The organism is Synechococcus sp. KORDI-49 (genome assembly GCF_000737575.1).
Classification (GTDB): Bacteria; Cyanobacteriota; Cyanobacteriia; order PCC-6307; family Cyanobiaceae; genus Parasynechococcus.
The window spans coordinates 2,287,605-2,402,947 of record NZ_CP006270.1 but is presented as its reverse complement, the minus strand read 5'-3'; the positions used below and the strand labels follow the sequence as shown (position 1 = coordinate 2,402,947).

107 protein-coding genes (1 of these 107 only partly in view) are annotated in these 115,343 nt (G+C 61.4%); 49 read left to right on the top strand and 58 right to left on the bottom strand.

Annotated features, from left to right (window positions below):
- Positions 1-1,403, top strand: partial view of a hypothetical protein gene (locus KR49_RS13990; protein WP_156957197.1) — the 3' portion only. Its footprint begins 490 nt before the window's first position; the window shows 1,403 of its 1,893 coding nt (coding positions 491-1,893); the start codon falls outside the window, past its left edge; it ends in the stop codon at positions 1,401-1,403.
- A 25-nt stretch (positions 1,404-1,428) separates the two neighbouring features.
- On the opposite strand, the gene lepA is transcribed toward KR49_RS13990, so the two are convergent.
- Positions 1,429-3,246 carry a translation elongation factor 4 gene (lepA, locus tag KR49_RS12085; protein ID WP_043695885.1) on the bottom strand — a complete coding sequence of 606 codons (1,818 nt, stop codon included), beginning with the start codon at positions 3,244-3,246 and terminating at the stop codon, positions 1,429-1,431.
- An 89-nt stretch (positions 3,247-3,335) separates the two neighbouring features.
- On the opposite strand from lepA, the gene KR49_RS12080 reads away from it, so the two are divergent.
- Complete coding sequence (locus tag KR49_RS12080) at positions 3,336-3,656, top strand: multidrug efflux SMR transporter (RefSeq protein WP_043695883.1); 321 nt, start codon at positions 3,336-3,338, stop codon at positions 3,654-3,656.
- 15 nt (positions 3,657-3,671) lie between these two features.
- Here KR49_RS12080 and KR49_RS12075 read toward each other — a convergent pair whose 3' ends face one another.
- Positions 3,672-5,180, bottom strand: coding sequence for a malate:quinone oxidoreductase (locus KR49_RS12075; RefSeq protein ID WP_043695879.1), 1,509 nt, complete (start codon positions 5,178-5,180; stop codon positions 3,672-3,674).
- Between the two features lie 80 nt (positions 5,181-5,260).
- On the opposite strand from KR49_RS12075, the gene KR49_RS12070 reads away from it, so the two are divergent.
- Both KR49_RS12070 and KR49_RS14580 read left to right on the top strand, forming a co-directional pair.
- A complete protein-coding gene (locus KR49_RS12070; RefSeq protein WP_043695876.1) occupies positions 5,261-5,506 on the top strand; it encodes a NifU family protein in 246 nt (81 codons plus the stop codon).
- Positions 5,404-5,814: a gamma-glutamylcyclotransferase family protein gene (locus KR49_RS14580; protein WP_156957196.1), complete on the top strand. Its 411-nt coding sequence runs from the start codon at positions 5,404-5,406 to the stop codon at positions 5,812-5,814. Before KR49_RS12070 ends, KR49_RS14580 begins: the two co-directional genes overlap by 103 nt.
- Here KR49_RS14580 and KR49_RS12060 read toward each other — a convergent pair.
- Positions 5,799-6,488, bottom strand: coding sequence for a DUF4079 domain-containing protein (locus tag KR49_RS12060; protein ID WP_043695873.1), 690 nt, complete (start codon positions 6,486-6,488; stop codon positions 5,799-5,801). The two genes, KR49_RS14580 and KR49_RS12060, sit on opposite strands and share 16 nt — an antisense overlap.
- A 39-nt stretch (positions 6,489-6,527) precedes the next feature.
- Entirely contained in the window at positions 6,528-6,677 is a 150-nt protein-coding gene (locus tag KR49_RS13985; RefSeq protein ID WP_156957195.1) for a hypothetical protein, read from the bottom strand.
- A gap of 711 nt (positions 6,678-7,388) precedes the next feature.
- Here KR49_RS13985 and KR49_RS12050 point away from each other — a divergent pair.
- Entirely contained in the window at positions 7,389-8,603 is a 1,215-nt protein-coding gene (locus KR49_RS12050) for an aminotransferase class V-fold PLP-dependent enzyme (RefSeq protein WP_052378255.1), read from the top strand.
- 38 nt (positions 8,604-8,641) lie between these two features.
- Here the strand turns inward: KR49_RS12050 and KR49_RS12045 are convergent, their stop codons facing one another.
- From KR49_RS12045 to yidD, 4 genes are read right to left on the bottom strand one after another with little or no spacing between them, the layout of a single operon-like run.
- Positions 8,642-9,748, bottom strand: coding sequence for a mechanosensitive ion channel family protein (locus KR49_RS12045; RefSeq protein WP_052378254.1), 1,107 nt, complete (start codon positions 9,746-9,748; stop codon positions 8,642-8,644).
- A gap of 6 nt (positions 9,749-9,754) precedes the next feature.
- Positions 9,755-11,290 carry a UDP-N-acetylmuramoyl-L-alanyl-D-glutamate--2,6-diaminopimelate ligase gene (locus tag KR49_RS12040; protein ID WP_043695867.1) on the bottom strand — a complete coding sequence of 512 codons (1,536 nt, stop codon included), beginning with the start codon at positions 11,288-11,290 and terminating at the stop codon, positions 9,755-9,757.
- 36 nt (positions 11,291-11,326) lie between these two features.
- Positions 11,327-11,608, bottom strand: a complete 282-nt coding sequence (locus KR49_RS12035; protein WP_043695864.1) for a glutaredoxin family protein — start codon at positions 11,606-11,608, stop codon at positions 11,327-11,329.
- Complete coding sequence (yidD, locus tag KR49_RS12030) at positions 11,608-11,886, bottom strand: membrane protein insertion efficiency factor YidD (RefSeq protein WP_043697492.1); 279 nt, start codon at positions 11,884-11,886, stop codon at positions 11,608-11,610. Before yidD ends, KR49_RS12035 begins: the two co-directional genes overlap by 1 nt.
- Before the next feature lie 83 nt (positions 11,887-11,969).
- On the opposite strand from yidD, the gene rpsD reads away from it, so the two are divergent.
- From rpsD to KR49_RS11990, 10 genes are all read left to right on the top strand, one after another.
- Positions 11,970-12,578, top strand: a complete 609-nt coding sequence (rpsD, locus tag KR49_RS12025) for a 30S ribosomal protein S4 (protein ID WP_043695862.1) — start codon at positions 11,970-11,972, stop codon at positions 12,576-12,578.
- A gap of 303 nt (positions 12,579-12,881) precedes the next feature.
- The gene (locus KR49_RS12020) at positions 12,882-14,021 is read left to right on the top strand and encodes a fatty acid desaturase (protein WP_084188045.1); all 1,140 of its coding nucleotides are present in this window, start codon (positions 12,882-12,884) and stop codon (positions 14,019-14,021) included.
- Between the two features lie 45 nt (positions 14,022-14,066).
- Positions 14,067-14,222, top strand: coding sequence for a hypothetical protein (locus tag KR49_RS13980; protein WP_156957194.1), 156 nt, complete (start codon positions 14,067-14,069; stop codon positions 14,220-14,222).
- A complete protein-coding gene (locus tag KR49_RS12015) occupies positions 14,212-15,642 on the top strand; it encodes a sodium:solute symporter family protein (RefSeq protein ID WP_043695856.1) in 1,431 nt (476 codons plus the stop codon). The genes KR49_RS13980 and KR49_RS12015 overlap by 11 nt, the downstream gene beginning before the upstream one ends.
- Complete coding sequence (locus tag KR49_RS13975) at positions 15,639-15,788, top strand: hypothetical protein (protein ID WP_156957193.1); 150 nt, start codon at positions 15,639-15,641, stop codon at positions 15,786-15,788. Before KR49_RS12015 ends, KR49_RS13975 begins: the two co-directional genes overlap by 4 nt.
- Before the next feature lie 175 nt (positions 15,789-15,963).
- Entirely contained in the window at positions 15,964-17,079 is a 1,116-nt protein-coding gene (locus tag KR49_RS12010; protein ID WP_043695853.1) for an aspartate carbamoyltransferase, read from the top strand.
- 9 nt (positions 17,080-17,088) lie between these two features.
- A complete protein-coding gene (asnB, locus tag KR49_RS12005) occupies positions 17,089-19,113 on the top strand; it encodes an asparagine synthase (glutamine-hydrolyzing) (protein ID WP_043695849.1) in 2,025 nt (674 codons plus the stop codon).
- A 182-nt stretch (positions 19,114-19,295) separates the two neighbouring features.
- Positions 19,296-20,495 (top strand): Zn-dependent hydrolase, encoded by a 1,200-nt coding sequence (locus tag KR49_RS12000; protein ID WP_156957192.1) that lies wholly within the window; start codon positions 19,296-19,298, stop codon positions 20,493-20,495.
- Positions 20,492-21,196, top strand: coding sequence for a DUF1028 domain-containing protein (locus tag KR49_RS11995; RefSeq protein WP_043695846.1), 705 nt, complete (start codon positions 20,492-20,494; stop codon positions 21,194-21,196). Before KR49_RS12000 ends, KR49_RS11995 begins: the two co-directional genes overlap by 4 nt.
- A gap of 216 nt (positions 21,197-21,412) precedes the next feature.
- On the top strand, positions 21,413-25,000 hold the full coding sequence (locus tag KR49_RS11990) for a hypothetical protein (protein ID WP_043695843.1): 3,588 nt from the start codon (positions 21,413-21,415) through the stop codon (positions 24,998-25,000).
- A gap of 17 nt (positions 25,001-25,017) precedes the next feature.
- Here KR49_RS11990 and KR49_RS11985 read toward each other — a convergent pair whose 3' ends face one another.
- From KR49_RS11985 to KR49_RS11975, 3 genes are read right to left on the bottom strand one after another with little or no spacing between them, the layout of a single operon-like run.
- Positions 25,018-25,296, bottom strand: a complete 279-nt coding sequence (locus KR49_RS11985; RefSeq protein ID WP_043695840.1) for a hypothetical protein — start codon at positions 25,294-25,296, stop codon at positions 25,018-25,020.
- Entirely contained in the window at positions 25,286-27,061 is a 1,776-nt protein-coding gene (locus tag KR49_RS11980; RefSeq protein WP_052378252.1) for a mechanosensitive ion channel family protein, read from the bottom strand. The genes KR49_RS11985 and KR49_RS11980 overlap by 11 nt, the downstream gene beginning before the upstream one ends.
- A gap of 4 nt (positions 27,062-27,065) precedes the next feature.
- Entirely contained in the window at positions 27,066-27,668 is a 603-nt protein-coding gene (locus KR49_RS11975) for a nucleoside triphosphate pyrophosphatase (RefSeq protein WP_043695837.1), read from the bottom strand.
- A gap of 15 nt (positions 27,669-27,683) precedes the next feature.
- On the opposite strand from KR49_RS11975, the gene KR49_RS11970 reads away from it, so the two are divergent.
- The 4 genes from KR49_RS11970 to KR49_RS11955 are packed head-to-tail and all read left to right on the top strand — an operon-like array spanning position 27,684 to position 31,129.
- Complete coding sequence (locus KR49_RS11970; protein WP_084188043.1) at positions 27,684-28,106, top strand: Npun_F0494 family protein; 423 nt, start codon at positions 27,684-27,686, stop codon at positions 28,104-28,106.
- A complete protein-coding gene (locus tag KR49_RS11965) occupies positions 28,103-29,605 on the top strand; it encodes a cobyric acid synthase (RefSeq protein ID WP_043695834.1) in 1,503 nt (500 codons plus the stop codon). The genes KR49_RS11970 and KR49_RS11965 overlap by 4 nt, the downstream gene beginning before the upstream one ends.
- 4 nt (positions 29,606-29,609) lie before the next feature.
- A complete protein-coding gene (locus tag KR49_RS11960; RefSeq protein WP_043695831.1) occupies positions 29,610-29,855 on the top strand; it encodes a 2Fe-2S iron-sulfur cluster-binding protein in 246 nt (81 codons plus the stop codon).
- Positions 29,852-31,129 carry a chloride channel protein gene (locus KR49_RS11955; RefSeq protein WP_052378251.1) on the top strand — a complete coding sequence of 426 codons (1,278 nt, stop codon included), beginning with the start codon at positions 29,852-29,854 and terminating at the stop codon, positions 31,127-31,129. The genes KR49_RS11960 and KR49_RS11955 overlap by 4 nt, the downstream gene beginning before the upstream one ends.
- On the opposite strand, the gene cbbX is transcribed toward KR49_RS11955, so the two are convergent.
- The 13 genes from cbbX to KR49_RS11890 form a co-directional block, all read right to left on the bottom strand.
- Positions 31,044-31,949: a CbbX protein gene (gene cbbX, locus KR49_RS11950; RefSeq protein WP_043695828.1), complete on the bottom strand. Its 906-nt coding sequence runs from the start codon at positions 31,947-31,949 to the stop codon at positions 31,044-31,046. The two genes, KR49_RS11955 and cbbX, sit on opposite strands and share 86 nt — an antisense overlap.
- Positions 31,933-32,184, bottom strand: coding sequence for a 4a-hydroxytetrahydrobiopterin dehydratase (locus KR49_RS11945; RefSeq protein WP_043695825.1), 252 nt, complete (start codon positions 32,182-32,184; stop codon positions 31,933-31,935). The genes cbbX and KR49_RS11945 overlap by 17 nt, the downstream gene beginning before the upstream one ends.
- Before the next feature lie 25 nt (positions 32,185-32,209).
- Entirely contained in the window at positions 32,210-33,349 is a 1,140-nt protein-coding gene (locus KR49_RS11940; RefSeq protein WP_043695822.1) for a CO2 hydration protein, read from the bottom strand.
- Positions 33,346-34,836, bottom strand: a complete 1,491-nt coding sequence (locus KR49_RS11935) for an NADH-quinone oxidoreductase subunit M (RefSeq protein WP_043695818.1) — start codon at positions 34,834-34,836, stop codon at positions 33,346-33,348. Before KR49_RS11935 ends, KR49_RS11940 begins: the two co-directional genes overlap by 4 nt.
- A gap of 10 nt (positions 34,837-34,846) precedes the next feature.
- Positions 34,847-36,691 (bottom strand): NAD(P)H-quinone oxidoreductase subunit F, encoded by a 1,845-nt coding sequence (locus tag KR49_RS11930; RefSeq protein WP_043695815.1) that lies wholly within the window; start codon positions 36,689-36,691, stop codon positions 34,847-34,849.
- 109 nt (positions 36,692-36,800) lie between these two features.
- On the bottom strand, positions 36,801-37,364 hold the full coding sequence (locus tag KR49_RS14535; protein ID WP_043695812.1) for a BMC domain-containing protein: 564 nt from the start codon (positions 37,362-37,364) through the stop codon (positions 36,801-36,803).
- Positions 37,365-37,413: 49 nt separating this feature from the next.
- A complete protein-coding gene (locus KR49_RS11920) occupies positions 37,414-37,665 on the bottom strand; it encodes a carboxysome peptide B (RefSeq protein ID WP_043695809.1) in 252 nt (83 codons plus the stop codon).
- Positions 37,665-37,973 carry a carboxysome peptide A gene (locus KR49_RS11915; protein ID WP_043695805.1) on the bottom strand — a complete coding sequence of 103 codons (309 nt, stop codon included), beginning with the start codon at positions 37,971-37,973 and terminating at the stop codon, positions 37,665-37,667. Before KR49_RS11915 ends, KR49_RS11920 begins: the two co-directional genes overlap by 1 nt.
- Before the next feature lie 2 nt (positions 37,974-37,975).
- Positions 37,976-39,748, bottom strand: coding sequence for a carboxysome shell carbonic anhydrase (locus tag KR49_RS11910; protein ID WP_043695802.1), 1,773 nt, complete (start codon positions 39,746-39,748; stop codon positions 37,976-37,978).
- A 7-nt stretch (positions 39,749-39,755) separates the two neighbouring features.
- The gene (locus KR49_RS11905) at positions 39,756-42,095 is read right to left on the bottom strand and encodes a CsoS2 family carboxysome shell protein (RefSeq protein ID WP_043695799.1); all 2,340 of its coding nucleotides are present in this window, start codon (positions 42,093-42,095) and stop codon (positions 39,756-39,758) included.
- Positions 42,096-42,193: 98 nt separating this feature from the next.
- The gene (locus KR49_RS11900; RefSeq protein WP_043695797.1) at positions 42,194-42,535 is read right to left on the bottom strand and encodes a ribulose bisphosphate carboxylase small subunit; all 342 of its coding nucleotides are present in this window, start codon (positions 42,533-42,535) and stop codon (positions 42,194-42,196) included.
- A 72-nt stretch (positions 42,536-42,607) separates the two neighbouring features.
- The gene (locus KR49_RS11895) at positions 42,608-44,023 is read right to left on the bottom strand and encodes a form I ribulose bisphosphate carboxylase large subunit (protein ID WP_043695793.1); all 1,416 of its coding nucleotides are present in this window, start codon (positions 44,021-44,023) and stop codon (positions 42,608-42,610) included.
- Positions 44,024-44,094: 71 nt separating this feature from the next.
- Positions 44,095-44,406, bottom strand: a complete 312-nt coding sequence (locus KR49_RS11890) for a BMC domain-containing protein (protein WP_006169870.1) — start codon at positions 44,404-44,406, stop codon at positions 44,095-44,097.
- Positions 44,407-44,770: 364 nt separating this feature from the next.
- Here KR49_RS11890 and KR49_RS11885 point away from each other — a divergent pair, with 364 nt between their 5' ends.
- Positions 44,771-45,352 carry a non-canonical purine NTP pyrophosphatase gene (locus KR49_RS11885; RefSeq protein ID WP_156957191.1) on the top strand — a complete coding sequence of 194 codons (582 nt, stop codon included), beginning with the start codon at positions 44,771-44,773 and terminating at the stop codon, positions 45,350-45,352.
- 3 nt (positions 45,353-45,355) lie between these two features.
- Here KR49_RS11885 and KR49_RS11880 read toward each other — a convergent pair whose 3' ends face one another.
- Positions 45,356-46,135 (bottom strand): microcompartment protein, encoded by a 780-nt coding sequence (locus tag KR49_RS11880; protein ID WP_043695777.1) that lies wholly within the window; start codon positions 46,133-46,135, stop codon positions 45,356-45,358.
- 152 nt (positions 46,136-46,287) lie between these two features.
- On the opposite strand from KR49_RS11880, the gene KR49_RS11875 reads away from it, so the two are divergent.
- The 4 genes from KR49_RS11875 to bchL all read left to right on the top strand — a co-directional run bounded on the left by KR49_RS11875 (position 46,288) and on the right by bchL (position 50,684).
- On the top strand, positions 46,288-46,638 hold the full coding sequence (locus tag KR49_RS11875; RefSeq protein WP_173402173.1) for a hypothetical protein: 351 nt from the start codon (positions 46,288-46,290) through the stop codon (positions 46,636-46,638).
- A gap of 139 nt (positions 46,639-46,777) precedes the next feature.
- Positions 46,778-48,055 carry a ferredoxin:protochlorophyllide reductase (ATP-dependent) subunit N gene (locus KR49_RS11870; RefSeq protein WP_043695773.1) on the top strand — a complete coding sequence of 426 codons (1,278 nt, stop codon included), beginning with the start codon at positions 46,778-46,780 and terminating at the stop codon, positions 48,053-48,055.
- 4 nt (positions 48,056-48,059) lie between these two features.
- A complete protein-coding gene (locus KR49_RS11865; RefSeq protein WP_043695771.1) occupies positions 48,060-49,643 on the top strand; it encodes a ferredoxin:protochlorophyllide reductase (ATP-dependent) subunit B in 1,584 nt (527 codons plus the stop codon).
- A gap of 150 nt (positions 49,644-49,793) precedes the next feature.
- Positions 49,794-50,684 (top strand): ferredoxin:protochlorophyllide reductase (ATP-dependent) iron-sulfur ATP-binding protein, encoded by an 891-nt coding sequence (gene bchL, locus KR49_RS11860; protein ID WP_043695769.1) that lies wholly within the window; start codon positions 49,794-49,796, stop codon positions 50,682-50,684.
- Between the two features lie 13 nt (positions 50,685-50,697).
- Here bchL and KR49_RS11855 read toward each other — a convergent pair whose 3' ends face one another.
- The 3 genes from KR49_RS11855 to psaM all read right to left on the bottom strand — a co-directional run bounded on the left by KR49_RS11855 (position 50,698) and on the right by psaM (position 52,250).
- Positions 50,698-51,648 carry a protochlorophyllide reductase gene (locus KR49_RS11855; RefSeq protein WP_043695768.1) on the bottom strand — a complete coding sequence of 317 codons (951 nt, stop codon included), beginning with the start codon at positions 51,646-51,648 and terminating at the stop codon, positions 50,698-50,700.
- Positions 51,649-51,717: 69 nt separating this feature from the next.
- Positions 51,718-52,074, bottom strand: a complete 357-nt coding sequence (locus KR49_RS11850; RefSeq protein ID WP_043695766.1) for a hypothetical protein — start codon at positions 52,072-52,074, stop codon at positions 51,718-51,720.
- A 71-nt stretch (positions 52,075-52,145) separates the two neighbouring features.
- Entirely contained in the window at positions 52,146-52,250 is a 105-nt protein-coding gene (gene psaM, locus KR49_RS11845; protein ID WP_071839743.1) for a photosystem I reaction center subunit XII, read from the bottom strand.
- Positions 52,251-52,334: 84 nt separating this feature from the next.
- Here psaM and KR49_RS11840 point away from each other — a divergent pair, with 84 nt between their 5' ends.
- Positions 52,335-52,817, top strand: a complete 483-nt coding sequence (locus KR49_RS11840; RefSeq protein ID WP_043695761.1) for a CRR6 family NdhI maturation factor — start codon at positions 52,335-52,337, stop codon at positions 52,815-52,817.
- On the opposite strand, the gene KR49_RS11835 is transcribed toward KR49_RS11840, so the two are convergent.
- Positions 52,810-53,577 (bottom strand): sulfite exporter TauE/SafE family protein, encoded by a 768-nt coding sequence (locus tag KR49_RS11835; protein ID WP_043695760.1) that lies wholly within the window; start codon positions 53,575-53,577, stop codon positions 52,810-52,812. The two genes, KR49_RS11840 and KR49_RS11835, sit on opposite strands and share 8 nt — an antisense overlap.
- 15 nt (positions 53,578-53,592) lie before the next feature.
- Between KR49_RS11835 and KR49_RS11830 the strand changes: the two genes are divergently transcribed.
- A complete protein-coding gene (locus KR49_RS11830; RefSeq protein ID WP_156957190.1) occupies positions 53,593-54,348 on the top strand; it encodes a lipoate--protein ligase family protein in 756 nt (251 codons plus the stop codon).
- On the opposite strand, the gene KR49_RS11825 is transcribed toward KR49_RS11830, so the two are convergent.
- Entirely contained in the window at positions 54,291-55,544 is a 1,254-nt protein-coding gene (locus tag KR49_RS11825) for a site-2 protease family protein (protein WP_043695758.1), read from the bottom strand. The genes KR49_RS11830 and KR49_RS11825 overlap by 58 nt on opposite strands.
- A 70-nt stretch (positions 55,545-55,614) precedes the next feature.
- On the opposite strand from KR49_RS11825, the gene KR49_RS11820 reads away from it, so the two are divergent.
- Positions 55,615-56,286 carry a phosphoribosylanthranilate isomerase gene (locus KR49_RS11820; protein WP_043695754.1) on the top strand — a complete coding sequence of 224 codons (672 nt, stop codon included), beginning with the start codon at positions 55,615-55,617 and terminating at the stop codon, positions 56,284-56,286.
- A gap of 48 nt (positions 56,287-56,334) precedes the next feature.
- On the top strand, positions 56,335-56,556 hold the full coding sequence (locus KR49_RS11815; RefSeq protein WP_156957189.1) for a hypothetical protein: 222 nt from the start codon (positions 56,335-56,337) through the stop codon (positions 56,554-56,556).
- Positions 56,557-56,684: 128 nt separating this feature from the next.
- Here KR49_RS11815 and folE read toward each other — a convergent pair whose 3' ends face one another.
- The 6 genes from folE to KR49_RS11785 form a co-directional block, all read right to left on the bottom strand.
- Positions 56,685-57,476 carry a GTP cyclohydrolase I gene (gene folE, locus KR49_RS11810; RefSeq protein ID WP_043695751.1) on the bottom strand — a complete coding sequence of 264 codons (792 nt, stop codon included), beginning with the start codon at positions 57,474-57,476 and terminating at the stop codon, positions 56,685-56,687.
- A gap of 7 nt (positions 57,477-57,483) precedes the next feature.
- Complete coding sequence (locus tag KR49_RS11805; protein WP_043695745.1) at positions 57,484-58,191, bottom strand: SDR family oxidoreductase; 708 nt, start codon at positions 58,189-58,191, stop codon at positions 57,484-57,486.
- 24 nt (positions 58,192-58,215) lie between these two features.
- A complete protein-coding gene (locus KR49_RS11800) occupies positions 58,216-59,205 on the bottom strand; it encodes an acetyl-CoA carboxylase carboxyltransferase subunit alpha (protein WP_043695741.1) in 990 nt (329 codons plus the stop codon).
- Between the two features lie 27 nt (positions 59,206-59,232).
- Entirely contained in the window at positions 59,233-60,273 is a 1,041-nt protein-coding gene (locus KR49_RS11795; protein ID WP_043695736.1) for a long-chain acyl-[acyl-carrier-protein] reductase, read from the bottom strand.
- Positions 60,274-60,387: 114 nt separating this feature from the next.
- On the bottom strand, positions 60,388-61,107 hold the full coding sequence (locus KR49_RS11790) for an aldehyde oxygenase (deformylating) (protein WP_043695718.1): 720 nt from the start codon (positions 61,105-61,107) through the stop codon (positions 60,388-60,390).
- Between the two features lie 76 nt (positions 61,108-61,183).
- Complete coding sequence (locus tag KR49_RS11785) at positions 61,184-61,999, bottom strand: creatininase family protein (protein WP_043697474.1); 816 nt, start codon at positions 61,997-61,999, stop codon at positions 61,184-61,186.
- A 69-nt stretch (positions 62,000-62,068) separates the two neighbouring features.
- On the opposite strand from KR49_RS11785, the gene KR49_RS11780 reads away from it, so the two are divergent.
- From KR49_RS11780 to pgeF, 3 genes are read left to right on the top strand one after another with little or no spacing between them, the layout of a single operon-like run.
- Complete coding sequence (locus tag KR49_RS11780) at positions 62,069-63,340, top strand: S1 RNA-binding domain-containing protein (protein WP_043695703.1); 1,272 nt, start codon at positions 62,069-62,071, stop codon at positions 63,338-63,340.
- On the top strand, positions 63,337-64,203 hold the full coding sequence (locus tag KR49_RS11775) for a Tab2 family RNA-binding protein (RefSeq protein ID WP_043695700.1): 867 nt from the start codon (positions 63,337-63,339) through the stop codon (positions 64,201-64,203). The genes KR49_RS11780 and KR49_RS11775 overlap by 4 nt, the downstream gene beginning before the upstream one ends.
- Before the next feature lie 11 nt (positions 64,204-64,214).
- Positions 64,215-65,051 carry a peptidoglycan editing factor PgeF gene (gene pgeF, locus KR49_RS11770; protein ID WP_043695694.1) on the top strand — a complete coding sequence of 279 codons (837 nt, stop codon included), beginning with the start codon at positions 64,215-64,217 and terminating at the stop codon, positions 65,049-65,051.
- Here the strand turns inward: pgeF and KR49_RS11765 are convergent.
- From KR49_RS11765 to hemH, 5 genes are read right to left on the bottom strand one after another with little or no spacing between them, the layout of a single operon-like run.
- On the bottom strand, positions 65,015-66,685 hold the full coding sequence (locus tag KR49_RS11765) for an NAD(P)/FAD-dependent oxidoreductase (protein WP_043697471.1): 1,671 nt from the start codon (positions 66,683-66,685) through the stop codon (positions 65,015-65,017). The two genes, pgeF and KR49_RS11765, sit on opposite strands and share 37 nt — an antisense overlap.
- A gap of 7 nt (positions 66,686-66,692) precedes the next feature.
- Entirely contained in the window at positions 66,693-66,914 is a 222-nt protein-coding gene (locus KR49_RS11760; RefSeq protein ID WP_043695691.1) for a GIVxVP protein, read from the bottom strand.
- A gap of 1 nt (position 66,915) precedes the next feature.
- Entirely contained in the window at positions 66,916-67,236 is a 321-nt protein-coding gene (locus KR49_RS11755) for a nuclease (RefSeq protein WP_253912763.1), read from the bottom strand.
- Between the two features lie 29 nt (positions 67,237-67,265).
- Positions 67,266-69,122, bottom strand: a complete 1,857-nt coding sequence (gene ilvB, locus KR49_RS11750; protein ID WP_043695688.1) for a biosynthetic-type acetolactate synthase large subunit — start codon at positions 69,120-69,122, stop codon at positions 67,266-67,268.
- Positions 69,123-69,178: 56 nt separating this feature from the next.
- Positions 69,179-70,354: a ferrochelatase gene (gene hemH / locus KR49_RS11745; RefSeq protein WP_043695682.1), complete on the bottom strand. Its 1,176-nt coding sequence runs from the start codon at positions 70,352-70,354 to the stop codon at positions 69,179-69,181.
- A gap of 74 nt (positions 70,355-70,428) precedes the next feature.
- Between hemH and KR49_RS11740 the strand changes: the two genes are divergently transcribed.
- The 3 genes from KR49_RS11740 to cobO are packed head-to-tail and all read left to right on the top strand — an operon-like array spanning position 70,429 to position 72,889.
- Positions 70,429-71,574 carry a site-specific integrase gene (locus KR49_RS11740; protein WP_043695679.1) on the top strand — a complete coding sequence of 382 codons (1,146 nt, stop codon included), beginning with the start codon at positions 70,429-70,431 and terminating at the stop codon, positions 71,572-71,574.
- A 7-nt stretch (positions 71,575-71,581) separates the two neighbouring features.
- A complete protein-coding gene (locus tag KR49_RS11735) occupies positions 71,582-72,217 on the top strand; it encodes a class I SAM-dependent methyltransferase (protein ID WP_043697465.1) in 636 nt (211 codons plus the stop codon).
- Positions 72,218-72,223: 6 nt separating this feature from the next.
- Positions 72,224-72,889 (top strand): cob(I)yrinic acid a,c-diamide adenosyltransferase, encoded by a 666-nt coding sequence (gene cobO, locus KR49_RS11730; RefSeq protein WP_043695676.1) that lies wholly within the window; start codon positions 72,224-72,226, stop codon positions 72,887-72,889.
- A 5-nt stretch (positions 72,890-72,894) separates the two neighbouring features.
- On the opposite strand, the gene KR49_RS11725 is transcribed toward cobO, so the two are convergent.
- Positions 72,895-73,083, bottom strand: a complete 189-nt coding sequence (locus KR49_RS11725) for a hypothetical protein (protein WP_043695673.1) — start codon at positions 73,081-73,083, stop codon at positions 72,895-72,897.
- Between the two features lie 83 nt (positions 73,084-73,166).
- Here KR49_RS11725 and pyrH point away from each other — a divergent pair, with 83 nt between their 5' ends.
- The 4 genes from pyrH to KR49_RS11705 all read left to right on the top strand — a co-directional run bounded on the left by pyrH (position 73,167) and on the right by KR49_RS11705 (position 88,492).
- Positions 73,167-73,880: a UMP kinase gene (gene pyrH, locus KR49_RS11720; protein WP_043695670.1), complete on the top strand. Its 714-nt coding sequence runs from the start codon at positions 73,167-73,169 to the stop codon at positions 73,878-73,880.
- Positions 73,881-73,906: 26 nt separating this feature from the next.
- Positions 73,907-74,455 carry a ribosome recycling factor gene (gene frr, locus KR49_RS11715; RefSeq protein WP_043695668.1) on the top strand — a complete coding sequence of 183 codons (549 nt, stop codon included), beginning with the start codon at positions 73,907-73,909 and terminating at the stop codon, positions 74,453-74,455.
- Positions 74,452-75,597: an NAD(P)/FAD-dependent oxidoreductase gene (locus KR49_RS11710; RefSeq protein WP_084188041.1), complete on the top strand. Its 1,146-nt coding sequence runs from the start codon at positions 74,452-74,454 to the stop codon at positions 75,595-75,597. The genes frr and KR49_RS11710 overlap by 4 nt, the downstream gene beginning before the upstream one ends.
- 172 nt (positions 75,598-75,769) lie before the next feature.
- On the top strand, positions 75,770-88,492 hold the full coding sequence (locus KR49_RS11705; protein ID WP_043695665.1) for a hypothetical protein: 12,723 nt from the start codon (positions 75,770-75,772) through the stop codon (positions 88,490-88,492).
- Here the strand turns inward: KR49_RS11705 and KR49_RS11700 are convergent.
- The 7 genes from KR49_RS11700 to KR49_RS11670 form a co-directional block, all read right to left on the bottom strand.
- Positions 88,489-89,979 carry a deoxyribodipyrimidine photo-lyase gene (locus tag KR49_RS11700; RefSeq protein WP_043695663.1) on the bottom strand — a complete coding sequence of 497 codons (1,491 nt, stop codon included), beginning with the start codon at positions 89,977-89,979 and terminating at the stop codon, positions 88,489-88,491. The genes KR49_RS11705 and KR49_RS11700 overlap by 4 nt on opposite strands.
- 53 nt (positions 89,980-90,032) lie before the next feature.
- Positions 90,033-91,415: an MFS transporter gene (locus tag KR49_RS11695; RefSeq protein ID WP_043695660.1), complete on the bottom strand. Its 1,383-nt coding sequence runs from the start codon at positions 91,413-91,415 to the stop codon at positions 90,033-90,035.
- 61 nt (positions 91,416-91,476) lie between these two features.
- The gene (locus KR49_RS11690) at positions 91,477-91,860 is read right to left on the bottom strand and encodes a Crp/Fnr family transcriptional regulator (protein WP_043695657.1); all 384 of its coding nucleotides are present in this window, start codon (positions 91,858-91,860) and stop codon (positions 91,477-91,479) included.
- An 81-nt stretch (positions 91,861-91,941) separates the two neighbouring features.
- Positions 91,942-93,114: a transaldolase gene (locus KR49_RS11685; protein ID WP_043695655.1), complete on the bottom strand. Its 1,173-nt coding sequence runs from the start codon at positions 93,112-93,114 to the stop codon at positions 91,942-91,944.
- Positions 93,115-93,163: 49 nt separating this feature from the next.
- Positions 93,164-94,978 (bottom strand): penicillin-binding protein 2, encoded by a 1,815-nt coding sequence (locus KR49_RS11680; protein WP_043695651.1) that lies wholly within the window; start codon positions 94,976-94,978, stop codon positions 93,164-93,166.
- Entirely contained in the window at positions 94,978-95,466 is a 489-nt protein-coding gene (locus tag KR49_RS11675; protein WP_371257631.1) for a hypothetical protein, read from the bottom strand. The genes KR49_RS11680 and KR49_RS11675 overlap by 1 nt, the downstream gene beginning before the upstream one ends.
- Positions 95,467-95,469: 3 nt before the next feature.
- Complete coding sequence (locus KR49_RS11670; protein WP_043697455.1) at positions 95,470-96,738, bottom strand: CPBP family intramembrane glutamic endopeptidase; 1,269 nt, start codon at positions 96,736-96,738, stop codon at positions 95,470-95,472.
- 76 nt (positions 96,739-96,814) lie between these two features.
- Between KR49_RS11670 and KR49_RS11665 the strand changes: the two genes are divergently transcribed.
- A complete protein-coding gene (locus tag KR49_RS11665) occupies positions 96,815-98,143 on the top strand; it encodes a histidine phosphatase family protein (protein ID WP_043697452.1) in 1,329 nt (442 codons plus the stop codon).
- Between the two features lie 4 nt (positions 98,144-98,147).
- Positions 98,148-99,407 (top strand): dihydroorotase, encoded by a 1,260-nt coding sequence (locus KR49_RS11660; RefSeq protein WP_043695648.1) that lies wholly within the window; start codon positions 98,148-98,150, stop codon positions 99,405-99,407.
- On the opposite strand, the gene lepB is transcribed toward KR49_RS11660, so the two are convergent.
- On the bottom strand, positions 99,397-100,113 hold the full coding sequence (lepB, locus tag KR49_RS11655; protein WP_253912762.1) for a signal peptidase I: 717 nt from the start codon (positions 100,111-100,113) through the stop codon (positions 99,397-99,399). The two genes, KR49_RS11660 and lepB, sit on opposite strands and share 11 nt — an antisense overlap.
- A gap of 79 nt (positions 100,114-100,192) precedes the next feature.
- Between lepB and KR49_RS11650 the strand changes: the two genes are divergently transcribed.
- Positions 100,193-101,698, top strand: coding sequence for a hypothetical protein (locus KR49_RS11650; protein ID WP_043695642.1), 1,506 nt, complete (start codon positions 100,193-100,195; stop codon positions 101,696-101,698).
- Here KR49_RS11650 and KR49_RS11645 read toward each other — a convergent pair.
- The 4 genes from KR49_RS11645 to KR49_RS11625 form a co-directional block, all read right to left on the bottom strand.
- Complete coding sequence (locus KR49_RS11645) at positions 101,661-102,020, bottom strand: arsenate reductase family protein (RefSeq protein WP_043695639.1); 360 nt, start codon at positions 102,018-102,020, stop codon at positions 101,661-101,663. The genes KR49_RS11650 and KR49_RS11645 overlap by 38 nt on opposite strands.
- A gap of 2 nt (positions 102,021-102,022) precedes the next feature.
- Complete coding sequence (locus KR49_RS11640; RefSeq protein ID WP_043695636.1) at positions 102,023-102,382, bottom strand: 2Fe-2S iron-sulfur cluster-binding protein; 360 nt, start codon at positions 102,380-102,382, stop codon at positions 102,023-102,025.
- A gap of 31 nt (positions 102,383-102,413) precedes the next feature.
- Positions 102,414-102,929: an inorganic diphosphatase gene (locus KR49_RS11635; RefSeq protein WP_043695633.1), complete on the bottom strand. Its 516-nt coding sequence runs from the start codon at positions 102,927-102,929 to the stop codon at positions 102,414-102,416.
- Between the two features lie 277 nt (positions 102,930-103,206).
- A complete protein-coding gene (locus tag KR49_RS11625; protein ID WP_043695630.1) occupies positions 103,207-103,671 on the bottom strand; it encodes a hypothetical protein in 465 nt (154 codons plus the stop codon).
- Between the two features lie 145 nt (positions 103,672-103,816).
- Between KR49_RS11625 and KR49_RS11620 the strand changes: the two genes are divergently transcribed.
- The 4 genes from KR49_RS11620 (at position 103,817) to KR49_RS11605 (ending at position 108,509) form a co-directional block, all read left to right on the top strand.
- Positions 103,817-105,598, top strand: a complete 1,782-nt coding sequence (locus KR49_RS11620; RefSeq protein ID WP_043695627.1) for a proline--tRNA ligase — start codon at positions 103,817-103,819, stop codon at positions 105,596-105,598.
- A gap of 25 nt (positions 105,599-105,623) precedes the next feature.
- Positions 105,624-106,049 (top strand): photosystem II protein Psb27, encoded by a 426-nt coding sequence (gene psb27, locus KR49_RS11615; protein ID WP_043695624.1) that lies wholly within the window; start codon positions 105,624-105,626, stop codon positions 106,047-106,049.
- 84 nt (positions 106,050-106,133) lie between these two features.
- Positions 106,134-107,453, top strand: a complete 1,320-nt coding sequence (locus KR49_RS11610) for an adenylosuccinate synthase (RefSeq protein WP_173402153.1) — start codon at positions 106,134-106,136, stop codon at positions 107,451-107,453.
- 42 nt (positions 107,454-107,495) lie between these two features.
- Positions 107,496-108,509: an adenosine kinase gene (locus tag KR49_RS11605; RefSeq protein ID WP_043695618.1), complete on the top strand. Its 1,014-nt coding sequence runs from the start codon at positions 107,496-107,498 to the stop codon at positions 108,507-108,509.
- On the opposite strand, the gene cutA is transcribed toward KR49_RS11605, so the two are convergent.
- Both cutA and KR49_RS11595 read right to left on the bottom strand, forming a co-directional pair.
- Positions 108,445-108,822, bottom strand: a complete 378-nt coding sequence (gene cutA, locus KR49_RS11600; protein ID WP_043695614.1) for a divalent-cation tolerance protein CutA — start codon at positions 108,820-108,822, stop codon at positions 108,445-108,447. The two genes, KR49_RS11605 and cutA, sit on opposite strands and share 65 nt — an antisense overlap.
- Positions 108,815-109,621, bottom strand: a complete 807-nt coding sequence (locus tag KR49_RS11595) for a precorrin-6A/cobalt-precorrin-6A reductase (protein WP_253912761.1) — start codon at positions 109,619-109,621, stop codon at positions 108,815-108,817. Before KR49_RS11595 ends, cutA begins: the two co-directional genes overlap by 8 nt.
- Before the next feature lie 14 nt (positions 109,622-109,635).
- Between KR49_RS11595 and KR49_RS11590 the strand changes: the two genes are divergently transcribed.
- Positions 109,636-110,082: a single-stranded DNA-binding protein gene (locus tag KR49_RS11590; protein WP_043695611.1), complete on the top strand. Its 447-nt coding sequence runs from the start codon at positions 109,636-109,638 to the stop codon at positions 110,080-110,082.
- Between the two features lie 2 nt (positions 110,083-110,084).
- Here the strand turns inward: KR49_RS11590 and KR49_RS11585 are convergent, their stop codons facing one another.
- The gene (locus KR49_RS11585; protein ID WP_043697443.1) at positions 110,085-110,279 is read right to left on the bottom strand and encodes a hypothetical protein; all 195 of its coding nucleotides are present in this window, start codon (positions 110,277-110,279) and stop codon (positions 110,085-110,087) included.
- A 68-nt stretch (positions 110,280-110,347) separates the two neighbouring features.
- On the opposite strand from KR49_RS11585, the gene KR49_RS11580 reads away from it, so the two are divergent.
- Genes KR49_RS11580 through KR49_RS11570 form a run of 3 tightly spaced genes read left to right on the top strand, consistent with a single transcriptional unit; the run spans position 110,348 to position 112,823 of the window.
- The gene (locus tag KR49_RS11580; protein ID WP_043695608.1) at positions 110,348-110,890 is read left to right on the top strand and encodes a DUF2854 domain-containing protein; all 543 of its coding nucleotides are present in this window, start codon (positions 110,348-110,350) and stop codon (positions 110,888-110,890) included.
- Positions 110,883-111,764, top strand: coding sequence for an acetylglutamate kinase (gene argB, locus KR49_RS11575; protein ID WP_043695603.1), 882 nt, complete (start codon positions 110,883-110,885; stop codon positions 111,762-111,764). Before KR49_RS11580 ends, argB begins: the two co-directional genes overlap by 8 nt.
- A gap of 3 nt (positions 111,765-111,767) precedes the next feature.
- Positions 111,768-112,823, top strand: coding sequence for a DUF3153 domain-containing protein (locus KR49_RS11570; protein ID WP_043695600.1), 1,056 nt, complete (start codon positions 111,768-111,770; stop codon positions 112,821-112,823).
- On the opposite strand, the gene priA is transcribed toward KR49_RS11570, so the two are convergent.
- Entirely contained in the window at positions 112,824-115,076 is a 2,253-nt protein-coding gene (gene priA / locus KR49_RS11565) for a primosomal protein N' (protein WP_043695598.1), read from the bottom strand.
- Positions 115,077-115,343: the final 267 nt, after the last annotated feature.

Below are 115,343 nucleotides of genomic sequence, written 5' to 3'. Positions count from 1 at the left end.
GCGGAAGTCAGCTGGACTTGGACGGTAATTACAGAACGACAGCTGTTCCTTATGTCGCCACAGTCTTGAACGGGATCGCAGCCATGCCATGCCTTTCGTTCAATACAGATGGCGAATGCACCAGCACATTACCCACAGACTTTGGAGAAAAAGTTGGCAAGACTGGAATCAAGCCGGAAGATGTGACCCGTGACGACGTACTGCTTTATCTGAGCACACTAGGGAATGGTAATTATGGCTTTGAAGTTCTTTCCGATAACAAGACTCCTGGACAGGGCTACCTGATGCCAGCTCTCCGCTTTCAAACGGACAACCGACGCAAGCTGATACGGTTCGTTGGCCCCATGGACTGCCCAACTGGGTCAACTGGTCGGCAATGCATCCAAACCAGTCAGCTGTCTGTCTCCAGTTCTGCTGATCAAGCAGGCCGGCAACCGCTGCAGCTCACTGCTTATGCCCGTGCGGATAAACGTTTGATCAATCCTGATGATCAGAGCTCAGGCCTGACATCCAACTGGGTGACTGGTGGGCAACCCATTACCAGCGATCGGGTGCGATTTCTGGTTGATGGCTCAGGTTCCATGGGAGCCTGCATGGACTGGAGCAGAGATGATCGAGGAGAACTCATTCCGGGCAGTTCAACACGAGAGTTTCAAACCCCGCAAGATGATCCAGCACGTGTCACGGATCCTTCCTATCGTTATAGTCCTACTTACAATATTAATTCCTACGTCTGCAATCAGACACGGATGGAACGGCTTAAAGAAGAGATGACGAAAATCATCGAGAACCTACCCTCCGACACTAAAATCGGCATTGAAATCTTCAGCTCCACATCCAATAACGGCGTTTCATACTACAACAATCGTCAATGGAGCAGGTCAGAAGATGGGCTGGTCACAATTGGAGAGAATAGAGAATCAGCTCTCGAATTTATCAGCAGCTTTGACATGGACGAGAATGGAGATTACATCAAGCCAAGCACTTGGGGTGGAACCAATCCATGGAATGCACTCTTACGCGCGTTCAGCGATCATTCAGCTGATACTCTCTATTTCCTCTCGGATGGGCTACCGACCTCCGATTTCATCGTCAAGGGCTCACGCATTGCAGAAGTAGATGACGACTTCAACTCCGCGGCGGATTATTTCGATGACGTCAATGATGAACGAATTGCGAATGGTCATCAGTCTCTAACCGTGAATACAGCTTCTATCATGCTTCACTCAGCTTGGATGGAGAAGCTCGCTGAGCTCACAAACGGCCATTACTCACAAGCACGCAAAAAAGAATCATCCGGAAAGAGTAATAACGGTCATGGCAACAATAGTGATAGCTGCGATTCATCGAACCCAAGTGCAACCTTCAGTCATTGCACTCAGGATGACGAAAACAAGCCTTAACTGCCTGTAAGGGGCGACGAAGACGTCACCCACCCCCTTCATTCAGCTTCAGCACCGCCATAAAGGCCTCCTGCGGCACATCCACCTTGCCCATGGCCTTCATCCGCTTCTTGCCCTTGGCTTGTTTCTTCAGCAGTTTCTTCTTCCGCGAAATATCGCCGCCGTAGCACTTGGCCAGCACGTCCTTGCGGATGGCACTGATGCTGGTGGAGGCAATGATGCGGCTGCCGATCGAGGCCTGGATCGGAATCTTGAACTGCTGGCGGGGGATCAGTTCCTTGAGCTTCTCCACCAGCGCCTTGCCCACGTTGTAGGCCTTGTCCTGGTGAACAATCGTGGTGAGGGCATCAGCCCGATCACCGTTGATCAGCACATCGAGGCGCACCAGCTGATTCCGGCGGTAGCCGATCAGGTGGTATTCCATCGAGGCGTAGCCCTGGGTGCGCGTCTTCATCTGATCGAAGAAATCGGTCACCACCTCCGCCAGCGGTAACTCGTAGATCAACGTCACCCGATCGGTGGTGATGTACTTCATGTCGATGTACTCCCCGCGCCGTTCCTGGCAGAGGCCCATCAGCGCACCGTTGTACTCGTTCGGCGCATAGATCTCCATCTTCACGTAGGGCTCTTCGATCGACTCCCGCTTCTGCGGATCCGGCAGCGTCGCCGGGTTGTCGATCATCACCTCGCTGCCATCGATCAGGTTCACCTTGTAGATCACCGACGGTGCGGTGACGATCAGATCGAGGTCGTACTCACGCTCGAGCCGTTCCTGCACGATCTCCATGTGCAGGAGGCCGAGGAAACCGCAGCGGAAGCCGAAACCCATGGCACTGCTGGTTTCCGGCTCGTACTTCAACGCCGCATCGGAGAGCTGCAGCTTGTCGAGGGCATCGCGCAGATCCGGGTACTGATCGGCCTCGGTGGGAAACAGGCCGCAGAACACCATCGGCTTGGCCTCGGTGTAGCCGGGCAACGGCTCCTCGGCTGGAGCGTTCAGCAGCGTGATCGTGTCGCCGACACGGGCATCGGCCACCGCCTTGATCGACGCCGCCAGGTAGCCCACCTCGCCGGCATGCAGCTCGTTCATCTTCCTCTGATCCGGCGCCATGATCCCGATCTCGTCGAGTTCATAGGTCTTCTGGCTGGCCATCAGCAGCACCTTGTCTTTGCAGCTGATGCGGCCGCTCATCACCCGGAAGTAGACGATCACCCCCCGGTAGGGGTCGTAGTAGGAGTCGAAGATCAACGCCTTGGTGGGCTCCTCCACCGCATCCTTCGGCGGCGGCACCCGATCCACCACCGCCTGCAGGATCTCGGGCACCCCGAGGCCGGTCTTGGCGGAACAGGAAATGGCATTGCTGCAATCCAGGCCGATGATCGCCTCGATCTCTTCCTTGATCCGATCGGGATCGGCTCCGGGCAGGTCGATCTTGTTGAGCACCGGGATGATCTCAAGATCGTTGTCCAGCGCCAGGTAGACGTTGGCCAGGGTCTGCGCTTCCACCCCCTGGCTGGCATCCACCACCAGCAGGGCGCCTTCGCAGGCCTGCAGGCTGCGGCTCACCTCATAGGAAAAGTCGACGTGCCCGGGGGTATCGATCAGGTTGAGGACGTACTCCTCCCCATCCGCCGCCGTGTAGTTCATCCGGGCGGCCTGGAGCTTGATCGTGATGCCCCGCTCCCGCTCCAATTCCATGTTGTCGAGGAACTGGTCCTGCATGTCGCGGTTGGCCACCGTGCCCGTGTCCTGCAGCAGCCGGTCGGCCAGGGTCGACTTGCCGTGATCGATATGGGCAATGATGCAGAAGTTGCGGATCCGTGAGACGGGGGCGTCGGTCATGCAGCAGCGGAGTCCCGTCTCGGGTCCTGGGTTCGTCGTTGACTCAATCCTAGGGAGGGGGCAACAGCGGCCATGAGCAAGCAACAGCCATGAACAATCCCTGGACGCTGCTGTTGCTGGCGATCAGCGCCGAGGTGATCGGCACCTCCTGCCTGCGCCTTTCCCAGGGCATGACGCGGCCTCTGCCCACGCTGCTGGTGTTCTCCGCCTACGCCATCGCCATGGCCCTGCTCTCGAAGGTGGTGCTCAGGATTCCCCTGGGCATGACCTATGCCCTGTGGAGCGGCATCGGCACCGTGGCGATCGTGCTGGTGGGCCGCTTCGCCTACAGCCAGCTGCTCAGTCCGGCCCAGCTGATCGGCATCGGCCTGATCACCGCCGGCGTGGTGCTGGTGAATCTGGGCCAGTGAGGCCGCTGCGGGCCCCTAGGCCTTCAGGTCCAGCAGGCTGTTGCTGCGCTGCCGCATGCTCTGCAGCACGGCCGGGTCGGCAATCGGATCCTCGCCGTAGCTGGGCAGCAGGGCCTGCAGCCGTTGCTGCCAGTGCTCCGAGGCCAGCCGCTGCGGGAAGCAGCGCTCCAGCACCTCCAGCATGATCGTTACCGCCGTGCTGGCGCCGGGGGAGGCCCCCAGCAAAGCCGCCAGCGACCCATCACTGGAGGCCACCACCTCGGTGCCCAGCTGCAGCCGCCCGCCCTGCTTGCTGCGCTTGATGATCTGCACCCGCTGGCCGGCCACGGAAAGGGTCCAGTCCTGCGCCCGGGCCGTGGGCATGAACTGCTGCAGCGCCTCATGGCGCTGCTCCGGGCTCTGGCGCAGCTGATTGATCAGGTACCGCACCAGATCGATATTGGTGGCGCCCACCTGCAGCATCGGCAGCAGGTTGGTGGCCCGCACGGATCCCGGCAGATCCAGCAGCGAGCCCTGCTTCAGGAACTTGCTGCTGAAACCGGCGAACGGCCCGAACAGCAGCGAACGGCGGCCGTCGATCCAGCGGGTGTCGAGATGGGGCACCGACATCGGTGGCGCCCCCACCGCCGCCTTGCCGTACACCTTCGCCAGCTGCTTGTCCGCCAGCTGACCGTCGCCGCACACCAGCCACAGCCCACTTACGGGAAAACCGGCGAAATCCGCCGCCTCCGGGATGCCGGAGCGCTGCAGCAGCGGCAGGGCGCCGCCACCGGCACCGAGGAACACGAAGGGGGCCCGCACTTCGCGGCGACCGGAGGGGCCCTTGAGGATCAGCTGCCAGTCGGCCTCGGTCATGTCGCTTTTGCGCAGGCGCTTCAGATCCCGCACCTCGCAGCCGTACTGAACGGTGAGAGCGCCACTGGCCTGCAACGGCAGCAGGTAGGCCCGGGTGAGGGCGCCGAAGTCCACATCGGTGCCCCGTTCGATCCGCGTGGCCGCCACCGGTTGCTTCAGGTCCCGGCCCGCCATCACCAGCGGCATCCACTCCATCAGTTCGGCGGGCTCCTCGCTCCAGCGCATCGCCGCGAACGCCGGCAGCTCCCGCAGCTGGCTGAAGCGCTGCCGCAGGAAGGCGATGTTCTCCTCGGTCCACACCGCACTGATGTGAGCCGCCTGATGCAGGAACGTCTGCGCGTTCAGCTGGCCGCGCTCACTCAGCGACCCCCAGAACTCCAGGCTGCGCTCGAAGGCGGCATTGATCGCCACCGCCTTGGCCGTGGCCACCGTGCCGTCCGCCTGCCGCGGCGTGTAGTTCAGCTCACAGTTGGCGGCATGGCCGGTGCCGGCGTTGTTCCCGGCCCCACTGCTCTCCAGGGCCGGGGCCTCCAGCCGCTCCACCAGCAGCAGCCGCAGCCCCGGATCCAGCTCATGCAGCAGCGCTGCCAGGGTGGCGCTCATGATGCCGGCCCCGACGAGCACCGCGTCGTAGCGGTCGGCCGTGAGAAGGGAACCGTCGTGCTGCACCGGCGCCGGGGGTGAAAACCGCTCTCGTCACCCTATGGGGCCGCTCCGTAGGCTGACTGAGCTGATCTCTGCTGCGACCGATGAGCACCGAAACCATGGCCCTCACCCACGAGAACGTGGAGAAGGTGCTCGATGAGCTGCGGCCCTTCCTGATGGCCGACGGCGGCAACGTTGAAGTGGTGGAGCTGGATGGCCCGATCGTGAAGGTGCGGCTGCAGGGAGCCTGCGGCAGCTGCCCCAGCAGCACCATGACCCTCAAGATGGGCATCGAGCGCAAGATGCGCGAGGCGATTCCCGAAGTGAGCGAAGTGGTGCAGGTGCTCTGAGCCCCCACACGTCTGATTCCGACATCCTGTTCGTCTACGGCAGCCTCAGGGCCGGCGGCAGCGCCCATCACCTGCTGAACGGTTCCACACGCAATCCCGATGGCGTGCTGGAGGCGGCCGAACTGGTGGAGCGTGATGGCTACCCGATGCTGCGCGCCGGACACGGCCGGGTGTGCGGCGAGGTCTACGCGATTCCAGCGCAGCTCTGGCCGGCACTGGATGCCTGGGAGGAGGTGCCCGGCGTCTACCAGCGCCGCCGGCGCACCTTGTTGGATGGACGCCGGGTATGGGTCTACGAAGCGCCCTGAGCCGGGGGCGGACAGGTTTTCGCCGTGAAATCGCAGGCATAGACCGCCGGTTTCTGCCAGCTGAGCGGAATCTCCAGCAGGTCACGGGTGCCGGTGATGCCCTGCAGTGAGAACAGCAGCGCTGCCAGCACCGAAGCGCTCACATGCAGGCGCCGCAGCCTTCGCTGGCGCTGGATCTCCGGCCATGCCCCCAGGGAGAAGAGCATCAGCCCGGTGAGCCCCACACCAGCCCAGTAATGGGATTGCCAGAACGCGAGCGAGAGGGGATCGTCCGACAGCCGCCAGACCTCCGGCTGAGCGCCGAGCAGCAGCACCCCAGCCCAGCTGAGCAGCGCAAAACCCAGCCGTCCTGCTGCGGGGCGGCAGCGCCAGAGCGCCAGAAGGCTGCCCAGTGTTCCGAGCAGCACCAGCAGCAACTCCGCTGCCCGCGCAGGACCGCCGGCGAAGCGGTCCGGAGGCTCCTTGGTGGCGATCACCACCGTCAGGGCCGTGAGCACCAGCAGCACCACCGCTGTCGCCAGCCAGCGGCCGAGGTCACCGTGCTGCCGGCCTGCACCTGCAGACCGTTCCCGCCGGATCGACCAGGCAAGCCGCACCACCATCCCGAGCAAGGGATAGATCACGACCACGGCCAGGGCCGGATGCAGGATCCAGAGCCAGTCGGTTGACGTCATGCACGCATCATCGACCAGCGATCGACAACAACGCGGTGTTCAGAGCACCGGCTCTCTGCTGCCCGCAGACTGAACGGACGACTGACGCAACCTGCGATGCCGACGCAGGTTCCAGTCTTCCTGGAAACAGCGAAGCATGATCGAGGCGAACATGCCCCCCATCAGCACCGTGAACACTTGCTTCAGCACATCAATGCAGGAAAAGAGAACTCTGGATTGCGATCCATATCAACACAACGGCACCCCTTCACTGCCCCACCGACAACACGACCACATCCCCCTGGACGCGGCTGGGATCAGTCCAGACCGGAGTAATTAGCCCGGTAGTCCTCCCATGCCGGCGATTCGAACCGTGATTGCTTCGGCAACGTGGGCCTCGGCTTCAGCACAGGCTTCGGGGTGACACGCGGTGCTGCTTTGTCAACCAGTTTCAGAATGGTTTGGTTGCGGTTCATACAAGAAGACAGGCAACTCACGGAAGATCTATCCGAACAGTCACCATCTTTCAGATAAGACGACTACCGAAATGCCCGATTGAGCAATTTTGCTGTTCTGAGCTCAGGCAGCCTGCTGAATCTGTGGACGCGACACCATCGAAGCGACAGGCTGAATGCCGTACTGGTCTGGAGACTGAGTCTGCAACAACTTCTCAGCCTGCTTAAGATAGTAGAAACAGGTCTGGCGATCCTTTGCCTGATTCGCCTGATCAATCAGAGCTCTGTAGCGTGATGTCAGTGACACGACCATTCATCGACTCCAATTAACTTATCGCCATTGAATAAAGGTGTAAGTAACAACAACAACAGTGCCTGACGCTGATCTGTAGCCAAAGGCTCCGTTTCATCGATCACCGCTCAGCCCTCCATATCCATACGGTGGAGGCGCGCAGGACCCTCGGCCATGGGTGACACGAGCTCCAACCCGACCGCACACAGCTCTCTGACCTGGAAACAGCTTTGCCCTGCCCTGCAGAACAAGACCTACTTCAACTACGGCGGCCAGGGCCCGCTGCCGACCCCATCACTGGAGGCCATCACCGCCAGCTGGAAGCGCATCCAGGAGCTGGGTCCCTTCACCACGGATGTGTGGCCGTTCATCGCCGCCGAGGTCAACAGCACCCGCCGCCGGCTGGCAGAGCTCTGCGGCGTTCCCCCCCATCGGCTGGCCCTGAGTGAAAACGTCACCAGCGGATGCGTACTGCCGCTCTGGGGGCTGCCGTTTGATGCCGACGACCGCCTGCTGATCAGCGACTGCGAGCACCCGGGGGTGGTGGCGGCCTGCGTGGAGCTGGCCCGCCGCCAGGGTCTGTCGATCGACAGCCTGCCGGTGAAGCACCTGCGCGGCGACCAACCCTCCACCGATGCGGGATTGGCCGAAGCCCTGGAGCAGTCGCTCACCCCCCGCACCCGCCTGGTGGTGCTCAGCCATCTGCTCTGGAACACCGGACAGATCATGCCGATCGCCGCTGTGGCGGAACGGCTTCACCAGCACCCCCGGAAGCCCTACCTGCTGGTGGACGCCGCCCAGAGCTTCGGGCAGATCCCCGTGGCCGAGGCGGCCGCCAGGGCAGACATCTACGCCTTCACCGGCCACAAGTGGGCCTGCGGCCCGGAAGGACTGGGGGGCGTGGCCCTCTCGCAACGGGTGCTGGAGCAGGGGCAACCCACGCTGATCGGATGGCGCAGCCTGCGGGACGAGAGCAAGGCGGACCTCAGCAGCGCGGATCCGTTTCACCACGACAGTCGCCGCTTCGAGGTGGCCACCAGCTGCGTCCCTCTGATGGCAGGCCTGCGCAGCTCCCTGGACCTGATGGAGCAGCACGGCCATGCGGAGGCGCGCTGGCAGCGGATCCAGACCCTCAGCAGCGATCTATGGCAAGGGTTGTCCGCCCTGGCGGCAGTGAGCCCACTGCTCAATCAGCCGCCGGCGAGCGGACTGGTGAGCTTTCAGATCAGCAACGCTCCCGCGCCGGCAGACCTGGTGCAGCAACTGGGGCGTGACGGCATCTGGATCCGAGACCTCGCCGACCCGAGCTGCCTGCGGGCCTGCACCCACATCAGCACCAGCAACGAGGAGATCGACCGACTGATCACCGCATTAAGCACAATATCGTGACGATATATCCACAATATACTCACGATACTGTGTAAATTTCACTGTTCTGTGTCCGGGCGAGGCGCGGCGGCCTGCAGCGACTGAAAGCCAGGGGAGGCGTACAGCGTGGTGGAAGGGAAGGCGAAATCAGCCCCAGCCGCCTTCACGATGTCGGCCACCTTCAGAAACACATCCTGTTGCTGATCCAGCCACAGAGACCAATCCGTGGTCTTGGTGAAGGCATAGATCATCACGTTGATCGATGAGCTGCCCCACTGATTGAAATTCACCAGGATCGTCTTGCTCTGATCGATCGCAGGATGCTGTTGCAGCATCTGCTTCACATCACGGACGATCTGAGAGACACAGCCGAGATCTTCATAGCGCAGACTGATTTCCTCATAGATCCGACGGTGATACATCCGCCCTGGATTCTCAATCGGCGTTGTAGCAAACAATGCGTTGGGAATGAACAGAGGACGCTGATCAAATGTGCAAATGCGTGTGTGATACCAGCCAATCCGCTCCACAGTGCCTTCGAAGCTCGACACCTTGATCCAGTCACCCTCTGCAAAAGGACGGTTGAAGAACAACATCAGACCGGAGAGAAAGTTCTGGGAGATCTGCTGCGTGCCAAAGCCGATCCCGATGCCCGCACCGCCGAGAACCGCCCCCACAGCTGTAGGAGACACACCGAAGGCCACCATGATCGCTGCAAATGTGACCAGAACAATCACAATGCTGTAAATACGATCGAGCAGCGATACCATCATCGCCCGCTCCCGCTCGTTCTCAATCTCCCGCATCAGCCAGCGATTGAATGTGGCGGAATGGAGAAACTTCAGGCCGCCCACGATGAGAGCACGGCCAATCACGATCAGCACGATCGAGGTGGTCAATCGCGCCACATCGCGCTCCGTGAGAGCAGACAGATTGTGGGCAAGCAGACCGAAGATCCAGCCGACGAACAACGCCAATCCGAACCCAAGCACCAGCGGACGTCGCACCGCGCGGATCACCGGAGACCACGAGGATGTCCCCCAGCGCTCGAGCAGACGCAGCAGCAACCAGAACAGAAGCAGCACCACGGTGCCGCCCAGCAGACCCTCCGGCGTCTGCAGAAACTGGGCGTCCTTGAACAGTTCAGCCCGGTTCAGACCTTCCATTCCGGATCAGACAGCGCCAATCTGCTCTGATTCTGACCCGTGCAGCCTGGCCCGAAGAGCGTTCTCGGCCTCCTCGCGATCATCGAAGTGCACCTTGTCGGTGCCGAGGATCTGGTAATCCTCATGGCCTTTGCCCGCCACCAGCACCAGATCCTCCGGTGCTGCCGCCGCAATCGCCGCCGCGATCGCCGCTGCCCGATCGCCCTCCACCAGGCTGTCGGTACCGTCCGGGATCCCCGCCACCACATCCTCCAGGATCCGTTGCGGGTCTTCGGTGCGCGGGTTGTCGGAGGTGACCACCACCCGATCCGCCAGCCGTGCCGCGATCGACGCCATCTGAGGACGCTTGCCGCGATCCCGGTCGCCACCACAGCCGAACACGCAGATCAACCGACCGCGGCTGAAGGGACGCGAAGCCGCCAGGGCATTCTCCAGACCATCGGGGGTATGGGCGTAATCGACCAGCACCGTGGGCAGTGCGTGCGCATCGGCACCCGGCAGCAGCACCCGCTCCATCCGCCCCGGCACGCCGCGGAATCCTTCGATCGCCTCCAGCAAGGGCATCAGCGGCAACTGGCACTGCACCAGCACACCCACCGCCTGCAGCAGGTTCATCAGATTGAAACGACCCAGCAGCGGCGAGACGAACGGCCCCTCCCCCAGCGGGGTGATCAACCGGCCGCGCACCCCACGAGCCGTCATCTCCAGATCGCTCATGCGCAGCTCCGCCCCGGGATCGCTGAGGGAACTGCGCCAGCAGCGATCCCCAAGCCGTTCCGCCAGCTGCAGACCCCAGGGATCATCGCTGTTCACCACCGCGCGGGCCGGTCCTGACTGCAGCAGGGGATCGGCGAACAGGGCCGCCTTCGCCTCGAAATAAGCCTGCATCGAGGCGTGATAGTCGAGATGGTCCTGGGTGAGGTTGGTGAACACCGCAGCGGCGAAACGGCAACCGGCCACCCGCTGCTGAGCCAGGGCATGGGAACTGACCTCCATCGCCCCAAGCTGAGCCCCGGCGCTGGCGGCGGCGGCCAACTGCCCCTGCAGACGATCGGCGAAGCCGGTGGTGTGGGTGGCCGTGATGCTGTGGCCAGGCCAGCGATTCACCAACGTGCCGAACAGGGCCGTGGGGGTACCGATGGCCGTCGCCAGATGCTCGATCAGATGGGTGGTGGTGGTTTTGCCATTGGTGCCGGTGACACCGATCAGGGCCAGTCGCGAGCTGGGCTGCTCCCAGAAGGCCGCTGCCAGTTCTCCCAGCTGACGGGCCACCGGCTCGCCCACCACCACCACCGGCTCATGGGCCGCTGGCGGCAGCACCGCCGCCGCTGAAGGACCGATCACCGCCGCCGCAGCTCCCGCCTCGAGAGCCTGACGCCAGAACCGCCCCCCATCCACACGCTCTCCAGGCAATCCCAGGAACAGGGTGCCGTCCTGCACCGCCCGGGAGTCGCAGGTGATCTGCTGAAGCAGCGGATCCGGCAATCCCTCGGGGATCTGCCAAGCGACCTGGCGCAGCAGGGCGTGCAGCGTCTGGCCCATCCAAATCCCCCTGACGCGGAATGATCTGGGCACGTTCTAAGGCGGGCCGTCCGGGTTGGACAGGCGGCGTTGCAACCAGTTGAACAGGCCCTCGCCGTCCAACCGCGGCGACACCCGTGGCAGCTCTTGATCAGCGAGCGCCAGCACGGGCACCTCCAGGTCGTAGCGGGCCTTCAGCACCGGCGACACCGCAACGGCATCGATGTCGATCACCTGCAGCTCCAGATCCAGCGCAGCCAGATCCAGGTTCCGCAGCCGCGCCTCCAGTCCTTCGCAGAGGCAACACCCCCGGCGGCTGTAGAGAACCAGCGAAGACATCAGTCGGGCACCGGATCGCAGCCGCAGGGCGTGAGCGGAGTGCAGCGCAGCAGACGTTTGATCGTGAGCCAGCTGCCGCGCCAGGGTCCGTGCTTCTGAATCGCCTCCAGTCCGTAGGCGCTGCAGGTGGGGATGAAACGGCAGCGAGGGCCGGTGAGCGGCGAGATGAAGCGCCTGTAGAAGCCGATCAAGGCGAGCAACACCCAGGCCAGCGCCTGATTGAACGCCGCGATGACAGCACTGAGAGGGCTGCCGGATACAGTGGTCGATTCGTGCATGAGCGTGGGCACGGACCCATCACTGGTTCCAGCATGCCCGCCAAGACGCACGAACGGTTCACACCTTCCCATTCCATCGATCTATGTCTCGATACCGCGGCCCTCGTCTGAGGATCACGCGGCGCTTGGGAGACCTTCCCGGTCTCACCCGGAAGGCCGCAAAGCGGTCCTATCCCCCCGGTCAGCACGGCCAAGCCCGTCGCAAGCGCTCTGAATACGCGATCCGACTCGAAGAAAAGCAGAAACTCCGCTTCAACTACGGGGTCTCCGAACGCCAGCTGGTGCGTTACGTGAAGAAAGCCCGTGCCCAGGAAGGTTCCACCGGAACCAACCTGCTCAAGCTTCTGGAGAACAGGCTCGACAACGTCTGTTTCCGTCTCGGCTTCGGCCCCACCGTTCCCGGTGCCCGCCAGCTGGTGAACCACGGCCACGTGATGGTGAACGGCCGCGTCACCGACATCGCCAGTTACCAGTGCAAAACCGGTGATGTGATCGCGATTCGCGAACGCAAGGGCAGCAAGAAACTGGCCGAAGGCAACCTGGAATTCCCAGGCCTGGCCAACATTCCGCCCCACATGGAGCTGGACAAGACCAAGCTCACAGCCAAGATCGTTGGCAAGTGTGAGCGCGAATGGGTCGCCCTCGAAATCAACGAACTGCTGGTGGTGGAGTACTACTCCAGAAAGGTCTGATTTTCAGCCTGGGCCACGGCCTTGGTTTCGTTGAAAGCTCTCTCAAACTCCTGCCCCCTTGGACCAACGGTGGGCAGGAGTTTTTTCTTGAATTGACGTGTTTTTCCAGGATCATTTCAGGCATCCTCTCCGAGCAGGCAAGATGAAGAGCTCTTAACCTTTTCGGCGGAGCGGGATTGTCCAACCAAATCATGGATCAATCGATTAAGATCAATCAATACATCAAGCATTCGGCCTAAACACTTCAAACAAGCGCGCCGAACAGATCACCTCAAGACCAATAAACCATCCGAGCTCACTCTCTTGACCAGTGCCGCCACCTCAAGCCTGTCTTCAAGACCCCTGAGGCGCATTGATTTAACGATCAAGCCTTACATGGAAAGCGACGACGGCATTGCTATCTGGCAAATCGCCAGCACAGTCATCCCGTTAATTTTATGCTGCATTGCCATTGGCAATCTCACCAATCACCTGACAACAGCCTCGGTCGTTTTCACACCAATTCTGTTTGCTCTGATCGTCCTTTTTCTAAGTAGAAGTTTCTCGCTGATGCACGACTGTGGTCATCACAGCTTATTCAGATCGAAAGCTGCCAACAGATTTGCAGCCTTTCTTTTGAGCATTGTCCATGCCATGCCTCATCACCCCTGGTCAAGAGGCCATGCATTTCACCATCAACACAATGGCAATTGGAATCGATACCGAGGCCCATCTGCTCTAACGACGCTTCGCGAGTACGAAACAAAAAACAAAAGCTCCCGATTCACCTACCAACTGTTACGCCATCCACTGACTCTACTCCCGGGGGGATTTTACTATCTTGTCATCAAACCAAGAGTGGCACTCTTGTTCGGCTTCATTGAGCTGATCGCCAAAGCTTTTGCGGATACACCCCGCAAGATTTCAGCCGGACAAGCGTTCAATCCATGGCTTTACATTAAAAATCATAAGTCCAGCTTCTTCTACACAAAAGAGGAGGTTTACGACACGATTGCCAACAGCATTTGCGTTGCACTTGCCTGGTGGTGGATTGGAAGCGCAATTGGACATTGGCATTTTTGGATTTTATACGCCTCCATCATGAGCGTCAGCGCGGCCATTATGATTGCGGTTTTCTTTGTTCAACATAATTTTCCTGGGTCCTACGCGAGCGGCGAAGAAGGCTGGAGTTATTTCAAAGGCGCGATCGAGGGCTCATCATTCCTGATCATGCCCCCCGTACTCAACTGGTTTACAGCGGATATCGCCTACCATCACGTCCACCATTTGTCAGAAAGAATTCCGAACTATCGCTTGCGCACTTGCCATGAAGAGAACCGAAACAATTTCGACAACGTCACACGTCTGCAACTGCATCAACTTTGGAAGTGTTTTTCATTGATCCTTTGGGATGAGGATTCTTCTCAGCTTGCTTCCGTCAAAACCGCCGTCCCCATGGACTGAGTGAAGGACAGTGCGAATCACCTGTGAATTGGCGCACTCCTTGCTATGGACAGCAAAGCCATCGCGATGTCTTCTGTGGATGACCTGCTTTGGGCACGCATGATCTTCACGTTGGGGGCGGCGGTGACCGCGGCCACCGTGGTGATGATCGTGCGGGGCCACCTCTACTGGCGTCATCGGGAGCCCACCGATGTCCGCTGATTCCGCCCCTTTTCTGGCTCCAGGCATTGCTTGGGCTCTGGTCGTTCTGTTTTCCGTGTTGTGGGTCGCGCTGGGGATTGCCTGGGGTCGACGGGGGCAGAGCGATGCAGACGACTACATGCTGGCCGGCCGCAACATCGGGCTGGCCCTGAGCACCGCCACGTTGATGGCCTCCTGGGTCACCGGCAACACCACGCTGCTGGCTCCTGAGTTCGGGTACAAAACCGGGCTCTGGGGCATGTTCAGCTATGCCCTGGCAGGGCTTGGATTGATCCTGTTTGCCCCCCTGGCCTCTCGGATCAAGCAGCTGATGCCCAACGGGCGCACCAGCGGCGATTTCATCCGGTTGCGCTACGGGCGCCTGGCGTGGTGGGTGTTCATGGTGATCACCGCGATCTACACCCTGGGGTTTCTGATGACCCAGGCGATGGGGGCCGGACTGCTGCTGCAGGCCCTTTCAGGCTTCGACTACCACGTGGGAATGGTGGTGGTGATCGGTGTCGCCACCCTTTACACCCTGTTCGGCGGGATGCGGGCCGTGATCGGCACCGATTTCATCCAATCGCTCTTGATCATGGTGCTGCTGGCGGTGGTGGCGGTGCTCGCCTTCCGGCAGTTCCCGATGCCCGAGGTGCATGCGTCCTTGCTGGCCCGGCATCCCGATCGGCTGGATCTGCTGCTGCCGGCCGGCTTGTTGATCGCCTGGAATTCCGCCCTCTTCTCCATGGGCGAGGTGTTTCACAACAACATCTGGTGGTCTCGGGTCTTTGCCAGTCGGCGCTCGGTGGTGATGACCTCCTTCGTGCTGGGGGGGATCGCCTGGATGAGCGTGCCGATGGTGACGGGCTCCATCGGCCTGGTGGCTCTGGCCCGCGAGATCCCGCTGGAGCAGGTGAACATGGTGTTCCCCGTGATGGCGGCTGATCTGCTCGGGGCCGGAGGCGCTGCTCTGGTGTTTGTGGTGGTGTTCGCGTCGCTCACCTCCACCCTGGATTCCCTGCTGGCCTCCACCGCCGATCTTCTGGCGGAGGACGTCTACTTCCGCCTGCTGCGGCCCCAGGCCAGTGACCTGCAGCTCAAGCAGGCAGCGCGGCTGATGGTGGTGGGGTTGGCGGTCGTCACCCTGGCCCTGTCCTGGCCGCGGCTGGATTCGCTGGCGTCGGTGCTGTTCTTCACCGGTGCTCTGGTGGCCTCCACGGTCTGGCCTGTGGCGTGCGGCTTGTACTGGCGCACGGCCAACCGCACGGCTGCCATTGCGGCCATGCTCGCCGGGAGCGTTGTGGGCCTGCTCGCCTACGTGCTGATTGCGCCTTACTGCGCTGCGGTGTTTTCGGCGGCCGTGTCGGCACTCGTGATGCTGATCGGCAGTCGCCTGCGGCCGGAACGATTTGATTTCACCCTGCTTCAGGAGGAGACATGACCATCCCCACAGCCGTGATGGCCAGCTTGATCGGCCCGACCTGGTTCCAGGTGATCCTTGTCGGCAGTCAGGTGGCGCTCAGCGCGTCCGTGATTGTTCTGCTTGCCATCTGGTGGGTGGAATGGCGGAACGGACGCGTTTGGTAAAGGTTCAAAATGAACAATAAAGCGCTGTTTGTATAAATCCCTACGGTTTGTCGGTGTATTTAATTAAGAAGCTGCCTGTGCCTGGACGTAGGGGTGTCGGCGTTGTTACCGATGAAAGATGTGATTCCCGGCAGACGCACTCTGTTGTTCAACCGAGTGTTGATGCGATCCCGTTATGGCAAAGGCCAAAACTGCCGTCGCTGAGGACATCGTGGCCCCGATTCGGTTTCAGCCGATGGGTCCTGATGTGTTCGGGCATAACCACCCGGAGGAGCTGCTTTCAGCCATCGCCGAGGACGGTGTGCCGTTGCTGGATCTGGTGGACCAGCACGTGGTCTCGATCCAGGCCTTTCGATCGGAGACGCTGCTGCAGCTGTTTCGCCTGGCCGCCAAGTTCGAGAGCAATCCCGATCGCTATTGCCGTCACAACACGCCGCTCACCGGCAAGATTCTGATCAACGCCTTCTACGAACCGAGCACCCGCACCCGTCTGTCCTTCGACAGCGCCTGGCACCGGCTCGGTGGCGATTCGATCAACATCACCGATCGCAGCACCACCGGCATTGCCAAGGGTGAGTCGCTCGAGGATGTGGCCCATATGTTCAACAACTACGGCGACTGCGTGGTGCTGCGCGACAGCAACCCCGACGCCGTGTTTGCCATGACCTCAACGCTGCGGATCCCGATCATCAACGCTGGCAACGGCATCGATGAGCATCCAACCCAGGCCATGGCGGACCTGTACACCATGTTCAAGTGGCGTCCAACCCTGGCGATGCCGGAGGTTCCCGAAGCCGATCGAATCCGCATCGGCATCGTTGGGCTCCCATCGCGGATGCGCACGGTGCGCTCGCTGTTGCGGATCCTGGCCAAATTCCCCAAAGCGGTTGAGGAGGTGGTCGTGATCCATGCCTCCGGCATGGAAGCCGGAGGCAACGTCTTCGATGCAGGGCAGCTGGAGGAGCTGGAAAGCGCCGGTTTGCGCGTGCGCTGCAGCACCGATCTGCAGGGCGAGATTCCCGATCTCGATGTGGTTTACATCAATGCCATCGCCTGGGTCGGCGACACCTATGAGGTGCATGGCAATGAATTCCGGCTCACCCGCGACATGCCGTTCAAGCCGGAGGCGATCGTGTTGCATCCCCTGGCCCGCGGCCCGGAATTGAGCACCTGTCTGGATGAAACACCCCACAACTGGTATTTCAGCCAGGCCCGGGGCGCGGTGTTTCTGCGCATGGCCCTGCTCACCTGCATGGTGAACCGGGCTGAACGCGTCATGGACGTGATCTGAGGCGGGCTGATGTGCGGTATCGGAGGGGTCTTCAGTGTCAGCCAGGAACGGCGTGTCGACCCTCAGCTTCTGGTCAACATGGCGGCGATTCAGGCCCATCGCGGCCCTGATGGCTTCGGCATCGAATCCATCGAAGGGCTTGGAGTCGGCTTCTGCCATGCCCGCTTGTCGATCATCGATCTCAATGAGTCACGGGGCCGGCAGCCCTTCCTGAGCGAAGACCACCAGGTGCTGATGGCGCACAACGGAGAGTTCTATGACTTCCAGCGCATCCGTGCCGATCTCACGGCTCAAGGGATTCGTTTCAGCAGCAAGAGTGATTCCGAGATCCTGCTGCGGCTCTATCAGCAGCAGGGGTTGGAGCAGACGCTGCCGATGCTGCGGGGTGAATTCGCCTTCGCGTTGTTTGATCGCCGGGAGGACTGCCTTTATCTGGTGCGCGATCGCTTCGGGGTCAAGCCTCAGTACTGGGCGATGACCCCGGATGGCCTCGTGTTCGGCTCTGAGTTGAAGGTGCTGTTCGCACACCCGGCGGTGGAACGTCGCTTCACCTCCGATGGCCTCTTCCACCAGCTGATGCAGACGATGGTGCCCGGCACCACCGCGTTTGCCGGTGTTCATCAGGTCAAACCCGGGCATGTGCTCAAGGTGCAGAGGACGGCGGGGCGACTTGAGGTCTCTGAATGGGCTTACTGGGATGTGAATTTCCCCCGTCAGGCGGATCGGGATCGCAGCCTGGACGAAGCCCACCACATCGCTTCGGTGCGCTCGGCGCTGTTGGAGGCGGTCGAGCTTCGGATGGTGGCGGACGTTCCAGTGGGCTGTTACCTCTCGGGTGGCATCGACAGCTGTTCGATCCTGGGTCTGGCGTCGGCGGTGAGTCAGAGCCCGGTGAAGGCATTCACCATCGGATTCGACGATGCCCGCTACGACGAATCGCCGATTGCCGAGCAGATGGCTCAGGCCACCGGTGCCCAGCAGGACGTGATGCGCCTGTCCGGCCAGGAGTTGTACGGACACATGGAACAGACGCTGTGGCACACCGAGCGCACGATCTACAACACCCTTGCGGTGGCGAAGTTCTTGATGAGTCGCCACGTCAACAACGTCGATTACAAGGTGGTGATGACCGGTGAAGGCTCGGACGAGTTGTTCGGCGGCTATCCGGCGTTCCGACGGGACATGTTCCTGCATGGTCTTGACGACCTGGCCGATGACGAACGGGCGAGCTGGGAAAGCCTGCTGCAGGACTCCAATGCCCTCGTGCAGGGCGCCATGCTGGCCGCCGACCAGATCGATGATCCAGCACTGGATGCCGTGGTGGGCTTCACGCCCAGCTGTCTGCAACCCTGGCTGGCCTGCGCTCCCCTCGTTCCGGATTTGCTGGCCGATGAACATCGGCAAGCCCTCGATGGCTACTCACCGGGTCAGGCGATCGCCGATCAACTGGACCCGGAACAACTCGAGGGACGACACGCTCTGGACAAGGCCCAGTACGTCTGGATCAAAACCATGCTGGAGGGCCAGATTCTCACCTGGGGAGGGGATCGGGTCGACATGGCTCATTCGATGGAGGCGCGGCCGGCATTTCTAGATCACCATCTCGCCGAAGCTGCGGTGCAGGTGCCACCGGAGTTGCGCATCAAGGGCAAGACCGAGAAATACGTGCTGCGCGAAGCGATGGCCGGTCTGCTGCCCGAGGTGCTCTACAAGCGCGAGAAATTTGCCTTCATGGCACCGCCGGCGCACACCGAACCGGAGAAATGGCAGCAGATGAAACGGCTGGCCGATGACTACCTCAGCGACGCCGCCATCGAGACGGCGGGCCTGCTGAGCAAGACGGGAGTCCGCGCCCTGTTTGATCGTCATGAGGACCCGAGCACAACAGATGCCGAGCGGGTGCAGATGGATGCTGTGATCAACCATCTGCTGGGCGTGCAGATGCTGCATCGGATGTTCGTGGCCAGCGATCTGCCTGAGCTGGCCCGTCAGGAAGCCGATCGCCTCGGCTGGCGGACCCCCGTTCCGGCCTGAGCGGCTCCTGTCAATTCATCGATCAGGATTAAATCGTCGCGGACGCTACGGGCGGATCGGCCGAAACAAGCAACGATCGACCTCTTTGAACAGAGGTCCGGTTTTTGCTCACGGCAACAGAGCGTCTTCAGTCCGCTGAGCAGTCGGAGTTCGTTGATCCGCTCCGCTCCGATGCTGATTGGTTGCAGTGGTCCATCGAGCAACTGGCCTTACTGGGTGCCCAGGACGACGGCAGCGTCTGCCGGCGCGGCTTCACCAAGGCTGATTGCGAGGGCCGTCAACGCGTCGCCCGATGGATGGAGGAAGCGGGTCTGAGCATTCGCGTGGACGCCGCCGGCAATCTCATCGGACGTTGGGACGGTGTGGAACCAGGCCTCCCCGCACTGGTGACGGGATCACACATCGACACGGTGCCGACGGGTGGCCACTTCGATGGAGCCCTCGGTGTGCTGGCCGGGCTGGACGTGGTGCGCACCCTGAAAGCCAGCGGCCGTCGGCTTCGTCACCCCCTGGAGGTGATTGCCTTCGCCGATGAGGAGTCCACCATGGTGGGCTGCAAGGGAATGGCGGGAACGGCCAGCTTCGATCCGGCGGATTACACCACCAGCAATGGTGAGCCGATCGCCGTCAATCTCGAACGCATCGGCGGCCACTGGCCTTCGCTGGCCTCTGCCCGTCGTGACGACGCGTCGATCGCTGCCTTTCTGGAACTGCATGTGGAGCAGGGCTCAGTGCTCGAGTCCCGTGGTGATGCCATCGGCGTGGTCGACGGTGTGGTGGGGCAGCGACGCTTCAGCATCCGGATCACCGGCCAAGCCAACCATGCCGGCACCACCCCCATGGATCTCCGCCAGGACGCTCTGGTGACCGCGGCTGAGGTGGTTCTGGCCATCGAAACCCTGGCGATCCGCCATCCCGGTGACCCGGTGGCCACGGTGGGGCGCCTACAGGTCTGGCCTAATGCCGCCAACGTGGTGCCTGGATCTGTGGAGATGACAGTCGACCTCCGCGATCTCAGCCCTCAGGTGCTGGAGGAGCTGGTGGATGGATTGATGCAGAACCTCGAGACGATCGGCGAGCGGCGGCAGTGCTCGATTGCCATCGAGCCTCAGTTCGAGGTGGCTCCAACGCCGGCCGATGCTCTTGTGATCGAGGCCGTTGCGGCATCGGCTGCCGAGCTGGGTTTCAGCTACAGCCACCTGCCCAGTCGGGCCAGTCACGACGCCCAGGAACTCGGTCGCCGCTGGCCGATGGGAATGATCTTTGTGCCCAGTCGCGGTGGCCTGAGCCATTCAGCGGCTGAATTCACCAGTGCGGAGCAGTGCCGCTCAGGAGCAGCGGTGCTGCTGAAAGCACTTCTACGGCTGGATCAGATGCTGTGACCTTTTCGATCGTTGCCCGTGATGGCAGCAACGGCCGCTTTGGTGTTGCCGTGGCCACCTGCCATCTGGCGGTTGGTTCCACCGTGCCCCATATCCGCTCCGGGGTGGGGGCTGTGGCGACTCAGGCCCACACCAATCCATATCTGGGGATCTGCGGTCTGGAACGACTCGAGCAGTGTGCCGATGCCAACCGCGTGCTGGAGACGTTGCTGGTCGACGACCAGCATCGCGACCGTCGGCAATTTCATCTGATCGATCACCAGGGGCGAACCGCCTGCTGGACGGGGCCTGACTGCGGAGAGTGGGCCGGCCATCGCCACGGGCAGGACTGCTCCGTGGCTGGAAATTTCCTGGTGGGTGAGAGCGTCCTTCTCGCCATGGACGTGGCCTTTCAGACCAGTGATCCATCCTGGAAGCTCGGTCGTCGCCTGATGCACGCCCTCCAGGCCGGAGAAGCGGCCGGTGGTGATCGACGCGCTGTGTCCTCCACATCAGCAGCCCTGCAGATCAGCGGTGATGCCGCCTTCCCGCTGTTGGATCTGCGGGTCGACTACAACAACCAGGCTGTGGGTGAATTGATGGCGATTTATGAGCGCAGTCAGGATCTCTGGGCGCAGCAATGGCGAGACGAGCTCTCGGAACTGCGCACCTTGAACCGCACGGTTCAGCGTTCCTATGAGCGGCCTCGCTCCGTCAGCTGAACGCACTGCCATAGCGAATGACTCACGCATGAGGTGAGTGAACGGCACAAATCGTGCCAAAAAGAGAACAGATTTTTGTAAATCTGCAAAACAAAAACTGACACAAGCGTCGAAATCAACGTTTCCTTGACACAGAGAAGCACCTGAGTAGCCTTGTCATGACTGATGTCCAACACGCATCTAGTCGCTAGTCTTTTAATCCTTCACGCTCAAGTCATGTCACTCACGACCGAGCATCTGCTCTCTTCAGACTCCTGGCAGGGAGTCCTGAAGATGTTCGGAAACCGCTATGGGGTGATGAAAGTCTTCATTGATGAGCTTGGCGAAGAAGACAATTTTCCTTTCGAAGACCATGATTTAGAGGCGAAGGCCTTCAATCAGCAGGGCCTGGATTTCATCAAATCCACCCTTGAATCTCTTGACACAGAGCTGAATCTTGATTTTGAACTTGTAGAGACCAAAGCCGATAGCGATCTGAAGATCCATTTCGCGAACAGCCCCTCCAACTCATGGGCTTATCGAACCATCGGATACAGCTCCATTGGTGATGACATCCAGTGGACAGAAAACATCATCGTGCTTGACGCTGACTGGTGGTATGCAAGCAGCGACCAAGCCGCGGCATCAGACACCTGGGAGCACAGCGTTCCATTCCTGCACAATCTCGGCGGAGCGCTTGGACTGGAATATGTGAACAACGCGAACGATGGAGACTCCTTTGGTGGAGACGAGAACAATCCCACCACCGAGGAAAGTCTGATGGCGTGGGGCCGCCCGGAGAGCGGCTACACCCAGACTGAATTTCAAGCCATCGACATCGAAGCCCTCCAGGCCATCTGGGGTGTGGAAGACAACTCCGACAACTACGACACGGGAGATCTCTCATTCTCCATTCTTCAGTCGCCAGCCATCGGTGACACGCTCAGCGTGATTGTTGAGCAGGACGATCCAGATGGTCTGAACGAGATCACCAACCATTACTGGCAAGGCAGTCTCGATGCCGGCCAGACATGGACTCCCCTCGGGTACAGCTCAGAACTGCCCATTGGCAAATGGCATGAGAATTATCAGATCAGATTGCAACTCACTTATGAAGACGGCCATGGTTTCACGGAACGTGTCACCAGCAATGTTGCAGACGCCATTGGGGTGGATGACTCTGTCTCAGCACTCCAGGCAGACCCTCACCTGCTGAGCACAGACAGCTTCATCAAAGACCTGCAATCCTTTGGCAGTCGTTACGGCAATTTAAACATCTTCATTGATCAATCCGCGGAAACAACCACGTTCCCCTTCGATAACGACAGTCTCACGGCTCAACCGATCACAGAGAAAGGGGTCAGCTACATCCGGGAGACTCTAGAAACACTGGATCCTCTGCTGGAGCTTGATTTCACCATTGTCGACAACAGAGATAACAGCGATCTCTCGATCCTGTTTGCCGAGCACGCACAACAGAATGGCTGGGGAGGAAGCAGCTCGGGATACCATTACGTGAATGACAGTATTGAATGGACGTCAAACGACATCGTTTTATACAGCAACTGGTGGTATGCCGAGTCAGACCACGCAGCAGCATCTGAATCCTGGGAGTACAGCGTTCCGTTCTTGCATCTGCTAGGGCAAAGACTCGGACTCGAGTCGATCACCAATACAACTGATGGAGACAGCTTTGGTGACAACCAGCTGCCAACAACAGAATCCAGCTTGATGGCCTTCGGATACCCACAAGAATCAGGGTATACACAAACGTTCTACCAGGACATCGACATCGAGGCCCTGCAGATGATCTGGGGCGAGGAAGGCAACAAATCCGGTTACGACACAGGCGATCTAGATATCAGCATCGATCCTGATCCCGTCCAAAGCATCATCCTGACGCGAGAGCCGCAGTTTCCTTACGATATCGCTGCTCCCGACGTGTACTCAGATCATGAAGCGGGAACGTCGGTTGGCACCCTATCCACGGGGCTGACTCTCAAAAGTGATATCTCGAGTGACGATCCAGATGGATACAGCGACTATGAAAAGAAAAGCCGGCCAGGGAGTTGGCGAGCTCCTCGCACCAGGGACAAGCAATACACATGGGAAGCCAGTTATGACGGTGGTGAACAGTGGCATTCAATTGCTGCAACCCAGGACCTTCAGCTGCAGCCCTGGCATCAAAACGCTCAGTTCAAAGTCACCACCAACTACCTCGATGGGCATGGCTTCAAGGAAACCGTCGTCAGTGATAGCTCCACTGATCCCCTCACCATTGATCTTGGAGATGCACCAAGTGGGTGGGAGATCTATCTGCTTCCTTCAACACAAAATATAGATGCCTTCAATTTCTACACCTCCAACGAAAGCAAGATCAACGTCTGGATTGATACTGAGGGAGAGAGCACTGAATTGTGGGGCGGAAGATGGCACGACAGCTTTCCGGGTGGCACAAAATCAATCACAGCCATACCAATTGCCGAGGAAAATCAGAACGATATTCAAAATGTCTTCAACAGGCTCAACGACCTTCTCGATATTGAATTCGTTCTGGTTGATACACCTCAAAATCAAGAGCTGACACTACGGATCAACGGTCGCAAGGAAGAAGACACCGATGGCTGGAGCTTTGGTGGATACACCTGGTTCTATACAACAGACGAAGATGGCAATTTAACGGGTGTCGACATTCCCTACATGGATGTCTCGATGACCATCTTTGAGGATGGCTTATTTGACTATCACACCCTGCTTCATGAAATCGGGCATGCCCTCGGTCTCGATCACCCGATGCAAAACAACGGCGGCTCCAAGGCCACTGGCGACATGTTTTTCCCGACCCATGTCGAAACAGTCATGGCCTACAACAGGGGCCTCTATGATCATCCCAATGACAAAGACAAGTCAGAGATCTGGTTCACTGATGCTGACATGCACTCCCTGCAAGCGCTTTGGGGGGACGGCAACGGTGAGTTCCCTGTTTTCGCAACAGAAGAAGACACTCAAGCGGCAAACACTCATACCTACGCCTTGACCTCCGGCAACGGAGACACAGACAACAGTCTCTTTGAGGTTCAAGGCAATCAGCTGTTGCTTATGGAAACTCCTGAAAACGGCGATCAAATGACATATTCCATTCGTCTTCGGGCAACTGATCTCGACGGCAACACAATAGACCAACCAGTCGTGATTAATTCCTTCCAACGACAAGAGTATGAAGATCATACCCATGGCGACGATGATCATCAAGAAGCGGACGACGACACCGCTGAGGTAGTCGAAGACGTGGACGACACAGATGACGAACTGCAAGAAGACGACCAGCACGACAATGATCACTCCAATGATTCACTTCCCACCGATGTGGATGGAGACGGATCCTTCCATCCGCTCAGCGATGGGCTGCTGATCAGCTCCGCTGCTCAGGCGATCGAAATTGCTGCCGAAACCGAATCACAACCTGTTTCTTACAACCGCAATCTCCATGACCAACTAATCAACCCGAACGGCTCACGCAACACCACAGATGCGGCCAAGGGCTTCATCAAAGACGCCATCACCAGTGGATCACTGGATCGCAACAACAACAGCGTGCTGGATCTGCAGGATGCCCAGCGGATTCTTCGCGATGGGCTGGGGACCTACCCGGGTGATGCCGCAACCGCTGGTTTGCGGGAACCCCCCGTTCCTGCCGGCACCACCAACTCCGAGCTGATCAACGAGCAGGAGCAGCTGGATGCCCTCGATGATTCACTCGAGGCCATTGCCCTGATGGCGGAGGCTGGACCTAATTTCCTGACTGGGCATGGGGGAGGTTCATAGCTGATTGCAGCTCCGGTTCAGCGGCGCGCCCCCTTGGACGTGACCGTGTCGTTTCGGCGTCGACCGTGACGGAGCCACTGATACTCCGCCTCGGACAGTTCATTCAGCCTCAGGAACCGGTTCAAGCGCCAGGAATAACGCAGGGCTCCCAGCAGGGCATAGAGACCCAGCACCAGGGCGGCGTACAGCAGTGCATGCGCCGGCTCGAGTTCAACCGCGATCAACCGCGTGAAGCCGATCACCATCAACCCAGCCACCACCAGGCTGACCAGCACCCTCAGCAGATCAGCGCACATCAGCGGGTGGGAGTGACGGCATGAGTTCCAGACCATCGGCGATCTGAACCCCACGGCGATGCAGCGCCTGCAGTGCCCGGCGCTGGAATTCCCGCTCGGTAGCCCACTGCTCGCCAACCCGGGTGATCAGCAGCACCTGCATGTGCACTCCGAGGGCAGTGCTGCGCTTGACGCCCCGCAGCACCGGTTCCCCGATCAGGCGCGCTGACCAGATCGGATCCCTCCTGAACGCATCGATCTCCTCAGACAGCACCTCAAACACGGTCTCGAGGTCCTGCTGGCGATGGGAGATCAGCAACGTCACCAGACTTCCGGAGCGCAGCTTCGTGTGGTTACGCAGTTGCTGAATCAGGGCGTTGTTGAGGATGTGCACCCGTTGATCCAGGCAGCGCACCTGGGTGCTGAACAGCCCCACATCGATCACCTCGCCCTCGTGATCGTCCACTTCGATCCAGTCGCCGATCGCGTAGCGATCCTCCAGAAGCATCACCAGTCCGGCGGTGAAATCGCGCAACAGTCCCTGAAACACCAGGGCCAGGGCGCCGAGCAAGGCGCCGCCGGCCAGCACCAACGACACGGACGTGGAACGGACACCGGGAATATCCAGCAGGATCCACAGACCCACCGCCAGAACCCCGAGCACATTGATCAGCCGGTGGCAGACCCGCACCAGACTGCGGTAGCGCTGCTGGCGGCGGGCCAGCTCGTGCTGGGCCACATCCACATCCAACGCCCACTGGCTGAGCAGAAAGGTGGTGAGACCGCGCAGCAGCAGCGTCACCGCCGTGACCACCAGAAACTTGCCCAGTGCATAGGTGGGCTGCAACAGCAGTTCGATCCCGAGAGGCACCTGACCCGGAATGGCCATCACGCCGAGCCCCAGCATCAGCACCGCCTCACAGATCAACAGCAGCAGCACCGCGATCGCCAGCGCCTGCTCCACATGCAGACGCAGCTCCACCCGATGATCAGCTCTGCGCTGCTCCCGCAGTTCCCGCTGCAAGCGGGCGATGCGTTGGCGCATGCGGTTCCAGAGGAACACCGTGGCGGCGGTGAGGCCAGCCAGCAGCAGTTCCAGCACCAGGAGTAGACGCCAGCGCCGGACAAGCCGGTCCGGCGCTGACACCTTCCGGGCAAAGTTGATGCGATCTTCCAGCCGACGACGCCACACCTGAGCCAGCGCCAGTTCCCGGGCGCCGTTGATCTCCGCGTCGGCCTTGGTGACGGTGAGCAGCGGGAACGGATTCACCCGCCCGGGCAGCCGCGCCGCCAGTTGATACAACCCATTGCTCTCCCGCACCACCTCGAGGCTGATCGGCGCTCCGGAGCGTTCGAGGCCATAGCGCTGAAACGCGGCACAGACCCTGGAATCTCCGCGCAGCACCTGGTCCAGGAGCCATTCACTCACCCGCTCACTGAAGCTGCAGATCTGGTTGGGGTCGTACAGAGCCCGCAGGTTGCCCTCGATCACGCTGGCCCGGCTGGAGGCATGAATCACCGGCCGGCCATCGATGGTCACCGGGCTGGCCACCGAAATCACCGGGATTCCCTGAATCCGCACCTTGGCCAGCTCGAACTTGCCCTCGAAGGTGGTGTTGGCATCAGCCCCCGTCGCCGCCGAGGGCTTCGGAGCTCCGAGGGGCACCAGATCCATCAGCGTGGTGCCGCCCGCCGGCGACCAACCACCGCTCAGCCAGGGCAGCAGCAGGGCCGACAGCAACAGCGGCACCAGCCAGGAATGCAACCGTCGCGCCAGGGCGGACAAGGGTTCAGCCGGAAATTTCAGAGCTCATTTTGGTCATGCCGGCGCCAAGCGCGCTGCGCAGCCAGGGCAGGCTGAGGCCGATCACATTCGAATAGCAGCCGTCCAGAGCGGCGATGCACAGGCCGCCGCGGCCTTCCAGCGCGAAACCACCGGCGCATTGCAGCGGTTCCCCGCTGGCCACATAGGCGGCGATCTCCTCCTCACTGAGTGGTGCGAACAGCACCCCCGTGCCGATGCAGGCCAGCCGGGGGAGCCCGGATCCGGCGGGCCCGGGCAGCAGGCAGTGACCGGTGAGCAGCTCACCACGAGCTCCGGCCATCCGTCGCCAGCGAACCCTGGCCTCCTCCGCATCCGCCGGCTTGCCGAACACCTCCCCGTCGAACACCAGAAGCGAGTCGCAGCCGAGCACGGCTGTGATCGGTGCCGCGGGATCCAGCTGATCCCGCACGGCACTGGCCTTGGCCTGCGCCAGCAGCTGCACCAGCTGCGATGGATCCGGATGCTGGATGCCGCTCTCATCAACCCCGCTCACCTGAACGCGATGGGGAATGCCCGCCTGCTCGAGCAATCGGCGGCGGGCCGGGGATGCCGAGGCGAGCAGCAGCATGAAACCGGGTGATCGTTGCTGCTCCGTAGGCTGCCAGCGACGGGGATCCCTGCCATCAACCCTCCCACCGACCTGCTGGATCAACGCAGCCATGCCCGGGCGATGCGTTCGATGCGCTGCCTGCCGTTCAGCGCGCCTCTGTACAGGGAGCTGCAGATGCGCGGTCTGGATGCCGCCGCGATCTGGAATGAGCGATCCCGCTATGCCAAAACAGAGCGCTGGCCCCGCAGTGCCGAAGCACTGGAGGATGATCTGCGCTGGCTGATCACCGTCGGCGTGCTGCGGCGCGAGGTGGATGGCCAGGGGCTGACCAGTCGGTTCCGGCTGACACCGCTCGGTCGTCATTTGCTCGACGAACAGCCCGATCAGCTCGATCGGGCCACTTCCATCGGCGAGCGACTGCGCCAGGCGCTGCGCCGGCGCTGGCCCCTGGCATGAGCAGCGGCTCCCCCCGGCCGCTGATGGTGCTCGGCACCTCCAGCGGCGCCGGCAAATCGCTGATGACCGCCGCGCTCTGCCGGGTGCTGCGGCGCCGCGGTGAGCAACCGCTGCCCTTCAAGGGGCAGAACATGAGCAACAACGCCTGGGTCGACGCCGATGGAGGCGAGATGGCCTACTCCCAGGCAATGCAGGCCTGGGCCGCGGAACTGGAACCCTGCTGCGCCATGAACCCGGTGCTGCTCAAGCCGCGGGGCGACAGCACCAGCGAGGTGATCCATGGTGGCCGCAGTGTCGGCACCGCCCGCGCCGAGCATTACTACCGGGACTGGTTCCGTCCCGGCTGGCAGGCAATCCGCAGCGGACTGACGGAACTGCAGCAGCGATGGCCACAGGGACGGCTGGTGCTGGAAGGGGCCGGCAGTCCGGTGGAGGTGAATCTGCAGCGGCGCGATCTCACCAACCTGCGCCTGGCCCAGTATCTGCGCGCCCACTGTCTGCTGGTGGCCGACATCGAACGCGGCGGTGTGTTCGCGCAGATCGTGGGCACCCTGGCTCTGCTGCGTCCAGTGGAACGGCCGCTGATTCGAGGCATCCTGATCAACCGCTTCCGAGGCCGGCGGGAACTGTTCGATCAAGGGCGCAGCTGGCTGGAGCAGCACACGGGCATTCCGGTTGTGGGGGTGATGCCCTGGCTGAACGATCTGTTTCCGCCTGAAGACTCGCTCGATCTGCTGGAGCGGAGGCCGACAAGGGGCCCGGTCGATCTGGAGATCGCCGTGCTGAAGCTGCCCTCGATCAGCAACTTCTCCGATCTGGATCCGCTGGAGGCGGAGAGCAGCGTGCGGCTGCGCTGGGTCGCGCCCGGGGAAGCGCTGGGCACGCCGGACGCGGTGATTCTTCCCGGCAGCAAACAGACGCTGCGGGATCTGCAGGCCATGCGCAGCAGCGATCTGGCGAAGCAGCTGGTGGGCTATGCCGCCCGGGGCGGATCGGTGCTGGCCATCTGTGGCGGAATGCAGCTGCTGGGAGAGCAGCTCGACGACCCCGAAGGAGTGGAGGGGGGCGAGGGTTCCGGCCCCTGGGCCGGACTGGGGCTGCTGCCGTTGATCACGCGTTTCGGAGGCGAGAAGGCCCTGCGCCAGCGCAAGGTGCAGGCGCTCTGGCCGGAACCGATCCCGATCAGCGGCTTCGAGCTGCATCACGGCAGCACCCGCGCCACCGATTCACTCGCGCCCCTGACAGACGAGGCCGGCCTGGGCTGGTGGACGCCCACCAGGGGCGGTGGAAGCATCACCGGCAGCTATCTGCATGGACTGCTCGACAACGGACCCTGGCGACGTCACTGGCTGAATCAGCTGCGCCAGCGCAGACAACTAGAGCCCCTGGCCACGGATCGGCCCCACCACGGTGACCACCGTGACCAGCTGCTCGACCGACTCGCCGATGCCTTCGAGCAGCATGTGGACCTGACGCCTCTGCTCGACGCAGAAGGATGAATCGATGACGGACCGACGCATCACCATCACATGGCCGAACGGACACGTCACTGACGTGCTCGTGGGCAGTGACTGGCTGCCGTCTGCCGCGACCGCCGGCGTCAGCATTCCCACGGGGTGTCTCGGCGGCAGTTGCGGAGCCTGTGAGATCGAAGTGAACGGCAAGGTGGTGCGGGCCTGCATCAGCACGGTTCCGCCGTCAAAATCCGGGGAACTCACGGTGGAGTTCGCCACCGATCCCCACTGGTGACCAGATTTCAACTGCGCCTGATGGCTCTGCTCACCGGCGCGATCAGCGGTGCGGCCGTCGCCCTGACCATGGGCGTGATCGCCTGGCTGACCCGGATGCTCTGGGGTGATCCGGTGGAGGAGGGTCTGGAACGCCAGATCCCGCTGCTCTGGTCGATGGGAGTTTGCGGCGGCGTCGGCGTGGCGCTTGCACTGCTCCATCGCCGCGGCCCGGCAACCCTGCTGCCGGAACTGCCCGAAACCATCCAAGAGCTGCGCCACCCGGAAACCGCACCCCGACGCAGAGACGGGCACGCGATTCTGGGCGCAAGTCTGAGCCTGGTGGGTGGCGGCAGCGTGGGGCCGGAGGCGTTGATGACCCGGCTGGCCACGTTGATCAGCCAACGCATCTGGAAGGGACGGGACCAAGACCTCCAGCTGGCCACGGTGGCGGGCAGCCTCGGCATGTTCGGCTTGCCCTTGCTGGGGGGGGCTGTGGTCCATGACGGAACGCCGAAATCCAGCGCCGGCGGATCCGGGCAACGGTCGTTGATCGATCGCTGGATCCCAGGCTCCCTCGGGGGAATCGCCGGTTTCGCCGCCTTCCACGGCATGGAGGAGGTCAGTGGCGGATCGCTGCGGCAACTGCCTTACAGCTGGCCCAGCAACCTCGGGGAAGACCTGGGCAGCCTGAGCGCCGGTCTGCTGGCCGGCGTGGCGGGCTGGGGCCTCGGCTGGCTGCTGCTGCACTGGCGCACCTGGCTGGAGCAGCGGCAGTTGTTGGCCCACTGGCCCTGGTGGCCGGTGGTGACCGGACTGCTGCTCGGCGTCTGGATGCACTGGCTGCCGCTGGTGCCCTTCGCTGGGGAAGATCAGCTGAAACCGTTGCTGGAGGGCATGAACACCAGCGAAGCAGTGGTGCTGATCCTTTCCGGCCTGATCAAGCTTGGGATGCTGGGCCTCTGCCTGGAAACGGGCTGGCGCGGCGGCATCTTTTTCCCTGTGTTTCTGATCGCCTGTGCCGTCGGCTCCGGACTGCATGAACTCAGTCCAGGCATCGGTTCCCTCGGCAGCTGGTGCGGCGGCGTCACCGGAGCCTTGTATGCCACCGTGCTGCGCTCACCGCTGGTGGCCCTCCTGCTCGGCGTGGCGCTGCTGCAAGGCCATGGAGCCACGGCCGTTCTGCTCGGGGTTGCCGTGGCCTGGCTGATCACGCACCGCTCACCTCGGGATGGTGGCCCTCCACCTCTCCCTGAAACACCCGGCTCGCGCGGATATCAGCAGCCTCCAGCGTGATCAGATCGTCCCGGGTGAGCGCTTCTCCCATCCGGGCGAACAGACGGTTGGCCTGCCGCAACCGGGCCCGGTCGATCGCATTCCTGATCGACCGGGCGTTGGCGAAAAACGGCAGCTGCCGCCGACGGGCGACGTACTCCACAAACGCCTCACTGGCCTCCGCGCTCAAGCGGTAGTGCTGGGCCTCCAACAGCAGTCCGGCGATCGCCAGAAGTTCGCTGTCGCTGTAGTCGGGGAAATCAAGGTGGTGGGCCACCCGGGAGGAGAGCCCGGGGTTGGAGCTGTAGAAGGTCTCCATCCGGTCCTTGTAGCCCGCGAAGATCACCACCACATCACTGCGGCGGCTCTCCATCTCCTGCAGCAGGATCTCAATCGCCTCGGCGCCGTAATCCCGTTCGTTGTCCGGCTTGTAGAGGTAATACGCCTCATCGATGAACAGCACGCCCCCCTGGGCGCGCTTGAGCATCTCTTTGGTCTTGGGGGCGGTGTGCCCCACGTACTGGCCCACCAGGTCATCGCGTGTGGCGGTGACCACATGACCTTTTCGCAGATAGCCGAGGCGGTGGAGGATCTGCGACATCCGCTGCGCCACGGTGGTCTTGCCGGTACCAGGGCGTCCGGTGAAGGACATGTGCAGGCTCGGCGCCGTGCTGGGCAGCTCCAGCTGCTGGCGTGCCTGGTCCACCAGAAGCAGGGCGGCGATCTCGCGGATGCGTGTTTTCACCGGCTTCAGGCCGATCAGCTCCCGATCCAGCTGTTCGAGCACCTCAGCGACTCCGGAGTCGGCGTAGGCCGCCGCCAGATCAACCGAGGAGACCATCGATCTGGGCCGCGAAAGCCCGGTCGGATTCACTCAACTGCGGGTCATCGCCCTCATCACCAGGCCGCAGGGTGATGTTCACGTAGGTCCGCCCGAAGCTGATGTCCGGAAAACGCTGGGCGGCCTCACTGTGCTCCCCGAGCCGGTCAAGGAAATCACGGGTGGCGCTGTAGCTGTCGAACTCAAAACGACGTTCCAGGCAGACCGGCCGCTTGCGTTCTTGCCACTGATCCATTGTCACCACTGGGCCTTGGGAAAACCTAGAGGAGCGCCACCCGCTGGCATCCCATCAAGCGACCCGACCAGGCCTCCGCATAGGCGCGGTTGGCCGCCTGCTGCTCGGGATCCTGGGTGTCCAACGGGTGAGGCATGGTGCCGGCGATCGCCCCGTTGGTGACGCAGAACATCGATTTCTGGAAGCTGATGCAGATCTGCACGTGCACGTCCACCTGAGCGCGACCGTGATGGTCGTACCAGCTGCTCAGCTCCTCCGGCAGATGCCGGTACATGTCCTGCATGCAGAGGCTCGGCGGGATACCGGCCCCCATGCTCGGAATCGGATCGGCGTAGAGAGCGCCGTACTTGAAATCGCTGATGTCAGGTGAAATCTGACGAGCCTGGGCGTTGTAGGAGACCGTGCCGAGGAACGGCATACCCCGGAAGAACACCGCCTCCACGTAAGGCACCGCCACATCCACCAGGAAGGTGAGGCCCGCCTCGGGAGGCAGCACCCAGAACTCCTCACCGGCCACGGTCACCTTGTAGGTGATCGGACTGCCTGCTGCCGCCACGAGGCCGTCGCGGATGTGATGCACCACGTCGTTGACGCAGGCCACCTCACCGATGCGGTAACGACGGGCCAGGTCAACGAACAGATCGCTCATCACCCGCCAGAACAATCCGAGGCAGTAGATCGTGGTGAGCGAACGGACCGATTCCGGAGCGAAACCCCGGTAGAGGCTGTTGGTGAAGGCCAGCAGAGGGTCACGGCGGGTCTTCGCCGCAATGATCCGATCGCAGGCCTCCCGGAAGGCGTCACTGTCGAGGTAGGCATCCAACCCTCCGGTTCCGTGCCAGAACATCGCCTTCTGGCAGTACTCGGCGTACTCGAAATTGATCCGGTCCCCCAGCAGATGATCCCAGAGCCGCTTGAGGTTGAAACCCTCATGGAAGAAGCGGAACACCGGGAAGGGATTGAGCAGCTGCTTCTGCCCCTGGTCGACCAGGTTCTTGCTGTAGGCATCCAGCACGATCCCGTAGCTCTCGAGAACGTTCACCACCTGCAGCAGATGATCGGGCGTGTCCTTGAGCAGGGGAGTGTCGCTGAGCAGACGCCGGATCAGTTCCTCCTGGTCCGGAAGCGTTGGAGCGGAGACGGGCAACGGTGCGGTGGTGGTCATGACAGTCCTCCACTGAGCTGACTGAGGCCGGTGGTGGCCGCTTCACTGAGGTTCGCCAGCAGCTCCGGAGCGAGACCCAGCACGAGAACACCGAAGCTGAGTGCGATCGCCGGCACCTGCTCACGCAGGGCAACCGGATCGAGGATACGGGGATTGGTCACCTCTCCGGGGGCGATCGCCAGACGTCCGAAGAAGGCACGGTTCACCAGCAGCAGGAAATACACCGCCGTGAGTCCAGAGCCCACCATCGACAGCAAGGTGGCAACGGGGAAGGGCTGCAGGCTGCCTCGGAAGATCAGAAATTCAGAGATGAAGCCCGCCATGCCAGGGATGCCGGCGCTGGCCATCACACCGATGATCATCAGCGAACCGGTGAGCGGCAGGCCGCGCTGGGGATTGAGCAGACCGCGCAGCACATTGAGATCGCGGGTTCCGGTGCGGGCATACACCACCCCCACCAGCAGGAACAGCACGCCCGAGATCAAGCCATGGCTGACCATCTGGAACAGAGCTCCCATCAACCCCAGGGGTGTGGCCGCTGCCGCAGCCAGAAGCACATACCCCATGTGGCCAACAGAGCTGTAGGCCACCATCCGCTTCATGTCGGTCTGGGCGATCGCCGCCAGCGACCCGTACAGCACCGAGATCGCCGCCCAGGCCGCCAGCCAGGGGGCCGCCACCTGCCAGGCCTCCGGGAACAGACCCAGGCAGAAGCGCAGCAATCCGTAGGTTCCCAGTTTCAGCAGCACCCCCGCCAGCAGCACGGACACCGGCGTGGAGGCCTCCGTGTGGGCATCGGGCAGCCAGGTGTGGAACGGAAAGAGCGGAATCTTGATGCCGAAACCGATCAGCAACGCTCCCATCAGCAGCAGCTGGGCCGTCATGCCCAGATCGCCAGCCAGGATCGGCCGCAGGCTGAAGTCCATGGTGCCGGTGACCAGGGCCAGGCCCAGGAACGCCCCCAGGATCAGAACCCCCGACACGGCGGTGACGATCAGGAACTTGGTGGCGGCGTAGGCACGGTTCGATCCACCCCAGATGGCGATCAACAGCCAGAGAGGGATCAGTTCAAGCTCATAGAAGAGGAAGAACAGCAGCAGGTTCTGGGCCAGGAAGGCACCATTCACGGCACCACTGATGATCAGAAGCAGGGCGAAGTAGATGCGGGGGCGGTTCTCAATCGAACGGGAGGCCACCGCCGCCACCAGGCACAGCACGCCGTTCATCAGCACGAGCGGCAGCGACAGACCATCCACGGCCAGGGCGTAGTCGAGGCCGATGGAATGCACCCAGCGGGCCTGCTCCACCATCTGCAGCCCGGCCTCCGAGGCATCGAAGGGAATCAGGAGGCCAAAGCTCACCAGGCACTGCAGGGCAAGGATCACCACGGTGGCGATCCGCAGACGCTCAGGCGGGGGATCCGCCGGCCAGAGGATCAGTGCCAGGGCACCGAGGAAGGGGATCAGCAGCAGCAGAGAGAGCAGCATGGCGACGGCGTCAGGCGAGGAACCAGCTCACCGAAGTGAGGAAGAGAACGATGGCGACCAGCACCGTGAGCACATAGGACTGGCCCTGTCCGCTGACGCTGAGCTTGAGGCTCTCAGCGCTCTGCAGAGACAGCCTCGCCACACCGTGAAGCACCCCATCCACCACCGTGCGGTCAAACCAGGAGGCCAGACGCGAGATGCCGGCCACCACATTGACGATCGTGAGCCGGTAAAACTCCTCGGTGTAGAAGTCGTAGGCCAGCAGATCCTGGAACCAGCGCAGTGCGGGGTTGAGCGATCGCGACCAGGCCTTGCTCAACGGCAGCAGAGCTCCGGCCACCAGCCCCACCAGACCGCTGCCCACCACAAGGGCTGCAGCCCAGAGCGGAAACGCCAGCAGGCCATCGAGCGATTCCAGACGCACCAGCAGCACCGGCGTCAGCAGCACGATCACGGTGAGAGCGACCATCGGCAGGGCCATCTGCCAGTTCACTTCGGCCGCCCGGCGGGACTTGATCAGGGAGTCACCGAGGAAGACGTGGCGGAACACCCGCACCAGTCCGAGTGCTGTCAGGGCATTGGTGAGCAGAAACACAGCCATGAACGGCACCGAGCGCACGCTGAGCAGCTCGATCGACTGGGCCAGCGCCAGGAAGCCACCCAGGGGAAGAAAGCCGACCAGGCCTGCACTTCCCACCAGATAGGCGGTGGTGGTGGCCGGCATGCGGCTGGCAAGACCACCCAGTTCCGTGATGTCCTGGCAGTTGGTGGACGCGATCACGCCACCGATGCTCATCGAGAGCAGCGCTTTGGAGACGGCGTGAGAAAACAGCAGCAGCAGTGCCAGAACCGGGATCTGCAGGGCAATGGCGATGAACACCAGGCCCAGATGAGCGGTGGTCGAATACGACAGCGTGCGCTTGATGTCCACCTGGGCGATGGCCACCAGGGACCCACCGATGGCACTGATGCTGCCGATCACCAGCAGCACCACCAGCGCCACCGGCGAATGCTGAAGGATCGGCATCACCTTGAGCAGCACGATCGCCCCGCAGGTCACCACCACGGAGTTCCGCAGGATCGAGGCGGGATTCGGCCCCTCCATCGCCTCATCCAACCAGAGGTGCATCGGGAACTGAGCGCACTTGCCCGTGGGGCCTGCGATCAGGCCAAGACCCAGCAGCGTCGCTGCCAGAGGGGAGAGGGTGTCGCGCGATGCCCAGACATAGAGATCACCGAAACCCATCGCACCGGAGAAGCTGCAGAGCGCCACCACGCCCATCAGCAGCAGCACATCACCGACGCGCTTGGTGAGAAAAGCGTCGCGGGCGGCGGTGATCACCAGGGGCTGGGCATACCAGAACCCCACCAGCAGATACGTGGAGAGGGTGAGCATCTCCAGCAGGAAATAGCTCTGGAAGAGCGAATCACTCAGCACCACCCCGCTCATGGCCCCTTCAAAGAAACCGAGCAGGGCGAAGAAACGGGCCAGGGCCCATTCCTTGTCCATATATCCAAGGGAATAAACCTGGGAGAGCAGGCTGAGACCGGTGATCAGTTCCAGGGCCACCAGGTTGGTGAGCGTGAGGCTGAAGCTGATGTCGAGCTCCAGGTCGGCCAGCGTCAGCCAGGGATAGGCCAGATCGACCGGACCGGACTGGAAGACCTCCTGCAGGATCAGGCTGCCGTGCACGAAGGCCAGCAGGGTCAGAAGGATGTTCAGGTAGGCCGCCGGCCGGTGAGCCTGACGCCGGAACAAACCCGCTGCCCAGGGAAGCGACACGAGCATGCCGGCGAATCCGTAAAGCGGAATCAGCCAGGCAACCTGGACGGGTAAGGACAGCTCCGAAGTCAAAACGGCAAGCGGAAAGGGGATCGGGCTTGTCGGCATTGGCCGAGGAATCTAAGCGGCTGCCAAGGGGTCGAGCGCTCTTTGTGAACGGACATCGGCAGACACTTCAGGCTCAACTGCGGCGCAGGGCGCCACTGCTGACCAGGGCAGGCTCCACCTCCTGATGGGGACGGGCAATGATGTGGGCAGCGACCAGACCGTCGCCGACCCTCTCGCAGGCATCGGCTCCGGCACGCACGGCGGCGTTCACAGCACCGGTTTCACCCCGCACCATCACGGTGACGTAACCACCGCCGACGAATTCCCGACAGATCAGCGTGACTTCGGCGGCCTTGGTCATGGCATCAGCTGCCTCGATGGCCGGCACCACCCCGCGGGTTTCGATCATCCCCAGTGCAATCCCTGAGATCGGGGCATCCGCGGCCTGATTTGCGGACAGCGACGTGGCACCGCGTTTGCTGCCGCTGCCGCCAGCGGCGGATGGAGTGCGCGCACTCGCGCGACGGGGGGTGGGGGTGGCCGGTGCGCTCGCGGCCGGGCTGCTGGTGGGACTGGGAGCGGCAGCTGCCGGAGTGCTGACAACGGGAGTGACGTCCACGGTCTTGCTGGCGGCACTCTTGGCTGCAGCGGAACTGCGGGTGGTGCGGCGGCGGGGAGTCGGGGAAGGAGTGGCCATGAAAAACGGTGGTGGAAGCGGAACGGAGGCGGAGGAGCGGGGAGAGTCCCTATCCGTCCGGCGTCCAGTGGTCGATGATTCCACCGATCGTCAGATCGGTGAGCACCTTGTTGTCGGGGCACGCATGCCGGGCGGCTGAGCCGCTGGCAGTGAACACCCAGTTGCCCTCGCGAGCACCCACGGGATCCACCGCCACGAGCTTCTTGCCCTTGGCGTTGCGCAAGACGCGCAGGTGCATGTGATCCAGCCCTGCCACACGGAATGTGCACACGAGAGTTCCCATCACCTGCATGATTTCCATCAGCTGGTGGGTCCTCCGGCAGGGGTGCTGCTGGGTGCCGGCGCCGGTGCGGGGGTCTTCGGCGGATCCGGTTCCCAGTGATCGATGATCCCCACGATGGTGAGATCACTGGGATACGACTTGCTTCCGGCGGCTTCGCGGGCGGCGGAGCTGCTGACGCAGATCACCCAGTCGCCCGGTTTGGCACCCACGGCATCAACGGCCACTTTCTTGGTACTGCCGTCCTGAACCACCTGCAGATGCTTGTGCTCGAAGTCCGGGATGCGGTTGGTGGAGACGAGCGGCTTGATGACCTTGACGATGAGCATGATCAGTGAGCCTCCTGGAGCGGGGGGGCGAGGGTGGAACCGACGACCTCGGCCGGAGCCGTCTGGTTGCGATCACGAACGGTGAGGCACGTGTGCAGCAGGCCCTGATCGACCAGCTCGCTGTAACGGCTGGCGATGGCCTGATTCACCCGGGTGCAGTCGGCGATCGCCCGCTGACGGGCGCCGGGAACGCGACCCGAATAGTCGAAGCGGATCACGACGGGGATCGGCAGATCACGGGAGACGTTCAGACCACGGAAGATCTTGACGCCCACGTCCAGATCGGGGGCTCCCTCCTCGACGGTGTCGAGATGGGCGAAGTAGGTGAGGTTGCGCAGGTGCACCTCCTTGAAACCGATTCCGACACCGATGAAACGCTCGGCATGACCGGCGTCCGGATAGGGAGCGCCATGCAGATCCTGCACGTAGTCGATCTGGGAGCAGTTGTTGGCGATCAGACGCGTGAGGAAGGTGACCATGCCGGGATCCATCGGACCCGGGGCTGCGGATTCGACAGCCTCCGCGATCTGCACCATGGCCTGATCCGCGCTCATCGAAGCGGTGGCGGCATGCAGATCACGGGCACACAGCCACTGATCCAGAACCATTTCACTGTCCCGGCTGGGAGGGTGAACGCGGATGGCGTCGGTGTCGGTGTCCAGGCCGATCAGCAGGAGATCCACCGAAGCACCGCAGCAGAAGCTGTTCTCCACGGCTTCCCGGAAATCGAGCAGGCGCTGATACCCGGCTGATGCCGCCAGCTCATCGTTGCTTCCATGGGCGGCACAACCCTGATGCTCGGGATCCAGGGAGCTGAAGTGATACGTGACGACCTTCAGATAACGGGTCGGTTCGGTGGCGGGGTTGGGCATCCCCTCGCGGTAGCGGCGATGCTCGGTCTTCACCCAGCGGTTCACCGTGTTCTCCACGTCGAACATGGCGCCGGCATGGGAGCGGCGACGCACGGCGCTGAAGGGGATGCGCAACGCGTAGGCCACGGTGTGAGCCAGGCGGCCATCGGCGCAGGGCGTCACGTCGAGCAGATGAATGCCGCAGTCGAGCAGGAACTGCTCGAATTCCCTTGAGGAGGCACTGCCGCTGGCCCCATCGAGGGGATCGTCCTGAAAGAAACGATCACTGAACAGGCGATGGCTTTCAAAGACACACCAGGCGAACAGCGCCCGCATGTCGAGGGGACGCACCCAGGCCCGTTCAAGGATGTGCTGAGGCAGATCGAAGCCCAGTTCTGTCCTGGTGAGGCGCTGAGCCTGCTCGATGAAATCGGGTTCATGCTGCAGGGCCGAGACCCGCTTGAGCAGGGGAACAATGCGATCGAAACGCCCCTTCACCTCCAGCTCGTACGCCTGCAGTCGTGCATTGCCGGCCGAATCGGTGAGCGGGTGCTGGCGATGGGTGAGCGGCAGGGAGGAGCGGCTCAGGTTGAAGGGAACCACAGAGGTCTGGCTCTTCTCTCGGCGGACCCAGCCCGGTTGCTGCGCCACAGCCTGCTGCTGAGGGGTCCGACGCTGCTGATCAACAGCCGTGCGAACCCGACCGCCACCGATGGAACCCTGGACCAGCTTCGCCGCTTTGCCGGCCGTGGTCAGTGCACGCCGACGCTGCAGAGCAGCATCCCGGGTCTTGGTGGAGTCCGAAACCGACTCCATGGGTGGAACAGAAGCGCCGGCTGCAGGACCGTTGTTCTGCAGTTGCCGGCGCGTGGGAGCCGTGGGGGCCTGAGGTCGCCCGCCGCGGGAAGGCATGGAGCGAACCATCAGCAGATCAGCCCCGTGCGCCGCCGGAGACGGTGATCAGGGAACCCTTGTCGGTGTTGCCGCTGGAGCCGGTGACCCGGCTGACAGGCCACTCGTTCTCTTCATTGCGCTTGCGTTCGTAAGGAGCCATCGCACTCATCGGGCCCGGACGTGTGGGGTTGCGGCGACGGGCGGAAGCGCCTTCGGTGCCGGTGACGTGCTCACCACGATCCCAGTCATCACCGGTGACTTTCCTGGACGACCCCTCACCGGTGACGCGGGAGGCTGGCTGTTCAGCCGGTTCACTCACCACGGCAACAGTGGGCTGGAACTGACGGCGCTGAAACTCGCGGTTATCGAAGCGGAACTGCTCCGTTCCGGTGACCTTGCCGCCGGCCATGTCGAAGGGGCCGGTGATGCGGTTGCCCTGCTCATAGGCCGTGCCGGTGACTCCGCCCTGGGCATCGCGCTGCTGCTGAGCGGCACGGGCCGGTGACGTCACACTGAAGCGGGTCCAGGCCGCACCCTCGGGCGCCTGGCCGTGGGAGTCACTGCCAGCCGGAGCCTCGCTGCCGCAGGCGGCGGACAACTGATCGGCACCCACATAAGGCGTGCCGGTGACGGCTTCACAGGCTCCGCGCTCGGCGCCTGTCATCACGCCGCCGATTCCAGGCTGCAGTCCGGTCATCGGGGCTGCCGGGGTGCCGGGACGGACCGGGGTGCGTTCACGGATGGCCTGAACGGCCGGAGTGCCGCAGTTCTGACCAGCTTCTTCCAGCCCCGCATAAGGGGTTCCTGTTACCGCTTTGCAGGTACCGGGCTCGTCGCCGGTGACCTTGTCGGATCGGCCGGTGCGGGTGCCGCTCACCACAAGGTTGCGGTTGGTGACACTGAAGCCGACCTTGGCGGCCTCGGGTTCGGGCTGTCTGCCGCAGAAGCCGTTCACCTGTTCAGCACTGATGTACTGATCGCCGGTGACCCTGTGACAGGACCCGAACTCATTGCCGGTCACCTGGGAGGAGCGGCCGACCAGGGTGCCGGTGACGCCGGTGCCGGAGAGGGTGCCGGAGAGGCCGACCTTCGTGGCGGGGCGACCTTCGGGCAGGGGATCGGAACCGAGGTACTGATCGCCGGTGAGATTGCGATTGGCACCGGCTTCATCGCCGGTGACGCTGGCGGAACGCCCCACCATCACACCGCTGACGGGACGGCCCTGCTCGGTGAGGCTGTGGCCCACCTTGCGGGGGGAGGTGTTGCCGCCACCGCAGTAGGAGACAGCCTGATTGGAGGAGATGTATTCGGTTCCGGTCACGTTCTTGCAGGTGCCGGGCTCGTCACCGGTGACCTTCTCGGAACGACCCACCTCATTACCGGTGACCCGATTGCCGTGGCTGGTGGCGGTGACGCGCACCTTGGCCGGAGTGGTTGGCTCGGGAGCGGATTGGCAGAAGGTCTGGAACACCTCGGCTCCGAGATATTCCGTTCCTGTGATCGAGCGGCAGGTGCTGGCTTCGTTTCCGGTGGTCTTCACCGAACGGTTGGCCTGGGTGCCGGTGACCGTCTGACCGGAGCTGGTGGTGCTTTCGCCCACCTTCCAATGAGCATCAGCGGCGGCGGCCTGCTTGGCGCCATGGCGATTGGGGCCTGTAGGGCGGCTCACAGCGGCACCCTGCTTGTTGCGGGCACCGGCCTTGGCCCGCAGCTCACGCACCTGCTGGGCCAGCTCGCGGCTGGTGAGATCAGGATTGGCCTGCCGCGCGACGGCGGCTGCACTGGTGGGCTGCTTCCCGGCGGTCTTGCCGTGCTTCGACATGGCATCGCGACGGGCAAGCACCAGGGCACGGCTCGGGTTCTCAATGGCCCGGCGCTTGGGCGTCGCAGAACGGCGCTCCGAACGGGCGGAAAACTTGGGGGCCGATGCACTCAGGGAAGCCTGTTCAGAGGCACGCTTGCCACCGCAGCCACAGCTCTTCGTGGTCTCAGCAGGGACAGCTGCAGGAGCAGCGGCTTTGGTCTGACGTGCCACATCGGCGCGGTTGCGATCGCGGCTGGTGTCGGCGGTCTTGCCACGGCGGGAGAGGGCCTCACGACGGGCCAGAACCAGATCGCGGCTCGGGTGGCGCTGAGGCTGCACCTGACTGGCACGCGACGGTGCCAACGTTGTGAACACCTTCGCCTGCTGCGGAGCTGCGGCAGCAGGGACGACGGGTTCAACAGGGGCATTGGCCCGGGTTCGGGTCGGACGGGCATCAGCGGCAGTGCGCACCCGGCTGTCACCGGACCGGGCTGCGGCAGGAGCCTTCTTACCGGTGGTGGTGAGCGCCTTGCGGCGTTCGAGTGCGAGTTCGCGACTGGAGAGTCTTGCCATGTCCGCCCGAGGATGTGGTCGATGAATGGAGGGGATCAACCCTCCGGGAAATACTTGAGCCCTGAAGGATCAGGGCTCGGAACCATTGGTTCGAGGGATCAGCGGCCTTCGAAGACCACGAAGCAGGAACCCTGGCTCTGGGTGTAGGCGTCGTAACCGACGATGCGCACGTGGTGATCGGGGTAAGCGCGATGGCAGGCCTCGAGCTCACTCACGACAACGTTGAGATCCTTCTCACCGAAGAAGGGGAGCTTCCAATAGGACCAATAGGAGGCCATGGAGTTGCTGGGGTGGACGTGCTCGATGAGCGGGCTCCAGCCCTGGGCAATGATGTAGGCGATCTGGTCAAAGATCTCGTCCTGGGTCATCGGCGGGAGAAAGCCGAAGGTCTCCAGGGTGGCGACTGTTTGATAGTCACCCACTGTGCTCTGGAAAGGCATGGGGATCCTGGGGGTAAGAAAAAAGGTGGGCCGGTTAGGTCAACCGGCCGTTGAGACGATCAGCTGAGACGATCAGCCCTGAACGTCGAGCTTGTCGACGGTGTCGAACTCGAACTTGATCTCCTTCCAGGTCTCGAGGGCGATCGCCAGCTCGGGGCTGTGCTTAGCGGCTTCCATGAGGATGTCGCGGCTCTCTTTCTCGAGATGGCGGCCGGCGTTGCGGGCCTTGACGCAGGCCTCGAGGGCCACGCGGTTGGCCGCAGCACCTGCAGCGGAACCCCAGGGGTGACCGTGGGTACCACCACCGAACTGCAGAACGGAGTCGTCGCCGAAGATGGTGACCAGGGCGGGCATGTGCCACACGTGGATACCGCCGGAGGCGACGGCGAACACGCCGGGCATGGAGCCCCAGTCCTGATCGAAGAAGTTGCCGCGGCTGCGGTCTTCGGGCACGAACGATTCGCGCAGCTGGTCGATGTAGCCGAGGGTGGTCTGACGGTCACCCTCGAGCTTGCCGACCACGGTGCCGGTGTGGAGCTGGTCACCACCGGACAGACGCAGACACTTGGCGAGGACGCGGAAGTGAATGCCGTGCTTGGGATGACGGTCGATCACCGCGTGCATGGCGCGGTGGATGTGCAGCAACATGCCGTTCTTGCGGCACCACTTCGACAGACCGGTGTTGGCTGTGAAGCCGCCGGTGATGAAGTCGTGCATGATGATCGGCATGCCGAGTTCCTTGGCGAACTCAGCGCGCTCGTACATCTCCTCGGGAGTGTTGGCGGTCACGTTGAGGTAGTGACCCTTCTTCTCGCCGGTCTCCTGCTCGGACAGCTTGATGGCTTCCGCAACGAATTCGAAGCGGTTCTGCCAACGCTGGAACGGCTGGGAGTTGATGTTCTCGTCGTCCTTGGTGAAGTCCAGACCGCCGCGAAGGCACTCATAGACGACACGGCCGTAGTTCTTACCGCTCAGGCCGAGCTTCGGCTTGATGGTGCAACCCAGCAGAGGACGGCCGTACTTGTTCATCCGGTCGCGCTCGACCTGGATGCCGTTCGGCGGGCCGTAGCAGGTCTTGATGAAGGCCAGCGGGAAGCGCAGGTCTTCGAGACGCAGGTGGCGCAGGGCCTTGAAGCCGAACACGTTGCCGACCAGTGAGGTCAGAACGTTGGTGATGGACCCTTCCTCGAACAGGTCGAGGGGGTAGGCGATGAAGGCGTAGAAGGACTCCTTGTCACCAGGGACGTCCTCGATGCGGTAGCAGCGGCCTTTGTAGAAGTCGAGATCGGTGAGGAGCTCGGACCACACAGTGGACCAGGTGCCGGTGGAGGATTCAGCAGCCACAGCAGCGGCCACTTCCTCCTTGGGAACGCCTTCCTGGCCGGTGCATTTGAAGCAGGCCAGCAGGTCGGTGTCGAGGGGAACGTAATCAGGAGTCCAGTAAGTGTCCCTGTACTCCTTGACCCCAGCGTCGTACTTCTTGCTCATGGGTTAACTCCGTTAGGTCGGTGAGGGGGGTGAGACGTTCGCGTGCCTCGTCAGAGGCTCAGCGGAAGATCTCAGTCCTTCTGACCGAGGAAGTTGCCGTTGCCCAGAGCAGGCTCCACTTCGCGGTGGGGGCGGGCAATGATGTGGGCAGCCACAAGGCCGTCGCCGACGCGCTCGCAGGCATCAGCGCCAGCGCGGACAGCGGCGTTGACAGCGCCGGTCTCGCCGCGGACCAGAACGGTGACGTAACCGCCACCGACGAACTCGCGACCGATCAGTCGCACTTCGGCGGCCTTGGTCATGGCATCAGCTGCCTCGATGGCGGGGACCAGACCGCGGGTCTCGATCATGCCGAGGGCGATGCCCATGGTTTCGTTAGCCATTGCCTACCGGAGAAAAGGGTGGAATGTTCGCCGCGAAGACTGCTTCGCGGAGGCGCTTCCCGTCAAGCGATTCGCCGACATCTCTCAATCACTGTCCATAGTGAACATGATTAGCAGGGCTTATCAGTAAGCCGCCCACCGTTCCGAACTGCTGTGGGAAATCCTGTGCTGGCCTGCAGACACACGATTGTCGAAGCCCCGTCTCATGGATAGTTTTTTTGGCCGGAACGGTCCCGAAGCCTTCGGCCGAGGGGTGGAATGTTCAACCCATGCCGTTCCACCGGAGTGCACGGAGATCTCTTACCCCCTAACCGCTGAGATCAGCCGATCGGCCCTCACAATGGGAGCCGATTCTGTTGACCCTTTGCGTCCACTGCTGACCATTGCCAGCGGCAATCCCGTGAAGGTGGCCGAGATCGAGGCCATGCTCGGACCGCTTCCGGTGGTTGTTCAGCGTCAGCCTGAATCTCTTCAGGTGGAAGAGACAGGTTCCACCTACAGGGAGAACGCCAGTCTCAAGGCCACGGCTGCCGCCCTGGCGACCGCTGGCTGGGCTCTGGCCGACGATTCCGGCCTTGAGGTGGATGCTTTGGGTTGCGCCCCAGGCCTGTACTCCGCTCGCTACGCCGAGGGCGACGACGCCAAGATCACCAAGCTGCTGAACGATCTGGGCAGCACTCCCTACAGAAGCGCCTGCTTCCGCAGCACGATGGTTCTCAGCGATCCTGCAGGCCACTGCGTGGCCTCTGCAGAGGGAGTGTGCTGGGGCGAGCTTCTGAAGGCTCCCGCGTACCCAGGAGGAAGCTACGAATCCCTGCTCTGGGTTCGGGAAGCGAGGTGCACCTATGGCGAGTTCAACGACGCACAGCTGATCCGTCTGGGCAGCCGCGGCAAGGCGGCCAGGGCCCTGGCGCCTGACCTGCGCCGATTCCTGCAGCTGATCTGACGTTCAGGGGTTGGCGGACGTGCGGTTGATCATCTCGATGGTCCGCATCGCAGCGGCCGCCGCCTCCTCCACATCTCCCTCCTTGCCGGCCAGGGTGAGCCGTCCGAAGGCACCGACGGCCTTCACGTCCACCACGGTGATGTTCGACGACTTCTCGGCTTCGTTGGCAGCGATCAGCACGTAGCCGGCGGGTTCGGTCTCGAGGATGAACATGCTCATCCCGGCCTCGATCATCGAACCGCGGCGGTTCTGTCGGTTGATCAGCACAGCGTGGTCGGGAGTGATCGCGCGGATCACCTCCGTCCAGCTCACCTCGGCAGCGCGGCGCTGTTCGATCGAACTGCCGATCGCCTCGAGCACCACATCACCGGAGTGCAGCACGGTGCTCTGATCACGGTGATAGAGGGCCATCGAGCCGAAGGCCCTCTCGACCACCATCTGGCCGAGGCGGACGTTGCTGGCCTTCAAGGCGATATCGGTGACCCGGTGCACCGCCATGCCCGGGGAGACCTCCATCCAAAGACAGGCGTCCCCTGGAATCGGCAGGAATCCCTGGCTGACGGAGCCCATGTAGGCAGCCAGCTGAGGCTGCAACGAATCGATGAACACGTACGTGCGCAGCTCGATCGACTGCACCTGACTGCTCATCAGCCGCGGCGCTTCGCTGTCCGTGGTGATCACACAGCTGGCACCGGCAGACGATGAATGCACCTCGGTACCGGTGACGAGAGCACTTCCGCCACGCCGCCTCTCGCGGCCCTCGAAACTGGCGAAACGATTCATGGCGGGGAGTGTAACGGACGATTTCGAGTCCGGGCCCTCAGAGCAGCTGGACGGCCTGAAGCCTTGCGCCGCAATGGTGAGCCGATACCGTCCGCTCAGTTTCGGTCTGATCTGTGGCGCTTCCTGAGCAATCCCCGGTGAACACCGTCGACATGCCCGCCGATCAGGCCCTCGGCATGGTGAGTTTCGGCCTGATGCAGCGCCTGGCCCAGGACGGGCAGGTGGATCTGCCATGGCTGGAGACCCCCCGCAACGAGGATCTCGAGCGCAGCCGCCAGCTGCGCCTGCGTCTGGAACTCACCGCCCTGGCCATCGACACCGGAGCCCCCCTGAGCACCGCTGAGGTCAGCCTGCTGCTGGGCGCACGCCCCGGGAGCGAACGCGTCGAGCGTGGTGGGCTCGTGGCACGCCGGATCACCCGTAACGTCTGGCGTCTCAGCCGACTGGACCAGGATGAGCGTCAGGGCAGCTATCGCACCGATGGCTTCCGCCGCCGGCTCTGAAGAGAGGCTCTGAAGACCATGGCGGGATGATCCGGACGGTGATCAATCCCGAACGGATCCCTAAGAGATTGCTCCAGACCTGGTGCGTAGGGCCCTTCGTCTTGCAAGTTGAAGACAACCCCTTGCCAAGGAGCGGCCGATGGCCGGGCCCACGCTGCTGAAGGAAACCGGACCTCGGGAGGTGTTCTGCGGACTCACCTCGATCGTGTGGCTGCACCGGCGCATGCCGGATGCCTTTTTCCTGGTGGTCGGATCACGCACCTGCGCCCATCTGATCCAGAGCGCAGCAGGGGTGATGATCTTCGCCGAACCTCGCTTCGGCACCGCCATTCTCGGAGAACGGGATCTGGCCGGACTGGCGGACGCCCATGAGGAGCTGGACCGGGTCTGCCATGAACTGCTGGAACGCCGGCCCGAAATCCGCACGCTGTTTCTGGTGGGCTCCTGCCCCAGCGAGGTGATCAAGCTGGATCTGGCCCGTGCTGCTGAACGGCTCAACGAGGAGATGCACGGCCGGGTTCGGGTGGTGAACTACTCCGGCAGCGGCATTGAAACCACCTTCACGCAGGGGGAGGACGGGGCTCTCGCCGCGCTGGTGCCGCTGCTTCCCGCCAGCGAAGAGCGTCAGCTGCTGCTGGTGGGCACCCTCGCCGATGCCGTGGAGGACCGGCTGATTCACCTGTTCGGACGCCTGGGCATCGAGGCGATCCGCAGCCTGCCGCCTCGCCAGTCCACGGATCTGCCACCGGTCGGACCCGGCACCACCGTGCTGCTCACCCAGCCCTTCCTCACCGAAACCGCTCGATTGCTCCGCGATCGCGGAGCAACGGTGCTCACCGCCCCCTTCCCACTGGGCGCAGAGGGCAGCCGCCGCTGGATGGAGGCCGGTGCCAACGCCTTCCAGGTGCCCGCGGAACGACAGGCCGAGGTGCTGGACCCCCTGATGGAGCGCGCCCGGATCGCCCTGGAACCCCATCGGAAGGTGCTGAGCGGAAAGCGCATCTTCCTGCTGCCGGAATCCCAGCTGGAGCTGCCCCTCGCACGGTTCCTGCAGCGGGAATGCGGCATGGAACTGGTGGAGGTCGGCACCCCCTATCTCAACCGCGAGCAGATGGCCGAGGAGCTGGCCCTGCTGCCGGAAGGCACGCCGGTGATGGAGGGTCAGCACGTCGAACTGCAGCTGGATCGGGTGCGTGACAGCTCTCCCGATCTGGTGGTCTGCGGCATGGGCCTGGCCAATCCCCTAGAAGCCGAGGGCATCGCCACCAAATGGTCGATCGAACTCGTGTTCAGCCCGATCCACGGCATTGATCAGGCCGGCGATCTCGCCGAACTGTTCTCGCGTCCCCTGCGCCGCCGTCATCTGATTCAGCCCGGCCTGAATCCCTCCCTCGCCGTCGACCCCGTTCACGCCTGACGCCATGCAACTCACGCTCTGGACCTACGAAGGCCCCCCTCATGTCGGCGCCATGCGCATCGCCGCCTCGATGCGGGGGGTGCACTACGTGCTGCATGCCCCACAGGGGGACACCTACGCCGACCTGCTCTTCACGATGATCGAGCGCAGAGGCCAGCGGCCGCCGGTGACCTACACCACCTTCCAGGCCCGCGACCTGGGCGGTGACACGGCGGAACTGGTGAAGCGGCACGTGCGCGAGGCGGTGGATCGCTTCCAGCCCGATGCTCTGCTGGTGGGCGAGAGCTGCACCGCCGAACTGATCCAGGACCAGCCCGGGGCTCTGGCCCAGGGCATGGGACTCGAGATGCCCGTGGTCACCCTGGAACTGCCCGCTTACAGCAAGAAGGAGAACTGGGGTGCTGCGGAGACCCTCTATCAGCTGGTGCGCAGCCTGCTGAAGTCGCAGGTACCGGAGCAGGCCAGTCACAACCCTCTGGCCTGGAAGCAGGAGGGCCGGCGCCCCAGGGTGAACCTGCTGGGACCCTCGCTGCTGGGCTTCCGCTGCCGCGATGATGTGCTGGAGGTGCAGCGGCTGCTGACGCTGCACGGCATCGATGTGGGTGTGGTGGCGCCGCTGGGAGCGGGGGTGGACGACCTGTCACGGCTGCCCGCAGCGGATCTGAACGTGTGTCTGTACCCCGAGGTGGCCGAATCCAGCTGCATCTGGCTGGAGCGCAACTTCGGCATGCCGTTCACACGCACGGTGCCGATCGGCATCGGCGCCACCCACGACTTCCTCAGCGAACTGCATGGGCTGCTGGGGATGGATCCGCCCGACACCCGCGAGGGACATCAGCGCTCCCGCCTGCCCTGGTATTCCGAATCGGTCGACTCCACCTACCTCACAGGCAAGCGGGTGTTCATCTTCGGAGACGGCACCCATGCCCTGGCCGCAGCACGGATCTGCCGGGAGGAGCTGGGCTTCGAGGTGGTGGGTCTCGGCACCTACAGCCGCGAGATGGCACGGCCGGTGAGGGCCGCCGCCAAGGCCATGGGGCTGGAGGCCCTGATCAGCGACGACTACCTGGCCGTGGAGGCCGCCATGGCGGAGGCGGCTCCCGAGCTGGTGCTGGGCACCCAGATGGAACGGCACAGCGCCAAGCGGCTGGGCATTCCCTGCGCGGTGATCAGCACCCCGATGCACGTGCAGGATGTGCCGGCCCGCACCAGCCCCCAGATGGCCTGGGAGGGGGCGAACGTGATCTTCGACGCCTGGGTGCACCCGCTGATGATGGGGCTGGAGGAGCACCTGATCGGCATGTTCCGCCACGATTTCGAATTCGTGGACGGTCACCAGAGCCATCTGGGCCATGCCGGTGGCTCCGGTGCTGCCGGTGACTCCGCCGAGGCGGAGCTCAGCGATGTGCCTGAACTCGGGGACGACGCCCTGGTGTGGACCGCCGATGGCGAAGCGGAACTACGCAAGATCCCCTTCTTTGTGCGTGGAAAGGTGAAACGCAACGCCGAGGCCTATGCCCGCCAGGCCGGCTGCCGGGAGATCAGCAGCGAAACGCTGTATGACGCAAAAGCCCACTACAAGGCATGAGCATTTGCACTCATTTCTTTTCAATCAAGCCGAAGAAAATGCGCAGATCCTTGGCAGCAAGCAGCGCAGATCTTTCGTTTCTTGGTGAAAACCTGCCGGCATACATCCGCTGCTGTTGAATGAAGCCACACCTCTTGTGAAGGTCGCTGAATGACCACGACCCTGACGCGGCCGGCTGACGGCGAAGGCAGTGTGCAGGTCCATCAGGACCCCTCGATGAACATCCAGGAGGAAACCCTGGTGATCGCTGTCTACGGCAAGGGCGGCATCGGCAAATCCACCACGTCCTCCAATCTTTCGGCCGCTTTCTCGAAGCTGGGCAAACGGGTGCTGCAGATCGGTTGCGATCCGAAGCACGACAGCACGTTCACCCTCACCCACAAGATGGTGCCGACGGTGATCGACATCCTCGAGGAGGTGGACTTCCACAGCGAGGAGCTGCGTCCGGAGGACTTCGTGTTCACCGGCTTCAACGGCGTTCAGTGTGTGGAGAGCGGCGGCCCTCCGGCGGGCACCGGATGCGGTGGCTACGTCACGGGCCAGACCGTGAAGCTGCTCAAGGAGCACCACCTGCTGGAAGACACCGATGTGGTGATCTTCGATGTGCTCGGCGATGTGGTGTGCGGCGGATTTGCTGCACCGCTGCAGCACGCCAATTACTGCCTGATCGTGACGGCGAACGATTTCGATTCGATCTTCGCGATGAACCGGATCGTGCAGGCGATCCAGGCCAAGGCCAAGAACTACAAAGTGCGGCTGGGCGGTGTCGTCGCCAATCGCTCCGCAGACACCGATCAGATCGACAAGTTCAATGCCCGCACGGGCCTGCGCACGATGGCCCACTTCAAGGATGTGGATGCCATCCGCCGCTCACGGCTGAAGAAGTGCACCATCTTCGAAATGGACGATGACGACGAAGCGGTGCAGGCGGTGCGCCGGGAGTACCTGCGCCTGGCCCAGAACATGTTGGAGAACGTGGAACCCCTGGAAGCCACATCCCTGAAAGATCGGGAGATCTTCGACCTGCTGGGCTTCGACTGATCAACCGGCCCGATCAGAGCCCGACCAGCCGCAGCGACAGATCCCAGACGCGCCGCGCCGTGTCGGGATCGGTGGCCTTGTCAGACAGTTCCTGGCTGAACTGCTGACCGTCCTTGCTCTGACGGTTACCCCAGCTCCAGTGCACACCGGACTCTGCGAAATCCGGATCCGCCACCACCTGGGCCACCCGCTCACCCGCCAGGGCCTGGGAGACGTAGCCACCGGTGATGTTCTTCTGAAACCACGGGAAGATCGTCTGAAAGGCCTTCGGGGTGTTGCGGAACAACGGCGTGTCGGCAACACAGCCCGGATACAGCGACGTGAAGGTGATGCCCGTCTCCCCGTGCAGGCGCCGATGCAGCTCCTGGGTGGTGATCATGTTGCAGAGCTTGCTGTCCTTGTAGGCCTTGCCTGGCTTGAACGGTTTGCCGCTGGCCATGCTGATCGGCTCCAGGAAGCCCGCCTCAAAGCCGGAGAGATCACCGAGATCCGCCGGGGCAGGGATCGGGATCTTGCCACCCAGCTCCTTGGAGTTGGCCGTCACCGTGCCGAGGATCACAACGCGCCTGGACGGGTGGCTCGACGCCCTGATCCGATCCAGCAGCAACTGAACCAACAGGAAATGGCCGAAGTGATTGGTGGCCATCGAGATCTCATAGCCCTGCGGAGAACGCTCCGGCTGCTTCAGCTTCGGCTTGTACACCGCGGCATTGCAGACCAGCGCATCCACTCCTCCGGGGAGCTTCTCAACCGCCGAACGGACGCTGTCCAGATCACCCAGATCCATCAGCACATGCTGGAGACGGTCCTTGGGAATCTCCATTTCATCGGCAGCACCAGCCGCTCTCTGGGGACTGCGGTTGGCGGTGATCACCGTCCAGCCCCGTTCCACGAGGGCCTTGGTGGCGTTGAGACCGACCCCAGAGGTGGTGCCGGTGATCAGAACGGTGCCCGGAGTTCCCATCGCTGCTGCCCCTCAGAAGCGATCAGTCTGCAGTGTTGAGCGCATGTCCAGCCAAAGGCGACAGGATTCTCAGCGCCAGATCACACGCAGACGGTTGGGGGCGATCCACTGGTCCTGTTCACCGATCAGGCGCTCTTCACCGCCGATGCTGAACAGACGGTCGAAGCGTTGCTGCAGCGATTCCAGCTTGGCGGTTTCAACGGTCACCACAGCATTGATTTCGCCGTGCCGTTCCAGCCGCTCCTGATACGCCATCGACAGCCGAACCAGGCTGACGCAGCCCAGCAGAACGAATCCGAGCTTCACCGCGAGCGCCAGAACACTGCACTGCAGCTCTCGGCGGTCGTTCTGACGCTGGATGACGGACGCCAGCGTTGCGGCATCAACCGGACGACTGGCTGGTGGTGGAGCAGTTGACGAAGCCAACTGACAGGGTCAGCTGATCGTTTGTAACGCAGCGAACCATTGCTGCCAAGCCCCACCGCAACAGAAGGGGATCAGGCCTCGTACAGGCTGATGGAGAGGCGCAGAGCGAGCACCGCAGCGTGGGCAGCCACCACAAGGGCGATGAAGATCTCTGGCGAGGTCAGGGCGCTGGCCATGGATGCAGTCCGGGGAAACCGTCCCATTGTTCTTCAGAGGGACGGCTGCGCGCCATCATTCGCAAAGGCCTGTCACACCTCACCATGGAATCGGTCCAGATCGATGCCGATGCGATCCGTCGTCTCGATCTCACGCCACTGCAACCGTGGGCAGCCAGATCCCTGGGGGAGGTTCTCACCCAGGGGGCGACCCTGGAGCTGAGCTTCGACTGGCCTCGCCAGGCCGACGACCCGAGAGAGCTGGCGGAATGCCCCGAACCGCGGCTGTGGGCGCTGAGGGCCGACGCCCGCCACCCCTGGCTGCCGTTGGTGCTGGAGCGGGATCAGGGCAGCCTGATCCGTCACGTGGCCATGGTGGTCCCCCACCGGTTCAGCCGCACCGATGGACTGCGCTTCGAGCCCGAAGCCCTGGAGCTCTGGATCACCCATCGTCTGATGCAGCTGGACGACCTCTGCCGCCAGACCCTGGGACGATCGATGCGGGGCAACCTGTCCCAGATGGCCGCCTCCCTCGGCTACGAGCTGGATGCCGGCTTCTGGACCCTGCTGGACGGAGCCGTCAGCTGAGCACCAGATGCAGGGCCCGCCGACAGCTGTCGATCGCCAGCACGATCGCAAGACCCCGCAGCAGCCGCACCAGCAGCAGCGCATCGAACTGATCCAGGCGGCTCGCGGTCCAGCGGGCGGCGATCGCCGCCACCCCCCCCAGGAGCAGTCCCATCACCGGTACCCCACGCCCCTCATGCAGAAACTGCAGCGACGCGGCCGAGGCGGAGCAGAACACCGCCACGGTGCTGAGACGCACCGCCTGGTGGATCGGAACCCCGAACGGACCGTTCATCAGCGGCACCATCACCAGTCCTCCCCCCAGCCCCAGCATTCCGGCGGTCCAGCCGGCGATGCAGCCGGTTCCGGAGAGCTTCAGCGCCTTGGCATCGAGGTCAACCTCCTCCGTTTCCTGTTCAGGCCGCGGCCGCACGGTGAACGCCAGCACGATGTAGATCATGGTCTGCATGGCCAGCAGCACCCAGCCCGATGCCCAGCCGGCCAGGCCCCCGAACACCAAGGCTGAACCGAAGGCCGCCAGACCGATGGACAGACCGGATCGCCAGGGCAGGCTGTCGCCGCTCAGGTGCGTGATGGTGCCGGCCAGAGCCGTGGGCACGATGGCGAAACTGCTGGTGGCCAGGGCCTGATGGGGCGGCAGATCCAGCCAGAGCAGCAGGGGCGCGAAGATCAGACCGCCGCCGATTCCCAGCAGACCGGCCAGCCCTCCGGCGAACAGTCCCAGAGCGATGAGCAGGGGATAGTCCCACCAGGGCAGCACGGCTTCAGCGAGAACATGATCACCAGCATGACGAGCGATGCTCCACGGGGGCGCCTGCTGCCGATGCTGTGCGCCGATGGTCCCTGGCAGATGGCCCTCGATCAGATGCTTCTGGAGCAGACGGATCCGAGACCGGTGCTGCGGTTCTATCGCTGGTCAGGGGCATGGCTCTCCCTGGGCCGCCACCAGCGGCAATGGCCTGACCACTGGCGTGACCTGGCCGCGGAAGGTCATCTCTCGATCGTGAGGCGCCCCAGTGGAGGCCAGGCGGTGCTGCATGCCGGAGGACTCACCTATGCCTTGATCTGGCCCGGAGCTCCCCGCCAGCGCCGTCAGGCCTATCGGGAGGCCTGCCACTGGCTGATCGAAGGCTTCCGGTCGCTGGGGGATGAGCTGCGCTTCGGTGACGAAGCGGCCACGGGGGAGGACGCGAACTGCTTCGCGCGCTCCACCGTGGCCGATCTGGTGGATGGCCGCGGCATCAAGCGCATCGGCAGTGCCCAGCGGTGGCAGAGGGGCCGTCTGCTGCAGCACGGCGAGATCCTGCTCGACCCTCCGGCGGACCTGTGGCGTGCGGTGTTCCGGGAGACCACTCCGGCTCCGGCGGCGGCGGCCATCCCACGGCAAGGACTGGAGCAGCATCTGTTCCTGGCACTGCAAAGGCAGTGGCCGGAGCTGGGCTGGAGCGAGCAACCACTCACGACGGTGGAACGTCAGGAGCTGGAGCGGCGGGTGTCCGTCTCGGCAGCCTGCATCGACTCCACCACCTGAGGCAGCATCGCCAGGCCCATGGGGTAACCGTTCTGCTTGCGGGCCTCCTCCAGGATCGGTGGCGGCAGCCGCACCCCCAGCTTCTGAAGCACCGCTTCGCCCACATCCATGCGGTCGATCGTGCCGGAGGGAAGACCAGCGGGACCGAACACCAGAAGACGCCCCTGACTGGTTTGCTCCAGGGCCTCGATCGCTTTCCAGAGCGGCTCGCGATCGTGGATGGAAGGCAGTTCCTCCAGAGGGCGCAGATGATCCTCCAGGCGCTGACGGTCCCACTGCTGCACCGGCAGATCCCGCAGCGGCTGATCATCCACCCATCCGATCCAGCGACCGCCGCGGCAGATCAGCACCCAGTCATCCCCGCGGCCGCCTTCGGACTCCCGCAGACGCATGCTGCTGAGCTGGCGCAGGCTCTGATCCGACTCCAGCACCCGAAAACGACGGCCGGCTGCATCCGACACCTTGAGATCCTGAAGCACTTTCTGAAGCACCAGCATCTGGGCCTGGCCCCGGTTGGCACCGAGACCGAACCAGCCGATCAGCATCAGAAACACACCTGAAAAACCGCCACCGCGCACGAGCAGCAGCACGCCCATCACGATCAGCAGCGTCGAGAGCGCTCGCCCGGAAGCGGAGGCCACCTGCATTCCGCGTTTCTGGCTACCGCTGAACTTCCAGACGAGAGCCTTGAGGATCTGACCGCCGTCCAGCGGCAGGCCGGGCAGAAGATTGAACAGGCCCAGCATCAGATTGAGAGCGCCCAGCTGGGTCAGCACCATCGCCAGCAGCGGACGGCCTCCATCCAGGGACGGTGCGGAGAGCAACAGCCCCAGGGCCAGGATCAGGCTCACCAGCGGGCCGGCGGCAGCGATGCGCAGACTTCCCATCGCCGTGTCGCAATCACGTTCGATCCGAGCGATGCCGCCGAGGTGGAAAAGCGTGATGCTGCGGACCTTCACCCCCTCCCGCAGCGCCATCAGGGCATGGCCGAGCTCATGCAGCAGAACGGAGAGAAACAGCAGAAGAGCCGTGAGCAGACCAAGCCCCCAGCTGGTGCCTGCTGCCACGGCAGGCGTGACTGTGGCAGCGAAACGCGACTGGAAGATCATGGTGAAGAGCACCACGGACACCAGCCAGCTGGGCTGAATGAACAGGGGAATCCCGCGGATTTTCAGAAGTTGCCAGCCCTCTCCCAAAACGGCCTTCCCAGGGTGTCGCCGCGGCGACGGATGTCCCCGATCCTAAGGAGAGTGAACAGCACGACTTTTGCCTGAGCAGCAGACGCCACAACCGGCCCTCAAGATCTGCGGGCTCACGGAGACAGACCAGGCCCTGGCCATCGCTGCCATGGGGGTGGACGCGATCGGCGTGATCGGCGTCGCTGAAACACCCCGCTTCGTTGAGGCCACGGCTCGACGCCATCTGTTCGAGGCCCTGGCCCGCGAGGCAGCCGGTGTGCAGCGCGTCTGGGTGGTGGCCGAGCCGGATGATGCCAGCCTTGCCGAGGCCCTGGCCGGTGAAGGAGCCCCCAGCGTGGTGCAGCTCCACGGAGAGGAATCCCCGGAACGCTGCCAGTCTCTGAAACAGCGTTACCCGCAGGTGCAGTGGTGGAAGGCACTGCGGCTGCGGTCTTCCGCTGATCTGCAGAAGCTGAACCCGTACCTCGACCATGTCGATGCCCTGCTGCTCGATGCCTGGAGTCCGGGTCAGCTGGGAGGCACCGGTCATCGGTTGCCCCTGGACTGGCTGGCGGATACCGAGCTGCCGTTGCCCTGGTGGCTGGCCGGCGGCATCAGTGCCGAGTGGGTGCCCGAGCTGCTGAACCGGGTTCATCCGCATGGTCTCGATGCCTCGAGCCGACTGGAAACAGCCCCTGGCCGCAAGGATCTCAGCCGGGTCGAAGCCCTTGTGAAGGTCGTGCGGGAGCAACGCCGTTAGTCATCAAAAACGCACAGTTTCACCATGGCCCGCTTGTCTCCTGTCTTCATGCTGGGCGCATCGCTGGCAGCGACCCTTCTCACCCAGAGCTCCGGACAGGGTCAGGGGGTTCTGGTGGGTTGCAGGCTTGGAGCCACGCAGCAGTGCGTGCCGGGTCTCACGATGACTCCGCAGCAGCAGATCAAAGTGCTGAGCAGCGGATCACCTCAGACACGATCGCGGAGGGGATGGTGGAGCAGACCCTCGAAGGACTGCGACGGTTCGATCTGACTGGTTCCGCCAGCTGCCGGGCCAGACGAACTGGCAACTGGTGGGGGAAGTGGATTCCCGCAGCTACCGGCTTGGCTCAGACGACATGAACGGGAACGTGATGGCCGTGGTGGCCATGCGCCCGGTGATCAGGTGCTCAGCAGAGCTTCCTGCTGACGCACGAGCTCGAAGAATTCCTGCTTCAGGCTGGGATCGTGGCGGAAGTCACCGCGGACCACAGAGTTCACCATGCTGGTCTGAGGCTCCTTCACACCGCGCCACTTCATGCAGTAGTGCTGAGCCTTGATGATGATGCCCAAGCCCTGGGGCTCACACAGCTTCTCGATTTCATCGGCCAGGATCATCACGGCCTCTTCCTGGATGTGAGGGCGGGAAAAGACCCAGTCGGCCACCCTGGTGAACTTGGACAGGCCGATCACCCTGGCACCGGGCTTGATGCCGATCCAGCAGTTGCCCATGATCGGAACCAAGTGGTGGGAACAGGCGGATCGCACCGTGATCGGGCCCACGGTGTAGATCTCATCGAGCTGCTTCACATTCGGGAAGCTGGCGACCTTCGGCTGCTCGTGATAGCGGCCCTTGAACACCTCATGGAGGTACATCTTCGCGACACGCTCAGCCGTCTCATGGGTGTTGTGATCGTTGTCGATGTCGATCACCAGGCTGCGCAGCAGATCGCGAACCTTGTCTGCCACTTCAATCTGGAGTTCAGCCAGCTCACCGGGCTCGAGGTGGGCTGCGATGTTGTCATTGGCCAGGAACGAGACACCTCGCTCCTGGAGACGTTCACGAATGCAGGCTGAAACAGCCGGCTTGAGGATGTTGCTGATGCCGTTGGTCGTGGATCTGGCAAGTCCGTTGCCATTGCCGTTGCCGTTCTGGGCAGCGCCGTTGGAGACGAAAGGGACGGTGGAAGTCATGGGGTCTTCAGAAGGCGCCGATGGCCGGCATCAGGGTGAGGTCTTCGATGACCTGGTTGGTCGGTTGCTCGGCCAGATGCAGCAGGGCTTGGGCCGCCTGATCGATGCTGAGCATGGCACGACGATCGAAATCGCTTTGTACGGTTTCCGCATCCCACAGGGATGAATTCACCGCACCGAGGGTGAGGGTGCAGGCGCGAACGCCATGACAGCGTTCCTCCTCCGCCAGACAGCGGGTGAAACGCACCAGCGCAGCCTTGGTGACCGAGTAGGCCCCCCATTGGGGAAAGGCGTTGTGCGCGGCATGGCTGCTGACGTTGATCACCAGTCCTCCCTGCGCGCGCATGGCCGGAACCACGGCTGCGCAGACCTGCACGACACTGGTGAGATTGAGCTGCAGCAGCCACTGCCAGCGCTCGAGAGTCATGGCCAGGAGGTCACCCGTGTAGGCAGCCCCGGCATTGTTCACCAGCACCGATGGTGCATCGCCCTGGCTCAGAAGATTGCTCATCGCAGGTGCGATGGCAGCTGGATCGGTCAGGTCGACCGCTTCAGCCGCCACGGAACAGCCTGATGGGCTGAGAGCCGTGCGCAGATCTTCAAGCTGATCGCCGCTGCGAGCAGTGAGCATGAGATCCCAACCCTTGTGGGCGAGAAGCTCAGCTGCTCGACGGCCGATTCCACGACTTGCTCCAGTGATCAGGGCCGTAGGCAAGTCGGGTTAGCAAACCGACACACCTTAAGCGGCAAAACGCGATTCGTGTGACGTTCCTTCAAAAAATTGCCCCATTGCTCGAAATTTGCTGTATCTGTGCGCCCTCAGATCGGTCTCGGAAAGGGTCAGCAGCTCATCCAGATGGCGATCGATGGCTGATCGAAGCGTCTGGCCTGCCTCCAGAGGCGCCCAGTTGTTGCCACCGGCAGGCTCGGGAAGCACCTCATCCACCAGCCCCAGCTTCAGTAGATCAGGGCCTGTGATCCGCAGCGCCTCCGCAGCTTCAGGCGCCTTGGCGGCATCCCGCCAGAGGATCGAGGCACAGGCTTCGGGGCTGGCAACGGTGTAGACGCTGTGCTCGAACATGAGCAAGCGGTCGGCCACGCCGATCCCCAGCGCACCACCGGAGCCGCCTTCGCCGATGACGGTGGCGATCACGGGGACCCGCAGTCGGAACATCTCACGCAGATTCACAGCAATCGCCTCGCCTTGCCCCTGTTCCTCGGCCTGCAGGCCCGCGTAGGCGCCAGGAGTGTCGATGAAGGTGATCACCGGCAGACGGAACCGGTCGGCATGATCCATCAGGCGCAGAGCCTTGCGGTACCCCCCCGGGGTGGCCATCCCGAAGTTGCGGGCGACATTTTCCTTGGTGTCTCGACCCTTCTGGTGGCCGATCAGAACGACGGGCCGATCGCCGAGTCGACCCAGGCCACCCACAAGGGCCTGATCGTCATTGCCGCGACGGTCACCGTGAAGTTCGACCCAGTCGTCACAGAACATCTGGATGAAGTCCAGGGTGCTGGGCCGGTGCGGGTGCCTGGCCACCTGAATCTTCTGAGAAGGCGACAGCGATTGGAAGATCTCCTGCCGGCGTTTCGCAGCGAGCGTCTCCAGCTGATGCAGCTGCTGACTGACATCGACCTCCGAATCACGGGCCAGCTGACGGATCTGCTCGATCTGCTGCTCCAGCTCCACCAGGGGCTTCTCGAACTCAAGCAGGGGTCGGCGCGGCATGGTCAGGAAAGTGAGTGGGCGGCGACGTCAGGCGGCGGCGGCCTGAAGCCTGGACTGGAGATTGAGGGTGGAAAAGCCGTGACGGACAGACGCTGCTCCGATGAAATCCATCTTCTCCAGGGTGATGTTGTTGCGTCCCCAGCTGAAGTTGGTGTGGCAGCGCTCGAACTCAAGCAGCATCGCCTCTGCGAAACAGGCGAACATCTGTCGCTGTGGTTTCTCCATTTCGGCGATTTCCATCATCGTCCAGCCGATGTCACGACAGAACTCGACGATGCCTCCCTTGAGGACGTGGATGCCTCCGCCGGCGACCTTCGCATCCAGATTCTTGGGATACCCCCCATCAATCATCAGACAGGGGCTGCGCAGGCTGTCCTGATCGATCTGGAGCGTGCGCGGCATGCTCGCCACCCAGACGACCACATCGGCTTCCGGCAGAGCCTCCTCCAGCGTGAGGATGCGACCGCCGCCGAGCTCCTTTTGGAGATCCATGAGCGGTTGCTGCTGCCGGGCCACCAGCAGCAGCTCGCCGACTCCCGTTCTTGCGGACAGCCAGCGGCAGACGGCACTACCGATGTCGCCGGTGGCTCCCACCACCGCGACCTTGGCTGTGCTCAGGTCGATCCCGAGCGAAGGGGCGTTGTTCTCCACCTGACGGCAAATCACCCAGGCGGTGTGCGTGTTTCCTGTGGTGAACCGACGCCAGTCGAGGGTTGTGCTGCGAACCGTCTGGTTCTGCAGCAGGTTGAAGTTCTCGAAAATGATGGACGTGAACCCGCCGAGAGCAGTGATGGCGATGTCCTTCTTCTGAGCCAGCTCCATCGCGTTGAGCACCTTGCGACGTGCCGTCTTGAAACGGCTGAGCATCTCGGGCACGAAGCAGGAGTCGATGTAGGCACCCTCGATGGTGGTGCCGACAGGACTGGTGACCTGAACATGCTCCACCAGTTGAGGCGGGGCGCTGCACCAGACGTCGAGATCCCCCTCCGCGATGTGATCGAAGCCGAGTTCCATCGCTTTGCGACGCGCAGCGTCAAAACTCGTTGAGTGTCCGATCAGACCAAACATGCAGCGCCCTAAATGTTCAGAGTTGAGCTATCCCGACCGTCCATGCTCCCACGGCGCACCCAATCTGGGGGAAGGTGCCTGTGGAGAAACCGGAGAAGGACGCCGGTAAGGGATTCAGAGCGCGAGAGCTGCAGCGGCCATACGGGCAATATCCCTTGAGCTGAAACCGATCTCACTGAGGGCTTCGTTGTAGGCGATCAGGAAGTCCTCGATCAGATCCTCTTTTTCCATGTGCAGAACCGCGGCATCGGCTGCCACGTCCTCCAGCATCGAGCGGATCAGCGGCAGATTGGCCTTGTTGGCTTCGAACAATTCCTCTTTGCTGGCCTCAAAATTGGCTTTCAGCCATTCCTGGCCGTAGTTGAGGTGGGTGTACTCATCCTTCACCACACCTTCGGTGATCTTGCGGGCGAAGGGATCCGCCACGGGGATATAGATGTGGTAAGCGGAGATCGCAAAAGCTTCGATCAGCAGGGCCTGGATCAGCAGGCAGGTGACAACCTTGCCCTCCTTCAGAGCACTCTGGAAGTTGCCGTGCAGGGGTTCGAAGAACTTGCGGGCGAACGCCATGTCTGCCTGCACACCCAGGTTGCGTCCACAGGATGTGAAGCCCTTCATGTGCTTCATCTCCATGCGGGCCAGGCGGGCCAGCTCCTCAGCCTGATCGGGGATCAGGGTGCCAAGCGAAATGTAGTTGTCGTGAGCTTCCTGCTCTCCCTCGATCACGATCGCGTTGATCCGGCTGTACGCGTCCTTGTAGGCCTCTGTGGTGAAGTCCGGCAGTGCATCCTGACCCTCCATCACAGATGCCTCAGGTGCATTGAGGGTCGTCATAGGACGCTTCAGACCAGATTCGGTAGAACAGACAATAACCAGTGCCCCCGGTTCTGGAGACCACGCCGTTCTCAGTTCACGACCCGGACACCCCGGTTGAAGCGGCGTTCAGAGGCGGCCAATCGCTTGCCAGCAGGGCCTTGAACTGCCTCAGCCAGTGCTCAACGAGGCGTTCCTCGAGGCGGACACCCAACTCCACAGAGGCCAATCGGCTGTCGCCAATGACGCCGCTGGCACTGAGATCACGGGCCAACCATGCACACGGAGCTGCCCCTTCCAGGCTCCAGTCCCCCGGGGCGGCTGGCGGCAGACCATCCAAGGGACGCTCAGGCCCCACCAACTCCGGCGCCAGCCGGAGCATCAGGCTGGTCTCGGCCTCGGCAGCGTGAAGACCCTGCTCCAGTTCAGCCTCGGAAATCAATCCAGACAACCCGTCGACACCGCTCCAGAGGAAACAGGGCAGCACCGCCATCTGGGGACAGCGGACCCGCAGCTGACGGGCTGCCACCTGAAGCAGCGCGATCTGGCCGCCGTGGGCGTTGAACAGAACCAGACGCCTCACGCCCTGGTCCGCCAGCTGTTCACCCACCCGATCCACAAGCGCGATCAGCAGGTCCGCCGGCAGGCTCAAGGTGCCGGGGAACGACGCATGCTCCGGGGAGAATCCGATCGCCTGGACCGGCAACCGCCAGATGGGAAGCAGAGGATCCAGACCCAGCAGCACCGCATCGAGAATCCGCTCGGCGAACAGGGCATCGGTGGCCAGCGGCAGCTGCGGTCCGTGCTGTTCACAGGCACCAAAGGGCCAGACCACGGTGGCTCCCGGTTGCTGCATGGCTGCAGTCGCGGCCGGCCAGCTGAGGTGATCGAATCGGCAGTCCCGAGGCGGCATCGTCATCCGGAGACGCAGTTCAATCCCAGATTGGCTGTCAGAATGGTTGTTTGACGAACCTTCGGGTCCATGGCCGAAGCCGGCAGTCCGCAGCCCAACAGACCGAGTGCACCGAAGCCGGCCGCAGACCCCAATCGCAAGCCACCGCAGGTGATGCAGATCAACCGGCGGCAGGAGCAGCTCCAGAGGGAAGCCGCGGAAGCACGGGCCGCCGCGGAAGCGGCCGCAGAGAAGGCACGGAAGCTGGAGGAGGCCGCCGGTCTGGCCAGTCCGCCTCCGCGGGATCAGGATCCGCGGAGACCGGAGCAGAGCCGAGCGATCCCAGGCGAGGCGGATGAGGATCGCTTCGATCTGGGCGACATGGAAGGCATGACCATGGCCGACCTGCTGGGAGCCCCCGATCAGGAGCGCAAGAAGCCGCAGGAGGAACGCAATATCCCGCGCAGCGTTGATGACTTCGACTTCGATGAGGAAGCCTTCCTCGCTGCTCTCGACGAGAACGCACCGGTGGGCACGACCGGCGAAGTGATCACCGGAAAGGTGATCGGGCTGGAGAGCGACGGTGTCTACGTCGACATCGGCGGCAAGGCCCCCGGTTTCATGCCCAAGAGCGAAGCCGGGCTCGGGGTGATCACCAACTTCCGGGAACGCTTTCCCAAGGGGCTCGAGGTGGAGGTGCTCGTCACCCGGGAACAGAACGCCGACGGCATGGTCACCATCAGCTGCCGGGCCCTGGCTCTGCGCAAAAGCTGGGAACGCGTCAAGGAGATGGAGAAGCAGGGCAAGGTCGTCCAGGTGATCGTCAACGGGTTCAACCGCGGAGGTGTCACCTGCGATCTCGAGGGTCTGCGCGGATTCATCCCCCGCTCGCAGCTTCAGGACGGGGAAAACCATCAGGAGCTGGTCGGCAAGACCCTCGGCGTGGCATTCCTTGAGGTGAACTCCGAGACCCGCAAACTGGTGCTCTCGGAGAAGCGCGCTGCCGTTGCGGCCCGCTTCTCCGAACTGGAGGTGGGCCAGCTGGTGGAAGGTCAGGTGGCCGCGGTGAAGCCGTACGGTCTGTTCATCGACCTGGGGGGCATCAGTGGCCTGCTGCACCAATCGATGATCACCAACGGCAGCCTGCGCTCGATCCGGGAGGTCTTTGACCAGGGCGATCGCGTGAAGGCGATGATCACGGAACTGGACCCCGGCCGCGGACGCATCGGTCTGAACACCGCCCTGCTGGAAGGGCCTCCAGGTGAACTGCTTGTGGAGAAGGACAAAGTGATGGCGGAAGCGGCCGATCGCGCCTCCCGCGCCCAGAACATGCTGAAGAAACAGGAACAGGACGCTGGATGACGTCTGCCGACTGGGAGCTGGACTTCTATTCCAGGCCGATCCTGGAGCCTGACGGACGCAAGCGCTGGGAGCTGTTGATCACCTCCACACCGACCCTGTCGGACCCGATCGCTCCGTTCCGGTTCATCAAGTGCTGCCCCTCCGGTGAGGTGAATTCGCTCTGGCTCACCCAGGCCCTGCGGGAAGCGGGTGCTGCCGCCGAGGACGCCGGCTGGAGCGCTCCTCAGCGTCTGCGCTGCTGGCGCAGCTCCATGCGCACGATGGTGCAGCGGGCCGCCGCCGAACTCAGCCTTGAGGTGATCCCGAGTCGACGCACCTATGCGCTGCTGGACTGGCTGCAGCAGCGGCAGCGGGAGGTTTACCCCAGCCTCGAGGGATTCATGGCCGGACCGCTGGCTCCACCCCCCGCCCCGGTTCCGACCCCACCGGTCCCCCTTCCGGAGGAAGTGCAGGGGGACGCATGGACCTGGGCGGCACTCCCTGGCGGGCTGCTGCAGGAGGCAGGCGAATGGCCCATGGGGTTCAGCGGCCTGATTCCACTGCCGCCGGACCTCTCCTCCGAGGCACCGGTGCCGGGGTTGCGCTTGTTCAGCCGCAGCCGCGCTCTTGCGATGGCGGGATGGCTGGGAGGACTCGAACCGGTGCGACTGCTCGTGGAGGAGCGGCAGCTGCTGCTGGAGGCCGGTCAGGACGATCGCTGGCTGGTCAGCGACCTGGAATCCGGAGCCGCCGATGCGATCGAGACGGCCCTTCGCGAATCCAGCGAACACATGCACGGGCTGCAGTTCATCGCTATCCAGAGCAGTCCGGAGGAGCAATCGTTCGCCGGCTTCTGGATGATGCGGGACATCACCATCAGCTAGACCGCGCTGACATGTCAGAACGCGATCCCTTCGCGCGCCCCGACAGCGAATTCAACACCCTCCCGTCCTGGACCTGGGTCGGTTGCTACGGCGGGTACTACCTGCAGTCGGATCTGCTGTCGGATCAGGGGTTCGAACACGGATTCTTCACCCGCCGCTGGCAGGGCCGCGGACCGGATGAACTGGCTGGTTATCTCAGTGCCGGCGTGAGTGTCCACCGGCCGCAGCAGATTCACAGCGGAATCGTCCTGGACGCGAGTGATGCCATCCAGGCCCCCTGGCCGGATGCGGATGGACTGGTGAGTGACCGTGGCGGCCAGAGTCTCTGGGTCTGCGGTGCCGACTGCACCCCGGCGCTGATCGCCGACCCCACCACTGGTCATGCCGCCGCCTGTCATGCCGGCTGGCGGGGCGTGGCCGCGCGGATTCTGCCGGAGGCGATCCTGCGGCTGGAACAGCGCGGGGCCCAACGACGTGATCTGTTGGTGGCGCTGGGTCCCGCCGTGAGCGGCGCCCGTTATCAGGTGGGGCAGGAGGTGGTGGATGCCGTCGGACTCGCCCTGTCAGCAGAGCCCGGAGACCCAAGCTCCGATCAGGAGGTTCTGCAGCGGGACGGCGCACTTCAGGAGGACGCCGAGGCCGGACGTCACCGTCTGGACATCCGACGGGCCGCCCGGCTTCAGCTTCTGAACGAAGGGATCACGACCGAGCGGATCGCCCTCTGCCCGCTCTGCACCGTCGGGGAACCCGAGCTGTTCCATTCCTGGCGTCGCGATCAGGTGAAGGCGGTGCAGTGGAGCGGCATCGTCGCTCAGGCCGCATCGGGAGACGCCTCCCCCACCAGCTGACGGGCCACGGCCTCGGCAGCGCGGATGCCGTCAATGCCTGCCGAGAGGATGCCGCCCGCATATCCAGCCCCCTCTCCAGCAGGAACCAGCCCGCGGGTGTTGAGCGACTCCAGCCGCTCGTCGCGCGGAATGCGCACTGGGGAGGAGGTGCGGGTCTCCACGCCGGTGAGCACCGCATCGGGGTGGTCATAGCCCGGCAGACGCTTCGCAAATGCCGGCAGAGCTTCCCTGAGGGCCTCGATGATCGGCTCCGGCAGAACGGTGCTGAGATCCGAGGGTGTGACGCCGGGTTGATACGACGCGGTGATGCTCCCGAGGCTGCCGGAGGCCCGCCTCGCCAGGAAATCCTCCAGACGCTGGGCTGGAGCGGCATAACTGCCTCCTCCGAGGCGGAAGGCCCGTTCCTCGAGATCTCTCTGCAGAGCCACCCCGGCAAGGGGGTCGTCGGGTTTGCGGGAATACGGCTCGAGGTCTTCAGGCTCCAGATTCACCACGAGACCGCTGTTGGCATTGCGCTCGTTTCGCGAATGCTGACTCATGCCATTGGTCACCACACGGCCGGCCTCGGAGGTGGCGCCCACCACGAAACCGCCGGGGCACATGCAGAAGCTGTAGACGCAACGGCCGTTGCCGGCGTGATGCACCAGTTTGTATTCGGCGGCCCCGAGCTTGGGGTGACCCGCCATCTCCCCCCAGCGGGCTTGATCGATCAGCGGTTGAGGGTGCTCGATGCGCAGGCCCACCGAGAAGGGCTTCCGCTCCAGTTGCACACCAACACCATCCAGCATCGCGAAACAGTCCCGGGCTGAATGGCCGGGTGCCAGCACCAGGTGCCGGCAGGCAATCCGGCGTCCGTCCGCCAGACGGATCCCAGCCAGCTGCTGAGGTTTCTCCGTGTCACCGGACTCCAGCAGCAACTGATCGACACGGCTGGCGAAGCGCACTTCACCCCCGAGGGCCTCGATCCTTGCCCGCAGTCCCCGCACCACCGTGGCCAGTTTGAAGGTGCCGATGTGCGGCCGGTGCAGCGTGAGGATCTCATCGCTGGCGCCGCTGGCCACCAGTTCCTCCAGCACCTTGCGGCCGTAATGCTCCGGGTCGCTCACCTGGCTGTAGAGCTTGCCGTCGGAGAAGGTGCCGGCACCCCCCTCGCCGAACTGGGCATTGGATTCCGGATCGAACGCCAGCCGCCCACGCCAGAAGCCGAAGGTCTGAAGGGTGCGCTGCTTGACCGGTTGTCCCCGCTCGAGCAGGAGCGGCCGGAATCCCATCTGCGCCAGCAGCAAGGCTGCGAAATAACCGCAGGGGCCCGCTCCCACGACCACCGGTCGCTGCTCGGGACTGACCGGAAAGGCCGGCGGGGCCTTTGCCACCATGCGGTATCGGGTGTCAGGCGCGGTGCGGATGCGCGGGTTGCCTCTGTGACGTCGCAGCACCGCCGCTTCACTGCGGACCGCGACATCCACGCTGTAGATCACCTGGATGCGATCCCGACGCCGGGCATCGATGCTGCGCTTGACCAGCCTCTGCTCCAGCAGCTGATCCGGTGGAATCCGCAGACGGCGCAGCACCGCCTCCTGCAGATCATTCGAACCATGCTCCAGCGGCAGACGCAGTTCGCTCAGTCGCAGCATCGTCACGCTAAGGAGAGTCGTCGGCCGCGTCCGGGGGTGTCTGCGGTGCTTCAGAGACACGCCACTGGGCCAGCACACCCGCCAGCAACAGCCCCAGCCCGAGAGCAGCGGCCAGGGGGCGGTTCTCCGCAGCCACCCCCTGCCCCCAAACAGCCGTTGCCAGGAAGGCACCGCCCAGCAGCAGACAGGGGACCAGAACAATGCCCCGGGCAACGCGATTGTCGGCCATCTCAGGCTGGATCCCCTGGACAACTCGACTGGGCAAGACCGGCATTCACCAGCCCGGTGCTGAGGTCCACGGTTTCCCCGATCGGCGTCACCCGAGCCAGCAGCTGTCCGTCCCGTGATCCCACCGGACGCAGATTGACCCTGCGACGCCGGGGCAGCCGCTCCCGCAACCAGGACACCGCGGCAGCGTCGCCCCCTTCCGGAACCGTGAGACAAGGCAGTTCCACCGTGTAGGTGCGGTTGCGATCGCCGACCTGAAGCAGGGACGGCGTGCGGACCTGCAGGACTTCAGCAGCCGACGCCGGGGAAACGGCGATCCCCAACAGAACAAGGATGATCAGGACAGGACGGATCACAGCGAAGCCCCGCACTGGGGACAGAACAGGTGCTCGTGGGCTGTGGTGGCTCCGCAGGCAGGGCAGTTCCGGGTTGTGTCCATGGCCAGTTCCGGATGGGCGGGCAGCCCGACCATCTGAGCGTTGCTCTTGCCGGGGGGAACCATCGGATAACAGTTCTCTCCTCGCCGCACATGCACATCGATCAGCATCGGTGCGGGTGTGTTCAGAGCCTGCTGAAGCTCACCATGCAGCTGATCACGACTGGTGATCTTCACGCCATCAACCCCGAAGGAACGCGCGAGGGCGATGAAGTCAGGCATGCCGTTGAGCATGTCCGATGCCGAATACCGCTCCCCGTAGAAACTCTCCTGCCACTGGCGCACCATCCCCTGCCAGTGGTTGTTCACGATCACCACCTTCACCGGCAGGCCGTAGGCCGCGAGGGTTCCCAGCTCCTGAATATTCATCAGGATGCTGGCATCGCCGGCGATGCAGATCACCTGCTGGTCGGGACAGGCCACCTGGGCTCCCATCGCCGCCGGCATGCCGAATCCCATGGTGCCGAGACCGGCACTGCTGATCCAGCCCCGCGGTCCGTTGCGGAGGTATTGAGCCGCCCACATCTGGTGCTGACCCACGTCGGTGGTGACGATGGCCTGTGGAGCCAGGTCACGCACCTTCAGCAGCACCTCCTGCGGATAGATCTCACCCTCTGCCGGAGGGATGGTGAGGGGATAGCGCTCCTTCCAGGAGGCGATGCGGGCGAGCCATGCGGTGGTGCGGGGCTCGGCGGGATGCTGAAGGCTCAGTTCCACCAGACGCGCCAGGCTCAGGCCCAGATCTCCGAGCACCGCCACCTCGGCCTGCCGGTTCTTGCCGACTTCCGCAGGATCGATCTCGAAGTGCACCACCCGGGCCCGGGGCGCGAAGGTGTCGAGCTTGCCGGTGACCCGGTCATCGAAACGGGCTCCGACCGCGATCAGCAGGTCGCATTCGGTGACGGCGAAGTTGGCGTAGGCCGTGCCGTGCATGCCGAGCATGCCGACGGAAAGGGGGTCGTTCTCATCGAAGGCTCCCTTACCCATCAGCGTGGTGGTGACCGGCAGCTGGAACCGATCCGCCAGCACCTTGAGGCTGTCGTGAGCCGCCGCCGAGATCGCCCCGCCGCCGACGTAGAGCAAAGGGCGCTGAGCATCCCGGATCAGACCGAGAGCGGCATGGATGGCGTCATCCTCCGGTGGCAGGGGCTGGCGAAAGCCTGGCGGCACGACGGACCCGGGTTCGACCGGCACGTAGTCGAAGTGCTCCTGGCCCACATCCTTGGGCACATCGATCAGCACCGGGCCTGGACGGCCGCTGGCAGCGATCAGAAAAGCCTGGGCGACGATCGCGCCAAGGTCGGCAGGATCACGCACCACCCAGGAATGCTTCACGATCGGGAGCGTGATCCCGAAGATATCGGTTTCCTGAAAGGCATCCGTGCCGATGGCAGGGCGGGGCACCTGACCGGTGATCACCACCATCGGCACGGAATCCATCTGGGCCGTGGCGATACCGGTGACGAGGTTGGTCGCACCGGGGCCTGAGGTACCGAAACAGACACCAACCTTTCCGGTGGCCCGTGCGTAGGCATCGGCCGCATGGGTTCCCGCCTGCTCATGGCGCACCAGGATGTGCCTGACCCATCCCTCGCTCTCGGCGATGTGCAGAGCGTCGTAAATGGGGAGGATGGCTCCGCCCGGATAGCCGAAGATCGTGTCGACCCCGTGCCGGCGCAGGGCATCCATCAACGCTTCCGCCCCGGTGGTCCGACGGGCCAGAGCGTTGGATGCGGTTCCGTCAACAGCCGTGGAGGCGGACGTGAGGGTCACGGAGTCACCGGCGCGGTTGACCCTCCAGATTAAGGGCCGACGGGTGAATCAGGGCCCTACAGCAGGCCGAGGGCATGCAGGGGGCCATGACCGCTGATCAGCTCCAGCAGAAAGGCCGAGAAGCCCAGCATCGCCAGGCGACCGTTCCAGACTTCGGAACTGTTGTTCCAACCCCACTCCCACTTCTCCTGGGGATAAAGCTTCACCTTGGTGGGCAGCTCAGCAGCGGCATCAAGACTGACCTCCGGTCCGTCGAGGCTGGTGGTGACCAGATCCGCCAGGCCCTCGATGAAGGGGGGATAGGTGTCGAGAGCCCTCACCCTCCGGAAATTGACCACACCGGCTTCCGTGGCCAGTTCCCGGTACTCAATATCAATCTCCTCAAGCGTTTCGATGTGCTCGCTGACAAAGCTGATGGGAACGACCACCAGGTCATTCACCTTGGCTTCGCCGAGCTCCTCCAGCGCCTCCTCGGTGTAGGGCTTGAGCCACTCCACAGGACCCACACGGCTCTGGTAGGCGAGTGTGTGGGGATTGGGGTGCCCCATGAGCTCCGCCAACCTGGACATGATCAGAGCCGTGCAGGCCTCGATCTCCTGCTGGTACGGGTCGCCGGCCTCTTCGACGTAACTCTTCGGAACCCCGTGGGCACTGAAGAAGACGTGGGCCTGCTGGGGGTCGTCACTGTTGCGAACCTCCTCGGCGATCAGCTCGGCCATCGCCTGCACATAGCCGGGATGATCGAACCAGCTGCGGATGCAACGGATCGGCAGCTTCCTGAACGCGTTGTCGTCCTGTCGCAGCCGCTGCAGTTCCCGGAAACTCGACCCGCTGGTGCTGATCGAGAAGTGGGGATACAGGGGCAGCACCACCACCTGATCCATCCCGTCCGCCTTGATGTCGGCCACCGCCGACTCGGTGAAGGGATGCCAATAGCGCATGGCCACATAACTCGTGGCATCGATGCCGCGCTGACGCAGAAGACTCTGCAGTTCGCGGGCCTGCTGCTCGGTGATCCGACGCAGCGGAGAGCCTCCGCCGATGGAGCGGTAAGCCTCCTGGGATTTGCCGCTGCGCAGGGTGCTGATCAACCAAGCCAGTGGCTTCTGCAGCGCAGGGCTTGGTAGCCGGATGATCTCCGGGTCAGCGAACAGGTTGTAGAGAAAGGGACCGACATCCTGAATCCGCTCCGGGCCCCCGAGGTTCAGCAGGACGACGCCGACGCGGGACATTCGGTCAATAGAGGAACTATGGGGGTTGAGAGTAGCCCGCGTGAACGTCATGGTGGGTCGCCGACGCCCCTGCCATGGATCTGCGCTGCGCGCTGGAGGAGCTCAATCAGCGCCTGGCGCATCAGGGGACGCGCCTGCGACTGGAGCAACGGGGACAACGTCTGAATCTGAGAGGTCCCTTACCGGATCGTCACGATCCGGATGACAGCAGAATCCAGCGCATCAGCCTCGGGCTCAGCGCGGACCGTCAGGGACTGGTGGAGGCCGAGCAGACCCTGCTGATCGTTCAGCGACAACTGGATCGGGGGCAGTTCCGATGGGATGACTGGCGCTCCAGTTCAGTGGAGGGCAGCTCGCGTCGCCCAGCCGGCGACGCCATCGAGGACTTCGAACGGGCCTTCTTCGCCGATCCGCGACGCCGCCGTTCTCCGGCGGGAAGCCGAACCACCTGGACCAGCGCCTATCGCCCCTATCTGAGAAGGCTGCTGCCCCTCTGTGGTGACGGAGGCATCACGGCTCAGCGACTCACGGAAACCCTCTCCAGCTACGGGGATGGCACCCGCAGTCGACAGCAATGCGCCACGGCACTGGCCGCCCTGGCAGCCCATCTGATGATCGATCTGCCCCAGGACTGGCGCCAGGAGGCTGCCGGGTATGGCCTGCATCAGGCCCGGTTCCGGCGCTTACCCACGGACGCTCAGATCCTCGAGGGGGTCCTGCGCATCCCAAACCCACGCTGGCGGCTGGCCTACGGACTGATGGCCACCTACGGCCTGCGGAACCATGAAGTGTTCTTCTCTGACCTCAGCCCGCTGGCAGAGGGGGGCGATCAGGTGATCCGGGTGCTGCCCACCACAAAGACCGGCGAACACCAGGTATGGCCCTTTCAGCCGGACTGGGTGGAACGCTTCGGGCTGCGACAGCTGGGTGACACCTCTGACGCACTGCCCGCGATCTGCACGGATCTGCGGCGCACAACGCTCCAGCAGGTGGGCCGCCGTGTGAGCGAACAGTTCCGCCGTTATCAACTGCCGATCACCCCCTACGACCTGCGGCATGCCTGGGCGGTGCGCACGATCCACATCGGCCTGCCGGACACCGTCGCCGCCAGGATGATGGGCCACTCGGTGGCCATTCACACCCGCACCTATCACCACTGGATCACCCGCCGCGACCAGCAGCAGGCGGTGGATGCGGCCCTGGCCCGGCAACACGCTTGATCATCTGATGAGCTCTTTTCTGCGGCCCCTGGCCTACCGCCACCGTTGGATCTACGACACGGTCACAGCCGTGTCGTCGCTGAGCGTGGGAGGCGTGGAACGCCTGCGAAGCCTGGGGCTGGACGTGCTTCGGGATCGGCTTCCAACCGGCGCTGCCGTGCTGGATCTCTGCTGCGGCAGCGGCGAAGCGGCCGCCCCCTGGCTGGCGGCTGGATTTGCGGTGACCGGGCTCGACATCTCCCCCCGTGCACTGGACCTTGCGGCCGAACGCCACCCGGCGATGACGCGGGTGGAAGGCCTGGCGGAGGATCCTCCTCTGCCGGACGGCCAGTTCGCAGCGCTTCAACTGAGCGTGGCTTTGCACGAATTCCCCAGGCCCGATCGGGAACGGGTGCTGAGCCGCAGCCTGCAGCTTCTGGAGCCCGGCGGCTGGTTGGTGCTGGTGGATCTGCATCCGGCAGGGCTGTGGCTGCGGTTGCCGCAACAGCTGTTCTGCGCTCTGTTCGAAACCGACACCGCCACCGCCATGCTGGAGGACGACCTGCCTTGCCAGCTGCGGCAACTCGGCTTCACCGATGTGAAGCAGGAGCTTCTGGCAGGGAACGCCCTGCAACGGATCACGGCCCAGCGGCCCTCCACCTGAAACCTGATGACCCACTCCGACCTGGACAGCAAAGCCTCCGAACTGGGCATGGGAGGCCACTTGGCTCCGGAAACCGATGACGCCGGGTATCGCAAACGCATGGAGCAGCGCCAGCAGGTGCAGCGCCAGCGCGTGGAGGAACGCAACAGGGAAAAGGGGCTGGTGCTGGTGTTCACCGGCCATGGCAAGGGCAAGACCAGTGCAGCCCTTGGGCTGGTGCTGCGGACTCTCGGCCACGGCGAGCGCGTGGCGGTGGTGCAGTTCATCAAAGGTGGCTGGGAACCCGGGGAAGCCCGCGCGTTGCGGACCTTCGGCGATCAGGTCTGCTGGCATGCCCTTGGGGAGGGCTTCACCTGGGAGACCCAGAACCGCGAACGGGACCAGCAACTGGTGGGGGAGGCCTGGCAAACGGCTCTGGGTTACCTGCGCGATGCCGCCATCAAGCTTGTGGTGCTCGACGAGATCAACGTGGCTCTGAAACTCGGCTACATCAGCGTTCAGACCGTCCTGGAGGGACTGGACGAACGTCCCGAACTCACCCATGTGGCGCTGACGGGCCGCGGAGCCCCCGAGGAACTGATCGAACGGGCCGATCTGGTCACCGAAATGACGCTTGTGCATCACCCGTTCCGGGAACAGGGCGTGAAGGCACAGGCCGGCATCGAGTACTGATCCGCTCAGGCGGCGGAGTCAAGATCCTCGTTCAGGCGCCGTGTGGCTTCGGTGAGCACGGAAAGACCGCTCACAAGCAGGGCACGGTGAACGATCGGATCCCGCCAGCAGGAGGGATCCCGACTGGCACGCTCCAGAGCCGACAGGGTGAGGCGGGCCATCACTCCGCTGTGGCTGGCTTCGGTTTCGGCCATCACCTGCTCTCGGTTCATCCATCCAAGCGACGGACGGAGCGTTTGGCCAGTACTTGCTACTGTCAGCGGGATCCGGACCGTTGATGGCCTACGCACGCGTCCTGCTGAAACTCAGCGGCGAAGCCCTGATGGGATCTCAGGGATACGGCATTGACCCCGCCATCGTTCAATCGATCGCCTCCGATGTGGCGCAGGTGGTGGCCGGAGGAACCGAGCTGGCGATCGTCGTCGGAGGAGGGAACATCTTCCGTGGCCTCAAGGGTTCGGCAGCCGGCATGGAGCGCGCCACGGCCGACTACGTGGGCATGCTGGCCACGGTGATGAACGCCATCACGCTGCAGGACGGACTGGAGCGGGCTGGTGTGCCCACCCGGGTGCAGACGGCAATCGCCATGCAGGAAGTCGCCGAGCCTTACATCCGCCGCAAAGCGATGCGACATCTGGAGAAAGGCCGGGTGGTGGTGTTCGGCGCCGGCTGCGGAAACCCCTTTTTCACCACCGATACGACGGCAGCCCTCCGGGCCGCCGAGATCAACGCCGACGTGGTGTTCAAGGCCACCAAGGTGGACGGGGTCTACGACAAAGATCCGGCCAAGCACGCCGATGCGGTCAAGCACGAGCACCTCACCTTCCAACAGGTGCTCAGCGGGGAACTTGCCGTGATGGACAGCACCGCCATCGCCTTGTGCAAGGACAACAACATTCCGATCGTTGTGTTCAACCTCTTCGAACCTGGCAACATCGGCAGAGCTGTCGCCGGTGAGCCGATCGGATCCCGCATCGGCAATCCTGCCTGAATCCGTCAGAACCCAAGCCTCCAGACATGTCGACCAAGGACCTCGAAGCCAGCATGCGCAAGTCGGTGGAAGCCACCCAGCGCAACTTCAACACCATCCGCACAGGGCGTGCCAACTCCTCGCTGCTGGACCGGGTGAGTGTTGAGTACTACGGCGCCGAGACGCCGCTGAAGTCCCTGGCAACCCTGTCCACACCAGACTCCCAGACCATTCAGATCCAGCCGTTCGACCTCAGTGCCCTTGCGTCGATCGAGAAGGCGATCGCCATGAGTGAACTGGGGTTCACTCCCAACAACGACGGCAAGATCATTCGCATCAACGTGCCGCCGTTGACGGAGGAGCGTCGCAAGGAATTCTGCAAGCTGGCCTCCAAATACGCCGAGGAAGGCAAGGTGGCACTGCGCAACCTGCGACGCGACGCGATCGACAAGATCAAGAAGCAGGAGAAGGAAGGCGACTTCTCGGAAGACCAGAGCCGTGATGAGCAGGAGAGCGTTCAGAAAACCCTGGACAAGTTCATCGCCGAGCTGGAAAAGCACCTGGCGGAGAAGGAAGCCGACATCCTCAAGGTGTGAGCCGATCCGACAGGCGGATCCGTGATGTCCTGATCATCGGGTCCGGTGCAGCCGGTGGAGCCGCTGCAGCCCATCTGGCCGCAGCCGGGCACGATGTCCTCACTCTTGAGAAAGATGCGCATCGGCGCATCAAGCCCTGCGGCGGCGGCATGGCTGCTGCTGTTCAGCAATGGTTCCCTTTCTCCCTGGAACCTGCCGTGGAACAGGTCATCCGACGGGTCGATTTCAGCTGGTGCCTGGAGGACCCTGTCGTCGCCGAGCTTCCCGGAGAGGCACCCTTCTGGATCGTGCGGCGGGAACGGCTGGATGAGCTGCTGGCGGAGCAGGCCATCCGATCCGGTGGAGAACGGTCTCTGACGGTGAACGTCAGTGAAGTGAGGAAAGCGGAGGACACCTGGGAGGTGAAAGCAGACGACGGGCGCAGCTGGCGCAGCCGGGCTCTGGTGATCGCCGACGGATCAGGATCGCCATGGCCGCAGCAACTGGGTCTCGGAGCCCGTCAGGTGCAGACAGCGAGCACCATGTCGGTGAGGTTGGAAGGCCAGGGAACGCTGCAGAACGGCACGACCCGTTTTGAATTCGGTCTCGTGAAGCAGGGATTTGCCTGGGCCTTCCCTCTGGCAGGCGGGGTGAACATCGGTGTCGGCAGCTTTGTGGGAAGGCAGGATGCCGACCCCGATGCCGTGCTGAGCCGACTGCTGCCCGATCTGGGATTCGAACAGGATGCCGGCATCCGTCAGAGAGGGCAGCTTCGGGTGTGGAACGGGCACCACTGCCTCGATGGTGATGGCGTGGTGGTCGTGGGAGATGCGGCTTCGCTGTGCGATCCCTTCCTGGCCGAAGGCCTGCGCCCAGCCCTGATGAGCGGATGCGAAGCGGCCCGTCACTTGGATGGATGGCTGAAGGGGGAACAACAGAACCTGAAGGGCTACAGCCAGGCGATGCGCGTGCGCTGGGGAGAATCCATGGCCTGGGGCCGGAGGATTGCCCAGGTCTTCTACCGGTTCCCGGGTGTTGGGTACCAACTGGGCATCAAACGGCCTACAGCGCCGAGACGGATCGCCCAGATCCTCTCCGGCGAAATGGGGTACGGCGACATCGCCCAACGCGTGATTCGACGACTGCTCCTGGATCGCCGCTGAGCCGATGCGAAGCAAAGCAAGCTTTTTGACAAAGCTTGCTTTGCACGACAACAAGCCTGTCGAGCACAATTCCAACAGGCTCCAATCTTGAGGCATCACGCAAAGCCGATGCGAGTGGTGCCGTTGAAACGAAATGCTTATAATAAAAATAAGAGTAAGTGCTTCAAATCACATGGGCTCAACCATTCACTCACTTGAAGCCTATGGAACCATTTTCGAAGCATATCTGAGTGGCGATATTCAAAAAGAATACGTCAACAATCTTCCGGCATTTGAGCAGATCCACCACACCTCGCTGCAAGACAAATTATGGTGGATCAATCAACTTCGAAACATCGGAGTCGAATCAGACATTCTCAACAGCTACATCGGGGCATTTGTCGACGTCGCCAATAAAGCGTCTGAATCAATTGACTATGACAGTACAAACTACGAAACGTTCTTTCAACCAGGGCTCGATGGCCAGGGAACCGATTTCGATTGGTTGTGGAGCAATGAAGCCAAAGACCGTCTGCATATCATTGATGATCTCGAAAACAACCTTGGCAACGGCTTAGTCACAGAAGACATCATCGAGCAATACAAATCAAGCCTGGCCGATGTGGCCAACAATGCCACCAACAGCTCTGATTACTCATCGGAGAACTATCAATCCTTCTTCAGACCAGGACTCGATAGCAGAGGGAACGATTTTGAATACATCGGCAGCACCAATCGTGATCTCAACGAAATTGTCTGGTGGATCAACCACCTTGAAGACAACGAAGTAGAGCAGGATGTCATTGATGCTTATACATCTGCCTATATTGATCTCGCCAACCTGTCCGACCTCAATCGATCATACTCAACCGAAGATTTTCGGCAGTTCTTCAACCCTGGACTTGACGGAAAAGGGACGGACTTCAGCCGGATCAATGCAGGTGGTGATCTTGAACACACACTGTGGTGGGTCGAGCATCTCGAAAACAATGGTGTCAGCAGTGAGATTGTCGATACCTACAGAAATGCACTAACAGACACTGCCAACAACGCACAGACGGATAGAACCTTTAATAACGACAACTACGAGCAATTTTTCTCTCCAGGACTTGACGGCGAAGGAACCAAGCTGGGATGGCTCAACACCCAGGGGAGCGGAAAGGATTCACTTTGGTGGATTGAGCATCTTCACGACAACGAAGTTGACGAAACGATTGTTGAAATCTACGAACAGGCATTTGTTGATCTGGCTAATCAAGCAAGCGACAACGAAACATACAACCTCGACGACTTCAGACTTTTCTTCAAACCAGGTCTTGATGGACGAGGAACAGACTTTGGATGGATCGGGGAACGCGATGTTGACGATCTCCATGGGTGGCTTTCGAATCTGGAACAGAATGGTGCCACCTCGGAAATCCTTGACAATTACTACAACAGCTTCATCGATCTGGCGAACACAGTTGATCCACAGACGACTTACACGTCAACATCACTCGACACGTTCTTCAACAGTGACATTTCTGATGTCGAAACAAGCGTGCTCGAAGTCACATTTGAAGGACAAGATCTGGGCGACCTGGTAGAGAATGGCATCTTCCAGGGTGATCTCTCGCTCCTGGATAAAAATGGCAATGCAAAGCAGACCAACCTGACAGGCCTGATCTCACCTGAGGCGTTACGGGGAGAGAACAGCGATTGGGAGCAATCATACGAAATTTTGCATGTTCTTCTCCCTGGCAAGGCAGAGGATGGAGATGTTCTCGTGATGGATGGCGACAACGACTGGACCTATTCGATGCAGTTGCCGCTCTACATGGAGACATCTACTGAAGTTGATCACTCTGATGACAATCAGTACTTTCAACTAGGAATCCTATCGGGAAAGAATCGATATGAAATCAATGGAGACGAAGAGGAGGAAGGCCTCATTGACTTTAATCAACAGCAGATCGTGCTCGATGGGACAGACCACAATCTAGAAAATGGTGATCTGATTGGCTTCTACTGGCATGAAACACTTCCCGAAAGCATCAGAAGTCACCATGCTTACAGAGTTGACTCACTGATCATAAATAGGGATTACAACCGCACAACGTTCAGATTAATTGATAGCGAGACATCAGAAGATTTACTATTCTCCGATACAAGACTGCAGCAAAAGATCAACCAACACAAAGCCGACGAAGGAGACAGCGGTCTACGAATGTGGCGAGCAGAACTGAGGGACAACCTGAGGGTTGATCATGAAGCTGTGATCTATGAGAAGGATGGGGATCAGTTTTCTGAAACTGCACAGGATCCAACCAGCCATCTTGAAGTGGTATTTGAAGCGCCCAATCTGGATGATGTAATCGAGAACGGCAAATTTAGTGGCTCCATCCAATTGATTGGTGATGATGGCTCCACTAAAGCAGAAAATATTCAGGCCATGCTTCATCCTGATGCATGGATTAACGAGACAAAAGACGAATGGGAAACCAACTACACCCGCCTTCATCTTTTTATACCAATCGAAGCAACAGATGGTGATTCATTAGTGATTGGGGCGGAAAATGCGTGGAATCAATCCCTGACACTACCACTCTATGAAGAAACAACAGCCGAAGTAGACAACTCATTCAGAAATGATTATTTCCAGCTGGGCGCGAAAATCAATAAGCAAAGACATGAAATCAAAGGTTATGAGGCAGAAGAAGGTTACCTAGACTTTGATCAGGATACGATCATCATCAGCGGAGTTGACCACGAACTGAATGTGGGCGATCTGCTGGGATTTGACTGGCATGAGACTCTCCCATGGAGCATTGAGTCATATTACGCTTATCAAATCGAGCAATTGACGACGAATAACGTCACGAATGAAACAACCATCAGCCTGATCGATCCAAAGCATAAAGAATCGGTTGAGTTTGAAAGTGACGATCCTGAACAGCAAATCGAAGATTATAGGAATGGCGACTCTGATCATGGTCTTCGCATATGGAGGGCGAAAGAGCGTCATTACATCGCACTGGATCACAACGGAGTCACCTATCAGTCCACTGATGCAGCAGCAGAAGAAGACGCCTATGAAAAGACCAGCTTGATTGAAGTCGTTTTCAAAGCCAAAGACTTCGGCAACCTGGTGAGCAACGGTGGTTTCACAGGAAGCATTTCACTGTTGGATCCTGAAGGAGCAATCAAATCCGAAAACCTTAAAGCAGTCGTTGATCCGCACGGATTCACCGACGACAACCTGAGCAGCTGGGAGCAGGAGAATGAACGTCTTTACATCTATATGCCTGAAAAGGCGCAGGCTGGTGACACTCTAAGAATCAGTGGTGGTGATGAATGGGAAAAGGATCTGAATCTTCCACTGTCCAGCGAGCAGAGAACCGAAGTGGACTACTCGACGAGAAACGATTACATCCAGTTGGGAATCAAAACAAATCAGGAGGTACTAACTATCAAAGGCGAAGAAGAGCAAGAAGGCTTCATCGACCTTGATGATAAAAAAATTATCTTGGAGGGAATCGAAAATTATTTTCAAAATGACGACCTGATTGGGTTCGACTGGCACAGCACTCTCCCGCAGGGACTGGATGAGTACAAGCCTTATCAGATCATCAATTTGGAAACAGAAGAAGACACGAACATAACCAGCTTTGACTTATTTGATCAAGAGGAAGGCGAGGTCGTTGATTTCAGTGATGATGCTATCAGCCAAACAATCAAAAACTATAATTCCGGCGATCGTGACAGTGGCTTACGACTTTGGAAGGCGAAACAGGAAGAGGTGATCCGGCTGGATCCGGCTGGAGCATATTACGAAATTGACGGACAAAAATTACAAGCCGATGCAGAGACGAACAATGCCAAAATTGTGGAGGTTGTCTTTGATGGAAAGTTCGCAGAAGGCCTGGTAACGAATGGGCGCTTCACAGGCAGCATCACATTACAAAATAGTGACCTTGAGGTGCGTGAAAAAAATAACATCCGTGCAGAAAACCTTCCCGCACTGATCAACTACAGCTCATGGACAAACAATCATCAAAGTGATTGGGACAAGGAGCACGAACGTTTGCATGTCATGCTTCCTTTCTCAGCAGAGGCTGGAGATATCCTTGTGATTGATGGTGGTGATCACTGGAATCAACAGCTCCTTCTACCATTCCACAACACCATCAGAACAGAAGTTGATCGTAGCGGAAACGATGATTACTTCCAGCTAAATATTAAATTCAAAGAAACGATTCATTCCATTAAAGGAGCTGAAAAGCAAGAAGGACATTTTGATTTTGGTACGCATCGAATCGTCTTGACTGGTATTGATCATGAGCTGAGTGAAGGTGACTTAATTGGATTTGACTGGCACGAGACCCTGCCGGAAAGTGTGCAGGCCTACAAGGGTTATCAGGTTAACGATCTCAAAATCAACCCTGATCTGCAGCAGACGTCATTCAAATTATTTGATCGTCAGCAATCGATGGCAGTGAGCTTTGCCAGCAACAATATTCTTGATTCTATTACACAGTACCAATCTGCTGATAGCAATGATGGCCTGCGGATGTGGAAGGCCATCGAAGAAGAGTATCTGGAATTTGACCAAGACGCCTACCGAAAGCAGCAGAATGAGCTATCAGATCAACAGGAAGCCTCGAGCATTTCAGCACTTGAGATTAATTTCAAGGCAAAGGATTTATCCAACATCATCGACGAGTTTGGCGTATTTGATGGCACAATCAGTCTTGTGAATTCATCTGGACAACTGATCGACGATGAGATTGCTGGGTTAATCCAATCAGACTTTTTCTACCGCAATGATGAAGATTACTCAGATGATTCATGGGAAAATACCCATGAGCGCCTTGAGATTTTTCTGGGGTCAGAGATCTCTGATGGAGACAAGCTCATCCTCGATGCCAATCAACACTGGGACAACCCACTTGAACTACCTTTGCATCTGAATTCCTTTACGGAGACAGATCATGGTTCTGAGAACGCGTTTCAATTAGGAATTCGCAGCGCCGCTGAAGAGTGGAGATTGAATGTTCCCGGCAATGAAGAACAGGAAGGTTGGCTGGATCTTGACAACAACCAAGTCGTTCTTATTGGCGTGGATCACGATATTGTCAATGGAAGCCTTATGGATTTCAACTGGCACGAAGTATTGCCTCAATATATTCGCTCATATCACCCATACCGTGTAGATGATCTGACAATCGACAACTCCAGCAATATTACAACTTTCAAATTAATCGATTCCGAGGACAACCGGAATGTACAAATGTTTGACGCCAATATTTTTGAGCGATGGAGTTGGAACAATGGCGTCAATCAAGGAGGCATTGGCCTGAAGATTGCAGAGTCAGTCGTTAATGAGAGGATGGAGCTGAATTGGAATGAGTACGAAAAACTCAAACGTCAACGAGAAGCTGATCGTGACACAACTGAGTTGGCAGCTGTAGAAATCGTCTTCAAGTCAGAGGATATGAGTGAACACTTTGATGATAATGGTAATTTCAAGGGCAATGTTTCACTTGTCGACGCTAATGATTTGGTATTGGAGGATAATGTAACTACAATGAGAGATGCCAATGCTTACTTCAACGAAGCAGAGGGCGATTGGCAGAGAGAGCATGAAGTGGCGCTGAGCTTTTTTAGTAGCGATATCCCGGAAGGATCGAAGATTCTGTTTGAATTTGAAGAATCAAGTACGGAAACACTGGAAATCGGTCCGCTTGTATACGAAACTCGCGCTCTGTCAGATCATTGGAACGACGATGCCTTTCAGCTCGATGTCAGAGTGAACGGCAACGAATACACTCTCCCGGGAAGAGAAGATTCAGAAGGATATCTCGATGTCGATATGAATAAGGTCGTCCTCAATGGTACGACGCTTGAAATCTCAGAAGGCATGTTGATTGATTTTAATTGGCATGATGCACTGCCATACTCAATCGATGAGTGGAGACCCTATCAGGTTTCAGAGCTCACCATCAACACGAAGAATAAGACAACATCTTTTGGGCTCATCGACACGAGAACTGGTGAGAGCATTACCATTGATGATACAGATCTTGAAAATCGCTCCGATAATTTCAGTTTTTCCAACCCAGAGGGTCTGCGGCTTGCAGAAGCAGAGGTTGAGAACTATCTCACGATTGATTGGGATGCATCAACAACAGAATTGATCAGCCTGAGTGAAGCAGTTGCAGAAGATCTCAAATTTGAAGCCCGAAATCCTGAGGCTCAGGCTAACGATCATTTTTATCATTGGACCGCCCTCGACCTGGCAACAGCAAAAGCCAGCTACAACCAGCTGAGGCTGGAATTGAATCCGTCCACGTCCCAAGATCTTGGCCTCGAAGAGATACCCTCTAACTGGGATTTACGAATTTCTTATGATGATCTGATCAGTGAAGATATCCCTATCGAAAAGCTTGAGGGAGAATCATCTCTTCACCTTTTCTTCGACAAAGAGCTTTTTGAATCAATATTCAATACCGACAATGGCCTTAGCGTTTCTCTACAGATCGGGCCAAATCAAGTTCCGTCAGAAACAATCAAACTGGATCAGATCGAAAATCTGAATTCAATCGAAGAGCTACTCCAATCCCTACTGGCAGAAGAGAAGCAGTGGTTGTCTGAAAGTTCTGCCACCTACCTGACGACGACGACTACAGCCAATAATTTTGAATCTTATTTCACAGCACCCATGTCAATTGAGGCTGGACCCGGGTATCACTCAGGACAGCAATATAGAAACAAATTGCTTGCAGATGCTTTGTATATTGAACCAGATTTTAATTTGCCTTACGGCTTTGAAGCCAGTGGAATCACATCCGTGATTACCGAAGACAGTAATTCTTTCTTATACATCATTTCAGATGACTCCATCTCGGCAAATCAAGACGTAGATGACAATGCTGAATTCAATTCAGAGAGTCCATCGCAGCTATTAAGAATCAATCGAGATGGCAAGCATTCACCCGCCTATTTCACCCTACCAAATAGTTTTAAGGGAGAGTCTGTTTCAATCGATGGCGAAGCCATCACCTATGACATCAACTCATCAACGCTTTACATTCTGGATGAGGGTGATCTTGACAACAACAGACAATCCAAGATTTTTAGTTTCAGTCTCAATGAAAATGGCGACATCATCGAAACCAATGGGGTATCAGACATAGTCCGAATCGAAACGATTCCTGACACATCTGAAGAGTCTGACAATCAACATGAGTCACTGGTATTCCTCTCAGAATCTGATTCTATTCTTGTCGGCGAGCAAAAATCAGGAGGTATCTATGAATATGATTTCAGAGACGGGGTTCTTGGCTCTGAGCTGCGGATCATCGAAACCGGCATCAATGATTTAAGAGATCTGGCAATAGTGACGCGGGATGGGTCTGATATTCAATATCTTGCAGCATTACATGGGAAATCTGCCGTCATTAATGGAGAGAAAAACAATCAGGGATTGGCATATATTCAACTTCTTGATCTTGAATCTGGAGAGAGTATCAATTCGGGTTTCATCAGTGGAGACTTCAAAAACATGGAGGGCATGACGTTCTCCGCCAATGAGTTCATCTTCACGAGTGACAATGGATCCTCTCAAGAAGGAGCCACATACAAGATCAGATTTGATGACTTATTCCCCCAAGACGACAACTCGGAAACAGCATCCAGCCTGTTCTTCTCAGAATACACAACAGGCTATGGATCCAACAAATATATCGAAATTTTCAACCCCACTTCATCCAGGGTGGAGCTCGACAATTATGCATTCCCAACTATATCTAACAACACAACCACATGGGGGGTCTATGAATTCTGGAACGAATTTCCCGAAGGTGCAACAATTGAGTCTGGAGATGTTTACTTGATTGCAGACCCCGGTGCAGAACCTGCAATTCTTGATCAAGCTGATCACTTGTTCGAATATCTAGGAGATGGTGACGACAGCTTTGCACTGGTTCGTGGGGATCAGGCGTCGTACACGGTCATTGACTGGCTTGGCAATTTTGACGATCGAGGACCATGGGATGTGGCAGGAACAGTTGACGCCACCGAACACAGCACCCTGGTGAGAAAAGAATGGGTTGTCAGTGGTAATGACAACTGGGATTCAGCACGGGGACACAATGAGGAGGATTCGGAGTGGTTGGTTCTACCTGCAGATGCCTTCCTGAACCCTGGACAAATGGATGATGACTGGAGTTTCTTTGAGGCCCACATCATGAATGACAACGCTTCGACAACCGACCAGATTGAAAACCCTGGCTTACGTTTACATCCCGCTGATGACTCAGGAGGCGGCCTGAATGAATTCATCGTTGACCTGAAGCTCACAACACCGGACGGAGATACTGAGCAGATTTATAACGCCATCTGGTTTGGAGAAGAAGACAGTTACAACTTTGGGCAATTTATTGACTCTGATCCTGATGGCTTCAGTGTGAGCCTTCGAGAATGGGACTCTTGGGAAAATGATCAGATTAGCGTTCTGAAAGTTGACCGTTATGGTGACAATCTGAATCGGCTGTCAGTCAGCGAAGAACCTGTTCAAGCTTTTTGGTCAGACTATCATCCACAGATTTGGATTGAAGGAAATCCCTTTGTCGCTTGGGATCAACAAAGAATCAGTCCAAGACTAATTAATTTAGAAGGTGATTATTTTGATATTGGCGATGATGTTGTCCTGCGCTTCAACCTGGAAGTCCCGCATTCTGATGGTCCACATGACTGGAGTGAGTGGCGGGACTATGCCATTATTTTTGATCTTCACTATCAATCAGGCGAGGGACAACTCAGTCAGCAACAGCGAGAAGATATTTTCTTCGATGAACTTTATCAAGTTCGCGATGGAATCATCGACGAGCTTAACTATCAGCCCAAAGTCTATGCTGGCATCGAAATTGATAGCGACGATGAATTTCTCGAAGCCAACGACTTCCTGGACCTGATCCTGGAGGTGCTTCGTAATGTTGGGACCTCGGCTAATAGCAATGAAACCATCTTCTCAGATGATATCTTCGAAATAACGAACAGAAATCAAGTCAGAAATGATCATCGTAATCTTGTCTCTGCCAATCTAGATTTCACTGCGCCACAAGGAGGAAGCAAGCCACAGATTGATCTATGGGCTTGGACTCTTCACGATCCAAGCAACGAAGAGCGATTCCGAGAAGCAGAAGACCGCTACCACAAAGCATGGCAAACATATGAAGAAGAGTGGGTCATGAATGTAGGTTCCATCAAACCTACTTTTGAATGGGGCTACACTGATCCGTCAGGGGAAGATTATGACAGCAACAAATCAATTTATATTGAATACCAAGGTCTTTACCGAATTGCTGAAATCACAAATGATGATAGCAAGTCTAATTATAAAGAGGGAGACATCATCCTGAGAATTGACGACAAGCTCGTCGATCCCTCAGCTTATTCCACAGAAATCCAGTGGGGACATCGTCTCAAGCTTCGCTTGAAAGATGACAGTGGTCTGACGATCAAGCCAAAATCGACGATCACTTTTGCATTACAAGAAGGTCATGGATTACGCGATGTGGAGGGAGAATCCATTGTTCTCAAGGAACCACTCAAAATCGATAACTGGGCCCGCTATGAGCAGTTTGGTTACGATCTTGACGAGTGGATTTCCCTGAATCCAGACGAAAGTTTTGTTGAAGGCAAGAAAGCAACCTTATCTTTTCACTCCAAGGCTGATCTCACTGACGACTCTACAAAAGCAGTTATTCCAGAAATAAGCGACTTCCAATTCTGGTCCTGGAATCCTCAAAGTGGAGAGCAGACTCAGCTTCAATTTGCTGAAAGCACGATCGAGGTCAAAGGAAAAAAATTGATCTTTGACCTGTCGAATAAGGTTCCGTCGGGTGTGAATATTGATGTTACATATGACCCCATCATTTCAACACTTGCCGATGGCTCTTCAAACAGCGAGCCATTCACAAATGTCAATGGTGCGACAAGCCATAGTTTTCATTGGCATCCCATCGAGAATATTTCGCCTGACGAAGAGGGGCCTTCTGTGCGCTGGGCCGATGTTCACGGTAATCGTCTCTACATGGGTCTGGATGACCCTGCAGAAGTTCATGTCAATGGGAAAAGTCTCACGACAACCAACCTTCCCAACCCCATCAATTTCCTGATCACAGCCGGCGTCAACGACGACCGACGATCCATCAGTGCCAACAGCATTCGGATGAACGAGTGGGGAGATCTTGAATTACAACTGGAATCCTCTGTTCAAGCAAATGATGAGGTTTCTCTCAGCTACCTCGGCACAGCCTTAACCGATGGATTAGGCAATGCAACCTCGATCAGAAATCTTGCCATTAACAATTTTTCTGTCGAATTTGACATCAACAATCCAGACACTTGGTTTAACAACATTGACAGTGTCAATGTTGTCTTCAAACAAACTGGCAACAACCTCTCGAGCAGCAATAGTTATATGAATGATAATGGTTCCCTTTCGTCAAAGCACTCTGACTTCCAGATCGCTGACCATTACAACTTCCATCTCGACGAGATCTCCAACGTTAGTTTCAGCTTGACTGATCAAGGCGGACGGACTCTGGATGATGAAGGCGACGCCAACCTGGATTTCTTTGTCGAGAACATTACACCTCGCTTCACCAACTACATCGGTGGATCACATAATTCTGCACTGGATTCATGGAAAGATTCTCCAAGCAATGATGAACGAAACGTTGTTTTCACTCTTCCCGAAGGTGATTACCGCTTGATCATTGAACATGCAAGTCTCGACGAAGAGATCCAGCAACCGTATCAACTCACAATCGAAACAACAGCCTTTGATTCCGAGGCTCTTGATGCCATTCAAATCGGTGGCAATGATGAAGAATCCTTCTCCATCAGGAACAACACTCTGAACCTGAGCGATCAATATGCCGACGAGACAATTGCGATTAACTCTGATGGAATATTCACTCTTGCAATTCTTGATTATGACAATGTTTCAAGTGAAGTTTGGTTTGAAATATTTGACCTCAACGGTCAGTGGTGGGGAAACAGTTACGACGGTAAAAGTGAGCAATATCTTCCCAAGGGCCTCTACACAATCGAATACTTCTCTTCAGGCAATTCAGGAGATATTGACGTTGAATACATACTCGATACAACCATAACGCTGGAAACCGACCAAGACACCTCCAACGACCCAAGTGGGTCATTGGCGATCAATGGAATGGCCTCACAAGGGAAGCTCAATTCCTTAGACACAGAAGATTATTGGTCAATGAAATTGACTGGTGGGGAGATTTACACTGTCCGGGCAACTGACTTCAGCCAGCTCAGCGATGTCAGTCTTCTTGTGGACCATCAAGAACCTGGATGGCATGAAGGAAGCTGGAACTGGGGAACAGAGGATGCGGAGACCGGGGTCTTCACTCCATCTGACGAAACAGTTGTGATCGACCTTTCGAGTGATGACAGATTCGAACAGAACAAGGTTTACAACTTCATTGCCAATCTCCATAGCCACAACCATCAACCCACCTCCTATTCACTCCTGATCAAGTCTCATGACACGTTGGAGAACGCCCTTCTGGAGGCCACAAAGAATATCGCTTCCCACTCCGACATCTTCGAATCCTATTTTGGCGATGCCTCAAACCTGAAGGATCTTGTCAAGATCACGAAAGATGATCTCGCCGATCTGGCAGCCTTGCCGGAAGCAACCGACGACGAATTGAAATCAACAAAGGCAAAACTTGAGAAAGATCTTGGTGAAAAAGGCGAGGAACTCTCCGGCAATCCTCTGATCATCAAATCAACGTTGAAAACAGGTAGTGGAGAAACTGGATCGACACCGATCTTGATGAAGAAGCAGACGCCGGAAAACATTTCAGGCAAAGTGAATGAAACCAACAAAGCGGAACTTGCCGCCAATCAGTCTGGAGAATTGCGTCAAGTGAATTCAAGCCGTGAATTCACTGCCAAGGATATTGCCTCCCTTGCTGATGCAACCGCTGATGAGGTTGATGATCTCAAGCCAATTTCCAAACCTGTTGATCTTCGGGTTGGTCGAGGACGGGGTACCCTCTCGGGCTTCCTGGCTAAACGTCAATCACTGGTGATGCAGGAGTCTGACCAATCGATTGCCGTGGAAAGCGATCTTGATGATGAAGACATTCTTGATCTGGGCTTGCAGCGCATCGAAATTGATCTCAGTGATGAAATCCGTGCCCAACTGGAGGAGGGTTCTCAGAGTCTGGTCTGGTACCGCAGACCAGCCAATGCTGATCCCTTCATCTACACCTACGACGAGGTGACGGGAACCGGAGCCTTGCTGGAGGACACCGATCCAAGCCAGCGCGGTGCGGATGTTCTGGCCCTGTATGTCCGTGATGGTGCCCGTGGTGATGATGACGGCCTGGTGAACGGTGAGATCACCAGCCCTGGTGGCCTGGCTCTCGTCAGTCGAGATGTCGACTTTGATGCGGTCGTTGGCGAGTCCTCCGGGAGCGAGTCTGGAAGCACAACAGATGACCAGCAGACGGACGATTCCGATCTATCGGATGACAGCCTCGTATCGCTGGGACCGAAAGATATCGACGCTGATGATCAGCTGACGACGCTCACCGATGGCCTGGCTCTGGCACGCCGATTCATCACCGGTCGGGTCTCCCAGGATCCAATCATGAGTGAACTTGCCTCCTATGTCGGCAGCCGCACCACTTCCAGCGACATGATCGACCACATCGATGCAAGTGTGGACAACGGCGATTACGACATGACCGACGTCTACAACGTCAGCGTGACCAACACCAATCCCGGCAGCCTGGACATAACGGATGTCGAGCTGTTCATGCGTTTCACGGCAGGAACTTTCCCTGGCCAGTCCATCACATCAGAACTCTCGACCTTGGAATCGATTTAGAGCTCAAGAGTCAGCTGCTGCATCGACGCATCATCAGGGAGGCGCCGTCGCCGGCGGTGAGCTCTCTGGGCGCTCATCGTCGGTTTCAGGCCTGCCTTACGGGATCCATGTCTGCTTTGGATGTCATCGGCGTGCCGATCGAAGCCGGCAGAACGACGGATCGTCCAGATCCGCTCTTTTGCCTCACGAGCTGCCGCCGTGCAATCCACGATTGGCGCAGGATGGCCTGCCAGGAATGTCCATGGCTCATGAATATGGTCGCTCGGGACATCAGCGAGTTCCGGGCACCACCGCCTGATGAACACACCATTGGCGTCATGGTCCCGCCCCTGCTTGATCGGGTTGTAGATGCGGATCGTGTTGATCGAGGTGCTTCCTGATTGCATCTGGCACTGACTCCAGTGAATGCCGGGTTCGTAGTCGACGAACTGACGGGCCAGATGCATGCCGCTCTCCTGCCAGGGGAGCCAGAGGTGGTAGCTGGCGAAAGACATCAACATGGCCCGCATGCGGAAGTTGATCCAGCCATGGGCCCGGAGCGCCCGCATGCAGGCATCCACGAACGGTACGCCGGTGCGGCCTTCGCTCCAGGCCGTCAGTCGATCGCTGTCGGCATGGCGAATGCCACGCATGAAGGGGTGGAAGTCGCTGAATTCAATCGTCGGCTGATCCTCCAGCTTCTGAATGAAATGGCAGTGCCAGTGGAGCCGCGATTCAAAGCTGCTGACACCGCGACCACTGTGCTTGCGGCTGGTCTGCAGGACCTCCCGCATCGACAGGCATCCCCAGGTGAGATAGGCCGACAGACGTGAACAGCCGGTGAACGCCGTATTGGGGCTCGACATGGCCCGTTGATAGCGCGGTGCACGGTGTTGCAGAAAATCGCGCAACTCCCCCAGGCCGATCGAGCGCCCACCGGTCTGCCGCTGCGGACAGTGATCAAGCGGCAGCTCAGGGCAGGGCCGCTCCGGGATCACCCCGGGATCCATCCCCTCCAAGACGGGGAGCCCTGCAGGCGGAGACGTCAAGGGCTCCGTCATCTGAGCCTCCCAGCGCTTGGCCCAGCCATTGCGGGTGCGCATCCGGCGCGTCACCCCGAACTGGGGAATTTCGATCCACTCAATTCCGTTCTGTCGGACCCACAGCCCCACCCGTTTGTCGCGCTGATAGGTCCAGCCGTTGCCTGTTTCCTCATGGCTCCAGAGGCCATCGATACCGAACTGTCGCCGAGCCCGCTCCAGCACCTGCACCACATCGCCTGTGCGCACCACCAACGGCTGCCCCAGATCGGCGAGGGCACGGCGCAACTCCAGCAGCGCCTCCCTGCAAAAGAGCCACTGGCGTTCGGAGGCATCGGGCTGCTGCCAAAGCTCCGGCTCGACGATGTAGAGCGGAAGCACCGGACCCCGCTCCGCAGCAGCCAGCAAGGGCCGGTGATCATCGATGCGCAGATCACGCTTGAACCAGACGATCTGCAGCGGTGGCATTCACTGCCATCCAAGGAACTCGGTTCTAGTGGATCCGGCGCTCCATCCAAGGTTCAATCCACCGCCATCTCCATCACTTCGCAGAATCGAGTTTTCACCTTTTCGCGAAAGCCCACCACATCCAAACGGCGCGTCATCAACGCAGCGCCAAGGAAACAGACCATCTGCAGGGCAAACACCCCGCCATAGGCTCCAAAAAGATCCCCGCCATTCCAGGCTTGGAACAAGGTGAGCAGGCCGCCTCCACTGATCGTGGCCAGACCGCAGGAATAGGCATAGCCCGCTCCCCAGATGCCCAGGAGGAAGCCCGTGCGCCCGGGTTCCACAAAACTGAACATCAGGGTGAGGCAGGCATTCATGCACACCCCAAGCGACAAACCAAACAAGCCAACGGCAGCCCGCAACAGGGGGATCGACTGATCAGCCCCGGCCCACAGCATCAGCATCAAGGCCAGTGCTGCCAGCACCGCCCCCACACGGGCCGTGCGGATGTTGCCGACGCGCTCAATCAACCAGAAGCCACTGAGCCCCAAGCCACCAAAGAAACCCAGGGCGATCAACACATTCAGCGATGTGGTGGCACAGACACTCATGCCAAAGACGGCAGCGCCGTAGGGCTCCAACACCGCATCGTTGAGGAACATGCTGAAGGTGAACAGGCACAGCACCCCAAGGAAACGACCGGCCTGAGGGATGGACCGCAGTTTCAAGAGCAATTGGGGTAAGGCCAACCGCTGGGGAACATCGGGGGGGGCCGACCCCACAGGCGCGAACAAGTCTGTGGTGCGGCGTTCCACGCCGAACACCGACGCCACCCCTAGCCCCAGCAGCACGAAGGGCGTCACCACCGACAGACGCTGCAGCCCGGCCAGAACTGCGGTGCGGCTGGCATCGGCCGCGCAGGCACTGCCGAACACCTGATTCACCAGAACACTGCCCAGCAACACCCCCAGCAGACGCATCCCCCACACCACCGACAGCACCCGCGGCCGCTCGGCTTCTGTGGTGCGATCAGCGATCAAGGCCGAAAACGCTGTTCCACCAGCGGCGATCGCCGTGCCAATCGCCACGAAGACAAGGATCAACAGGCCAATCAGCAGCGCATCGAGATCACCGCCGGAGCTCTCCATGCTGGTCGCCAACCGCAGCACAAGCTGGCAGGCCACTCCGAACAACAGAGCAATCGCCAACGAGCTGATCACGATGAAGGGTGTGCGACGCAGCCGGCTTGGGGGGATGCGATCGGAGCGGTGGCCGAACCAGGCGCGGGTGAACCCCATCAGCTGCTGACCACCGACGGCCAACGCCGCCAGCACCGCCGGCAGCTGGATGTCTTGAATCAACAGACGGTTCAGCAGTCCCAGAATCAGGACCCCGAGGATGCCAAGACTGAGCTGGAACAACCCCAGACGGAGAGCGAGACGGATTCGACCCACAAGAATGCACCGCTAGCACATACATTCTTTCAAAAGGGCCGGATCGTGCGTTTTTTCCTGATCAGTTGTCGGCCAGCTTGATGTCGCGCAGACGCTCATCGATGGACGCCAGCAGTTCGACGGCAAACATCGGAGCCTCCTGAACCGCGAACAGGAACTTCTCACGGTTCATTTCGATGAGGCGGCAATCAGAGGTCGCGGTCGCCGTACCCAGACGCTGGTGATCCCTCATCACCAGCGCACCCGCGCCGAACACGTGACCGGTGGGAATGTCTTCATGGCCCTGGGTGCCGCTTTCGCCGATCCAGGTGAGACGGACGCATCCCTCCAACAGGCCATACATGGTGGATCCTGTGTCTCCAGTGGAGAACAACACCTCACCGGCCTTGAGGGTGATCACCTCGCCTTTGCTGGCGAGCGCAAGCATGGTGTCGAGGGCGTGCATGGAAGTCAAATCGTCACCAACGAAGTTTGGTGATCACAGATGAAGGAGAGGTAATGCCCCTCCCTGCTTCCGTGCCATGGCTCAGGCGGCGGTCAGGGAAAGCGCAGCACCGAAACCCTGACGCACATCCTCCTGGGAGATCAGACCATCGTGATCCTGATCCAGTGCATCAAAGACGGCATCACTGCCGAGCCACTCGTCCCGGGTGATGCTGCCGTCGCCGTTCATGTCGTTGAGCATGAAGATCTCCTGAACGGCATGACCGAAGGCCTTGCCCCCCTCCAGTTCCGCGAGGCGATGGGCGAGTTGATGCTCAAGCGTCTCGATGGCCTTGCTGAAGCCTTTGATGCCCTCGCCCAGTTTGTCCGACGCCATTCGATCGTCCTTCATCATCGCGTCGAAACGCTCGCGATCCACATGGATCTGCTCTTCGGCGCTCACAGGATTGGATCCATCGAGTTTGCGGGTCAGTGCCGCGTCGCTCTCACGCAGTTGATCCAGCAGCTTGGGAGAAATGGTGAGCAGATCGCATCCGGCAAGTTCCGTGATCTCATCGAGATTCCGGAAACTGGCTCCCATCACCTCGGTCTTATAGCCGTAGGTCTTGAAGTAATTGAAAATGCGGGTCACAGAGATGACACCAGGATCTTCCGGGCCCGGATAGGAATCACGACCGGTGTCGGCCTTGAACCAGTCGAGGATGCGACCGACAAACGGGGAGATCAGGGTGACACCCGCCTCGGCGCAGGCCACGGCCTGACCGAAGCCGAACAGCAGAGTGAGATTGCAGTGGATGCCGTCTTTCTCAAGCACTTCAGCAGCCTTGATGCCCTCCCAGGTGGAGGCGATCTTGATCAGAACGCGCTCGTTGCTGATACCGGCATCGTTGTACAGGCGGATCAGCTTGCGGCCCTTTTCAACCGTGGCGTCCGTGTCGTAACTGAGGCGGGCATCCACCTCGGTGGACACGCGGCCGGGAACGATCTTGAGAATCTCTTTACCGAAGATGACGCTGATCTCGTCGAGAGCCTCATGCACCACATCCTCGACCGGGGCATTGTCACCGATCAGCTTGCGGGATGAGCGCAGCGCCTCATCAATCAGATTCTGATAAGCGGGTATCTGGGCGGCAGCGAGTATCAGGGATGGGTTGGTGGTGGCGTCGCGGGGAGTGAATTTACGGATCGCCTCCAGATCTCCTGTATCTGCCACCACGACCGTCATCGCGGAGAGCTGCTCAAGCAAGCTGGCCATTGTGGAAAAAGGCTCTTCTGTTCGTAACGTAGCGGCGTTTTAGAAGCCGTCAGCCGTTGACGGTCTTGTTCAATTCTGCAGGTTTTGAAGGTGTGATTTTCTCCACAACCAGCAGTGCATCAATGATCTGCTTGGCCACGGGAACGGCCACGGTTGAGCCGTAGGCATTGTCCCCCTGGGGTTCGTCGATCACCACCAGAACGACGTAACGAGGGGACTCGATCGGCAGGGTGGCCACAAAGCTGCAGATCTTCGCTCCAGGCAGATAAACGCCGTTGAGAGCTTTCTGCGCTGTTCCGGTCTTGCCGCCGATGCGATAGCCGGGGGTCTTCACCCCCTTGCCGCTGCCCTTGTCCACCACCGATTCCATCCAGCTCAGAACCGTACGGGTGATCTCAGGCTTCAACAGTTGCTGTCCTCCCGGCGAGGCAGCCGGGGCGAGGGCCTCACCGGAGCGGAAGCCCCGGGTGATGTGAGGACTGACCAGACGACCGCCGTTGGCCAGCACCCCATGCAGCTGGGTCAGCTTGAGCGGCGTCAGGGAAAACCCCTGCCCGAAGGCGCTGGTCGCCGGTTCGATCGGATGCGTTGTGAACTGCTTCTTCGTCTTCAGCTGTCCGGCCACCGCTCCCGGCAGATCGGTATCCGGTCTCCGGTCGATTCCGAGACGGTTCATCCAATCCCAGTAGACACCGTCATCGAGTCGGCGCATGGCCTGCACCATTCCGACGTTGCTGGACACCTGCAGCACGGTGGCGAAATCCACCAGGCCATTGGCTCGCTTGTCGTGGTTGTTGATCGGCCAGCCACCGATCTTCAACTGACCCACGTCATGCACCCGCTCGTCCGGCCTGATGGCACCTTCCTGAAGAGCGAGCGCCAGATTGATGGGTTTGAAGGTCGAGCCGGGCTCGTAGAGATCCTGCACGGACCATTCCCGGAATCGACCGGGATCAAAGCTCCAGTAGCGATTGGGGTCGTACGTGGGTGTGGAGGCGAGCACCAGCAGCTCGCCGTTGGCGACATCCATGACGATGGCTGCCCCTTTCTGCGCCTTCCACTTCGCCACCTGCTCCGACAGAGCCTTGACGGCCAGTTCCTGAAGACGGCCATCAAGGGTGAGCTGCAGCCGGAGATCATCTCCGTAGAACACACCCGGAGCCAGATCGTCGGGGAGGGGCGTTCCGTCAGCACCCCGCCGCATGCTGCGGGCCTGCTCGTGACGCATCAGCTCCTCATCGCGGCTCTGCTCGAGCCCTGCCTGGGGGACGCGCTCGTCGTTGAGAAACCCGACCACGTTGGCGAACAGCGAGCCCTGTGGATAGATCCGCTGCGGATAAGCCTCAAGGTCCAGACCGCTGATGCCCAAGGATCGGATCCGTGCAGCCGTCTCGGGATCCAGGCCTTCAGCAAGCCGGATCCCCGAGGGGCGCTGAGCCATCTCGGCCTCAAGGCGGCTGGCCGGAACAGCGATCATGGGCGACAACAGTTCCGCCACATCCGCAGCCGGACGGATGTGGTTCGGGTCATCTCCGGGCAGGTTGAAGTAACGCGGATGAGCCCAGAGACGGAATCGCTTCTCATCCATGGCCACCAGACGGCCGGTGCGATCGACGATCGGACGGCGCTGACCGAGCGGCTGGGTGCGCTGGGTCTGCAGGCGGCGGGCACGGGCTTCAAGAGCATCGGTCTGCACCAGTTGCAGCCAGGCCATCCGTCCGGCCAGGCCGATCAGACCGGCACTGAGCACCAGAAACACCATCCAGAGACGTCTGGACGGCACCTTCTCAAGCGGGACCACCCGGGAACGGCCTCGACGCCGGGACCTGGAGGGCGTCGCGGGAGCCTGGGACGGTGCAGCCATCAGTAGCCGGCCCGGATCCGCTGGTCGATCAGATCATCCAGGACAGGCAGAAGTTGTTGACTCTCGGGTTTGGCGACCGACGATTCCGGACGTTTCAGATACACCAGATTGGCCACCTTGGTGGGAACGAGGCTGGAGGGACGGGCCGTGCGTCTCAGGAGATGCTGTTCCAGCTGCGCCGTGGATTCCGTCAGCCGATGGGACAACGAGCGGGTTCCCTCCAACCGTTGAAAGGAAAGCGTCCAGCGATGCTGCCAGTGCAGAGTCAGGCCTGACAGCACTGCCGCGGCCGTGATCACGCCGAGCAGAGTTCCATCCGCGAGGCGATGAAGACCGCCGAGAACCGGCGATCGACGGGACACCCGTCCTGATGACAGAGACCCCTGAATCAGCTCGAGAGCCCTGGAGGTCTGTCGCTGTTCCGGAGCGGCAACCACCGTGGACACAGTCGAATAGGCCAGTGAACCACCCGCACAGGCCGGCCGCAAGACTCAGAGAAGCAGGAGATTCAGGAAGGTGATGCCGTTCCAGAGAGCGTGCATCAGCACGCAGGGGAGCAGGCGTCCGCCTCGAAGGCGCAGCAGACCGAGACCGATTCCGAGAACCGTCAGCGGAGCCAGTTCACCGATGCTCAGATGGGCAAGCGCAAACACCAGCGCACTGAGCAGCACAGCGGGACCGGATCCAACCCGGCTTGCCAGAACGGGAAGCAGCGTCCCGCGGAAAATCACCTCCTCGAAAAGCGGCGCCAGCACCACAGCCGTCAGCAACAGCAGAAGCAGCGCCAGAGGGTCACGACTGCCGAGGACCAGTTCCAGCAGTGGATTGCTGCCACCGGGATCACCGACCAGCTTCACCACCAGCCAACCGGCCAGGGTCACCACCGGAGTCACCATCAACCATCCGGAGGCAGCCAGGCGAAGAGCCGAGGCAGGAGGATGCAGCCCCCATTGCAGCCAGCCTCCGGATGGACTGCGTTGCGGGTCCAGGGCACGGAGCTGACGCCGCAGGATCAACAAACTCGGCAGGGCCATCAGGCTGTAGTTGATCACCACTCCGACGGCTTCCCGACGGGGACTGGCCAGAGCCGAGGTGAGGGCTCCGACCAGCGGCAGAGCCAGCAGCGGCATGGCCACGGCACTGATGACGACAAACCCGCCGGCGACAAGAAGGATCATGTCGATCAGCGTCAGCTCGGGCCCCTCAAGAGAGGGCGAAGGCTCCTGTTGTCCCCGCAACAGACTCCATCCCTGCTGGAGCAGCAGCAGGCTCCCCAGGAGCACCATGACCAGTGGCAGTGTGGCGCTGAGGGTCAGCCGCAGAGCCGCTCCAGAAGCGATCTGCTGATCCAGGCAGAGCGCCTCTGATGCATCTGGCTCGGCTTCGCAGGCCAGCAGCTGGAGGAGCGGATCATCCGATGCCCGCGCAGCTGCGATGTCCGCATCCCCGGAACCCTGCAGCAGTTTCAGCAGCTGCGTCTGGCGTGAGCTGCGCCGGCTCTCTGGACTGTCCTGCAAGGCCTGGAGCAGAACCTGCCTTGGCGCCTCCCCCATCAGCACCGGGCGCAACGCCGAAGGCACGGCTGGCTCCGCCAGCACACTGAGCTCCTGCTGCTGGAGAGTCAGGACCGGCGCAACCGATGGCCGACTGAGGCTGTCGATCAGCCCGGTGACCCAGATCGCCGTGGCCAGCACCAGGGAGAGAACGGCCAGGAGTGTTTTCCAGCGGGGCTCAACCGGGCGGGGAGAACTGGACGACACCACGTCGGCTCAACTACACCCGATTGTCCTCCGGCGGGGCTTGCCCCATACGATGGCCGCGCTTTGCTGCAGCACGGTGCCCCTCCGTCTTCTCCTCGTCCGCCACGGTCTGAGCAGTTTCAACCAGGAGCGCCGCATTCAGGGGCGTGATGACCTCTCCAACCTCACCGAAGAGGGTCACGAGCAGGCCAGGGCACTGGGGGAATCGCTCTCGGACGTTCCCTTTGATGCCGTCTACAGCTCACGCCTGCGCCGGGCAGCCTCCACCACTGCGTCCCTGCTGGAGGCCCGCGGCGGCACAGCACCGGAGCCGGTGTTCGACGACGGCCTGCTGGAGGTGGATCTGGAACCCTGGTCGGGGATGGCCATCGATGAGCTGACCGAGCGGTATCCGGAGGATTACGCCACCTGGAAGCGACGGCCGCTCGAACTGAAACTGGAGCGGAGGGATGGTCGCCGCTACCGCCCCCTCCCTGACTTGATGCAGCAGGCCGAGCACTTCGTGGCAGGGCTGCTGAAGCGACATCCAGTCGAGACCGACGCCACGGTGCTGGTCGTTGCCCACAACGCCATCCTTCGCTGTCTGATGCTCACCCTGCTGGGGGAACCTGAGAACGGATTCCGCCGGCTGAGAGTGGACAACACCTCGCTCTCGGTCTTCAACCTCACGGCTGGAGAGTCTCGCCCTCAGGTGCAGATCGAGTGCCTGAACAGCACCACCCATCTCTCTCCGCTTCCTGCCAAGGGCAAGGGGGCCCGGCTCATCCTTGTGCGTCATGGGGAGACGGACTGGAACAAGGAAGGACGTTTCCAGGGGCAGATCGACATCCCTCTGAATGAGCACGGACGCAGCCAGGCAGCTGCAGCCCGAGACTTTCTCAGAACCGTCAGGATCGACCGGGCCTGGAGCAGCACCCTGTCGCGGCCGACCGAAACGGCTGAAATCATTCTGGAAGCCCATCCCGGCGTCGCCCTCACCCAGACCGACGGGCTCGTGGAGATCGGCCACGGCCAGTGGGAGGGCAAGCTCGAGTCCGAGATCCGAGCCGACTGGTCGGACCTGCTCGACACCTGGAAACGAACTCCGGAAACGGTTCAGATGCCTGACGGCGAAACGATTCAGGATGTCTGGGCCCGCTCGGTCCGCAGCTGGGGGGAGATCGCAACCTCCCTGGAGGCGGAGGACACCGCTCTGGTGGTGGCCCATGACGCCGTCAACAAAACCATCCTCTGTGATCTGCTCGGCCTGACGCCGGCGGACATCTGGGCGGTGAAGCAGGGCAATGGCGGTGTGACGGTGGTCGACATCGCAACGGATCCGGGCCAGCCTGCAGTGGTGACCTGTCTCAATCTCACCTCCCACTTCGGGAGTGTGCTCGACCGGACCGCGGCAGGCGCGCTCTGATGCCATGAACGACACCCTGTTGCTGGATCCGATCCGGATCCTGCAAGGTCCGGATCGGCCGGTCCGGGACGGGGCCGTTCTGCTGGAATCCGGCGTCCTGCAGGGATTTGATCAGGCGGCTCGGGAGAGAGCCATCCAGCTGGGCGTGACCGCCACGGAGGCCTCCGGCCAGCTGATCGCCCCATGCCTGGTGGATCCCCACTCCGTGCTGGAGTCTCCATTCAGCGGCCGTTCGGAAACCCTCGACAGCCTGCGACGCTGTGCTGCCGCAGCCGGTTACGGCCAGGTGGCGCTGCTGCCGCGGAGCCCGACCTGGCGCGATTCACCGGAACGGTTGATCGGTTTCCGCGACCATGACCCGCGGGAGGTGACCATCCATCTCTGGGGTGGCTTCAGCCGGGGAGGTGCCGGAACCGAACTCGCGTCCCATGGTGATCTGCTCGATCTGGGGGCCATCGGTCTTGCTGATGACGATGCGCTGATTCCTCTGACGCTGCTGGAACGTGGGTTGCTGCTGGGAGAGATGGGATCGGCACCGGTGCTGGTCGCCCCCCGTGATCCCGCCCTGCAGGGGGATGGCATGGTGCGCGAAGGCGTTGAGACCCTGCGGGCCGGTTGGGCACCGGATCCGGAAACCAGTGAGACCCTGCCCCTGAGACAGCTGTTGGCCCTGCATCAGCGGCACCCGGAACGGCAGCTGCGTCTGATGAACGTGTCCACGGCGGCTGCCGTGGAGTCTCTCCGCGCTGATGCGCTGCCCCCTCTCACCAGCGTCTGCTGGTGGCACCTGCTGGCGGATCGCGGGGATCTTCCCGGAGGGGATGCCAGCTGGCGGGTGCACCCATCGCTGGGAGGCGCCGCCGACCGCGAAGCGCTGCAGCAGGCCCTGCGCGAGCAGCTGATCCGAGCCGTCTCAGTGCATGCCGTTCCGATGGATGCGGAGGACATGCTGCTCCCGCCGGATCAGCGTCCCCCAGGGCTGAGCGGGCATCACCTGGTGCTTCCGGCGCTCTGGGATGCCTTGGTTCGCAACGGCGATTTCAGCCTCGAACAGCTCTGGCAGGGGCTCAGCTTCGGTCCCTCCGCTCTGATCGATCAGCCTCCCGAGGCGCTCGCTGTCGGAAGCCGACGCTGGCTGCTGTTCGACCCTGAACAGACCTGGCAGGTCCGCCAGGATGATGCCGCGGCTCCGATGGCCGCGAACCTGGCTCTGCTGAACCGTGAGATGCGTGGCAGGGTCACCGCCTGCGGGCTCAGTCGCTGAGTCCCCCCAATCGGTTGAGAGGCCAGAACCGGATCACGGCTCTGCCGAGAATCTCGTTTTCCGGCAGGAATGGGCCACCGGGCCAGAAGCGCCCGTCCCAGCTGTTTTGCCGGTTGTCTCCCAGCACGAGCACCGACGCGTCCGGCACAGTGGTGTCGATGGTGCGACAGGGACTCATCCCCTGTTCGTTGACCGCACAGAAACGCTGGACATAGGGCTCTTCGAGCGGCTCCCCGTTCAGGATGACCTCACCACTGGGGCTGACCACAACACGGTCGCCGGCCACGGCGATCACCCGTTTGATGTAGGCATCACAGGCGGGGTTCGCCAGTCCGGGAATGAAGCTCACCAGAGGCAGATTCACCAGAATGCAGCGGAGCGGAGAGGGCCGCTGGGGAGACCGCAGAGCGGGGTCGAATGCATAGGGAGAGTTGAACACGACGATCTCTCCTCGTCTGGGGGGCCGGGTCCGGAAGGTCAGCTTCTCCACCAGAAGCCGGTCCTGGATCTGCAGTCCGGGAAGCATCGAACCCGACGGGATGTAGCGAGCCTCCACCACCATCTGTCGGATCCCCAGATACAACGCCAGGGTGAACAGCACCGGTGCCCAGAAATCCCAGAAAGGGTGGGTTTTCGTGCCTTGTTGATGAGCCCTGTCGCCTTCGTTGGAGTTCGATCGACGCTCCTGCTTCTGATCGCCTGCCAACGGATCACTTCTCTGTGAATCTGCACCACGATAGAAGGAGTGTGACGAGCTCACTTCCCGGGCCGCACTTCGTACCCCCATGGTTCGCCCCCGCTGGCAAGGGTTCAAGCTCCACCACCGCGCCAGAGCCTGGCGGCGCTGGGACCAGGCGCTCGCGTTGTTGGCTGCAGCGAATCTTGCCTGGGTGATTTTCGACGCCACCTATCTGCCGCTGCGCAACTTCTGGCTTCAGCGCAACCTCTATCCGCTGCCCTCCGTGCCGCTGGCGGTGCCGTTGCCCTGGCTGCCGGACATCACGCCGTTCTACGACCCGATCAAGGGCATCGAACCCCATCGGGACACCCAGGCCTACATGAGGCATTTCCAGGACCTGGACAGGCTCGCCGTGGAGCGGGGAACCGCAGACCCGGAGGTGAAGCGTCTGTTTCAGGAACAGGCGCGGCTGACCACGGAGATGATCACCACGAATCCATTCCTGAATTCCGGCAATGCCGGCGCCCTGGAAAAGATCAAATCCCAGCTCCGCACCCGCGCCGGGCTGGATTCCGCTCAGCAGTCAGCGGATTTCTTGCTCAGCGACCGACACCTGAGCCAGTCGGACTGGGCTGTCGAGCGGCAGTTCTGGACCGTCAAGATCCTGCCGCTGGTGCAGGTCAACACCTGGCGCAGCATTGATGCGAACGGGCAACCCACGGATCTGAGCTGGCGGATCGACACCCCGTTCCGGCTGCTGTTCCTGCTCGACATCCTGCTCCGGACCCTGCGGCTGAAACGGCGTTACCCGGCGATTCGCTGGCGTGACGCCCTGCTGCGGCGATGGATCGACCTGCCGCTGCTGCTTCCCTTCGCACGCCTGCTGCGGGTGGTACCCGTCACCGAACGCCTGTCGAGAGCGGGATTGATTCAACTGGAACCGCTGCGAGCGGTGATCAGTCGGGGCGTCGTGGCCCTGCTGGCGCTGGAGCTGTTCGAGGTGATCACCGTGCGGGTGGTGGATGCCGCTCAGCAGGTGATCCGCTCTCCGCAGCTCCCTCAGCGAGTCCGCAGCTTCTGCAGCTACCAGTCAACCGATGTGAACGAACAACGGGAACTCGCGGAGCTGGCACGACTCTGGCTGCCACTGCTGCTCACACAGGTGGGCCCGAATCTGCGCCCCCAGCTGGTGGCTCTGCTGGGCCACCTGCTGCAGCGGAGCATGGAGCGCTCGGTTCGGCCGGAGGCCCTCAGAGGTCTGCCGGCCCTGCAGCGCGCGGAAAGCGAACTGAGCCTTCAGCTGGCCGGTGGTCTGGTCGACTCACTGATCGATGTCTCCAGAGGGGCCGGGGGACGCATCGGACAAAAGGATCCCGTGCTCGATTCCCTCAGCACACAAACCCTGGATCGCTTCTGGGAGGAACTGGCCAGGGTCCTCGATCAGGGACCCATCCTGGAGCGCAGCCAGGACCTGCTCGCTTCACTGCTGGAGGATCTCAAACGCTCCAGCTTCAGTCAGCTGCGCGATCAGGGCGGCGTCGATGCATTGATCAGCGAACTGGATGGTCTGAACTTCAACCGGACAGAGTCTCCGACCAGACCTCAGGCTTGAAGCCCACCAGCACGGTCCCGTCAGGACAGATCACGAACGGTCTCTTGATCAGCTTCCCATCGCTGGACAGAGCTTCGAGGGCCTCCGCATCGCTCATGGCCTTGACCGCTGCAGCCCCGAGAGCGCGGTAACTCTGGCCACTCGTGTTGAACAGAGCCTTGCGGCCCAGTTGGTCCATGGCGTGAGCCAGATCAGCTGCCAGAGGAGGGGCCGACGTGATGTCGAACAGATCATGATCCTGGCCACGGTCCTGCAACCAGGCCAAGGCACGACGGCAGGTGCTGCAGCGGTTGTAGCTCCAGACCCGGAGGCGGTCGGACAAGATCAGCGCCCGAACAGGGATTTCACAGCGCCGATCAGGCTGTTGGAGCCGCGACCCACCCCCTCGGATGGACGGGTGCGGACGGTGACGTCCCCATTGACGGTGGTGCGGCAGCTGAGGCGGAAGTTGGCCGGACGATCCGCCAGGTACACCTCCTCGACATCGCTGCGCGGGGACAGATTCGAGGCACCCTCGACAACTTCCATCACGCAGGTGCCGCACTGACCGACACCGCTGCAGTTGTTGAGGTTGTTGAGGCCGTTGTAGGGATTGATGCCGGCATCGAGAGCCGCCTTGCGGAGATTCGCCCCTTCAATGCACCCAACCTGCTGGCCTTCCTGCTCAAAACGGATGGTGGGCACGGGTCGTACGAAGTCTCAGGTGCGCACCAACTTACAAGCATCTCGCCGCAGCGATGCAGGCGTCGAGCAGCGGTTGAACCGCATCGACGTCCCGCCAGCCGTCGATCGTGACGACGCGGCCCTCAAAATTCTTATAAGTGCGGAAGAATTCCGAGACATCCTCAAGCTGGGATGGAGCGATCTGCCGGATGCTGCGGATGGTCCGCTGACGTGGATCCGCCTCAGGCACGCAGAGCAGCTTGGCGTCGTACGCCCCCCGGTCATGGAGATCCAGCAGGCCGATCGGACGAGCCTTGATCAGGCATCCTGCGAACGTGGGCTCCGCCATGATCACCATGGCATCCAGAGGCGAGCCATCCTCCGCGAGCGTGTTGGGGATGAAGCCGTAATCGAAGGGGTAGCGGACCGAGGAATGCAGCACACGGTCGAGTGCCATCACCCCTGCTTCAGCGGAATATTCGTATTTGTTGCGGCTACCAGCCGGGATCTCCACCAGCAGATTGACCAGCCCTGGTGAGGGAGAAGGGGGGAGGGGGCGGAGATCCATCGCGTTGCTGGGCGGTGGGCGTCAGCCCGGACCATCCGGAGGAACGATCGGTGATGACTGCAGCGAGAGGGGCGCCGACGCTGGAGAGAGCAATGATCAGGCCGATCAGGGCCGTGACAGGGGGGCCCGGACTGAAAGGGTCTTCGCTCTCTGAACTCGAGGACGAATCGTCCTGATGGTGGAATGCCGGATCAGTGGCCATGTCGTTGGGTTGGCCGGAGCCGAACCCTCATCTCGTCACAGGGTGAATGTCGTCATTCTGTCACCGACCCCAGGCTCATGCAGCAGGCCGATCCTGACGATCGCGCCTGGCATCGAGATCGGATGGCGGCTGCGACAGGCCCTCAAGGTGGGAACGGATTCCCTTGAGCTCCTCGAGGATGGAACCCAGCATCTGCTGTGTCGCGGTGGAGGGTGAGTTCAGAACCTCGACAGTGACCTCCTTGATCCGCAGGACATCCTTGGCGAAACGCGCCACCTCGTTGGGATGAAACAGCAGCGGATCCTTCTGATCACTGCGGTATTCAGGATTCAGCTTGCGCGGATTGAAAGGGGGATTCAGGTTCCGAGGGTCTGTGTTGGTGTACCGGTATACAGAAGCCCTGGAACGGTTCAGTGATTTCTGAACATCATCGATGCCGACGAGAGCATCACTCTGCGCCGCAGTTGCTGCAACATCCCCGACGATTTCAACCGATTGTTGAATTTGCGAAGCAACAGATTCAACCGACCGAGGAAACATGAGATAACCCTTGGACAGCCTGGAATGCTCGGACCGTAGCAGCCGAGACTCATGTCGCACACGGGTTTTCAAGCGAGACGGACACTTAAGTGATCGGCACCTGTTCGGATCGGTGATAACTTTTCGCCGACTTCAGGGATCGATCATGCGCGTCTCCGGCCTGATGTTGGTGACGCTCAGGGATGTTCCCTCCGAAGCGGAGATCACATCTCACCAACTGCTTCTTCGGGCGGGCTACATCCGGCGTGTCGGATCCGGCATCTATGCGTATCTGCCTCTGATGTGGAGGGTCCTGCAGCGGATCACAGCCATCGTCCGGGAGGAGATGAACGGCGCTGGTGCTCTGGAATCGCTGCTCCCGCAGCTGCATCCGGCTGAACTGTGGCAACGCAGCGGGCGCTGGCAGGGCTACACCGCCGGCGAAGGAATCATGTTTCACCTCGAAGACCGCCAGGGTCGCCAGCTGGGACTGGGACCCACCCACGAAGAGGTGATCACGAGCCTTGCCGGCGATCTGCTCCGGTCCTACCGACAGCTGCCGGTGAACCTGTATCAGATCCAGACCAAGTTCCGGGACGAGATCCGCCCTCGCTTCGGGCTCATGCGGGGACGCGAATTCATCATGAAAGACGCTTACTCCTTCCATGCGGATGAGGCGGATCTTCGGGCCACCTACGAGCGCATGGATCAGGCCTACCGACGCATCTTCGAGCGCTGCGGCCTTGAGGCTGTTCCCGTGGATGCCGACAGTGGCGCGATCGGAGGAGCCGCGTCCCAGGAGTTCATGGTGACGGCGGATGCCGGTGAAGATCTGATTCTGATCAGCGACGACGGGGTGTATTCCGCCAACCAGGAGAAGGCGGTCTCGCTGCCGTCTCCGGCAGTACCGCTTCAGACGGCTGGGATGACACTGGTGGAAACCCCAGGCCAGACCAGCATCGCGGCCGTCTGCGAGACGCAGGGCTGGCACCCCTCACAGATGGTCAAAGTGCTGCTGCTGGTGGCGAGGCTCGAGGACGGCGAGGAGCAACCCGTTCTGCTGAGCCTGCGGGGTGATCAGGAGCTCAATGACGTGAAACTCATCAACGCCCTGAGCGTTGAACTGGGTGCAGGAGTGCTGGACTGCCGAAGCATCACAACGGAGGACATCAGCCGCCAGGGCTTGAGCGGGATCCCCTTCGGATCGATCGGTCCGGATCTGGACGATGCGCTGCTGTCCGGGGCCTCCAGCTGGAGAACGCGCTTCCTGCGCCTTGCCGACGCGACGGCCACGACCCTGGACAGCTTCTGCTGCGGAGCCAATCAGCCGGACATGCATCGCAGCCATTGCACCTGGGCTGAGCTGGGAGGCACACCAGCGGCCGTCGACCTGCGCACCGCCAGAGCGGGCGAAGCCTGTGTGCACAACCCCGAGGCACGACTGGAGGCAAGGAGGGGCATCGAAGTCGGGCACATCTTTCAGCTCGGACGCAAGTACTCCACAGCGCTGCAGAGCCGTTTCACAAACGAGGCTGGGCAGGAGGAACCCTTCTGGATGGGGTGTTACGGCATCGGGATCTCCCGCCTGGCCCAGGCCGCCGTTGAACAGCATCACGATGAGGCCGGCATCTGCTGGCCGGAAGCGATGGCCCCCTTCGAGGCGATCGTGGTGGTGGCCAACATCCAGGACGAGGGCCAGGCCGCCCTTGGCACGCAGCTCTACGACAGCCTCCTGCAAGCAGGGGTCGACGCACTGCTGGATGACCGCCGCGAACGGGCAGGTGTGAAATTCAAAGATGCGGATCTGATCGGAATCCCCTGGCGAATCGTGGTGGGACGCGATGCGGCGGACGGATTGGTGGAACTGGTTCAGCGCCGTGGACGGCAGGTGAGCAAGCTTCACCACGGCGAAGCCCTCAGTGCTCTGATCAGCGCCCTTCGCCCTTAAAGTCCCACCCAGTCACAACGGATCGATGCTCTCCGCCCTGGCACGTCTGCTGAAGCCTCTCTCCCGAGTGACCATCGCCCTCGGATTGTCTCTCTGCCTGCTTCTCAGCGCCTGCAGCGGAGATGCCGAAGCCCGTCTCAGCGGTGACTACGTCGAGGACACCGTCGCGGTCTCCCGCAGCCTGCTCGAGGTGATCGATCTGCCGCAGGATGCCGAAGGACATGCCGAAGCCGAGGTCGAGGCCCGAGCACTGATCAACGACTACATGTCGCGCTACAGGCCGCAGTCCAGGGTGAATGGCCTCACCTCCTTCACCACCATGCAGACCGCTCTCAACTCCCTGGCCGGTCACTATGCGGGCTACGCCAACCGTCCCCTCCCGGAGGACCTGCACGACCGCATCGCCAAGGAACTCACCAAGGCAGAACGGTCCGCCGTCCGCGGCAGCTGATCCCATCCGGCTTCATCTCTTTGACGGCCGGACACCACATCTGAGAGACTCCCGGATTGTGCAGATTCGCGGCTTCGGGCCGCAGTGTCCTTGGCCAACGTTGTCGTCATCGGAGCTCAGTGGGGTGACGAGGGGAAAGGCAAGATCACCGATCTTCTGAGCCGGTCCGCTGATGTCGTCGTTCGCTATCAGGGCGGCGTCAACGCAGGCCACACGATCGTTGTTGATGAGCGCGTTCTCAAGCTGCATCTGATCCCTTCCGGGATTCTCTATCCAGACACCATCTGCCTGATCGGCTCAGGGACCGTGGTCGACCCGAGGGTGATGCTCGGCGAACTCGAAATGCTGAAGGAGAACGATATCGACATCTCGGGGCTGCAACTGGCCTCGACGGCTCACGTGACGATGCCCTATCACCGCCTGCTGGATCAGGCGATGGAGAAGCAGCGCGGTGCCCGTCGGATCGGCACCACCGGGCGCGGCATCGGCCCCACCTATGCCGACAAGTCCCAGCGCAGCGGGATCAGGGTGATCGATCTTCTGGACGAGCAGCGGCTCAGGGAGCGTCTGGAAGGGCCGTTGCAGGAGAAGAATCAGCTGCTCGAGACGATCTACGCGGTGGAGCCCCTGGATCCCGACGCAGTGATCAGCGAGTACCTCGACTACGGCCGCAGGTTGTCCCCCCATGTGGTCGACTGCACCCGCGCCATCCACCAGGCCGCCCGCGAACGCAAGAACATTCTCTTCGAGGGTGCCCAGGGAACCCTCCTGGACCTTGATCACGGCACCTATCCCTACGTCACCTCCTCGAACCCGGTCTCCGGAGGTGCCTGCATTGGTGCCGGGGTGGGACCCACCCTGATCGACCGGGTCATCGGTGTTGCCAAGGCGTACACCACCCGAGTCGGGGAAGGGCCTTTCCCGACCGAACTGAGCGGCAGCCTGAACGACCAGCTGACGGAACGCGGTGGTGAATTCGGAACCACCACCGGCCGGCGCCGGCGGTGCGGCTGGTTCGACGGGGTGATCGGTCGCTACGCCGTTCAGGTGAACGGTCTTGATTGCCTCGCCGTCACCAAGCTGGATGTGCTGGATGAACTGGATGCGATTCAGGTCTGCGTGGCCTACGAGCTGGATGGCGAACGGATCGATCACTTCCCCAGCAGCTCCGACGACTTCGCCCGTTGCCAGCCCATCTTCGAGACCCTGCCTGGATGGCAGTGCTCCACCGAGGACTGCCGCAAACTGGAGGATCTGCCCGAGGCAGCCATGGCCTATCTGCGCTTCCTCGCGGATCTGATGGAGGTGCCGATCGCCATCGTCTCCCTCGGCGCCAGCCGTGACCAGACCATCGTGGTGGAGGATCCGATCCATGGTCCGAAGCGGGCTCTGCTCAGCGCCTGATCACGACGGGAGGCCATACTGCGGGCCCTCAACCGCTTCTCCATGGCTCCCGACGCCCGCTTCCCCAGCTCCTGCAGCCTTGACGTGGTGGGAATCGGCAACGCCATCGTTGACGTGCTGGTTCAGACCGACGACAGCTTCCTGAACGCTCATGGCCTGCAGAAAGGCGGCATGGCTCTGATCGATGAGCAGCAGGCGGAGGCGCTCTACAAAGCGAGTGGTCCAGGACTCGAAACCTCCGGTGGCTCCGTTGCCAACACCATGGTGGGGATCGCTCAGCTGGGAGGGCGGGCCGGATTCATCGGCCGCGTCCGCGACGACCAACTCGGAACGATCTTCAGCCACGACATCCGTGCTGTTGGCGCCCGTTTCGACACCCCATCAGCCACCAGCGGCGCCACGACGGCTCGCTGTCTGATCTACGTGACTCCGGATGCGGAGCGCACGATGTGCACCTTCCTCGGCGCCTCAACCCAGCTGGAGCCCGACGATCTGGATCTCTCGATGGTGCGTGAGACCAAGGTGCTCTACCTCGAGGGTTATCTCTGGGACAGTCCTGCCGCCAAACGCGCTTTCATCGCAGCAGCAGAAGCCTGCCGCGAAGCGGGTGGTCAGGTGGCTCTCTCGCTCTCCGACGGCTTCTGCGTCGATCGCCATCGCGACAGTTTCCTGGAGCTGGTGAACGGTCATGTGGATGTGCTGTTCGCCAATGAAACGGAGATCCTGTCGCTCTATGAGACCGCCGATCTCGCTGTTGCCCTGGATCGGGTGCGCAGCTGCTGCTCGACCGTCGCCATCACCCGAGGAGCAGACGGTTCGGTGGTGATGAGCGGTGACGAGCGCTGGGACATCGGCATCTTCGGGATGGGAGATCTGCTCGACACCACTGGAGCCGGCGATCTCTATGCCGGCGGTTTCCTGCACGCTTACACCCAGGGGGAGTCGCTGGAGCGCTGCGGTCAGCTGGGAGCCCTCTGCGCCGGGCAGATCGTCACCCAGCTGGGGGCCCGCTCTCAGGTGTCTCTGAAACAGCTGGCGGCAGCGCATCTGAACTGACCGCATCCCGTGCCCAGGCGCCATAGGCGGGCGATGTCTCCACCTGCCAGCTGACCCATTCCGGGGTGTCGTAGCTGTGCAGCTCCGTCAGAGCGAGACGCAGCGGTTCAAGACAGGCCTCGCTGGTCTTGAGCAGAAGCTGCACTTCGTTGTCGCGCGTCAGCTCCCCCTGCCAGTGGAACAGGGAATGGATCGGCGTGAGACTGACGCAGGCCACCAGTCGGCGTTGCAACAGAGCCTCCGCCAGTGTCCCGGCCCGATCGGCATCCGCCTCGGTGGTGAGCACCAGCCAGATCGCTGAAGGATCAGCCATGGGCGATGCGCTCCAGCAGAGCCGACTCACTGGGAACAGTCTCCACCTGAGCAGCCGTGGGCGGTCGTCGCAGCAGCCACAGCTGCAACCCCTGCTCCAGGGCGATCCGGCGCCAGAGCCGCTCCGTGACCCCACCGGATTGACGGCAGAGCACATCGGTGATCGCCCAGTGCCGGCAAAGCGCCTGCTCGATGCCTCCGGCTGGTTCCCCCTGAAGCGGTCTCAACACAGCCAGATGCCCCTGGGGCAGATCCGCTGCCAGGGCACCCCGGAGTCCAGCGGCCGAGGGCAGGGTCCTGGCGAAGACCTCCGCTCCACTGACCCGTGCAAGCCGAGCAGCCGCAGCCAGATGGCGTCCGCCGATGGCCAGCATCAGCCGACGCCCCTGCAGAGCGGCACCGCTCAGATCATCGATCCCTTGCAGGACCGTGGCAGAGCCTCCGGTTTCAAGCGGGCGCTCCAGCCGCAGCAGCGGCTGCCCTAGACCGCCGCAGACCTGCTCCAGATCGGCGCTGATCTGCGTGGCGAAGGGATGGGTGGCATCCACCACCCATCGGAACGGACCCCGCTCCCCCACGAAGGCGGCGATGGCAGCTTCCCCCTGGAGGGCACCGACGGCGAGCGACTCCAACCCCAGCGATGCGTAAGCACGTGCCGCCGATGGCGTCACAACACTGACCTGCACCCGCCAGCCCCGCTTGATCAGCGCAGCCGCGAGACGCGGCCCCTCCCCGGTTCCGGCAAGAAGCCAGAGCTGATCCTGGCGATTCCCGCAGCTGTGCATCAGGATGGCTCCCATCGCTGAACAGGGCCATGAACCACTGCGTGCTCGAAGTGGAGGTGATCGAAGCACCGACGGTTCGCTACACCCAGGACAACCAGACACCGATTGCCGAAATGGCCGTTCGGTTCGATCCGCTGCGTGCCGATGATCCCCCGGGTGAACTCAAGGTCGTGGGCTGGGGCAACCTCGCCCAGGATCTTCAGAACCGTGTGCAGGTGGGCCAGCGGCTCGTGCTGGAAGGTCGGCTGAGGATGAACACCGTCCCCAGACAGGACGGCACGAAAGAGAAACGGGCTGAATTCACCCTCGCGCGCCTGCATCCCGTCGGCGGCCAGACGCCAGGCCCTGCTCCGGAGACGGCTCCGGCCAGCCGTGAGGCACCTGCCGCACCCGTCAGAGCAAAACAGCCCGAACCTGAAACGACCAGCTGGAATTCCGCTCCTCTGGTGCCGGACACCGACGAGATCCCCTTCTGATCTCACCGACCTCCGTTCTCCTCCTGCAGTTCACTGGCTCGGGTGAGCATCTGACCGAGTTCCCGTTCCAGGGCAGCCAGATCCAGCCGTAGATCGGGCCAGCGACCGCTGTCGATCTGCTGCAGCAGCAGGGCCCGATCAGCATCCAGGAGCTGCAGCAGTTCCCGGAGATCCGGGGACGGGGTCTCACTCACGATCGTCCACAGCGGTAACCGCTCCATCCTGATGGGCGGGACGTCACAATGACGAACACTCAGGCCTGTCCATGAAAGACTTCCTCTCCCCCGGCAGCCTGGTCACGGTGGCCGGAGGCGTGCTCACGGTGGTCGGCGCCGTCGCCTACGGCACAGGTAACGCCAACCTGAGCCTGCCCACGATTTTCTACGGCATTCCGATCCTGCTCGGGGGGCTTGCTTTGAAGTCCTCGGAGCTGCCTCCGGCCCGCCGGGTCACTCCCAAGGCCGCGCTGAAGAACGAACGCGAGCAGGCGGCCCCGGAGCTGACGAAGCTGCTGTCAGATGTGACCCGATGGCGATATGGACAGAAAGCCCATCTCGAGTCATCCCTTGAGGCTCTCAAGCTTTGGGATGAGGACAATCCACCGCAACTCGAAGAGATCGAGGAACTGAACGAAGACGGGGGCTATGGACTGCGGCTTCGCTTCCAGCTCGGTGCGATCCCACTTGAGCGCTGGCAGGCACGCCAGGACCGTCTCAGTCGCTTCTTCTCGAAGGGGCTGCATGCCGAGCTGACCCCTCTCGACAACGACCGCCTCGATCTGCGTCTGCTGCCGGTTGTCGATGGCTGATTCCAAGCAGTCCGGGGATGACGCCCTGAGGGTGTCCGTCCTGAGCGAGGCCCTGCCGTACATCCAGCATTTCGCTGGCCGACGCATCGTGGTGAAGTACGGGGGCGCCGCCATGGCCCACGCCGAGTTGCGCGATGCCGTGTTCAGGGATCTGGCGCTGCTGGCCTGCGTGGGAGTCCAGCCGGTGGTGGTCCACGGTGGTGGGCCCGAAATCAACCAATGGCTGAAGCGCCTGGAGATCCCAGCGGAATTCCGTGACGGCCTTCGTGTCACCGATGCCGACACCATGGATGTGGTGGAGATGGTGCTGGTCGGGCGCGTCAACAAGCAGATCGTCAATGGTCTCAACCGGCTCGGTGCCCGCGCAGTCGGCCTGAGCGGCAGCGACGGCGGTCTCGTGGAAGCGAGGCCCTGGGGGGATGGCAGCCACGGGCTGGTGGGTGACGTGGCCCGCGTCAACCCTGATGTGCTCGAACCCCTCCTGGAGCGCGGCTACGTCCCGGTGATCTCCAGCGTCGCCGCCACTCCTGAAGACGGCAAGGCCCACAACATCAATGCGGACACGGTGGCGGGAGAGGTTGCCGCAGCCCTGGAGGCCGAGAAGCTGGTGCTGCTCACTGACACACCAGGCATCCTGCAGGATCGGGCGGATCCGGCGTCCCTGATTCGCCAGCTGCGGCTGTCGGAGGCGCGCCAGCTGATCCATGACGGTGTGGTGGCCGGCGGCATGACGCCCAAAACTGAGTGCTGCATCCGAGCTCTCGCCCAGGGCGTCGCGGCGGCGCACATCATCGACGGCCGCGTCCCTCATGCTCTGCTGCTGGAGGTTTTCACCGATGCCGGCATCGGCACGATGGTGGTGGGACGCGGCTGACCCGTGAGCTCCCCGACCGAACCGCTGGATCTGCGTGCCGCCGAAGCAGCATTGGAACGTGGCGATTACGGCCAATGCCTGGAGCTGCTGGCTCCTGTGGCGGAGTCCCATCCGCTTCCGGATGCCCATGGAGCCCGGGTCAGGCTGCTGATGGTCACCGCCTGGATGGGTCAGGGCAACGACAGCGAGGCCATCGCCACCTGCCGTCTGCTGACTCGCCGCGGCGACCCTGAACTCCGTCAGCAGGCCAAGCAGTTGCTGACGATTCTGGAGGCCCCGGCACTCACCAGACCGGAAAGCTGGTCCATGCGACTTCCCCAGCTGGAGATGTCTGCCACCGGCAGCCGCGCCTCCTCGACCGTTCGGCGACGCAAGCGCCGCCCACCCCCACCACCGCCGCCACCGACAGGTCCGACCCAGGCACCGGCCCTCGGCTTCGCCGCGCTGGTGACAGCCGTGCTGCTGGGACTGACCCTTCTGCTCAGCGGCTGCATCCGCATCGAGGCGGACCTCACCATCCCAGGGCCGGATCGAGTCGCCCTGAGCTGGCAGGTGCAGAGTGGCAATGGTCGCCTGCTGCCCTGGCAGAGCCGTTTCGAGGAAAAGCTGCATCACGACCTGCCCCAGCTGCAGGTGAGCCACCCGGGACCTGGCGCGCAGCGCATCGTCTCCGCTGCGCAACCCATGCGGATCGTGAGCTCAGAACTGAAACGGATGATTCAGCTCGCCGCGGAATCCGCCGGGATGGAGCTGCCATCACCAAGCCTCACGCTGCGGGAGCGCAACTGGATTGTTGGCGTGCAGCAGACCCTGGTCCTGGATCTGGATCTGTCGACCCTTCCGGAGATCCCTGATCTGGAGATCCTGGTGAACATGGACGAGGGCAGCACCCTGCACAGGCTCCACGGCGGTGAGCGCATGACCGCTGAACGTCACAACTGGAGCTGGAGCGGACTGGGTCTGGGCAGCATCGCTGTCGCCTTGCTGCTGTTGCTGAGCCTGCTCCTGCAGGGAATCCGCCGGAATCTGGGATTCGGCTTCCCTGAACTGCCGTCCTGATCAGAGATCCAGAGGATCCGGATCAACCGCCAGGGCCACTCCCTGTGGCAGTCCCTCCCACAGCGCTTCACCGGAAGGCAAAGGCAACGGTGATCCCGCCGGCCCGTGCATCAACAGCTGCCAGCGACTGCGACCGGCCACCCGTGCCACAGGCGCCGGAGCCGGACCCACCAGCCACCAACCCTGGGAGGAGCAGAGAGGCCGAATTCGCTCCGCAAGCACCGTCGCAGCCGTGGCCGTGGCCGTGGCCGACTCTCCCGACAGACGCAACAGACAGGCGCGACTGAAAGGCACCAGTCCAGCCTCCCGTCGCAGCTGGATTTCCTGGGCCAGGAAATCCTCGTATCGCCCATCCACCAGATGACGGATCACCGGATGCTCCGGTGAATAGGTCTGCACCAGCACCTGCCCCGGGCGCTCGCCACGACCGGCACGCCCCGCCAGCTGGAGCAGCAGCTGCAACGCCTGCTCGCCCGCCCGCAGATCGGGGCGGTGCAGCAGGCCGTCGGCCGCGAGCACTGCGGCCAGGGTGACCCGGGGGAGATCCATCCCCTTGGCCAGCATCTGAGTTCCGATCAGCACATCCGCCTCCCCGGCCGCGAAGCGGTCCAGAAGACGGCGGTGTCCATCGCGACCACCGGTGGAATCACGATCGAAGCGCAGCAACCGCAGATCCTCCAGCTCCTCTGCCAGCAGCTCGAGCACCCGCTGGGTCCCGGCACCGAAGGGCTTGAACGCTGTGGAACCGCAATGGTTGCAGCGGGTTTCGATCTCAGCCCGGTGATCGCACCAGTGACAGCGAAGCCACTGACGTCCTCCATGGCCGCGATGCACGGTGAGCGCCACATCGCAGTGGGGGCACTGCACCACTTCACCGCAGCTGCGACAACCGAGAAACGGGCTGTAACCACGGCGCGGCACCAGCACAACGGCTTGCTCGCCCCGCTCCGGCAGTTGCTGGAGCCGTTCCATCAGAGGCCGGCTGATCAGGCGGCGATGTCCTTCCGCCAGTTCGTGCCGCATGTCCACCACATGCACCGGAGGCAAGGGCTGCTCGGAAATACGACGCCGTAGACAGGCCAGGGTGAGAGGCCCGTCGGGGCTCAGCTGCACCCAGCTGTCCAGCGATGGTGTGGCACTGCCCAGCACCACGCGGCCCCCGCAGCGCTGAACCCGGTCCATGGCGAGATCACGGGCGTGGTAGCAGGGCATTGGAGAGTCCTGCTTGTAGGAACTGTCGTGCTCCTCATCCAGCACCACGAGTCCGAGCGGATCGAGGGGCATGAACATCGCGGAACGGGTTCCCACCACCACCAGGGGCTGGTCCGGCTCAAGACAGTGCTGCCAGGCCCGCAGCCGTTCACGGTCCCGGCAGCCGCTGTGATATTCCAGGACCCGGGCTCCGAAGCGCCGGCGACAGCGATCCACGAGCTGTGGGATCAGTCCGATCTCCGGTGTGAGCAGCAGAACATGCCGGCCCGCCGCCAGCTCTGCAGCGGCGAGCTGCAGATACACCTCGGTCTTTCCTGAGCCCGTGATGCCCCAGAGCAGCAATCCCTTGCCTGGAGCCAGTGTCTGGTACGCCGCCACCGCCTTCTGCTGTTCCTCGGTGAGAACTCGGGGAGACTCGAGGTGAGGGGGGGACGACAGCTCAGCGTCAGCTGACGACTGACGCTGTTCGCGTTCGATGCAGCCTTTGCGGACGAGCGCCGCCACAACAGCGCCACTGAATCCGGCCGCCTCCACACCCCGCTGCCACGACCCTCCGCCCTGACGATCCAGATACGCGAGCAGATCCAGCTGTCGTTGGGTGAGATCCGGCAGCGGCTGAGCCGTCGTTCTCTGCAGCCACCACAGTCGACGACCGGAGCGAACGGCCGAGGCCCGGGCCTGGCCGAGCCACCCCGCGGGGAGAGCAGCCTTGAGCATCCGGAACGCACTGAGGTGACATCGCTCAGCGACGCCATCGAGCCATTGCCTCCAGTCGGAGGGAACAGCCGCGCGCTGCAGCAGAGCCTCAACCGGCTGAAGCGCAGCCTGCCTGTCTGCAGGCATCGCCTGGACGGGGCATCCCACCACCAGCCCGTGCATCGTCCGATTGCGCAGGGGGACGCGCACCAGATCGCCCGGCTGCAGACGCAAGTCAGGATCAGCCCGATAGGTGAAGACACGGCCCTCGCGACCGGCCTCCAGCCAAACGTCGACCGGCTGACCGTCAGCTGACAGGATGTTGCACGGATCGGAAAACTTCATTAACATGAATGAGTTGGTGCGTTTTGACCAACACCTGCCCTTGACCCAGCGGGAAGACACGCAGTCTGAAGCCAGGACAACCTTCCTGCAGCTCCAGCCGGTCTGAGACCACCCCGGGCAAGTCAGGATGTCGTCCCTCGGACGCCCCGTTTATCGGAACGCCCCCTCCAGCACTCAACGAACCGGTTCCTGAGCAGCTCTGAACGGCTGTTCAGGTTCCAAGAGGTTTTGCCTGTTCCGACACGCCATGACGCGTGTTCCGGTGCA

What these genes read in the sequence shown, in the direction of transcription:
- KR49_RS11940 (WP_043695822.1), bottom strand. Translation starts at nt 33,349, where the DNA reads ATGACCACCACCGCACCGTTGCCCGTCTCCGCTCCAACGCTTCCGGAC.
- KR49_RS11625 (WP_043695630.1), bottom strand. Translation starts at nt 103,671, where the DNA reads ATGTTTCCTCGGTCGGTTGAATCTGTTGCTTCGCAAATTCAACAATCG.
- KR49_RS11800 (WP_043695741.1), bottom strand. Translation starts at nt 59,205, where the DNA reads ATGCCGCGCCGACCCCTGCTTGAGTTCGAGAAGCCCCTGGTGGAGCTG.
- cbbX (WP_043695828.1), bottom strand. Translation starts at nt 31,949, where the DNA reads ATGGTCTCCTCGGTTGATCTGGCGGCGGCCTACGCCGACTCCGGAGTC.
- folE (WP_043695751.1), bottom strand. Translation starts at nt 57,476, where the DNA reads ATGACTTCCACCGTCCCTTTCGTCTCCAACGGCGCTGCCCAGAACGGC.
- asnB (WP_043695849.1), top strand. Translation starts at nt 17,089, where the DNA reads ATGTGCGGTATCGGAGGGGTCTTCAGTGTCAGCCAGGAACGGCGTGTC.
- KR49_RS11815 (WP_156957189.1), top strand. Translation starts at nt 56,335, where the DNA reads ATGCTGGGCGCATCGCTGGCAGCGACCCTTCTCACCCAGAGCTCCGGA.
- KR49_RS11605 (WP_043695618.1), top strand. Translation starts at nt 107,496, where the DNA reads ATGGCTCCCGACGCCCGCTTCCCCAGCTCCTGCAGCCTTGACGTGGTG.
- KR49_RS11790 (WP_043695718.1), bottom strand. Translation starts at nt 61,107, where the DNA reads ATGACGACCCTCAATGCACCTGAGGCATCTGTGATGGAGGGTCAGGAT.
- psaM (WP_071839743.1), bottom strand. Translation starts at nt 52,250, where the DNA reads ATGGCCAGCGCCCTGACCTCGCCAGAGATCTTCATCGCCCTTGTGGTG.
- KR49_RS11620 (WP_043695627.1), top strand. Translation starts at nt 103,817, where the DNA reads ATGCGCGTCTCCGGCCTGATGTTGGTGACGCTCAGGGATGTTCCCTCC.
- KR49_RS12080 (WP_043695883.1), top strand. Translation starts at nt 3,336, where the DNA reads ATGAACAATCCCTGGACGCTGCTGTTGCTGGCGATCAGCGCCGAGGTG.
- KR49_RS11705 (WP_043695665.1), top strand. Translation starts at nt 75,770, where the DNA reads ATGGGCTCAACCATTCACTCACTTGAAGCCTATGGAACCATTTTCGAA.
- KR49_RS13975 (WP_156957193.1), top strand. Translation starts at nt 15,639, where the DNA reads ATGACCATCCCCACAGCCGTGATGGCCAGCTTGATCGGCCCGACCTGG.
- priA (WP_043695598.1), bottom strand. Translation starts at nt 115,076, where the DNA reads ATGAAGTTTTCCGATCCGTGCAACATCCTGTCAGCTGACGGTCAGCCG.
- KR49_RS11900 (WP_043695797.1), bottom strand. Translation starts at nt 42,535, where the DNA reads ATGCCTTTCCAGAGCACAGTGGGTGACTATCAAACAGTCGCCACCCTG.
- KR49_RS11840 (WP_043695761.1), top strand. Translation starts at nt 52,335, where the DNA reads ATGGAATCGGTCCAGATCGATGCCGATGCGATCCGTCGTCTCGATCTC.
- KR49_RS11740 (WP_043695679.1), top strand. Translation starts at nt 70,429, where the DNA reads ATGGATCTGCGCTGCGCGCTGGAGGAGCTCAATCAGCGCCTGGCGCAT.
- KR49_RS12010 (WP_043695853.1), top strand. Translation starts at nt 15,964, where the DNA reads ATGGCAAAGGCCAAAACTGCCGTCGCTGAGGACATCGTGGCCCCGATT.
- KR49_RS11780 (WP_043695703.1), top strand. Translation starts at nt 62,069, where the DNA reads ATGGCCGAAGCCGGCAGTCCGCAGCCCAACAGACCGAGTGCACCGAAG.
- KR49_RS11870 (WP_043695773.1), top strand. Translation starts at nt 46,778, where the DNA reads ATGGCCGGGCCCACGCTGCTGAAGGAAACCGGACCTCGGGAGGTGTTC.
- KR49_RS11830 (WP_156957190.1), top strand. Translation starts at nt 53,593, where the DNA reads ATGATCACCAGCATGACGAGCGATGCTCCACGGGGGCGCCTGCTGCCG.
- KR49_RS12035 (WP_043695864.1), bottom strand. Translation starts at nt 11,608, where the DNA reads ATGTCTTCGCTGGTTCTCTACAGCCGCCGGGGGTGTTGCCTCTGCGAA.
- KR49_RS11635 (WP_043695633.1), bottom strand. Translation starts at nt 102,929, where the DNA reads ATGGATCTCCGCCCCCTCCCCCCTTCTCCCTCACCAGGGCTGGTCAAT.
- KR49_RS11760 (WP_043695691.1), bottom strand. Translation starts at nt 66,914, where the DNA reads ATGGCCGACAATCGCGTTGCCCGGGGCATTGTTCTGGTCCCCTGTCTG.
- KR49_RS11690 (WP_043695657.1), bottom strand. Translation starts at nt 91,860, where the DNA reads ATGCACGCCCTCGACACCATGCTTGCGCTCGCCAGCAAAGGCGAGGTG.
- KR49_RS12060 (WP_043695873.1), bottom strand. Translation starts at nt 6,488, where the DNA reads ATGACGTCAACCGACTGGCTCTGGATCCTGCATCCGGCCCTGGCCGTG.
- KR49_RS11875 (WP_173402173.1), top strand. Translation starts at nt 46,288, where the DNA reads ATGCCCGCCGATCAGGCCCTCGGCATGGTGAGTTTCGGCCTGATGCAG.
- pyrH (WP_043695670.1), top strand. Translation starts at nt 73,167, where the DNA reads ATGGCCTACGCACGCGTCCTGCTGAAACTCAGCGGCGAAGCCCTGATG.
- KR49_RS11905 (WP_043695799.1), bottom strand. Translation starts at nt 42,095, where the DNA reads ATGGCAAGACTCTCCAGTCGCGAACTCGCACTCGAACGCCGCAAGGCG.
- KR49_RS11945 (WP_043695825.1), bottom strand. Translation starts at nt 32,184, where the DNA reads ATGGATCAGTGGCAAGAACGCAAGCGGCCGGTCTGCCTGGAACGTCGT.
- KR49_RS11965 (WP_043695834.1), top strand. Translation starts at nt 28,103, where the DNA reads ATGAGCAGCGGCTCCCCCCGGCCGCTGATGGTGCTCGGCACCTCCAGC.
- KR49_RS11735 (WP_043697465.1), top strand. Translation starts at nt 71,582, where the DNA reads ATGAGCTCTTTTCTGCGGCCCCTGGCCTACCGCCACCGTTGGATCTAC.
- KR49_RS11700 (WP_043695663.1), bottom strand. Translation starts at nt 89,979, where the DNA reads ATGCCACCGCTGCAGATCGTCTGGTTCAAGCGTGATCTGCGCATCGAT.
- pgeF (WP_043695694.1), top strand. Translation starts at nt 64,215, where the DNA reads ATGTCAGAACGCGATCCCTTCGCGCGCCCCGACAGCGAATTCAACACC.
- KR49_RS11890 (WP_006169870.1), bottom strand. Translation starts at nt 44,406, where the DNA reads ATGGCTAACGAAACCATGGGCATCGCCCTCGGCATGATCGAGACCCGC.
- KR49_RS11935 (WP_043695818.1), bottom strand. Translation starts at nt 34,836, where the DNA reads ATGCTGCTCTCTCTGCTGCTGCTGATCCCCTTCCTCGGTGCCCTGGCA.
- KR49_RS11910 (WP_043695802.1), bottom strand. Translation starts at nt 39,748, where the DNA reads ATGGTTCGCTCCATGCCTTCCCGCGGCGGGCGACCTCAGGCCCCCACG.
- yidD (WP_043697492.1), bottom strand. Translation starts at nt 11,886, where the DNA reads ATGCACGAATCGACCACTGTATCCGGCAGCCCTCTCAGTGCTGTCATC.
- cutA (WP_043695614.1), bottom strand. Translation starts at nt 108,822, where the DNA reads ATGGCTGATCCTTCAGCGATCTGGCTGGTGCTCACCACCGAGGCGGAT.
- KR49_RS11920 (WP_043695809.1), bottom strand. Translation starts at nt 37,665, where the DNA reads ATGGAAATCATGCAGGTGATGGGAACTCTCGTGTGCACATTCCGTGTG.
- KR49_RS12015 (WP_043695856.1), top strand. Translation starts at nt 14,212, where the DNA reads ATGTCCGCTGATTCCGCCCCTTTTCTGGCTCCAGGCATTGCTTGGGCT.
- KR49_RS11975 (WP_043695837.1), bottom strand. Translation starts at nt 27,668, where the DNA reads ATGCTGCTGCTCGCCTCGGCATCCCCGGCCCGCCGCCGATTGCTCGAG.
- KR49_RS12070 (WP_043695876.1), top strand. Translation starts at nt 5,261, where the DNA reads ATGAGCACCGAAACCATGGCCCTCACCCACGAGAACGTGGAGAAGGTG.
- KR49_RS11650 (WP_043695642.1), top strand. Translation starts at nt 100,193, where the DNA reads ATGGTTCGCCCCCGCTGGCAAGGGTTCAAGCTCCACCACCGCGCCAGA.
- KR49_RS11865 (WP_043695771.1), top strand. Translation starts at nt 48,060, where the DNA reads ATGCAACTCACGCTCTGGACCTACGAAGGCCCCCCTCATGTCGGCGCC.
- KR49_RS11595 (WP_253912761.1), bottom strand. Translation starts at nt 109,621, where the DNA reads ATGGGAGCCATCCTGATGCACAGCTGCGGGAATCGCCAGGATCAGCTC.
- KR49_RS11895 (WP_043695793.1), bottom strand. Translation starts at nt 44,023, where the DNA reads ATGAGCAAGAAGTACGACGCTGGGGTCAAGGAGTACAGGGACACTTAC.
- hemH (WP_043695682.1), bottom strand. Translation starts at nt 70,354, where the DNA reads ATGTCCCGCGTCGGCGTCGTCCTGCTGAACCTCGGGGGCCCGGAGCGG.
- KR49_RS11725 (WP_043695673.1), bottom strand. Translation starts at nt 73,083, where the DNA reads ATGGCCGAAACCGAAGCCAGCCACAGCGGAGTGATGGCCCGCCTCACC.
- KR49_RS12050 (WP_052378255.1), top strand. Translation starts at nt 7,389, where the DNA reads ATGGGTGACACGAGCTCCAACCCGACCGCACACAGCTCTCTGACCTGG.
- argB (WP_043695603.1), top strand. Translation starts at nt 110,883, where the DNA reads ATGGCTGATTCCAAGCAGTCCGGGGATGACGCCCTGAGGGTGTCCGTC.
- KR49_RS11660 (WP_043695648.1), top strand. Translation starts at nt 98,148, where the DNA reads ATGAACGACACCCTGTTGCTGGATCCGATCCGGATCCTGCAAGGTCCG.
- KR49_RS11855 (WP_043695768.1), bottom strand. Translation starts at nt 51,648, where the DNA reads ATGGGAACTCCGGGCACCGTTCTGATCACCGGCACCACCTCTGGGGTC.
- cobO (WP_043695676.1), top strand. Translation starts at nt 72,224, where the DNA reads ATGACCCACTCCGACCTGGACAGCAAAGCCTCCGAACTGGGCATGGGA.
- KR49_RS11985 (WP_043695840.1), bottom strand. Translation starts at nt 25,296, where the DNA reads ATGTGCGCTGATCTGCTGAGGGTGCTGGTCAGCCTGGTGGTGGCTGGG.
- KR49_RS11680 (WP_043695651.1), bottom strand. Translation starts at nt 94,978, where the DNA reads ATGGCTGCACCGTCCCAGGCTCCCGCGACGCCCTCCAGGTCCCGGCGT.
- rpsD (WP_043695862.1), top strand. Translation starts at nt 11,970, where the DNA reads ATGTCTCGATACCGCGGCCCTCGTCTGAGGATCACGCGGCGCTTGGGA.
- KR49_RS11990 (WP_043695843.1), top strand. Translation starts at nt 21,413, where the DNA reads ATGTCACTCACGACCGAGCATCTGCTCTCTTCAGACTCCTGGCAGGGA.
- KR49_RS13980 (WP_156957194.1), top strand. Translation starts at nt 14,067, where the DNA reads ATGGACAGCAAAGCCATCGCGATGTCTTCTGTGGATGACCTGCTTTGG.
- KR49_RS11795 (WP_043695736.1), bottom strand. Translation starts at nt 60,273, where the DNA reads ATGTTTGGTCTGATCGGACACTCAACGAGTTTTGACGCTGCGCGTCGC.
- bchL (WP_043695769.1), top strand. Translation starts at nt 49,794, where the DNA reads ATGACCACGACCCTGACGCGGCCGGCTGACGGCGAAGGCAGTGTGCAG.
- lepA (WP_043695885.1), bottom strand. Translation starts at nt 3,246, where the DNA reads ATGACCGACGCCCCCGTCTCACGGATCCGCAACTTCTGCATCATTGCC.
- KR49_RS11590 (WP_043695611.1), top strand. Translation starts at nt 109,636, where the DNA reads ATGAACCACTGCGTGCTCGAAGTGGAGGTGATCGAAGCACCGACGGTT.
- KR49_RS11915 (WP_043695805.1), bottom strand. Translation starts at nt 37,973, where the DNA reads ATGCTCATCGTCAAGGTCATCAAGCCGCTCGTCTCCACCAACCGCATC.
- KR49_RS11960 (WP_043695831.1), top strand. Translation starts at nt 29,610, where the DNA reads ATGACGGACCGACGCATCACCATCACATGGCCGAACGGACACGTCACT.
- KR49_RS12040 (WP_043695867.1), bottom strand. Translation starts at nt 11,290, where the DNA reads ATGGGCCAGACGCTGCACGCCCTGCTGCGCCAGGTCGCTTGGCAGATC.
- KR49_RS11785 (WP_043697474.1), bottom strand. Translation starts at nt 61,999, where the DNA reads ATGCCGCCTCGGGACTGCCGATTCGATCACCTCAGCTGGCCGGCCGCG.
- KR49_RS11765 (WP_043697471.1), bottom strand. Translation starts at nt 66,685, where the DNA reads ATGCTGCGACTGAGCGAACTGCGTCTGCCGCTGGAGCATGGTTCGAAT.
- KR49_RS12045 (WP_052378254.1), bottom strand. Translation starts at nt 9,748, where the DNA reads ATGGAAGGTCTGAACCGGGCTGAACTGTTCAAGGACGCCCAGTTTCTG.
- frr (WP_043695668.1), top strand. Translation starts at nt 73,907, where the DNA reads ATGTCGACCAAGGACCTCGAAGCCAGCATGCGCAAGTCGGTGGAAGCC.
- psb27 (WP_043695624.1), top strand. Translation starts at nt 105,624, where the DNA reads ATGCTCTCCGCCCTGGCACGTCTGCTGAAGCCTCTCTCCCGAGTGACC.
- KR49_RS11685 (WP_043695655.1), bottom strand. Translation starts at nt 93,114, where the DNA reads ATGGCCAGCTTGCTTGAGCAGCTCTCCGCGATGACGGTCGTGGTGGCA.
- KR49_RS11775 (WP_043695700.1), top strand. Translation starts at nt 63,337, where the DNA reads ATGACGTCTGCCGACTGGGAGCTGGACTTCTATTCCAGGCCGATCCTG.
- KR49_RS11880 (WP_043695777.1), bottom strand. Translation starts at nt 46,135, where the DNA reads ATGAATCGTTTCGCCAGTTTCGAGGGCCGCGAGAGGCGGCGTGGCGGA.
- KR49_RS14535 (WP_043695812.1), bottom strand. Translation starts at nt 37,364, where the DNA reads ATGGCCACTCCTTCCCCGACTCCCCGCCGCCGCACCACCCGCAGTTCC.
- KR49_RS11580 (WP_043695608.1), top strand. Translation starts at nt 110,348, where the DNA reads ATGAAAGACTTCCTCTCCCCCGGCAGCCTGGTCACGGTGGCCGGAGGC.